Below are 115343 nucleotides of genomic sequence, written 5' to 3'. Positions count from 1 at the left end.
CGCTTGAGAACCGGATTGTTGGATGGATCGAAGCAATCGTCATTGTCTGCTTCGCAATTAACGCAAGCCTTCATAATGGCAGTCAGATGCTGCTTGACGATCTTGGAGCCCGTGACAAGAGCCGCAACTTTCTGCTCTTCTTTCACCTTCCAGTCGATATATTCTTCAATATCCGGGTGATCAATATCGACAACCACCATCTTGGCGGCGCGACGTGTTGTACCACCTGATTTGATTGCGCCCGCTGCACGATCGCCAATTTTCAGGAAGCTCATCAAACCAGACGATTTGCCACCGCCCGAAAGCTTTTCACCCGCGCCACGCAGGTGCGAGAAGTTCGAGCCAGTGCCGGACCCATATTTGAACAAACGTGCTTCACGGACCCAGAGATCCATGATGCCGCCTTCATTGACGAGATCATCGCCAACCGACTGAATGAAGCAGGCATGCGGCTGCGGATGTTCATAAGCGGACTTGGATTTTGTCAGCTTACCGGTCTGCCAGTCAACATAGAAGTGACCCTGCCCAGGGCCGTCGATGCCATAGGCCCAATGCAGGCCTGTGTTGAACCATTGCGGGCTGTTTGGTGCCACGCGCTGCGTCGCAAGCATATAAGCAAGCTCATCGCGGAAGGCGCGCGCGTCTTCTTCCGAATCGAAGTAGCCACCCTTCCAGCCCCAATAGGTCCATGTGCCGGACAAACGGTCGAAAACCTGACAAGCATCCATTTCAGAACCGAAACGCTCATCTTCCGAAAGTTTCGCGAGAGCCTCTTCATCAGGCACAGAACGCCAGAGCCATGATGGCACGTCGTTTTCTTCAACCTTTTTCAGACGGGCAGGGACACCGGCCTTACGGAAATATTTCTGCGCAAGAATGTCTGCTGCAACCTGACTGAATTGCGCAGGGACATTGATGTCCTCAAGGCGAAACACCACCGAGCCATCGGGATTCTTGATCTCACTCGTCACCGTACGGAATTCGATCTCCGCATAAGCCGACTGGTTTTCTTTCGTGAAACGGCGTTCGATCTTCATCTGTCCCATCCAAACGTTCTATATATGGTAGCCTCGCTGAAAAATTTCAGCCCCGGCATTCCAGCCACGATACGTGCCTGCATATTCACTTCGAATGTCCTCATATATCAAAAGACAATCATGATTGAGGAGCTGGCTCCTCGAGAATTCTTTCAATCGATTTCGATCATGCGAAACCCAAACAACGCCACGGCCAAAAGACCGCTTTCATCCAAGCTTGCGGACAAGGCTTCCCTCATCTGGTATATTACCATGACCCAAAATACTAAATCTAGTATTAATACGTCATTGGCATCAATAAAATTCATCCGCCACGCAGCGCTGACATAGCAAATTTCAGACGCAAAAAACCTCGTGCGATCCACGCCTTTTCGACGCAACGCCCGTTGTCCACTACACTGATTTGAAAAAAAGACCGATAAATTCTTTACGCTCGGCCACGCCACTAACGCAACGATGTCGTTATAAAAAACGACTCGGACATGAGCGTCAAGCTTTGGTTTACCATTAAGCCCCCGGCGCTAGATATTGTGATTAAGCCGCGAGGCGAAATGTGGATAACGGGGAGAATGACAGATATATGAAGCTCGGCGTATTTAATTCCAAGACACATGCCAATCAGCAACACAAAGCATGTCTTTAATCCCGATCCCGGAACTGGGTTCAAATTTTGGACGACAAATCGCGGGTAACCTATTGCACAATAAGAAGGGGCAGGGTTCCTTTCCCACCAAAAGCTATTATTCGGCAGCCGCCGCCGTCAGCGAACCGTCAAAATCAAGAAGAATCCGTTTCAGATCAATTTCATCGACGCGTTCTGCAGCCTCGAGCGGCGAAACCCACTCACACACACGCATCTCCCGCTCTGGCCAGTCTTTGGCGCGCTCCACATAGTGTAGTGTATAGACGGCCACTGAAAACTGATTGATGCTTTCAGGCGGAAGATCGTTTTTGCAATATTCGAAGCTGCCGATAGGGCGTGACGAAATCTCACCGCGAACACCAGCTTCCTCGAAAGCCTCGCGTGCGGCAGTTTCTGCAAGCGTGCGCCCAACCTGTGGCCACCCTTTGGGGATAATCCAGCGGCCCGTACCGCGGCTGGTGATAAGCAGAGTTTGCAGATCGTCCGCATGAAAACGATACACAAGTGCCGCAACTTGCTGCAAACGACCAGAAGGCGTCAGAATACGCTTCTCCGTTGCAACAAATTTTTTAGCCTGTGTTTTCACCGCGAAAGTCCCACCATTTTCCAAACAGAATGGATTGATTCTCCGAAATGACAATGGATTTGTTTGCAGCCCCTTGAAACAAAACTATAAAAAATATTTATTTTCAATGACTTAATAAAAACAACGATCACTTCGCTTTCAATAAAAGATCAGTGATACGCCTCCACCGCTTTCCGGCTGACTTTCAATATAGTGTGATTGCGGTCGCTTTACCACCGCAATCACCTTTCATTTTTTTTCGTTTAGCCGCGTTTTCCGCCAGCAATAGGTTCTTGATAGGTGAAACCCATATCCCATGGAAAATAAATCCACGTATCCTGCGAAACTTCGGTTACGAATGTATCGACCAATGGACGGCCTTTTGGCTTCGCATAAACGGTGGCAAAATGCGCCTTTGGCATCATCTCACGAACAATAGCTGCTGTTTTGCCGGTGTCGGTCAGGTCATCGACCACGATCACGCCTTCACCGCCATTTTCGAGAAGCGGCGCGCTGATTCCCTTGAGAATTTCCATTTCGCCTTGCGATGTATAATCATGGTAAGATGCAACGCAGACAGTTTCGATCAAACGAATCCCGAGTTCACGGCAAACGATTGCAGCAGGAACCAGCCCACCGCGCGTGATCGCAACGATCGCACGCCATTCGCGATCCATATCTGCAATACGCCAGGCCAACGCACGGGCGTCACGGTGGAACTGATCCCAGGAAACGGGAAAGGCTTTATCGGGCAACGACATCAAAACGCTCCATGGAAAATCCGAAAACATCGTTCCGGACTTAATCAAACCAAAAATGCGCGATGACGCTTGCCATTCGCGCTGAACTGTCTGGATCTGCAGCTTTCCTCTATGCGCGCACAGCATTTCATGTGCATGCTGCACAACAAGGAAAGGCTTTCCGCCCGGCACAGTCAGCGCCGGGTGATGCTGATAACCGCAAAAATACCTGTAGCGCAAGAGCGGCGTGAGACGACATGTTCATTCCACGCCAAAAATATTGCACCAGACCGCGCGAAGCAGCCCGGTCAGACGTGTTATTTGTTTAACGCGAAAACAGCGTCAGAATTGGCAGTTCATTGAGCATGGAGCGTGTAACACCGCCAAAAACCAGTTCGCGCAATCGTGAGTGGCTGTAAGCCCCCATAACGAGAAGGTCTGCACGCTGTGCAATGATGTGCTCACGCAGCACATCCTGTGCATTGCGGCTATTGGATGCGAGCGGTGTAACACTGGCCTCGATTCCATGGCGTGACAAGGCCTGCGCCAGTTCACTTCCGGCAAGGGCTTCGTCTTCACTTTCACGCTCCGGCGGATCAATCCATATGACTTCCGTGCGGCTCGCATTTTTCATAAGTGGCTTGGCGTCGAAAGCAGCGCGTGCGGCCTCCCGCTTGCCATTGTATGCCACAACAATGCGATCAATCGCTTCCATTGGCAAAATCGGCGCGTGCGGCACCAGCAGAACCGGGCAACTCAAATTGAAAACAAGTGTGTCGGCGGTTTCATCATTGGTTGCCGGATCGTCAGGATCTGGCTGGCCAGCCACCAGCAGTTCAGCGCCAAGGCAGGATGTCAGCACACCATCCGCAGCCGTACCGGTTTCTGAGCGTGTGACGCGGAATTCGTGATGCACAGCCTGACGGCGCATCTCTTCTTCGAAAAGCAGCTTCAGGCGTTCGGAGATTTCCTTATGCTGCTTGTCATGCAACTCAAACATGCCCGGATCAATGAAACCATTGGGATCAGCGTACACGATAGGAGAGGGAACCGAATAAAGGCCGATGACGTGAATGTCAGGCGTTTTGCGCGTCAACAATGCGACCGCCGACAAAACCCGCTTTAACTCGGCATCACTACGGGCATAAGCCACCACCGTCTTATAGGACATATCCGATCTCCTTCCGGCTATTTTCCGTTTTAGTATATAACAATTCATTCCGACAAACAGGCAAAAATCCTGGGCTCAAGCTGCGCCTTGCGTCTGCAAGGTGATAATCATCGCCTCAATTGCACACACTGCCAAATCGATTTTGGTCTCATCGCTGCCGCGAACAACAAGCTCTGTGCTGAATTTTCCATTTTCGAATTTCGGATAAGAACCGATAATCGTTTCAGGATTTTCCTTCTGGATTGCCGAAAGAGGGGCGCCAATGACGCCTTCGCCAAACGGGCAGGGAACAGTTTTGGACAAAAGCTTACGGCCAGTTTTAAGCGTTGGAAGAACATTGTCGAGCATCGCCTGAAAGACCAAAGGCACCCCCGCCATGACATAGACATTGCCAATATGAAAACCGGGCGCCGTGGATACGGGATTGTCGATGTGCTCTGCCCCGTCAGGCATGCGCGCCATGCGCTTGCGAGAGTCGGTAAACTCCAAATCACGTCTGGCATAAGTTTCTGCCAGAAGGGTCATCGCCTTTTCATCATAAATACAAGGCACATTAAAAGCGCGCGATACGGCATCCGCAGTGATGTCGTCATGGGTCGGACCAATGCCGCCGGAAGTGAAGACATAGTCATATCCCGGACGCAACGCATTGAGGGCTGCAACAATGGCATCTTCATCATCCGCAACGATACGAACCTCTTTAAGATCAATTCCTGCGGCCGTCAGAACCTCGGCCAGATGGCCTATATTCTTGTCTTTCGTGCGCCCTGAGAGAAGCTCATCGCCAATGGCAAGCATTGCAGCGGTAACGGCTTTTTGCGGGATAGTCGTCATGCCCAGACTCCATTCTGTTTCATCACAGTTAATCCGTGGCTGACACAAGCTGCAACTGATTTTCTATAATTCTCAAACTAACGCGCCCGCATATGATCATTCACTTTTACACGAGCTTACATTCTAAAAAATCGTTGCGAACAATTTATTGAATAATATCCACTGTCAGCAAAACCAGTTGTTGTAAGCGTTCAAAACAGCTTGAATTTGTTTTACAAATCATGACATAGAATTCCTCAGCTGCGGTCGTGGCGAAATTGGTATACGCAACGGACTTAAAATCCGTCGCCTTTTAGGCTTGCGGGTTCAAGTCCCGCCGACCGCACCACCTATCTTCCCTGATAAAACATTGCGTTTTTACTCATGTTTACTGTTTCAAGCTTGTTTGAAACAGTAAAGCAATGTAGCGATGCGCAAATCTTCAAGAGAATGCAGAAAGCTGATTGATGAACGCCTTCGTAAAAGCCGTAGCTCAAGCTGAAACTGCCATGCGTGCGCTCTTTCCAGAGACGCCATTGCAGCGCAATGACTATCTTTCACGGAAATACGGCGCGGAAATTTGGCTCAAGCGCGAAGATCTGACGCCGGTTCGCTCCTATAAGATACGTGGTGCCTTCAACTTCATTTCACGCGCGGTGAAAACTGCCGACGAAAATGCGATATTTGTCTGCGCCTCAGCAGGCAATCACGCTCAGGGTTTTGCCTTTGCTTGCCGACACTTCGGTCGTAAAGGCGTGGTATTCATGCCGGTGACAACACCGCAGCAGAAAATCGACAAGACCCGCGCTTTCGGTGCAGAATTTATCGAAATCAAGCTCATCGGCGATATTTTCGATGTCTGCTATGCCGCGTCGCAAGACTATGCGGAGGCAAACAAGGGCGTAATGGTACCGCCTTTTGACCATGCTGGCATTATCGAAGGGCAGGCGACTGTTGCGCTCGAAATCGAGCGCCAGCTGCCGGATGGCAAAAAGCCGGATTTTGTGTTTTTGCCAGTTGGCGGCGGTGGTTTGTCGGCAGGTGTGACCCAATATTTCGATGGCCTTGGCTGGAAAATTGCCTACCGCTTTGTCGAGCCTAAAGGTGCTGCGAGCCTCAAAGGCAGCCTTGAAGCAGGCAAACGGATCAAGCTCAGTCAGGTTGATAATTTTGTCGATGGCGCAGCTGTGGCAGAGATCGGCAAAGAAAACTTCAAGCTTCTCAAAGGCTTCGACAAAGATATTGTCATCACGGTTCCAGAAAACCGCCTATGTTCGACAATGGTTGAAATGCTAAATATCGAAGGCGTGGTCCTTGAACCCGCAGGCGCGCTTGGCATTGATGCGCTCAAAGATTTCAAGAAAAGCGAACTTAAAGGCAAGCGCATTGTTATCGTCGTGTCAGGCGGCAATTTTGACTTTGAACGCCTGCCGGACGTCAAGGAACGCGCGCTTCGCTATGAAGGTCTGAAGAAATATTTCATCTTCCGCTTCCCACAGCGTCCCGGCGCACTGCGCTCATTCCTTGATCTGCTCGGTCCGGAAGACGACGTGGCCCGCTTTGAATATTTGAAGAAATCCGCACGCAATTTCGGTTCCGTCCTGATCGGCATTGAAACCAAGAATGCGGCGAACTTCAAAATTCTCGAAAAGAAATTTGCCGAAGCCGGATGGGCCTATCAGGATATAACGGACAATCAGGTGCTTGCAGATTTCATCATCTGACAAAGCATTAAATAAAAATCATTTGCTTTTTGGGGTAAAACGCCCCATATGCCTGCTCAGGCGCATGGGCTGAACTGTTTCAGCCTTCCCGGAATCGGACTTGTTGCGTCTCGCCTCTTGCAGTCAGAATGGTCTGAGAGCAGGGGAGACCCGACTGGTTTCGGGCACGGCAGCGCAAGTCGACCGGATGTTTCCGGCGTCCCGTCGTATCATCACAAAGCTATTTTTCGGCAAGTTGCGCTTGTCCGAAGTTTTAAAGCGGACTGCAATTTTGCGGTGCCGCCGAAAGAGTTTAAATTGACTACTGAAAACATTGGCGGCTTTGCCGCTCTTGGCGTTACTGGCGTACTCCTTAAAGGCGTTGAAGCTGCTGGTATGACCGAGCCAAAGCCGATCCAGACACAGGCCATTCCGCATCAGCTGGAAGGTCGCGATATTTTAGGCATCGCACAGACAGGTTCCGGCAAGACCGCTGCCTTCAGCCTGCCGATCCTGCAGAAAATCATTGGGCTTGGCGACAAGCGCAAGGGTAAGACGGCACGCGCGCTGATCCTTGCACCAACCCGCGAACTGGCCGTGCAGATCGAAGAAACGATCCGTACCGTTGCCAAGCAGGCGCATATTTCGACTGCGCTCGTTCTCGGCGGCGTATCGCGCCTGAGCCAGATCAAGCGCATGCAGGGCGGCGTTGATGTTCTCATCGCAACACCTGGCCGTCTGACTGACCTGGTGCGTGAGAACTGCATTGATCTTTCGGAAACCCGTTGGTTGGTTCTCGATGAAGCTGACCGTATGCTTGATATGGGCTTCATCAATGATGTGAAGCGCATTGCCAAGGGCACGCACAAAAACCGTCAGACCGCACTTTTCTCGGCAACCATGCCAAAGGAAATCGCAGCACTCGCACAGAGCCTGCTGCGTGATCCGGTTCGCGTTGAAGTGGCTCCACAGGGCACAACAGCGGCTGAAATAACTCAGGTTGGGCACCCTGTTCCAACCAAGGAAAAGCGTCGTCTGCTCTCCGGTCTTCTGGGCGACAAGACCATGAAATCCGTTATCGTGTTCACCCGTACAAAGCACGGTGCCGATGCGGTTGTGCGTCATCTCGAACGTGACGGTTTCGATGTTGCAGCGATCCACGGCAACAAATCACAGAACGCCCGCCAGCGCGCGCTGAACGGCTTCCGCGATGGCACATTGCGCATTCTGGTTGCAACCGACATCGCCGCACGCGGCATTGACGTTCCGGGCATTAGCCATGTGGTCAATTATGACCTGCCGGACGAGCCGGAAACCTATGTGCACCGCATTGGCCGTACGGGCCGTAACGGCGCAAGCGGCGCATCGATCACGCTTTATGATGCTGCAACGGAAGATACAAAGCTTCGTGCCGTTGAACGCGTCACGCGCAGCAAGCTCACCATCAAGGAAGCGCCCGTCAAGCTCGCACCAGCACCGGCGCCAAAGTTTGATGATGCTGAAGACAAACCACGTTCGGATCGTAAACCCGGATCGCACAGCGTGCCACAGAAGCATCGTCGTCCGGCCAACAAGATGGCCAAGTCTGGCGAAAATCGTTCAACGCCAGCACCAAAGCCAGCAAACGGCGAAGCGGCTGCAAAGCCAAAGCGTCCATTCCATCGCAAGCGTCGTCCAGGTGGCGGCGGTGGCGGCCAGCGCGCTGCTTAATCGCAGCACACGTTTTTCTAAAAGCCGCCCTTAACGGGGCGGTTTTTTCGTTTTAGCTGGATTGTTGAGTTCGTCATTGCAATTTCACCTGGAAAATTATTCCCCGGTTGCTTGAAGAACGTCATGCTTCCCCGTAGTTTCCTCTCAACCAGAAGGAACGGAAGCCATGCTCAATTCAGCACTCGATGCTATCGGCAATACACCACTCATCCGCTTGAAAAAGGCTTCTGAAATCACTGGTTGCGAAATCTATGGCAAGGCTGAATTTCTCAATCCCGGTCAGTCGGTCAAGGATCGCGCAGCGCTCTATATTATCCGTGATGCCGAAAAACGCGGACTTCTCAAGCCCGGTGGCGTTATTGTTGAAGGCACGGCAGGAAACACCGGCATCGGCCTCACCTTTGTTGCCAAGGCGCTTGGCTATCGCACTGTAATCGTTATTCCTGAAACGCAAAGCCAGGAAAAGAAGGATGCCTTGCGTCTGCTGGGTGCGGAACTGATTGAAGTTCCAGCAGCACCCTATCGCAATCCGAACAATTATGTGCGTTTGTCGGGCCGCCTGGCTGAACAACTCGCCAAAACCGAACCCAATGGTGCTATCTGGGCCAATCAATTCGATAATGTGGCCAATCGCAACGCACATATTGAAACCACAGCACAGGAAATCTGGCGTGATACCAATGGCAAGGTCGATGGTTTTGTCTCGGCTGTCGGTTCGGGTGGCACACTCGCAGGCACGGCCTTTGGCCTCAAGGACAAGAATGCGAATATCAAGATCGCTCTCGCTGATCCCTATGGCGCAGCCCTTTATTCCTTTTACACGACGGGCGAACTGAAATCGGAAGGCGATTCCATCACCGAAGGCATCGGGCAGGGGCGTATTACGGCCAATCTCGAAGGTTTTACGCCTGATTTTTCCTATCGCATTGGCGATGCCGACGCACTCGATATTCTGTTTGATCTGGTGCAAGAGGAAGGGCTTTGCCTCGGTGGCTCATCGGGTATTAATATTGCCGGTGCAATCCGCCTTGCAAAAGACCTCGGTCCGGGCCACACAATCGTGACGGTGCTTTGCGACTATGGTAATCGTTACCAGTCCAAGCTGTTCAATCCGGCTTTCCTGCGGGGAAAAGACTTGCCCGTGCCGGGCTGGCTTGAAACAAAAACCGAGATTGAAATACCATACGAGGGATAATCATGGCATACGAGACTGAAGCACTGTTCCGCGAAGATGCATATCTTAAAAGCGCGGAGGGTTCGGTCCTTGCCCTGACAGAGTCCGGCGGCATCATTCTTGATCAGACAAATTTTTATGCCACGTCCGGCGGACAGCCGGGAGATACGGGCTATTTTGAACGTGCCGATGGCTCGCGCATTGAAATTGCTGCAACTGTGACCGGCGAAAGCAAAAATGAAATCATCCATGTGCCAGTCGAAGGGCAGGCGGTGCCCGAAATTGGCGAGAAGCTGGTTCTGCAACTCAATTGGGAGCGCCGCTACAAGCTGATGCGTATGCATACGGCCTGCCATCTTCTTTCTGTCGCATGTCCGTTTCCAATTACCGGTGCCGCAGTTGGTGAAGAGGAAAGCCGTGTCGATTTCGATTTGCCAGATGCGAGCTATACCAAGGAACTGGTGACAGAAAAACTCATGGAAATGGTCAAAGCCAATGATCCCGTTACGCTGCGCTGGATTACCGACGAGGAATTTCTGGCCAATCCTGATATTGTGAAATCAAAGAATGTACGTCCGCCTGTTGGCACGGGACATTTGCGTCTGGTGGTTATCGGCGAAAATGGTTCGGTGGATTCGCAACCTTGCGGCGGCACACACGTTTCTCAAACACAGGAAGTGGGTGAAATCCACATCGGCAAGATCGAAAAGAAGGGCAAGGAAAACCGCCGCTTCCGCATTCGATTTGGCAATGCACCGCAAGCTTGAGAATTTCAGGAGCAATCATGTCCGACAAAAGCGCATTTGTTATTTCCCGCGATGATCTGAAAGCCCGACTGGGCGAGCCGGGCCTCGCAATCGTGGATGCATCGTGGTATTTGCCCGCAGCCGGTCGTAACGGACGCGATGAATATGATGCAGCGCACATTCCGGGTGCCGTCTTCTTCGATCAGGACGTGATTGCCGACAAGGATTCAGGCCTTCCCCATACCTTGCCCTCACCAGAGCTTTTTGCGCGCCATGTCGGTGCAATGGGCATCACGGCAGATGAAACCATTGTTGTTTATGACGGTCCCGGCATGTTCTCCGCACCGCGCGTCTGGTGGATGTTCCGCGTGATGGGCGTGAAGAACGTTCTGGTTCTCGATGGCGGTTTTGATGGCTGGAAAGCAGCAAACTTCCCCGTCACCGATGAAGTGACAAAAATCGCTGCAACAGTTTTCACGCCTTCATTCGATGCGGCCAAGGTCGTTGATTTTGCAGAAATGAGCAAAATCGTCGATGAACGCAGCTCTCAGATCGCCGATGCGCGGGCGGCTGGCCGTTTCACGGGCCGCGATGCAGAGCCGCGGGAAGGGATGCGCTCCGGTCATATGCCGGGCGCACGCAACGTTCCCGTTGGATCGTTGTCTGAAAACGGTCAACTCAAGAGCCTCGACAGCCTTCGCGAAATTTTTCGCAGTGCCGGTGTCGACCTCAACAAACCTGTTATTACAAGCTGCGGCTCCGGCGTGACGGCTGCGGTCATCACCCTCGCGCTGACCTCGCTTGGCCATGAAGACAATCGGCTTTATGATGGATCCTGGAGCGAGTGGGGCAGCAGGCAGGATACGCCTGTCGTGACCGGCGAAGCAGAATAAAATGCCACAAAAAAAGCTTACCGCCAGAGTAACCCATCTGGAAATGACGGCACGGTCGTCACTGTCTGTTCCGGTGCCATCTGGTGTGCGCCTTGCCATCATGCGATCGACCGAAATGCCCGTGCATTTCTATCGCTACCTTTATGAACAAATCGGGCGTCAGCATCATTGGATGATGCGACGCGTGCAAAATGATGCAGAAGTGGCCGAAGCAATTCACGCCGAAACCACCGAAATTCACGTTCTCTATGTCGATGGCAATCCGGCCGGTCTTTTGGAGATCAATCTCGCTGCCTTACCCGAAACGGCTGAAATTCTCTACTTTGGCCTCATGCCGGATTATCAGGGGCGGGGACTGGGAAAATTCTTTCTCAATGAAGCGATTTCCACGGCGTGGTCACATGAGCCGCAAAAAATTTCAATTCACACCAACACGCTCGACAGTCCACGCGCGTTGCAGCTTTACCAGAGAATGGGATTTGTGCCTGTCGGCTGGTCGGAAGAAGAAGTGATAGCGTGGGAATAAGGTTAGCCCCGCGCGACTTCGCGTCCGTTGGTGATTGAAACGACAGACGCGCTTGTAATACGTCCGCTTTCTTCATCAAACACCACGCAATTTCGACCGCGCTGCTTGGCCATATAAAGGCAACGGTCAGCCCGGCTCAACACCTGAGAATTGGATTCATTCTTTGGCGCAGATGCCACACCGATACTGATTGTCAGCGGGTATATCTGATATTCGGTGGCATGGAACGGTGTGTTTTCCACCTCTGAACGTATTCTCTGCGCAACGCGCATACCTGTTTCTCCCGTAGCCCCGGGAAGAAAAACGCAAAACTCCTCGCCACCAATACGCCCGACAAGATCACCCTTGCGCGTCACATTTTGAAGCGCAAATGCAATCAGCTTGAGTGCACGATCACCCACACTATGCCCGAATGTATCATTGATTGCTTTAAAATGATCGGCATCGATGACAAGCAAAGTTCCATTTTCAATGCGCGAGCGGCTGATTTTCATAGCGTCGAACAGTGCTTCGCGGTTGAGCAATCCAGTCATATGATCAACGCGCGAGCGCGCCTGCAATTCGGTATGCGCTTTTTCAAGCTGCGCATAGGCATCCTGAAGTTTGCTATAATGATAGAAAATATAAACAAGCGAAGGGAAGGCGGTAACTATCGGAATGCCTGCACTCAGGCTGATAGCTGCCCGTCCCGGCAGTGAACCGAAAAAGAATCCGACAACAAAGCTGGTTGCTAAGGAAAACAGAACGACACACAACGTTATGAACGCTGCCTTCCATAAAACCGTCTTCATATCTATGAAATCCCCCAACCCTATGAAGATATTTTAGGTGTCTGTTGCTGAACCCTGTATGAACAGACTAGATCGTTAGTGCACAGCCCCGAAACGCCAACCGCCGATGCTGAGAAACCAGTCCATAGGACTAATTTCTGATCCCATTGCGACCAGACAAGTTGCGCGCTGAAATAAAATCCGAACACGCCCCCGATACAATCAGCCCGAAACGCGCCCTCAGAGGCCTTATAGGAGGTGCAACATTTTGATAAAAGCTACATTCCTGCACGAATACAATTATTTATATATGTGTGCCATTAAAAACACAATCTAAAGTAGTGCATCATCAATATCTTACTCATAGATTCGTCTTGAGACAACAATCTTTAAAAGAAATAACATTTGCTGTAATTTTTCACATCGGCGCACAACCCGACTGAAGCGAAACAAAAGCCAATAAAATTATGCTTAAAATAGAATGATTTAGAGCAAATATCGGATTCAAGAAAATCGAAACGCGCTCTGGCGCGGTTCGATCTGACTGAATCAACGGGCGTGCTCTTTCTGTTTGGGTTCACCCATTATCCCACGCAAACCCACTTCGCCCTTTGGCTTGGAATGCTCTAAAAGACTGCCAGATATTTCAAGAGCGATACGATACCGATAATAATGACAATCACCTGGGCGATCTGTTTCACTTTCCCATCAAGCGGTAGCATATTGATGAGGTAAAGGACGAGAAAGATAACCAGAATTGTTATCAGAAGGCTAATGAGGATAGACATAAGCAGTCGGACCCTTCCCGGAACGGATGTTTCTTAACTCTTTCGGCGACCGTTCCATCTGGAGGCCGAACAGAGCGGTATGATAATGGGAAGCGCGGCCCGTTTCCGAGCCAATAACTGTCCCCAATCTCCATCATCCTGTTGCAAAGATGATATGCCGGTTAACGTTCCTATCAGAATAAGGTTCCAGTCATTTACGAAAGGAAATCGGCGACTTATGCCGCCGATGAGAGCAGATTTCGACCGGAATGAAAGGAAAGCCGATCTGATTCAATCAAATCGGCACTCCAAATACACAGCCGTTATTTTTGCATCGAACCCGTCTGCTTACGCCGGTCATGCCAGCTAAATGCTTCTTCAAGCAGGTGAGGGGTGTGACCGCCTCTGTTGCAAGCACGTTCAAAATAATCATTGAGCTGGTCGCGATAATCCGGGTGCGCGCAATTATTGATAATAAGCCGTGCCCGTTCACGTGGTGCAAGCCCGCGTAGATCGGCCAGCCCTTGTTCTGTCACAAGAATATCGACATCATGCTCGGTGTGATCGACATGGGTGACCATCGGCACGATAGACGATATGGCGCCATTCTTCGCTTCGGACTTGCTGACAAATATTGAAATGTAGGCATTACGCGCAAAATCACCGGAACCGCCGATCCCGTTCATCATATGTGTGCCATCGACATGGGTGGAATTCACATTGCCGTAGATGTCAAACTCAAGCGCGGTATTGATGCCGATGATGCCAAGACGACGAATAACTTCCGGGTGATTGCTGATTTCCTGAGGGCGTAAAATCAGCTTGTCGCGATAGCGGTCAATATTACTAAACACGCGCTCGCCACAGGCAGGACTTAACGTGATGGATGAGCCGGAGGCGTAATCGAGTTTGCCAGCATCGAAAAGATCGAAAGTGCTGTCTTGCAGCACTTCACTATACATCCGCAGATTATGAAACGGACTATCCACAAAGCCATTGAGAACAGCATTGGCAATTGTACCAATACCTGCCTGCAAAGGATTGAGTGTCAGATCAAGGCGACCTGCATCGACTTCTTTGAGAAGAAACTCGATGAGATGCGAAGCAATGGCAATGGTTTCGCCATCGGCAGGTTCCACCGTCGAGGCGCTGTCGTTCTCATGGGTGATAACAATGCCGGCGATCTTCTCAGGCGGAATCGGAATATAGGGCAGGCCAACACGGCTGTCGCAGGCCGTCACCGGAATTGGATCGCGGGAAGGGCGCTTCGTTGGAATATAGATGTCGTGCAATCCCTCAAGCGCCAGTGGCTGATTGAGATTAACCTCGACAATGACCTTATCGGCCAGAATTGCGAAGCTCGCAGAGTTACCAATGGATGTCGTTGGAATAATGCCGCCATTTTCAGTGATCGCCAGGGCTTCGACCACGGCGTAGTCAATGGGGCCGATCTGGTTCGAACGCAATTGTTCGACCGTCTCCGAGAGATGCTGATCAATGAACATGACTTCACCGCGATTGATTGCGGCACGCAAAGTACGATCCACCTGAAAAGGCATGCGACGCGCAAGCACATGGGCTTCGGTCAGCACCTTATCGACATCATGGCCAAGGGACGCGCCGGTAATCAAGGTGATCTGGAATGGATCATTTGCAGCACGCGCCGCCATCGCTAAAGGAACTGCCTTGGCATCACCTGAACGCGTAAACCCGCTCATGCCTATAATCATGCCATCTTTGATCAGGCTGGCAGCTTGTTCTGCCGTAATGATCTTATCACGCAGGGATGCGTTCCTGATACGTGCTTCCAACATGTAATCTACCTTCCTTGGAGACCGGCTTTAGGCCGGAAACAACACTCTCCGGTGCGCGAAGCATTTAAGCTGACGATCGGATTCGGCGCATGGGGGTAATAGCGCAAGTCAACAACGATTACACGCATGCTTTGGTCTTAGATCGACAATCAGCAGCCCTGTTGAAATCCGTAATAAGAGAAATGATTGCGATCAAACAGAACCTGCTAAAGGCCTTGCAGGATAAGGGCTTTGACCTGCGAACATTCGTATTGAAGACCCCAACCGGCAATCGCATTGATGTCGGTCATAAAATATACCGTTCGTAAAATATGCAAATTAAAGGGTATTGTTTTTTATAAAATCCATGTACAGGGCAGGGCCATTAAAGCCCTGCCTTGCTATTATTTTAACGGCAGCGTGCAGTGTAAATCTGGCCACGGCTGTTTCTGTATTCGCATTTACCGTTGCGCAGATTGCGAACAAGTAAACCACCAATCGCACCCGCTCCGGCACCAATCAGTGCGCCACGGCCACCTCCAGCGATTCCGCCGATCGCGGCACCAGCAACAGTTCCGATACTGACGTCTTTCTCTGAAGTTGTGCATCCCGCCATGATTAGCATTGCGATCAGCAAGACTGAAATTTTACCCATGAAACTCATCCTCTCCATAAAATAATCTGCAAGCTCAATACCATGAGCTATGTATGAGTATATTCTTATAAACTCAAGCGGCCTAGAAAGGTCGCATCTCTAATTTGCCCATGTGTCGCATCTGTATATTGCCGTCATAAGATTGAATTGCATAATATGGATTATGGAACAACCGGACGTATCATCATGCCGTTTTAGCGGCGTTTAGCGATATAAAGATGCCCTGGTACTGGCGAGCCTTGCTCACTGCGCACAGTGATATCTTCGCAGCGAATGCAGTCCATTCCATGCTCAGACAACTGCGAGCGGACATAAGACTGTGCATGTGCAAAACGCTGGAAATCACCAACCATGAAGTGACGATCCGCAAATCGCGCATCGCTTTGCGTTTCGCTGGAGAAGCAGAAATATCCGTCTGCCTTAAGATGCCTGGCAACGCCCGCAAAAAACGCTTCGAGTTCCCCCATATAAGGCAGCACATCGGTCGCGACGATCAAATCCCAGGCGTCTTCCTGCGTGTTTTCAAGAAACTTGACGGCTTCGCCCACAAAAAGCGCATCATAATCGCCTTTGTCATAAGCAACTTCGATCATGTTTTCAGAGATATCAACGCCAGTCTTGTGTTCGGCCATATCATCAAGCGCATCGGCTGAAAGCCCGGTGCCGCAGCCAAGATCCAGCATGCGTTCCGCCTGAAACTCTTCATCCATTTCGAGAAGCATTTCACGCAACTGCAATGGCACATCATAGCCAAGCTGATCGACAAGAATTGTGTCGAACATCTCTGCATGCTGATCAAACAACGTCGACACATAGGCATCCGGCGCTTTTGGCGGAACGGATCCGCGCCCCATGCTTGCGAGGCGGACCGCAGCACCACCATGATCATCGGGATCAATGCGCAACACGTCCTCATAAGCTTTGGCCGCAGCATCCAGATCGCCGGATTTTTCGAGCGAAAGCGCGAGATTATAGGCTTCTGCAAGCGCTTCCTGATCGAAAGTCTCTTTGTTCTTGTCCGCCATAAAACTTGCCTTTCCCGACACGACCGATTGGAATTTCTCTGTAGATTTTCTTTCCCGGTATGACAAGCAAACCGCAAAAAGATAATGCGCGAAGGCCCCTACTCCGCAGCAGCTGCTTTTATCGTGGCGCTGGGTTTATGCTCTGCAAGCCTGCGCGCAATAACAGCGCAGGCCATAAGCTGAATTTGGTGAAACAGCATCAGCGGCAGCACGACACTGCCAACATTCGCACCTGCAAAGATGGCGCTTGCCATGGGTGCACCACTGGCAAGGCTCTTTTTGGAGCCGCAGAACATGATGGTGATACGATCGGCACGATGAAAGCCCAGCCACTTGCTGCCATACCACGTCGCCAGCATCACGATGACCAGAAGCATTATATTCACACCAAACATCACGCCGAGATCATTCCACGAAACCGTGCGCCAAAGGCCTTCAACAATGGCCTCGCTGAAAGCCAGATAGACGACCATAAGGATGGAACCGCGATCGACAAAACCAAGCGCTTTGCTATGGCGACGCATGAAATGACCGATCCATGGCTGCAAAATCTGCCCCAGCACAAAGGGCGCAAGCAATTGCAGCAAAATCGACTGGAGCGCATCGATCGAAATTCCACCGCTGCCTTTAACAGCAAAAAGCAATCCCACCAGCAATGGTGTCAGAAACATACCGAAAATATTGGATGCGGACGCCGAAACAATCGCTGCCGACACATTACCGCCAGCCATTGACGTAAAAGCGATGGATGATTGCACAGTGGACGGCAACACACAGAGATAAAGAATACCAAGGTAAAACGGAGACTGCGCGAGCCCCGGAATTGTCCAGCCAGCAACAAGTCCCAGAATTGGGAAAAGAACGAATGTTGCGCAGCCTACCACCAGATGCAGCCTCCAGTGAATGACACCGGCAATGACGGCTTCACGCGATAGCCGCGCACCATGAAGGAAGAACAAAAGCCCCACCGCGACCTTGGTCGCAATGGCAAACCAAACAGCAAAATCACCCTGCACAGGAAGGACTGATGCAAGCACAATCGTTGCGATCAACATGCAGGTGAACTTATCGGGTAGAAAACGCATTATCTCGTCAGTCCTTCAGCGCATCAATCTGAAAGCCCTCGTTTCGAATGGGTTGGGGCGCTTTCATCATGAGCAATTATTTCCCGCTTGTAATAGCCCCATCAAAAGCAGGCACAACACGAAAGGACAGGCTGGAGGGCTGATCCGTTCACTTTTCAGGGAGTTTGCAACATAATTCCACCAAAGCGAGCGGCTTTGAAAAATCAATCTACATTGTATCCGTCAGGATTCTTCGATTGCCAGTTCCACATGTCTTTGCACATTTCGCGCAAATCCTTCTGAGCAGTCCAGCCAAGAAAATCACGCGCAAAAGCCGGGTCAGCATAGCATTCTGCCACATCACCGGGACGGCGCGGTGAAAGCTCATATTTGATCTCACGGTTTGAGACGTGCTCAAAAGCCTTAACCACATCAAGAACACTGTAGCCGTGCCCTGTCCCGAGATTGACAGAGAAACACGTCGGTTCATCCAGCTTTTTCAGTGCTTTCAGGTGTCCGGCCGCAAGATCAACCACATGAATATAATCACGCACGCCGGTGCCATCGGGCGTATCGTAATCATTGCCCCAGATATGGAGCTTTTCGCGGCGACCGGTTGCCACCTGCGCAATGATCGGCATCAGATTGTTTGGAATCCCTTTGGGATCTTCACCGATCAGACCGCTTTCATGCGCACCTACCGGATTGAAATAGCGCAAAATGGCAATTTTCCAGCTCTTATCACTGTTATAAAGATCGCGCAGCATCTCTTCGATGATCAGCTTTGTCCGCCCATAAGGATTAGTCGCAGAAAGTGGCTGGTCTTCGGTAATCGGCAGCTTTTCCGGTTCGCCATAAACCGTTGCCGACGAGCTGAAAACAAGTGTCTTAACACCCGTCGCTTCCATTGCCTGCAACAAACGCAGCGTGCCAACCACATTGCAATCGTAATAATGCAGCGGCTTTTCGTTCGATTCACCAACGGCCTTGAGGCCAGCAAAATGAATAACGGCCGTGCATTTATGGCGCTTAATAATCTGTTCAAGAAGCGCACGATCCCGAATGTCGCCCGGCTCACGGATCGGTGCCCGGCCGGTAATTCTCTCTACACGGTGGAGTGATTCCGGGCTGCTGTTATCAAAATTATCGACCACAACAACATCATGGCCAGCTTCAATCAACTGCACGCATGTATGCGAACCGATATATCCGGCACCACCCGTTACAAGAATCGTCATTCTCTCAATACCTGCTTGTTGAACATATCGCCTTGATATGCGATCCCGGTCTTTGTGCTGACTATGCCAAAACCGAAGCGGACTGCAACCCGGTCCATACAATTCTCGCAAATTACCCGAACAGTGCCTCATCACTTTTTATGGAGCGAAGATGGAACCTTCCCGCAATATTGACCGTCTTCTCGAAATCATGATCGCCCTGCGCAATCCAGAAACTGGCTGCCCATGGGACGTTGAACAGACATCGCAATCGATTGCACCCTATACGCTTGAAGAGGTCTATGAGGTTCTCGACGCCATCGAACGCGATGATGTGGATGATTTGCGCGAAGAGCTTGGTGATCTGTTGTTGCAGGTGGTGTTTCATTCGCGCATGGCGGAAGAACAGGGCCAGTTCGCCTTTGGTGATGTGGTCGAAGCCATCACGCGCAAAATGATCCGTCGCCACCCGCATGTATTTGGCGATGAAGAAGCCAGAAGCGCAGGCCTGGCCAAGGGATCATGGAACCGCATCAAGGCTGAGGAAAAAGCAGAGCGCGCAGAACGCCGCGCAAAGCTTGGTTTGGAAACGGTCGAGAAAACCCGCTATCTAGATGATATTCCGAAGGCCTTCCCTGCCCTGTTGCGCGCATTAAAGCTCCAGCAAAAAGCTGCCAAGGTTGGCTTCGACTGGTCTGAAGCAGCCCCCATCCTTGACAAGATTGCCGAGGAAACCGCAGAACTCAAAGAGGCAATGGCATCTCACGACAAGGCCCATATTCAGGAGGAATATGGCGATCTTCTTTTCGCGATGGTCAACCTCGGCAGGCATCTGGAAATCGACCCCGAAACCGCATTGATCGCCACCAATGACAAGTTCAAGCGCCGCTTCGATTATATCGAAAAATCGCTCAAAGAATCCGGTGGCAATCTCGAATCAGCCCAGCTTGATGATATGGAAGCCATTTGGGTCGAGGCGAAGAAAAAGGGGCTTTAATCAGCCCCTTTCCTCACGACTTATCTACCCATTTTGGGCGGGTCATCTGATAGACCTCTTGCGTGGTCGCATAATCCATATAGCCAAGGCGTGTTACCGGCTTGGCTTTTCGGATGTCGAACAGGCCGTCTGTCAGCACGGATTCATCAATGTGAACACCAACAACTTCGCCGATCACCATGTAATTATCGGTTCGCCTGCCCTCTTTGTCCTGCAAATTTTGAACTTCAACGGCCACACATTCAAGGGCCGCATAGGCCTCTTGTACAAAGGGCGCTGCGATGAGCTTGCTTGGGGCGGCAGTCAGTCCGGCATATGAAAACTCGCTGATACCGCGCGGGGCATTTACCGATGTTGCATTCATATGCTCTTTAAGATGATCACTGACCAGACTGGCTGTAAATTCACCCGTTTCCTCAATAAATGTCACGCTGTCTTTCACCCCGCTGGATGAAAACATGATCATCGGCGGCGTGTCACATACTGCATTGAAAAAGGAATAGGGTGCGAGGTTTACGGCCCCCGTCTTTGAACGTGTTCCGATCCAGCCGATGGGGCGTGGTGCAACGATCGCCTTGAATGGATTATGAGGCAGATTATGACCTGATTGTGGTTCATAAAACATCGGGTTTTCCAGCGTTTAAGCAAGTTTGCTAATATTCAACATCAAGATGACCACGGGCCATTATAATCGGACACAATCTTATCCATATCTGCACGCGGGCGTTCCGGCATTTTGTTTTTCGCTGTTCCAACATGAACAAAACCCGCAACCCGCTCGTCTGGCGAAAGGCCGAGATAGGCGCGAGCCGGTGCATCATCCGAATACCAGTTGGTAATCCAGTTCGTTGCATAGCCGAGCGCATTGGCTGCCGTGCAAAGGTTCATGGCTACCGCACCAGCTGAAAGAAACTGCTCCCATTCCGGGATACGCTCATGCGCCACCGGTGAGGAGATAACACCAACAACCAATGGCGCACGTGCAAAACGCGCGCGCTCCTGATCCCTGCGGCTATCGGGCAACGGCCCTTCCCGCTCCTCAGCGCGCTTGGCAAGATATGCACCAACCTGATGGCGCACATCACCGCGATACAGGATGAAGCGCCATGGCGTCAGACGGCCATGATCAGGCACGCGGGCTGCAACTTTCAGCAATTCGTCAAGCTCAGCACCTTGCGGCGCTGGCTCGGAAATCGCGGAAATCGGCGTGGAACTGCGCTGCGCCAGAAACTCAAAGACCGGATGTGTCACGGGGGGAAACCTCATCGCTCAAATCTGCATAAATCGCTCCACTTCAATGGAGGCGACTTCTTCTCGCGCGACATCATGAAGGTGTAAAGCCTAAAATCAATGACGATGCGTCAGGCGCAATGATAAATTTGAAACACAACGGTCAGTTTAGCCTTGAATTTGCCATGCGCTTGAGTGCAAAACATCACCATGTCAGATCGCTCAGACCTGTTTCAGAAAAAGCATACGAAATTATCACGCAGCAAGGCACTTGTAGCGGCTGTTTCGCTTGCCCTGATTGCATCGTCACCGGCACTTGCGCAGGACATTAACGGCACAATCGGCCTGCCTGACCTCCCGCAGCCAAAGCTCGACCTGCCAAAACTCAGTCCCTATGCAAATCCGTCCAGCCCTGAAAACAACCCTCTCGTTAAAACCAGTGAGCTTGATCTGAAAGCCCGTCTTAATCAAGATGGGCCGGATATACCCTCTGGGCTTGTCTGGCGTGTTTTTGCGCCAGAGGTTGGCCCGGACGGGCAATTGGCGCTGATTGCATCGTCAAAGGGTGGCAGCGCGGTTTTCAACCTGCCAGAAGGCAGTTATCTGGTTCATGCCGCATATGGCCGTGCAGGCGCAACCAAGCGCATTACGCTCACCAATGGCATTCGTCATGAAGTCATGACGCTTGATGCTGGCGGAATGAAGCTAAGCGCCGTCCTGCCGGATGCCGGCAAAATCAAAAGCGACCTTGTTCGCTTCTCTATCTATGCCGATGAGGACAATAGTGAACGCTCGCTGATCGTTCCCGATGTAAAACCGGATACTATCATCCGGCTAAACAGCGGCACTTATCACGTTGTCTCCAATTATGGCACGGCCAATGCGATAATCCGCGCCGATATTCGGGTCGAGGCAGGCAAACTGACAGAAGCCACAGTTCAACATCGCGCTGCGGAAGTCATTCTAAAACTGGTGCGTGAAAAAGGCGGTGAAGCGCTCGCTGACACGTCATGGTCGATACTCAATGCTTCGGGTGATGTGGTTCGTGAAAGCGCAGGCGCTTATTCATCGATGGTTCTCATCGAGGGTGACTATGTCGCCATCGCGAAAAACAAAGACCGAATTTATCAGCGCGACTTCAAAGTGACCTCGGGCCACAATGAAGAAGTGGAAGTCATCGCCAACCGCGAGTCGGAAGCACTGACAGACAACGACGCCGCTCAGGACTAAAGCATTTCCAGTAAAATTGCGAAAAGGCCCACTTGAAGTGGGCCTTTTTGTTTATGCGTTGCGCAGACGCAGGAGATCTGGCGGTGTTGCCTCTTCGCTCAGACGAGCAATCGCTTCATCCAGCGTCATGGATTCCTGATCGCGCGAGCCAAGACGACGCATATTAACCGTCTTTTCTTCCGCTTCACGCATACCGCAAACGAGAATCACCGGAACCTTCTGAACCGAATGTTCGCGAACCTTATAGTTGATCTTCTCGTTGCGTGTGTCAGTCACGACCTGCAAGCCTGCCGCCTTGAGTTTGGCTGCAACTTCCGCAGCATAGCCATCGGCTTCTGAGGTAATCGTCGCAACAACAACCTGAACCGGAGCAAACCACAGCGGCATGTGACCGGCGAAGTTTTCGATCAGAATGCCGAGAAAACGCTCCATTGAACCGCAGATCGCGCGATGGATCATCACCGGCTGCGTCTTTTCCGAATTGCTGTCGATGTAGAAAGCGCCAAAACGTTCCGGCAGGTTGAAATCAACCTGTGTCGTTCCGCACTGCCATTCACGGCCAATCGCATCTTTCAGCGTATATTCGAATTTCGGACCGTAGAACGCACCCTCACCTGGCAGAATGCCAGTCTTGATGTCGTCCGACTGTTCCTTGATCTGCTCAAGAACCGTCATCATCACGCTTTCAGCGCGATCCCACAATTCATCCGAACCAACGCGCTTTTCAGGACGCGTCGAAAGCTTGATCGTGATCTCCTTGAAGCCGAAATCTTTATAGACCGACAAAATGAGATCGTTGATGCGCAGGCATTCAGCAGCCATCTGCTCTTCGGTACAGAACACATGCGCATCGTCCTGCGTGAAGCCACGCACACGCATCAGGCCATGCAATGCCCCCGATGGTTCGTAGCGATGCACATTACCAAATTCTGCAAGCTTTATAGGCAGATCGCGGTAAGACTTAAGACCATGCTTAAATATCTGAACGTGACCTGGGCAGTTCATAGGCTTCAATGCAAACACGCGATCATCGTCGGTATCATCACCGGCAACAGTCACCTTGAACATGTTGTCGCGATACCAACCCCAGTGACCGGATGTCTCCCAAAGCGACTTGTCCAGCACCTGCGGTGCATTGACTTCCTGATAGCCATGACTGTCGAGACGACGGCGCATATAAGCGACGAGCGTCTGGAACATGCGCCAGCCTTTGGCGTGCCAGAAAACAACGCCCGGACCCTCTTCCTGGAAATGGAACAGGTCCATTTCACGACCCAGACGGCGGTGATCGCGCTTCTCCGCTTCTTCAAGCATATGAAGATAAGCGTTGAGATCGGCATCATTGGCGAATGCCGTACCGTAAATGCGGGTCAGCATTGGATTGTTGGCATCACCGCGCCAGTAGGCACCAGCAACCTTCATCAGCTTGAATGAATTGCCGATCTGGCCCGTGGACGCCATATGCGGACCGCGGCAAAGATCGAACCATTCGCCCTGATTGTAGATTTTCAGATCCTGACCTTCAGGGATCGCGTCAACGAGTTCGACCTTGTAGCTTTCGCCCTTATCGGCAAAAACCTGCTTGGCCTTCTCGCGCGACCACACCTGCTTGGTGAATGGCTTGTTGCGCTGAATAATTTCGCGCATCTTCTTTTCAATCACCGGCAGATCATCGGGCGTGAAAGGTTCATTCCGCGCAAAGTCGTAATAAAAGCCGTTCTCAATGACTGGACCGATTGTAACCTGCGTTCCCGGAAAAAGCTCCTGCACAGCTTCGGCCAGAACGTGCGCCGTATCGTGACGGATCAGTTCAAGCGCACGTGGATCTTCACGGGTCAAAATTTCGATTGCACCGGAAGCGCCAAGCGGATCTGAAAGATCACGCACGGTACCGTCTACGGCGTAAGCCACGGCTTTCTTGGCAAGTGATTTGGAAATCGATTCGGCGAGTTCGGCACCGGTTGTTGCGGCATCATATTCGCGCACCGAGCCATCAGGAAACTGCATGGAAACGTTCGACATCATATTCTCCTTATCCAGTCCCGCCAACGATTGCGGGTGGTTTACTCACGAAAGGCGCTCTCTGTAACAGAGCCGCGCCTATGTAATCTTGAATGAAGACTGGCTATTAATCTCTTTTGATCAGCACGTAAAGGAAAAGCGCCGTGGCAAACTGCATCACAGCGCGATCAGAATTCCGACGACTAAAGAAAATCAGTTGCGAATGGCAAGGCAGGGAACACCCTGCTGCTGAAGCTGTACGCAGGTCTTTTGCGCTGCATCTGAATCTTTGAAGCCCGTGAAGCGCACACGATAGACCTTGCGACCGCGCGTCGATGGCGAAATCTCGCCTTTTGTACCCGGAACCAGACGGCTCACCACCGGCAGATATTTTGCCTGCAACGCATCAGCACCTGAACGCGATGGGGTCGCTCCAACCTGAACACGCCATGCAGACATCGCAGCTTTCACCAAAAAGCCGCCATCACCCTGCTCGATCCTATTGTCGTCAATCGTATCGGCAATCACATCGGCTTTTGGCTTTTCAGGCATAAGCGGCGAGATAATGGGCAAAGGTGTCTGAACCGAAGCAGTCACGATTTCGTCGACGCCGGTTCCGGCGTCCTCCTTGCCAAAACGTGTCAGCAGCTTTGCCATGCGATCATCACGCTCGCGCGAGGAGCCAGCACCAAGCACAACGCCAACGAGATGCTTGTCATTGATGATCGCGGAGGAAACGAGATTATAGCCCGAAACATCCGTATATCCGGTCTTGATGCCATCAACGCCCTGATAGCGATACATCAGATTGTTGTGACCGTTGAACGGACGTCCTTTGTAAGCGAAGGAACGCTGGGAAAACAACGCATACTCATTTGGAAAATCACGGCGCAGCGACATGCCAAGCACAGCCATATCGCGTGCAGTCGTCAATTGCGTCATCTTTCCGGTCAAACCCGATGGATTGACGAAATAGGTACTCTTCATGCCGAGATTTCGGGCTCTCTGCGTCATCAGGCGACCAAAAGAGGCTTCTGAACCACCCAGATATTCGCCCATGACAGTGGCTGCATCATTGGCAGATACGACAATCATACCGCTGATCGCATCGCGAACCGAAATGGTTTCACCTGCCTTGAGCCAGAGTTTCATTCTGACTTTTGCCGCCGCATTTTTAGAAATCGGCATCTGATCGTCCCAATGAATCCGACCGGTCTTCAAGGCCTCAAAAGCCAGATAAAGGGTCATCATCTTGGCAAGCGATGCAGGCGCATGTTGTACGGTTGAGCCATCCTGCCCAAGAATCACGCCACTATCGGCATCAAACACAACCCATGAAACATTGGCCATAGCGTTGGTTGCACAGAAGATGCTGGCACCAAGCGCAACACCTGCAATCAGCCGGGAGATGCGTGACGATAATTTATGCATGATGGCTCACAAGAAGAGAAAACTCATTGCAAATGAAGTCGAATTGCGGCGTGAAAAAGACGCTTGCTCAACTTGATTTGCATTTCCTGATAAAACCGATTTATCATTAACGAATTCTGAGCAACACACAATAAATCAACAATTTTTAACAGTTTTTCAGCGCCTGGGTGATGAAACTCGCCAGAATCGCCAGGGCAAATACCACCGAAATTCGTCTGAAAGTTCTCTTGGCACAGGGTCAAAACCGTGAGTCCCCATGGGACCACAGCGCATGATACGAAAAAGCCCCATCCAGCTGCCGTTCCACAATCCGTAACGAGCAACAGATTCGTAGGTATATTCTGAACAGGTCGGCATATGGCGGCAGGAATTGCCGATAAAGGATGAAAGCGTGAGCTGGTAAAGTCTGATCAAACCCGTCCCCAGCACCCTGCCCGGTGTTTTGCGCCAAGGATCGGTAAAATTGCGGGTTTGTCGCTTCTTATTGATCGCAGCCTTGGCCGGATGATCTTTCCCGCAATTGCACATCAGGCGGCCTGCACCTTTTCCTCGATTTGACGGATGCAGTCGACAACTGCATCAAATGTCAAAAGCGTTGAAGCATGACGGGCTTTGTAGTCTCGCACCGGTTCAAAATATTTCAGATCTTCAAAACGACCGTCAGGTGCAGGACCATTTTCCTTGAGCATCTTGTACATAGAATCGCGCGCAACGCGCAATTCCTGCGCCGTGCAACCGACCACATTGCGCGCCATAACTGAGGATGACGCCTGCCCCAAAGCGCAAGCCTTCACCTCATGTGCAAAGTCCGTAACCACCCCATCCGCCATCTTGAGATAAACAGTCACTGTCGAACCGCACAATTTTGAATGAACAGTCGCCACGGCATCAGGCTCCGCAATGCGTCCCAGTCGTTCAATGTTCCCTGCAAATTCAAGGATACGTTTGTTATATACATCGTCTATCATTGAGATGAACCTTCCGCCTTACCGGATAAAAATGCAAAATTGTCGTCCGGTAACGGTTTGAAGTTGCATTTTCCTGTCTATATAATAGGCAGTGCGCAGCTGCGCCATGGTCAGATTATCGCATGGTTATGAAGTCGCACAAATATCCGTCCGGCAGCTTGGTGTTGCCGGATCAATACATCGCACGTTCGCAAGACGCATCGCTGTATTGTCCGTTTAACTCGTCTCCTCCGTGAAGGAGACTACTGGAGAATACGAATGGACGCTCGCATCCTTCCGATCGATAACGAACCCATTGTTTCCAAAGAATCGCCAAAGCCAACACAGGCCGAAGCAGAAGCTGCTGTGCGAACCCTTCTTCGCTGGGCCGGCGACAATCCCGACCGTGAAGGGCTTCTCGATACGCCCATGCGTGTTGCAAAATCCTATAGCGAACTTTTTGGTGGCTATGATGAGAGCCCGGAAGATGTGCTGGGCACGACTTTTGAGGAAGTCTCGGGTTATAACGATATGGTGTTGGTGAAGGACATTTCCTTCTTCTCGCATTGCGAACACCATATGGTGCCAATTATCGGCAAGGCGCATGTCGCCTATCTGCCTGATGGCAAGGTGCTTGGCCTGTCCAAGATTGCACGCGTTGTTGATATTTTTGCCCGTCGCCTGCAAACGCAGGAAAGCATTACCGCGCAGATCGCTGATAGCATTCAGCGTATTCTCAAGCCACGCGGCGTTGCAGTCATGATCGACGCGGAACATATGTGCATGGCGATGCGCGGCATCCGTAAGCAGGGTTCAAGCACGATCACCACCACCTTTACCGGCACTTTTAAGGAAGAAGTGAACGAACAGGTCCGCTTCATGAGCCTTATCCGCAAGTAAAACCAATTTATCAGGCGCAACAATGAGCTTTTTCCCTGCCCAACCTTCCGACAAGAAGGCGATTGAAGAAGGTGCGGTTTTCATGCCGCGCTTCGACGCTTCCGGCCTCATCACAGCCGTCGTGACGGATGCGCATGATGGTGAATTGCTCATGGTCGCACATATGAATGAAGAAGCGCTGCGCCTGACGCTTGAAACCGGGATTGCGCATTATTGGTCGCGCTCCCGCAACACGCTTTGGAAAAAGGGCGAGACATCCGGCAACCTGCAAAGCGTGATCGAACTGCGCACCGATTGCGATCAGGATGCTCTGTGGCTCAAGGTTCGCGTCGCAGGCGATGGCCCAACCTGCCACACCGGTCGGCGCTCCTGCTTTTATCGTCAGGTGCAGTCCGAAAATGGTCAGGTCAGCCTGTCACTGAATGGCTCCTGCGACCACCAGCACTAACGGGCTGCTGTTGAGCATACAAAGGTCGCTCTAAGTTTTTTCTTGGCCTTCAAATCGCAGCATTTATTGTTTCGATACCGTGTTTTGGTAATATCATCAAAACAAGAGGTGCTTAATCGATATGCGTGCATGGGGTCAAAGGCGCAGGGCTGCCAATCCACAAGCCCTGACGCCTGAAGAAGAAATCATCAATCAGCCACAGGTGCGACATCAGCCGCGCCGCATTGCCCTTGCTCTGGGCGGCGGTGCCGCGCGTGGATGGGCGCATATTGGCGTGCTGCGCGCACTTGATGAGGCTGGGATCGAGATTGAAATGATTGCCGGCACCTCAATCGGCGCATTGGTCGGCGGATGCTATCTCGCCGGAAAGCTCGATCAACTGGAAGAATTTGCGCGCAGTCTCACGCGGCGGCGGATGTTCAATCTTCTCGACATCACATTTCGCGGTAGTGGTCTGTTCGGTGGCATGAAGCTTGACAATCGTATGCGTGAGCATCTCGATGGCTTGCGCCTTGAGGAGCTTGACCGCCCCTTCGTGGCTGTTTGCACCGAATTGCACACCGGCCATGAAATCTGGCTTTCAAATGGCCCTTTAGTCGAAGCCATGCGCGCTTCCTTTGCACTGCCCGGCGTGTTCGAGCCTGTCCGCTGGCAGGAGCGTGTGCTGGTCGATGGCGCGCTGGTCAACCCGGTTCCAGTCTCCGTATGCCGCGCCTATGAACAACGCTTGGTTCTCGCTGTGAACCTTCATTACGATCAGTTCGGACGTGCAGCCGTCATCAAACATGCACAGTCGCAGCGCGAAAATCTCACCGAAGCCATACAAGGCGGCAAAGAAAACCGCCTCGGTATAACGGGTGTGATGATGGAAGCTTTCAACATCATTCAGGACCGCATTTCACGCGCGCGTATGGCTGGCGATCCACCGGATGTGTCGCTGATGCCGACCGTTGCACAAATCGGCCTCGCAGATTTCCACCGCGCATCTGAGGCAATCGACATCGGCTATGCAGAAACCGTCAAAAGACTGGAAGACATTAAGCGCCTTCAGGGGATCAGCGGCTGATAACTCATTATTTTTCTATTATTTTCAAAAAGATTGGGCGAAGTTCAAGAATAGGCTTGTGCCTGTCGGATCGATTTGCTAGATGCCTCCTCGCTGACAAGTTCAGCTTCTACCACGTGCGGTCGTGGCGGAATTGGTAGACGCGCAGCGTTGAGGTCGCTGTGGGGCAACCCGTGGAAGTTCGAGTCTTCTCGACCGCACCATTCTCTTTCAGAATTATCATTTACATTGAAAATGTCGCTCCGCGATCTGGTTAACCACCAGATTAAGCTGAGTTCTTTGCATTTTAAAATCAAGCGTTTAAGCGCATCACAAAATAAATTCAATCAATTGTGCTCAACTGAAAGAATAGCCTTGTGCAGTCGAAACTGATTTGCTAAATGCCCTCTCGCTGACAGTGTTCAGCTTCTACCACACAGTGCGGTCGTGGCGGAATTGGTAGACGCGCAGCGTTGAGGTCGCTGTGGGGCAACCCGTGGAAGTTCGAGTCTTCTCGACCGCACCACTCTCTTCCTGAGAAAATTTGATTTGCGCCTGATTGGCAGCAACGATTTATCTTCAAAGACAAAATGAAAAGCCCGCTTGAAGCGGGCTTTTCTTATAAATTATCGCTATGTTCGCCCAGTTTCGGCGAACGTCTGTCGAGTTTTAACTCAGCATCCGAGAATCGGATCGGCGTGCGCAGCCCCGGGATACCATCTGGATCGATTCTCATCTGACGCGCGATAAATTGCGGGTCGGAAAACACATCCTCAACCGTGTTGATCGGCCCGGCGGGCACACCTGTTTTGGCAAGCGCTGACAGAAGATCATCCCGTAGCCATTGCTTCGTACGCTCTTCCAACAAAGCCGTCAGAGCATCGCGATTGGCAACGCGCAGCGAATTGGTGACAAATCGGGAATCACTCGCCAGTTCGCCAACTCCAAGCAGAGCCGTCAGCTTTGCAAACTGACCATCATTGCCGCAGGCGATAATGAAATAGCCATCCGATACAGGCAGCGTTTGATAAGGCGCGATATTGGGATGCGCATTACCCATACGCTTGGGCGAAATGCCGGATGCCAGATAGTTCATGCCCTGATTGGCAAGAACCGCTGTCATACAATCAAACAGCGCCATATCGATATGCTGGCCCCTGCCCGTGCGCTCACGCATGATGAGCGCCGACTGGATAGCGATGACACTATAAAGCCCCGTAAAGATGTCTGCGAAAGCCACACCAATCTTCTGCGGTTGCCCGTCCGGCTCACCGGTCAGGTCCATGATACCGCCCATGCCCTGGATCATGAAATCATAACCCGCACGCTCTGCATAAGGCCCGGTGTGGCCAAACCCCGTGATTGAGCAATAGATCAGGCGTGGATTGATCGCTTTCAGGCTTTCATAATCGAGACCGTATTTATCAAGACCGCCGAGCTTGAAATTCTCAATCACCACATCAGCATCGGCAACGAGCTTACGCACAAGTGCCCTGCCCTCTTCGGTGCGAAAATCAGCGATGATCGACTGTTTGCCACGATTGCAGGCGTGGAAATAGGCGGCCGACTTTTCGCCTTCAACCTCGATAAAGGGCGGCCCCCATGTGCGGGTATCGTCACCTTCAGGGCTTTCGACCTTAATAACATCCGCACCGAGGTCGGACAGTGTCTGTCCGACCCATGGACCGGCCAGAATGCGGGCCAGCTCAATGACTTTCAGACCCGCAAGCGGTGTATTCTGCATTTCTCAAAACCTTTCCGGTGATCAGAAAAAGGCCTGAATGCCGGTCTGCGCACGCCCGAGAATCAGCGCATGAACATCATGCGTGCCTTCATAGGTGTTGACGGTTTCAAGATTTTGCGCGTGGCGCATGACGTGATACTCGATCTGAATACCGTTGCCGCCATGCATGTCACGCGCCTGCCGTGCAATATCGAGCGCCTTGCCGCAATTGTTGCGCTTGACGATAGAAATCATTTCAGGCGCCATTTTGCCTTCGTCAAACAGACGACCAACGCGTAAAGAGGCCTGCAAGCCAAGCGTGATTTCAGTCTGCATATCGGCGAGCTTCTTCTGATAAAGCTGCGTGCCAGCCAGCGGCTTGTCGAACTGTTTGCGATCAAGACCATACTGACGGGCGCGGAACCAGCAATCCTCTGCCGCACCCAGCACACCCCATGAAATGCCATAGCGCGCACGGTTGAGACAGCCGAACGGACCCTTGAGGCCTGACACATTCGGCAGCAATGCATCTTCCGATACTTCCACGCCATCCATGACGATTTCGCCAGTGATCGAAGCGCGCAGCGAAAGCTTGCCGCCAATCTTCGGCGCAGAAAGACCCTTCATGCCCTTTTCAAGCACAAAGCCACGGATCGCACCGTCGTGCGCTGTTGACTTGGCCCAGACTACGAACACGTCAGCAATCGGCGAATTGGAAATCCACATTTTGGAACCGCTGATGCGATAGCCGCCATCGATCTTGTCGGCGCGAGTTTTCATGCCCGCAGGATCGGAACCCGCATCAGGCTCAGTGAGACCAAAGCAGCCGATCAATTCGCCGGAAACCAGACCCGGCAGATATTTCTTACGCTGCTCATCTGAGCCATAAGCATAGATCGGATACATGACGAGCGACGACTGAACACTCATCATCGAACGATAGCCGGAATCGATGCGCTCGACTTCACGCGCCACCAGACCATAGGAAACATAACCGGCATTGGCTGCGCCGTATTCTTCGGGAAGCGTTACGCCAAGAAGACCAGCCTGCCCCATAAGGCGGAACAGGTCCGGATCGGTCGTTTCATCCAGATAGGCTTTTTCAATGCGTGGCAGTAGAACATCGCTTGCAAAAGCCTGCGCCGAGTCGCGGATCATCCGCTCGTCTTCGGTCAGCTGCTCATCAAGCAGAAACGGATCTTCCCAGTTAAATGCGGCACGCGACATGAATGGTCTCCTCAGATTTGGTTGGAGAGACTATGGCGCAGCCTATTTCGACATGCAATTTACGTTTACTCATCGATCTATTCCATTTAGTAATAGATCATGATTTCGCTATCGAGACGCCTGCTTCCTTCAACAAGCGCGCTTGCTGCCTTTGATGCAGTGGCGCGGCATGAAAGCTTTTCGAGTGCTGCGGAAGAGCTGTCTCTGACGCAAGGCGCAGTCAGTCGTCAGATCGCTCTGCTGGAAGAACAGCTTGGCGCCGCTCTGTTTGAGCGCACCAGCCGCCACGTTATGCTGACCGATGCCGGGCGCGCTTATCTTCATGCGATCAGCCCTGCCCTTGCCGCCATTCGTGCGGCGTCATTGCAGGTCATGTCGCAAATGCGTGGAACGACGCTTAATCTCGCATTCCTGCCGACATTTGGCACCCGCTGGCTGATCCCACGGATTCCCCGTTTTGTGGCGCAATATCCGGATATTATTCTGAATTTTGCCACCCGTATTGGCCAGTTCGACTTTGAACGTGAGGGCCTTGATGCGGCAATCCATATTGGCCAACCAGACTGGCCCAATGCCGATTGCACATTTTTAATGGAAGAAACGGTTGCGCCTGTGTGCAGCCCGGCTTTTCTGAAACAGCATCCCGTCAATTCGCCTGCGGACCTGTTACGCCTGCCGCTTTTCAACATGGCATCACGCCCCGGCGCATGGAACCACTGGTTTAAAAGCCTCGACATTGCTGCACCTGTAGCAAGCGGAATGCGCTTTGAGCAGTTCTCGAATGTCTCTCAGGCTTGTGTCGCGGGTCTTGGGATTGCGCTTATGCCGCTGTTTCTGATCAGTGCCGAAATTGAAAACGGGCAGCTTGTCGTGGCCTATCAGCACACCGTCAAAAGCCCGAGCAGCTATTACTTTGTAACACCGCAGGCGCGCGCAAACACGCCTGCCGTTAAAGCCTTTCGCGACTGGCTTCTCACCGAGATCAATCGCGAGTTTGATCCTCACGCCATCGAATTGCTGACAATCTCATAAGAACGAAGACGCTTCTGATGGTCATAGATCATGCCTGTGACCATCAGTTCGTCATGGCCGGTGCGTTTAGCAAATTCGCGAATCCCCTTGTCGACGGTTTCAGGGCCACCCACAACACGACATGACAGCATCTGGCGCACCAGTGCTTGTGCTGAGGGATCAAGTTGCTCCAGATACCCCGCGACAGGTGCTGGCAGCTTGCCCGGACGACCGCTGCGCAAATTCACAAATGCCTGTAATTGCGATGTGAACAGATAATGTGCTTCTTCATCCGTATCCGCCGCAATGACATTCAGCCCAAGCATGACATAAGGCTTTTGCAGATATTCAGATGGCTCAAACCGTTCGCGATAAAGCTCGACGGCGCGCTCCATGTCAGCCGGTGCAAAATGGGAGGCGAAGCTATAAGGCAGCCCCAGCATAGCAGCCAATTGCGCACCAAACAGGCTGGAGCCGAGAATCCAGACAGGAACATTCAGCCCCGCGCCCGGCACTGCCTGTACGCGCTGCCCCGGATCGGCTGGCTTGAAATAATTGAGAAGCTCCACGACATCGCGTGGAAAATCATTGGCGCTGCTTTCCAGATTGCGGCGAAGTGCATGCGCAGTCATCTGATCGGTGCCCGGCGCACGACCAAGCCCCAGATCGATACGCCCCGGAAACAGCGAGGCCAGCGTACCAAATTGTTCTGCGATCACCAGTGGCGAATGGTTCGGCAGCATGATTCCACCCGCACCAACGCGGATGGTGGATGTGCCCGCTGCCACGTGGCCAATCACAACGGAGGTTGCAGCACTGGCAATGCCCGGCATGTTGTGATGCTCGGCCAGCCAATAGCGCGTAAAGCCCAATTTCTCGGCCTGCTGGGCCAGTTCGAGCGTGTTGCGCAGAGACTGCCCTGCATTACTGCCTTCAGGGACGGGTGAAAGATCAAGGACGGATAAAGGTATCATGCTTGCTCATATGGTGTGTAACAGCCGGGATGCAACTTCATCCCAAGAAAAAGGGCGGCCCACATGTGACCGCCCTCAATCCGATTATTCAATACAAGTTTCAGTGATGGGCTGCCGCCGCAGCCTCCTTGCTATCTTCCGACGACGGCACGAATTCGCCTTCAACGTCCTTCTTGGCAATAAATGTATAGAACATTGGCACCACGAACAGCGTGAAGACCGTACCGATTGTGATACCGGTGAAGATCACCAGCCCCATCGAGTAACGCGCGGCCGCACCCGCACCACTTGCCATAATCAGCGGCACAACGCCGAGCGCCATGGCAGCCGTGGTCATCAGAATCGGCCGAAGACGCGTTTCAGCAGAGAGGATGATGGCCTCACGACGCGAATGACCATGCAAGCGACGTTGCTGATTGGCGAACTCCACCATCAGAATGCCGTGCTTGGTTATCAGCCCGACAAGTGTGATGAGACCGACCTGTGTGTAGATGTTGAGCGTTCCAAGGCCAAGGTTCAATGGCACAATCGCACCGAAGATCGAAAGCGGTACTGACATCATGATGATGAACGGATCGCGGAAGCTTTCGAACTGCGCCGCAAGCACCAGATAGATCACGATAACGGCAAGGCCAAAAGCGATGAGGATCGTATTGCCCTGCTCGACTTCCAGTCGCGACTGACCGGAATAGTCGAGGAAAAATCCTTCCGGCATCTTCGAGCGAGCCAGATCAACAAGCGTCTGCAGGCCCTGACCTGTCGTGACACTAGGCATTGGCAGAGCGGAAATGGTAGCGGAATTGAGCTGATTAAACTGCTCAATAGCGGCAGGCGATGCATTTTGCTTGATTTCAATAACCGACGACAACGGAATCATTGCGCCGGAAACACTGCGAACAAAGAATTCGCCGAGCTTTTCCGGGGTCGAGCGATAGGCATCCGGCACCTGCGTGATGATGTCATAGCTATTGGAATCGCGGTCGAACTTGGCAATCGATGCACCGCCGGTCAGAAGACCAAGCGTCGAACCAATATCGCTAACCTGAACGCCAAGCGTTGCAGCGCGATCACGATCAATGGTGATCGTGGTCTGCGGCGCATTATAGGACATCGAGTTCTGGACGATGATGAACTGGCCTGTTGCCTGAGCTTCGTTCTTGATTTCTTCAGCCAGTTCAAAGACCTGACTGGATGGGCCAGTTGATTGAAGCGCAATCGAAATCGGCAAGCCACCGCCAGCACCGGGCAGAGACGGAGGCGCAAAAATAAATGCGTCAACGCCCGCAACCTTGGTCAATCTTGCGGTCAGATCTTCCTGAATTTGCTTTTGCGAACGCGTGCGTTGGGACCAGTCTTTAAGAACCCAGAGCGCAATACCCGATGTTGTTCCGCCATCCATACCAACGATCTGGAAGCGTGTATCCAGTTCCGGCAGATCTTTGGTCAGGCTGTCAATCTGTTCTGCATAGAGGTTGGTATAGGCAGAGGTCGCATATTGCGGAGCCTGGAACATCGAGAACAAAGCGCCGGAATCTTCTTCAGGAGCAAGTTCCGTCGAGGTGTTCACGAAAAGGAAGCCTGTGAGCCCCACCAGAGCAATAACGATCATCAATGTAATCGGACGATAATTAAGCGACCCGGATACCATCCCATGATACCACTTTTCGAGCTTCTTAAAATTCTCGTCGATGATTTTCTGGAACCGGGACGGTTCACCGTGTTTGAGCATACGGGCGCACATCATCGGTGAAATCGTCAGAGCAGCAATACCGGAAATGATAACCGCGCCGGCCAGCGTGAAAGCAAACTCTCTGAACAGCGAACCAGTCAGACCACCGGTAAATCCAAGCGGTGCAAACACCGCGGCCAGCGTAATCGTCATCGCGATAATCGAACCGGTAATTTCCTTCATGCCCTTGAAGGCGGCATCCATCGGACGCAATCCCTCTTCGATATGGCGGTGAATGTTTTCAAGCACCACGATCGCGTCATCGACCACAAGACCAATCGCCAGAACCATCGCAAGCAGCGACAGAAGATTGATCGAGAACCCGAGAACATAGAGAAAGAAGCATACGCCAATCAGCGAAATAGGGATCGTGACAATGGGAATAAGAACCGAGCGGAACGACCCAAGGAAAATGATAATGACCAGAATAACGATCGCGACAGCTTCACCAATGGTGGTGAAAACTTCATTGATGGAAGAGCTGATCTGCTCGGTCGCGTCATAGACGAGATCAAGTGTCATGCCCTCCGGCAGAGATGCTTGAATGGCCGGCAGTTCTTTCTTGAAAGCCGTTGCAACATCAATCGGGTTCGCAGACGGTGTCGGGTAAATTGCTAGGAACGTACCGGCCGAACCGTTGAACGAAACAATCGTATCTGTACTTTTCGCAGCAAGCTCAACTTTCGCCACATCGCGCAGACGCACAATCTGATCGCCGGTTGATTTAATCGGCATTGCGCCAAAAGCTTCCGGTGTCTGCAAGGTCGATTCAAGCGTAATCGATGATGCAACATACTCGTTTTTTGTCTGTCCAGGCGCAGACAGGAAGTTCGACGCTTTAATCGCCGCCAGTACTTCAGCCGCCGTAACCTGACGCGCGGCAAGCTGGATCGGATCAATCCAGACGCGCATCGAATAGACCTGACCACCCAGAATATCAGCCTTCGCCACACCCTGAACGGTGGAGATACGCGGCTGCATGACGCGCTGCAAATATTCAGTGATCTGTTCGCTGGTCATATTGGGGTTCTGCGCAGCCAAATACATGGTTGCGAAGCTCTGCCCCGTTCCCTTGACGATCACGGGATCATCAGATTCAGTCGGCAGATTGCCGCGAACCTGATTAACCTTGGCAATCACTTCCGTGAGTGCCGCATCGGGATTAGCGCCCAGTTTCATCTGAACCGTCACCGTGCTCGACGATGGACGGCTGGATGATGTGACGTAATCAATGTTTTCAGTCGTCGCCACCGACTCTGCAATTGGAGAGGTGATGAAACCCTGAATAAGCTCAGCGCTTGCCCCCGCATAAGCGGTCGATATGGTAATAACTGTCTCATCGACTTTCGGATATTCGCGCACAGAAAGCTGCGCGATACCCTGAAGGCCGAGAAGAATGATCATAAGAGCGACCACGGTAGCAAGTACGGGTCGCCGGATGAAAATATCGGAAAAACTCATCTTGCTCGCCTATTACTTGTCAGCCGCTGGGATCGGATTGACCGTGTTGTCAATCGTTACGGGCGTTCCCGCTGAAAGCCGGTTCTGGCCTGCTGTAATCACGATGTCGCCAGCCTTGAGGCCATCCGTGATCTCAACCACACCACCATAACTCCGGCCGATTTTTACGAAAACCTGCTGGGCAACCAGCTTTTTAGCATCACCTTCAGGCGCTTTTTCGCCCTCTTTTGGCTGTGCCGGACGAACAGCATAGACATAGTCGCCATACAGGCTGCGAATGACAGCAGTCTGTGGCAGCGCCAGCACATTGTCTTCCTTTGGCAGTTCAACACGAACCTGAACAAACTGACCTGGTGTCAGACGAGGTTCGTCATTCTGAACTTCCGCACGCACAGAAACCAGGCGGCTCGCAGGATCGATCTTGGGATCGATACCAACGATCTTGCCATTATAATTGAGCTGTTCCATGCTTGGACCAACCTGCACGGGTTGGCCGAGCCTAAGCTCAGGCAACGACTGTTCCGGCACCGTGAAATCGATGCGCATCTTGTCGGTTTCCTGCAAGGTCCCGATTACGGTGCCCGGTGTCAGATACTGACCGATATCAACCTTCGCAATACCAATAACACCCGTAAACGGTGCTGTTACCGTCTTCTGATCAAGTACAGCCTGCATCTTTGCAACAGCGGCCTTTTTGGCACTCGCCGCAGCTGCCGTCGTATCAACGTCGGAAACCGCACCTACACCGCGCGTGCGCAAGGTTTCAGCACGCTTCAGATTCTGGTCTGCAAGCCCGGCCTCGGCCTTCGCAGCAACAAGGTCCGCAGTCTCGATGCTGTTTTCGAGTTGGAGAAGGACCGTCCCCTTTTTTACTTCCTGGTTGGCTTTAAAGTCGATTTTATCGACAATGCCACTAACCTGAACCGTCAGGTCAACACCATTGATTGCATTGGCCGACCCAATCGCTTCGATGCCCGGCGTCCATGTCGTCGGCTCCAGCGTGATCGTGGAAACCGTCTTGGCCGGCTGCTGCATATTGGCGAAGAAGTCCTTAATCGCCTGTGTCCTGAACAGGTTAAAACCGACGAGCCCTCCCACGACGATCACGAGGAAAATAATTGCCAGAATAAGGCGTTTGATCATTGCGGAAGCACTCCAGGGTGTCATTGGCGCGCGTCCTATTTGTTGCTCACAATTTGGTCGCACGTATTTTACTTGAATAACTGTCGAAAATAACTGTACCGTCTGGACGGTATTGTCAACTATTGAACTGTCAGGAGACCACTGGAATTGCATACCAAGAATAAGGTCTCTTCGCGAGAGCGCATTTTGCGCGCAGCAGTGGAACTCGCCCAAGAGGTCGGCCCAGCCCATCTCTCTCTCGACGCGGTTGCCGCTCGCGCGGGCCTCTCAAAGGGCGGATTGCTCTATTCGTTTCCAACAAAAGCAAAATTGCTTGAGGGTGTGGTCGAAGAATATATGAGAGAACACGAACGGGCGATGGAGGTTCAGGAAACCCTTCAACGCGGCGATAAAAATCGGGTTGTACGCGCCTTTTTTGATGTTTTTCGTCTTCAGGCAGATGATGAGCCGCCAGCCAGCGGCATCCTTGCTGCCCTCGTCGAAAATCCGGATTTCATGATCCCGGTCAGGCGTTACCACCGAGCCTTGTTGGATCGAATGTTGAAAGATGCAACCGATAATGATCTTGTTTTAATTACTTATCTGGCGCTGACAGGCTTAGAATGCGGGCGCTTGCTCGACTGCGACATTGTGAACGACGAAGAACGCCATTCCGTCATCTGCCGCTTGGAAAAGCTGCTCGAAGCCGGGTAACTTATTGATTTAACATACATACAAAAAACGCGCCTATGAGGCGCGTTTTTTGTTAAATTAAAGAGCGGGTATATCGCCCCTCTCCCATCCGGCTGTCGTTTCAGCTGCAAAATCTTCAAAACGACCTTCCGCAATCGCTGCACGAATACCCTGCATAAGATACTGGTAATAGGCCAGATTGTTCCATGTGAGAAGCATTCCACCCAGTGCTTCACCCGATTTGACCAAATGATGCAGATAGGCGCGGCTGTAATCGCGTGTTGCCGGGCAGTTTGATTCAGGATCAAGCGGACGATGATCATCGGCATGACGCGCATTGCGCAGGTTCACCTTGCCAAAGCGCGTGAACGCCAGACCGTGACGCCCGGCGCGTGTCGGCATCACGCAATCAAACATGTCGATCCCGCGGGCAACGGATTTCAGAATATCATCCGGCGTGCCGACGCCCATCAGATAGCGTGGCTTTTCTGTTGGCAGGATCGGGCAAACTACTTCGAGCATGTCGAGCATGACGTTCTGAGGCTCACCAACGGCCAGACCACCAACGGAATAGCCCTTGAGGTCCATCGCTTTCAGTGCTTCCGCCGAGCGCTCACGCAGGCGCGCATTGTCACCGCCCTGCACGATGCCGAACATCGCTTTCCCTGGCTGCGTGCCAAATGCCACCTTGCAACGCTCAGCCCACCGCAGCGACAGTTCCATCGCGCGTTCTGTGTTGCTTTCCGGTGATGGCAGCGCCACGCACTCATCGAGCTGCATCTGAATATCGCTGTCGAGCAGCCCCTGAATTTCGATGGAGCGCTCCGGCGTCATTTCATATGGCTTGCCGTCGATATGCGAGCGGAAGGTCACGCCATTTTCATTAAGCTTACGCAACTGTGCGAGCGACATGACCTGAAACCCGCCGGAATCGGTCAGAATTGGGCCTTTCCAGCCGCCAAATTCATGCAGGCCGCCAAGACGGGCCACGCGTTCGGCACCCGGACGCAGCATCAGATGATAGGTATTGCCGAGGATAATATCCGCGCCCAAATCCTTCACCTGATCCATATACATGGCCTTGACGGTTCCGGCTGTGCCAACCGGCATGAAGGCAGGCGTACGTACCACGCCGCGCGGCATGGAGATTTCGCCCTGACGGGCTGCGCCATCACGCGCAAGCACTTTGAATTCAAAATTTTCGCTGGTCATGGCGTGTCTCTAATGAATTATGCCGGAAAAGGAAACAGGTTCATGCACGTTCTAAAAGGGAAGAGTCCCCGTAGGAATAGAAACGATAGCCTGTGTCGATGGCGCGCTTATAAGCTTCATGCATGGTTTCAAAACCGCTGAAGGCCGAAACAAGCATGAAGAGCGTCGAGCGCGGCAGATGAAAATTGGTCATCAGCAGATCGACTGCCCGGAACTTGTAGCCCGGTGTGATGAAAATATCCGTCGGCCCGGCCCATGGGCGAATGATGCCATCTTCACCGGCAGCACTCTCAATAAGACGCAGCGATGTTGTACCAACACAGATCACCCGGCCACCGCGGGCATGAACGGCATTGAGCGCATCGGCAGTCTCCTGCGAAACATAACCGATCTCGGAATGCATCTTGTGGTCCGTCGTATCGTCGGCTTTGACCGGCAGAAATGTGCCCGCCCCGACATGCAGCGTCACGAAATGCTCTTCGATGCCACGCTCGCGGATTTTTTTGAGCAGCTCTGGTGTGAAATGCAGCCCGGCAGTCGGTGCAGCGACAGCGCCTTCTTCGCGCGCGTAAACAGTCTGATAATCGCTGCGGTCGCGCTCGTCTTCAGAGCGCTTGGATGCGATATAGGGCGGCAAAGGAATATGGCCAACGGAAGCAATGGCTTCATCGAGCATGGCACCCGAAAGGTCAAACACCAGCAGCACCTCCCCCGCATCTCCCTTTTCGGCAACGGTCGCGTCGAGAGTTCCAAGGGAACAGCTTGAACCGGAATGACCGAAACGGATGCGATCGCCTTCTTTCACGCGCTTGGCCGGGCGCAGAAATGCTTTCCAGCGATCCGGGCCGGTACGCATGTGAAGCGTCGCACTCACCTGCGAAATATTGCCATCGCGCTCACGCATCCCTTCAAGCTGTGCGGGAATGACTTTTGTATCGTTGAAAACCAGTGCATCACCCGGCTGCAACAGATCAGGCAATTCAAATACCTGTCGATCTTCGAATGGCTGGCCGGGACGCACACGCAACAGCTTGGCGTGATCGCGCGGCTCGGCTGGACGCAGAGCAATACTCTCTTCCGGTAAATCGAAATCGAAAAGATCAACACGCATCATAAACCTCGGCAAAGCAAGAGCGGCCCCGGCAAAACCGGAGCCGCTATATTTCTATAGAAATGACAGAATTAGATGTCGGAAGCGATGCGTGCTGTGACGATCACGTCTGGATCAGTAACAGGTTCGCCACGCTTGATCTTGTCAACATTGTCCATGCCTTCGATAACCTGACCCCATACGGAGTACTGACGGTCAAGCCATGGAGCATCGGTAAAGCAGATAAAGAACTGCGAGTTAGCCGAATTCGGGTTCTGCGAACGAGCCATCGAAGCTGTACCGCGCTTGTGCTGGGTGTTCGAAAATTCAGCCTTGAGGTCAGGCTTATCCGAACCGCCCATGCCAGCGCGTGCGCCGTTGAAATGCGCACCACCCGTCTTGCCGAACTTCACGTCGCCGGTCTGCGCCATAAAGCCGTCGATTACACGGTGGAATACAACGCCGTCATATGCGCCTTCGCGTGCCAGTTCCTTGATGCGTTCGACATGGCCGGGAGCCAGATCAGGGAAGAGTTCGAGAACGACATTGCCCTTGGTGGTTTCAAGAACGAGCGTGTTTTCCGGGTCTTTATAAGCCATCGGGCCTCTCCTATTGAGCGTATCCCCCCAAATTTGATTGGTTTTTGGGACAGGGATACGCGTTGAATTTAAAACTTATTTCTTTTCGATTGTGGCTTTGATGATTTTGTCAGGGTTTTCAACCGAGCCATTGTCGGATTCACTTCCCTTTTTGATCTTATCAACCACATCCATGCCACTGACAACCTTGCCAACCACAGTGTACTGGCCGTTCAGGAAGGCGCCGTCATTGAACATAATGAAGAATTGCGAGTTGGCCGAATTTGGATCCTGGCTGCGTGCCATGCCAACCGTGCCACGCACAAAAGGCTCCTTGGAGAATTCGGCTGGAATGTTTGGCAATTCAGAGCCACCAGTACCCACACGCGATGCATTGAAACCCTTGTCGACATTACCAAACTTCACATCGCCGGTCTGAGCCATGAAGCCCGGAATCACGCGGTGGAAAGCAACGCCATCATAAGCGCCTTCCTTTACCAGCTTCTCAATCTGAGCAACGTGTTTTGGTGCAAGCTTTGGTTCAAGCTCAATTGCAACATTACCATCTTTAAGCTGCAAATTAAGCGTGTCCGCTGCCAAGGCAGCCCCGTGAGATAACGCAACAATGCTGGCTGCGGCGAACGCCGAACGAATAAATGACATAACCGAGAAACTCCCTGAATCAGGATTTGAATTTTGCTTCCAGTGCTTTAGCGACAGCAACCGGAACGAAGGGCTTTATGTCGCCTCCCATTGAGGCAATCTGGCGAACCAATGTGGCAGTAATTGTGCGCACAGCAGGATCGGCTGGCAGAAAGACAGTCTGCAATTCCGGTGCCATTGTCCCATTCATGCCTGCCATCTGCATTTCATAATCAAGATCGGTGCCATCGCGCAGGCCGCGCACCATGAGCTTTGCGCCATGCTTGCGCGCCGCATCAATCACCAGTGCATCGAATGAAATTACCGACACACGCTTTGCATCAGCGCCAAGCAATTCGCTGGAGCTTGCGTTAATAAGCGCAACACGCTCCTCAAAGCTGAAAAGCGGTTTTTTACCCGGATGTACGCCGATAGCAACAATAACCTGATCGGCAAGACGGAGCGCGCCTTTCAGGACATCCATATGGCCATTGGTGATCGGGTCGAATGAACCCGCATAAATCGCGATCGTCATTTCTACCAGCTAGCCTTTTCTCATCAGATTTTCAACAACAACCACAATTGGAAAGAAATCAGAAACCAAGAAAACAAATTGAATGAGCAATGAAGCACGATTTCACGACAAGTTCACAACCGATTTACCATCATGAGCGCACCTTTGCTGCAACCTTTTTGCTTCTCAAGCGTATCTATAATGAAAGGATACCGCGATGATGATATTTCTTCTGGCATTATCCATGATGGTAGCAATGGCTGCATCGGCGATTGTTTTGCTTCTGGAAGAGAATGAAGCAAAGCGCCAACGCATACGTCCCGCCGCTTTTAATCTAAACGCCGTGCGTAAATTGAGTTCGCGTTAAATAAAGTTTCAAAGATCGTCAGTGCCCTCCAGTCCTGACATCTCAAAAAGGCCGATGGCTTCCGCCACCGGCCTTTTCATTTGGATCACAGAGCGCGCTGACACTTGCGTATCAGCGCATTTTTTTACTCTTCGCCACCGGCTGCAGGTGCATCACCTTCAACCGCGATTTCATCAATCTCGGCAGCGCCATTCTCTTCATCGCTTTCCGTTTCCGAAATGCGCTCAACCGAGACGACCTTTTCGCCGTCAGCCGTATTGAAGATCGTGACACCCTTGGTCGAACGTCCAGCGATACGAATGCCGCCGACCGGCACACGGATCAGCTGACCGCCGTCTGAAACCAGCAAGATCTGATCGCTGGCCTCGACCGGGAACAGAGCAACCAGCTTGCCGATTTCATCGGTTTTCGACGTATCGGTTGCGCGAATACCCTTACCACCACGGCCGGAAACGCGGAACTCATAAGACGAAGACCGCTTACCATAACCATACTCACTAACGGTAAGAACGGTCTGCTCACGCGCCTTCAGTTCCTGATAGCGTTCGTCGTTAAGCTCGGTTTCATTTTCGACGTCTTCACCGACAACAACAATATCATCGGCATCGTCCGCACCCTGCGCACGGCGTTCCGCAATCGAACGCTTGAGGTAAGCTGCACGTTCGGCAGCATCCGCATCAACGTGATGCAGAATAGCCATCGAGATGACCTTATCGCCTTCTGCCAGATTGATACCGCGCACGCCAATCGAGTTACGACCAGCAAAGACGCGCACATCAGTGACAGGGAAGCGAATGCACTGGCCACCAGCACAGGTCAGAAGAACGTCATCGAATTCCGTACAGGTATCAACCGAGAGGATTTCATCGCCCTCTTCTTCGAGCTTCATCGCGATCTTACCGTTGCGGTTGACCTGAACGAAGTCGCTGAGCTTGTTACGGCGAACCGTACCACGCGTGGTCGAGAACATGACGTCGAGGTTTGCCCAGGATTCCTCATCCTCCGGCAGCGGCATGATCGTGGTGATGCGCTCGCCCTGCTGCAACGGCAACATGTTGATGAGCGCCTTGCCACGCGACTGCGGATTGCCGACCGGCAGACGCCAGACTTTTTCCTTGTAGACGATACCGCGCGAGGAGAAGAACAGAACCGGCGTATGCGTATTGGCGACGAACAGACGGGTTACGAAATCCTCGTCCTTGGTGGCCATACCGGAGCGGCCCTTGCCGCCACGGCGCTGTGCACGATAAGTGGCCAGCGGCACACGCTTGATATAACCGGCATGGCTGACAGTCACGACCATATCTTCGCGAGCGATCAGGTCTTCATCGTCCATTTCGGCGCCACCAAGACCAAACTCGGTACGGCGCGGCGTGGCAAACTCGTCGCGAACAGCAATCATCTCTTCCTTGACGATTGTCATAACGCGAATGCGCGAGCTGAGAATATCCAGATAATCGCGAATTTCTTCGCCAATCTTGTTCAGCTCATCCGCCACTTCTTCGCGACCGAGCGCTGTCAGGCGCTGCAGGCGAAGATCAAGAATAGCACGCGCCTGCTCTTCCGAGAGGTTATAGGTGTTATCCTCATTGATCCTGTGACGCGGATCATCGATCAAACGAATCAGCGGCGCCACATCAGCAGCAGGCCAGCGACGCTCCATCAACTGCTCACGCGCGGTTGCCGGATCCGGCGCACGACGAATGAGAGCAATGATTTCGTCAATATTGGCAACTGCGATTGCCAGACCAACCAACACATGCGCGCGATCACGCGCTTTGTTGAGCAGGAACTTGGTGCGGCGCGTTACCACTTCTTCGCGGAACGCCACGAAAGCGCGCAGCATATCGAGAAGATTAAGCTGTTCAGGCTTGCCGCCATTCAGCGCCACCATGTTGCAGCCGAAAGAGGTTTGCAGCGGTGTGTAGCGGTAAAGCTGGTTGAGCACGACATCCGCAACAGCATCACGCTTGAGCTCGACCACAACGCGATAACCATCGCGGTCCGATTCATCGCGCAGATCAGAAATGCCCTCGATACGCTTGTCGCGTACCAGTTCGGCCATTTTCTCGATCATCGATGCTTTGTTCACCTGATAGGGAACTTCAGTGATGATGATCGCTTCACGATCACCACGCATCGGTTCAATCGCCACGCGACCACGCATGATGACCGAGCCACGACCCGTCGTATAGGCAGAATTGATGCCAGCACGTCCAAGGATAATACCACCGGTCGGAAAATCCGGGCCGGGAATAATTTCCATGATTTCTTCCAGCTCAATGGCTGGATTTTCAATCAGCGCAACGCAACCATCAATGACTTCGCCCAGATTATGCGGCGGAATGTTGGTTGCCATACCAACCGCAATGCCGCCCGAACCATTGACAAGCAGGTTCGGAAAGCGGGCTGGCAGAACCATTGGTTCCCGCTCACGGCCATCATAGTTGTCCTGAAAATCAACCGTATCCTTGTCGATATCCGACAGAAGGGATTCAGTGACCTTCTCCAGACGGCATTCGGTATAACGCATCGCCGCTGGCGGATCGCCATCGATGGAACCGAAGTTGCCCTGGCCGTCCACGAGTGGATCGCGCAAGGAGAAGTCCTGCGCCATACGCACCAAGGCGTCATAAATAGAAGCGTCACCATGCGGATGGTACTTACCCATCACTTCACCGATCACACCTGCCGACTTTCGGTAGGGGCGATTGTAAGCGAGGTTCATCTCGTTCATGGCATGGAGAATACGACGATGCACTGGTTTCAAGCCATCGCGCACGTCAGGCAGGGCGCGGCTCACGATAACGCTCATTGCGTAATCGAGATAGGAGCGCTGCATCTCCTCAATAATGGAAATCGGTTCGATACCTGTAGGGCCGCTCGGGCCGCCATTCATATCTTCGGAACCGGGTGGAGGCGTTAGATCTGACACTATTCAGATATCTTTCTCAACAGAATCGATAAAGTCACTTTATAGAGCAAAATGGTGCAAAACGCCAATTTCGAGGCCAATTCGAGCAGCTAATTTCGCCCATCTTATCAAGCACTTGAAAGATATTCACATAAACATCGCGTAATGATGTTGCCTGAGCGTGTGCTTTACATCGACCGCGCGGCTTTGATCAGCTACACTCTGCTTCACAAATCAGGCAAAAAATATCAAAAAAAGAGGCGCGTTTAGCATGGGGTTCTACGATACGGTTTTCAGCGCCTTCGTCACCCTGCTTGTCACAATCGATCCGCCCGGTCTGGCTCCTTTGTTTCTTGCATTGACACCCGGCATGGATCGCAACCATCGCGGACAGGTTGCGCTGCGCGCATCCATCATCGGCTTTGGGGTAATGGCGCTGTTTGCAATTGCTGGCGCGCAGATACTCGGCATGTTCGGCATCAGTATCGGCGCTTTTCGCGTCGCAGGCGGTCTGCTTCTGTTCTGGATCGCCTTCGAAATGATTTTCGAAAAGCGAACCGAGCGCAAGGAAAAGAGCGCCGAAGTTGCCATCACCAAGGATCATATCCGCAATATCGCAGCCTTCCCGCTTGCCATACCACTGATAGCCGGTCCGGGTGCAATTTCCGCCATTGTTCTGACGTCCGATTCGTTCACTGGACCGGCAGAACACGCCGTTCTGCTACTGGTCATATTTACCTGCCTGCTCATTACATATCTGGTGCTGTTGCTTGCAGAACGCGTTGACCGCTTCCTCGGAGAAACGGGCCGCTCAATCCTGACGCGCCTGCTAGGCGTCATATTGGCAGCCCTTGCCGTGCAATTCGTTGCAGATGGCGTCAGGTCGCTGATCACAGGATAAGCACATATCCCTCGCCGACACTTCGTTTTCCCTTTAGGCTGCCGATCTGAATTCAATCAGAACCGGAACCGCTCTAAGTGTGCGAGGAAGGCTTCGATGGATGTCGCCACTGCTCCAGAATTATCGATCATCACAACGTCGTCAGCCTGATGATCGAAGCGCACTTCACGCGCCAAACGCTTTTCGATCTGTGCCCGTGTTTCTCGCCCACGTGCTGCCAGTCGCTCAGCCAATACGGACGATTGTGCAGTTATCAGCACGATGGAACGTGATTGATACTGTCTGCGAATATCCGTCAGAACCCGACGCGAAACATTGGCGATAACAACCGCGCCTTCCGCAAGTTTGGTATCCAGCGAACGCGGCAGACCATAGCTCAAACCATGCGCCTGCCATTGAAGCGCATAAGCACCCTCGTCTGCCGCTTTGCGAAAAGCTTCCTCGTCCAGACTGTCGTGATCTTCAGTGCCCGGCATTTGTGGTCGGGTGATAACGCGCCGCACAAAATGAAACCGCGGATCATCTTTCAGTATCTCACGCGCCGCGTCCATAATCGTATCTTTACCGGCACCACTGGGACCGACAACAGCAACAAAACACCCGTTAAGAGTATGATCCGCCCGCATCACAACACACGCGCCCAACAGAAAATCACATCGGAAAAAATAATGCCCAGCGAATGGGGATGCAGCAGATCAGCTCTTCCGCCAAAAGCCATTTCACTTCGTTCATCCAGTCCGATCGCAAAAGTCATCTGTCTACGGCGCATTTTATGGAAATAATCAACGAGACGATAACAGATAATAATAAGCTAAAACAGCAGCTTATATTATTCTTTTTATCAATCAATCCAACTAAAAAAGCGGGCGCTTGTGACGCCCGCTTTTTTATCAGAATGGAATTTCATCATCAAGGTCGCGCGCGAAACCGCCGCCGCTGCCACCACCCTGATTGGATGGGCCGGACGATCCAAAATCGCTTCCGCCGCCGGAATAATCCGACATCTGGTTGCGATTACCACCGCCGCCGAACGACCGCCCCTCGCCACCACCTTCGCCGCGGCTATCAAGCATCTGAAGTTCGCCCCGGAATTTCTGCAACACGATTTCAGTCGAGTAACGATCATTACCGTTCTGATCCTGCCACTTACGCGTCTGCAGCGCGCCCTCGATATAAACCTTGGACCCCTTCTTCAAATACTGCTCTGCCACCTTGGCAAGATTTTCATTGAAGATGACAACACTATGCCACTCGGTACGTTCCTTGCGCTCACCGGACTGACGGTCGCGCCAGCTTTCCGACGTCGCAATACGCAGATTGGCGATCTGATCGCCTGAATTAAGGCGGCGGATTTCTGGATCAGCACCAAGATTGCCGATCAGAATGACTTTGTTGACGCTACCAGCCATTGAAAACTTACTCCGGATCTCTCGCATCCACCCATCCAGCGCGCTTCTCAGCCCTGCCAAACGGCGTCTACTTTTAAAGAATGGTCAAATACCAAAAGGTATTGGCCTAAAATTCAACTATCACCTTACAGCAGCCACTTCCACCGCGCTCATGCTCGCGCGGCGAATTCCGGCAATGTCCACAGAAGTTTATGTTCTTGTTTTGTTCAATTTACAAGCTTGAAATGGATTTTAATGCAGATTTTATACATGGAGAGATAAAGCATGTTGCGGAAAAGTGAGGTCCAACGTCGGGGGAAATTCGTTCACCGGCCTGATTTCCATTCCCCCTACGATCCGAGAACGGCATGTGTAAAACAAGAAGAAAAAGCAAGCGTATTGGATTCGATTAAACGCGACACGCTATAGAAACCGGAAAATCTTCGCAGAGTTAAGCCCTGCCGCTCACTGTTTCTTAGGCGCGCAGGGCTTGGGGTTGAGCTAAGCTCTTATATCGACAGTAATTCGCCGATAAATTTATTCGGAAATCTGAGCGACGATGCCAGATTGCCGCGCATTTTTTAAATTTTCTGCAACTACCTGTCTCAATCAAAAATGCATCATTCCTTGCAAATGAAGCAGTTAAGACTGCAAGTAATTGTGCTCTCATCATGATGAAAGCTATGCAACGTCGTCAGGTGGACTCATGCTCCTATCTCCCTATTACGTTTACTCAGCCAGTCAGACCTCTTGTCGACATCGTTTCAATTCTGCGATGTCCCTCCATCCGGCGAGCAAATATAGTTTGCTCCTGTCAGGAGTAACAGTCAACGCTCTTGCGTTCACATTTCGTATCGCCTATCAGATGACTGGTTGTTCGATCTTTGTTCCGGCGTTAGAACCCGGAAAGCGACTGAACAGCCCCTTTCCTTTGAAAGGGTTCATCCCCATATTGTGGAGCGGCGCACCATAAATTTTTCGGCGCCAGCCACTCTACGACATGACGAAACAGGCAGGACGCGGAATGAGCGATCAGAAATTCATTTCCATACGTGGCGCGCGTGAACACAATCTGAAAAATGTCGATCTTGATCTGCCACGCGACAAGCTGATCGTGATGACCGGCCTTTCAGGCTCCGGCAAATCATCGCTGGCTTTCGATACGATCTACGCGGAAGGCCAGCGTCGCTATGTCGAAAGCCTTTCAGCCTATGCGCGCCAGTTCCTTGAAATGATGCAGAAGCCGGATGTTGATCAGATCGATGGTCTATCCCCGGCCATTTCCATCGAACAGAAGACAACGAGCCGCAATCCGCGTTCAACTGTCGGCACCGTCACCGAAATCTACGATTACATGCGCCTGCTCTTCGCGCGCGTGGGCGTGCCTTATTCGCCTGCGACCGGCCTGCCGATTGAAAGCCAGACTGTCAGCCAGATGGTTGATCGGGTTCTGGCGTTGGAAGAAGGCACCCGTCTTTATATCCTGGCGCCTATCGTTCGTGGGCGTAAAGGCGAATACAAAAAGGAATTGGCCGAGCTTCAGAAGAAGGGTTTTCAGCGCGTGAAGGTCGATGGCACCTTTTACGAAATTGCTGACGTTCCAGCCCTCGACAAGAAATACAAGCACGATATTGATGTGGTTGTGGACCGCGTTGTGGTGCGCCCTGATCTCGGAACCCGCCTCGCCGACAGCCTTGAAACCTGCCTCAAACTGGCAGAAGGTTTGGCAATCGCAGAATTCGCCGACAAACCATTGCTGGCCGAGGATACATCTGCCGGTGGTAGCGCCAACAAATCGGCAAATGAAACGCATGAACGCGTTATGTTTTCGGAAAAATTTGCCTGTCCGGTGTCCGGTTTCACCATTCCCGAAATCGAACCGCGCCTGTTCTCATTCAACAATCCCTTTGGTGCATGCCCGACCTGTGACGGTCTTGGCACGCAACAGGCGATTGACCCGAACCTGATCATTCCCGATCATTCCGCCTCTCTGAAAGATGGAGCCGTTGCGCCATGGGCCCGTTCGTCTTCACCTTATTACAATCAGACGCTGGAAGCGCTCGGCAAAGCCTATGGCTTCAAGCTGAGTGCCAAATGGTCCGATCTTTCCGATGAAGCGCAGACTGCCATTCTCTATGGCACCAAGGGCAAGGAAATCACCTTCCAGTATGATGATGGCCTGCGCGCCTATCAGACCACCAAGGCTTTTGAGGGTGTGATCCCCAATCTCGAACGCCGCTGGAAAGAAACCGATTCGGCATGGTCGCGTGAGGAAATCGAGCGCTTCATGTCTTCAACGCCCTGCCCGGCTTGTAAAGGCTTTCGCCTGAAGCCGGAAGCGCTGGCCGTCAAAGTTGGCATGAAACACATTGGTGAAATCACCGGCATGTCGATCCGCAATGCCGATGCATGGTTTCGTGATATTGATGGCAGCTTCAATGACAAGCAGCGCGAAATTGCAGCCCGTATCTTGAAGGAAATCCGCGAGCGTCTGGAATTCCTCAATGATGTCGGCCTCGACTATCTGACGCTTGCGCGCAACTCCGGCACACTTTCGGGCGGTGAAAGTCAACGTATTCGCCTCGCTTCTCAGATCGGCTCCGGTCTGACCGGCGTGCTTTACGTGCTTGATGAACCATCCATCGGCCTTCATCAGCGCGACAATGCCCGTCTTCTCGACACGCTTCGTCACTTACGCGATCTCGGCAATACCGTGATCGTCGTCGAGCATGATGAAGATGCGATCCTGACAGCCGATTATGTGGTCGATATTGGCCCGGCGGCTGGTGTTCATGGTGGCAAGATCATCGCGCAGGGCACGCCGAAAGACGTCATGTCCAACCCGAACTCGCTAACCGGCAAATATTTGTCGGGTGCGATGGAGGTGGCAGTTCCGGCTGAGCGCCGCAAACTGACCAAGAACAAGCGCATCCGGGTTGTCGGCGCACGCGGCAACAATCTGAAAAATGTTTCGGCGGATATTCCACTTGGCACATTCACCGCTGTAACCGGGGTGTCTGGCGGCGGTAAATCCACCTTCCTGATCGAAACGCTGTTCAAGGCTGCCTCGCGTCGCATCATGGGCTCACGCGAACATCCGGCGGAACATGACCGTATAGAAGGCCTCGAATTCCTCGATAAAGTCATCGACATTGATCAGTCACCGATTGGCCGCACACCACGTTCCAATCCGGCAACCTATACCGGCGCTTTCACACCGATCCGTGACTGGTTCGCAGGTCTGCCGGAGGCCAAAGCCCGTGGTTATCAGCCCGGACGCTTCTCCTTCAACGTGAAAGGTGGTCGTTGTGAAGCCTGTCAGGGCGATGGCGTCATTAAGATCGAGATGCACTTCCTGCCGGATGTTTACGTCACCTGTGACGTCTGCCACGGCAAACGCTACAATCGTGAAACTCTGGAAGTACAGTTCAAAGGCAAGTCGATTGCCGATGTTCTCGATATGACAGTTGAAGAAGGCGCTGAATTCTTCACAGCCGTTCCAGCTGTGCGCGACAAGCTTGAGACGCTCGTTAAAGTGGGACTTGGTTATGTAAAAGTAGGCCAGCAGGCCACAACCCTTTCTGGCGGTGAAGCGCAGCGCGTGAAACTCGCCAAGGAACTTTCACGCAAAGCCACCGGGCGAACGCTCTATATTCTGGATGAACCGACAACCGGCCTGCACTTTCATGATGTGGCAAAACTTCTCGAAGTGCTGCATGAACTGGTTGAACAGGGCAATACAGTTGTGGTCATTGAGCACAATCTCGAAGTCATCAAGACTGCCGACTGGGTTATCGATCTTGGTCCGGAAGGCGGCGATGGCGGCGGTGAGATTGTCGCTGTTGGGCGCCCCGAAGACATCGTGAAGGAAAAGCGCTCTTACACAGGCCAATTCCTCAAGGAACTGCTGGAGCGCCGTCCGGGGCGCAAAGCAGAAGCTGCTGAATGAATGAAAAAGGCGGGTTTTTAAACCCGCCTTTTTCATGCACTCTATTCAACAAATCCCACAATCGGCCCATATCCGCCATGCCATGAGATGTCATTTCTTCCCATGGCAGGATTATAAATTCCAGCACCGCCGCCGCCGTCGAGGAACAGCGCATTCGGACATTTCAGCCCGTCACGAAACAGCGATGCGAAATCATAGAAATTCACCGCATCTTCGCTAATTGCGAAGCGAATGCTCTCATCATCACAAACACCAACACCGCTTCTGCGGGTCCGGTCCGTCGAGTCTTTGATCAAAATCGGGTTGAGCTTGTTCTCAATGACCAGCATCGGTCCGGACTGCGTCGCAAAGCGCGCCTGCGGTCGGCGCTTTAGAAATCGCTCGGTTGAAACAATACCGGCGCTGTCTTTATCAAAATAGAAAATGCCATTGGGCTTTTTATAGAAGTTTGGAACCGGGCCAGACGCACGCTGAGGCGCTTTTGTATCGGCAGCAACCAGTTCCTGCCCGTCCTCGACATAAAGCCCCATCGGCGAGAAATCGGTCTGATACATTCCTGCATTAAACGCGAATGACAGCGTCTTGCCTTGCGCAGCCACCGCATCTGCAATTTTCGAGAAATTGCGATACGGCTCACCCTCTGCGCCCTTCCAAAACAGACGCAGGTTTTCTTTGGCCTTCACCGTACAGATAATGAATTTTGTATCCTGAAAGACCTGCTCATCACAGGTGTCCGCCTGTGCCGGTTGCATACCGAAAAGCAGCCCCGCGAAACCGAGGGTCGGAAGTGCCACACTCATTTTATAAAATCGCATCGCAAAACCTCCCCTTATAAAGCAAAAAAGCCCGGTTAAACCGGGCCTTCTCGTATAACTGAGCGCGATCATGCCGCGTCAGTTTACTGGATTAGCCGTTAACGGCATCCTTCAGGCCCTTACCAGCCGAGAACTTCGGCACGTTGCGGGCAGGAATAGCAACTTCCATACCAGTCGAAGGGTTGCGGCCAGTCGACGCTGCGCGATGCGATACGGAGAAAACGCCGAAGCCAGGCAGACGTACTTCTTCGCCAGCCTTGAGTGCACCGGTTACAGCTGCGAGAACTGCGTCAACGGCAGTTCCTGCGTCGGCTTTAGTCAAACCGCCCTTTTCCGCTACTGCGGCGACCAATTCGTTCTTGTTCATAGGCATTTCCTTTCTTTATCTACCGGAACGAATAACGCGACCGGATTGCGTGCAGTTTATTCAAATCGGTTGACAAACCAAGCCTGTCAACACGAAAAAACCCCGGAAACCCGGGGTTAAACACAGAAATGCCGGGCTTTTAGCCCGGCATTGTTAGCTTATTAGGCACAGACAATGATTAATGTGCTGTCGAAACACCTGCTTCGTCGTCCACCGGAGCGGATGCGACAGGCGTTTCTGGCTCTGTCCATTCGATCGGCTGCGGCTCCCGAACCAGTGCATGTTTCAGCACTTCGCCGACTCGCGACACTGGAACGATCTCAAGATTATTCTTCACATTGTCCGGAATATCCGCCAGATCCTTGGCGTTTTCTTCCGGGATCAGAACCTTCTTGATGCCGCCACGCAATGCAGCAAGCAGCTTTTCCTTCAACCCACCAATAGGCAGCACACGGCCACGCAGCGTCACTTCGCCAGTCATTGCAATGTCCTTGCGAACCGGAATACCGGTCAGAACAGAGACGATTGCCGTAACCATAGCGATACCAGCCGATGGACCATCCTTAGGCGTTGCGCCTTCCGGCACGTGCACGTGGATGTCACGCTTGTCGAACAGCGGAGGCTCAATGCCGAAATCAACTGCGCGCGAGCGAACATACGATGCCGCCGCAGAAATCGATTCCTTCATCACATCACGGAGGTTACCCGTAACGGTCATGCGGCCCTTACCGGGCATCATGACGCCTTCGATGGTCAGCAATTCGCCGCCCACTTCAGTCCATGCAAGACCTGTGACAACGCCAACCTGATCTTCGCCTTCGGCCTGACCATATCGGAAACGCTCGACACCGAGATAATCGGAGAGATTCTTGTCGGTGATCTTCACCGACTTCTTCTTCGATTTGAGAATCTCAGTCACGGCCTTACGCGCCAAGGTCATCATTTCACGTTCAAGGCTACGAACACCGGCTTCACGCGTGTAAAGACGGATAACGTTGCGCAGCGCATCGTCTGTGACCGAAAACTCCTTCGGCTGCAGCGCATGATCCTTGATGGCCTTTGGCAGCAGGTGCCGCTTGGCAATCTCGAGCTTTTCATCTTCGGTGTAACCGGCAATACGGATGACTTCCATACGGTCCAGAAGCGGACCCGGAATGTTCAGCGTATTGGCAGTCGTCACGAACATGACGTTCGACAGATCATATTCAACCTCAAGGTAGTGATCCATGAAGGTTGAGTTCTGTTCCGGGTCCAGCACCTCAAGCATTGCCGAAGATGGATCACCACGGAAATCCTGGCCCATCTTGTCGATTTCATCGAGCAGGAAGAGCGGGTTGGACTTCTTCGCCTTCTTCATCGACTGGATGACCTTGCCGGGCATCGAACCGATGTAAGTGCGGCGGTGACCACGGATTTCAGCCTCGTCACGCACGCCACCAAGCGACATACGGACATATTCACGACCGGTTGCCTTGGCAATCGAACGGGCAAGCGAAGTCTTACCAACGCCGGGAGGTCCAACGAGGCAGAGGATCGGGCCTTTGATTTTGGTCGAGCGAGCCTGCACGGCCAGATATTCGACAATGCGCTCCTTGACCTTGTCGAGACCGAAATGCTCGTCATCAAGCACTTCCTCGGCAAAGTTCAGGTCCTGCTTGACTTTGGACTTCTTGCCCCAAGGAATAGACAGCAGCCAGTCGAGATAGTTGCGAACAACAGTCGCTTCCGCTGACATCGGACTCATGCTGCGCAGCTTCTTCAGCTCAGCCTGTGCCTTTTCGCGCGCTTCCTTGGAAAGCTTGGTCTTGTTGATACGTTCTTCGAGTTCAGCCGCTTCATCGCGGCCGTCCTCGCCATCACCAAGCTCCTTCTGGATCGCCTTCATCTGCTCGTTGAGGTAATATTCGCGCTGGGTCTTTTCCATCTGGCGCTTGACGCGGCCACGGATGCGCTTTTCAACCTGAAGAACAGAAATTTCAGATTCCATGAAGGCAAGCGCCTTCTCAAGACGCTCACGCACCGAGAGAATCGACAGCATTTCCTGCTTTTCAGGAATCTTGATTGCGAGATGCGAAGCAACCGTATCAGCGAGCTTGGAATAGTCGTCGATCTGGCTTGCAGCGCCAACCACTTCCGGCGAAATCTTCTTGTTCAGCTTCACGTAGTTTTCGAAATCGGAAACCACTGAACGGGCCAGAGCCTCAACCTCAACAGCGTCTTCTTCCGGCTCAGGCAGAGCAGTTGCGTAAGCTTCGTGATAATCCTCACGATCGGTAAACTTGGAAACCTTGGCGCGCGCGGTGCCTTCGACGAGAACCTTAACGGTACCGTCTGGCAGCTTGAGAAGCTGCAGCACATTGGCGATCGTGCCGATCTCATAAATTGCATCCGGTGCCGGATCGTCGTCCGCCGCATTCTTCTGCGTTGCAAGCAAAATCTGCTTATCAACGCCCATCACCTCTTCAAGTGCCTTGATCGACTTTTCGCGTCCAACAAACAGCGGAACGATCATATGCGGGAAAACTACGATATCGCGCAACGGCAGGACGGCATACAGCCCGTCTTCACCATTCGCTCCAGAACCACCCAAAGGAGTCTTCTGTTCAATACCCGTCATTGTAAGTCCTTTCTCAGGTCATTCGACCCGATTGCCACTGGTTATGGCCCCTTTCATAATGAGGCAGTCCATGACCAGTGCTTCGGTCCATAATTGGAGTGTCGAACTCCCAAATTCAAGCTGATTCCAGGGCAGCTTTCATAGAATCGTCATTTATCCTGCGCTGTCACGGAGATTTGTACAATAACAAGCTTTTCCAGTATTCAGCATTTGCCAGGAGATAAACAAAAAAAGGCCGCTTGCGCGGCCTTTTTTCCAAAAGTCCGGCAAATCGTCAAGCCGACGCATTGCCCTTTTCTTCCTGACGCTCAGCGTAGATATAAAGCGGACGAGCGCTTCCATCCACAACATCACCGGAAATGACCACTTCCTGCACGCCTTCCAGCGTTGGAAGCTCAAACATGGTGTCGAGCAGGATCTTTTCCATGATCGAGCGCAGACCACGTGCACCGGTCTTGCGTTCAACAGCCTTATTGGCAATTGCGCGCAAAGCATCGTCGTGGAAGCTCAGTTCAACATTTTCCATGTCGAACAGCCGCTGATACTGCTTCACGAGCGCATTCTTCGGCTCGGTCAGGATCTGTACCAGTGCATCAACATCCAGATCTTCCAGTGTCGCGATTACCGGCAAACGACCAACGAACTCCGGAATAAGACCGAACTTCAGCAGATCTTCCGGTTCCAGCTCTTTAAACACATCACCAATGCGGCGGTCGTCAACCGACTTCACAGTTGCGCTAAAGCCAATCGAAGTCTTCTCACCGCGCGCCGAGATGATTTTGTCGAGACCGGCAAAAGCACCGCCACAGATGAACAAAATATTTGTCGTGTCCACCTGCAGGAATTCCTGCTGTGGATGCTTGCGACCACCCTGCGGTGGAACAGAAGCAACAGTGCCTTCCATGATCTTCAAAAGCGCTTGCTGAACACCTTCGCCCGATACATCACGGGTGATCGAAGGATTATCAGACTTGCGGCTGATTTTGTCGACTTCATCGATATAAACAATGCCGCGCTGCGCGCGTTCAACATTATAATCGGCCGACTGAAGCAGCTTCAGGATAATGTTTTCAACATCCTCACCGACATAACCGGCTTCTGTCAGCGTCGTTGCATCCGCCATGGTAAACGGTACATCAATGATGCGTGCGAGTGTCTGGGCAAGGTAGGTCTTGCCGCAACCCGTTGGGCCGACCAACAGAATGTTCGACTTCGCAAGCTCGATGTCGTTGCTCTTGCTCTGATGTGCAAGACGCTTGTAGTGATTGTGTACCGCAACCGAGAGAACACGCTTGGCGTCTTTCTGGCCGATGACGTAATCGTCAAGAACGTCCTTGATTTCCTGTGGCGTAGGCACGCCTTCACGCGACTTCACCATTGAGGTTTTATTTTCCTCGCGGATGATGTCCATGCAAAGTTCGACGCACTCGTCACAAATAAATACGGTCGGGCCTGCAATCAGCTTACGAACTTCATGCTGGCTTTTGCCACAGAAAGAGCAATAAAGCGTATTCTTTGAATCGCCGCCGCTGTTGCTGACTTTGCTCATTGCAGTTTCCTTTCAATAAACCGAAACGAACAACAACCTCATCGCGTGTTCATTTCGATCGTTTTTTCCGGTTCGGATCCATGAGGGTAAGCAAAACGCCGCTCCCTTCAGGCTCCATCAGCAGCTTTTACGCACTGCTTGTCATTTTGGATCCCAGTCACCGCAGGCTTTCCGACCGAGTAAGCCTTTGATGGAGACTTTTGCAGAACCTCAGGCGGGGAACAAATGAAAAATCATGTTCCCCATAGAGATTCGGCACAATCTGATCAATTTTAGCGCCCTGAACCCCAACAGATGCTTAACACCATGCGTTATCCTTCACGTAGGACCACGAAATAAGCCCCTTTTGTGGCAAAGCGCGCTAAAATACGAAGAGGCAGACTATCTGCCTCCCCAAATTACTTGGTTTCTTCGGCGCTCACTTCGCGCGATTCGATCACTTTATCGATCAAACCAAATTCCAGAGCTTCCTGCGCTGTCATAAAGTGATCACGGTCAAGCGTGCGTTCGATCGTCTCATAATCACGACCAGTATGCTTGACGTAAGTTTCGTTGAGGCGACGCTTCATCTTGATGATGTCCTGCGCATGGCGCTCAATATCAGACGCCTGCCCCTGGAAACCACCCGATGGCTGGTGAACCATGATACGGGCATTTGGAAGCGCATAACGCTGGCCGGTGGCACCAGCTGTCAGCAACAGCGAGCCCATAGAGGCTGCCTGCCCCATACAAAGCGTGGACACTGGCGGCTTGATGAACTGCATCGTGTCATAAATCGCCATGCCGGAGGTCACAACACCGCCGGGCGAATTGATGTACATGTTGATTTCTTTCTTCGGATTTTCCGATTCAAGAAACAGCAACTGCGCACAGATCAGCATCGACATTCCATCTTCGACGGGACCGTTGACGAAGATGATGCGTTCTTTCAACAAGCGCGAAAAGATATCATAGGCCCGCTCGCCACGGTTGGTCTGCTCGACAACCATCGGCACGAGGTTCATGACGGTTTCAATAGGATCTCTCATTATGGGCCTCTGGATAGTGTATGACGAATATGAATCGTATGGATGTTCCATACATAGGGCTTTGCAACCCTGTTCCGCAAGATGCCGATCAATCCCAGTCCGAATCCTGAGGGACAGGCTTAATGCCGCGTTTCTCATCCAGCATTTTTCGTGCTGTTTCTGTAAGGCGGGCCTGAATACGAACAGAGCCATCTTCCAGATCTTCGCGCTTTACATCGCTGCCATGCTGGTAAATCCAGTCAAGAATGCGAAGCTCGGATGGAGAAAGCACAACATCGACAGTTCCAAGCGCCCCTGCAATGCGGGTCTCAATCAAGGAAAGCAACCTGTCAACGCCTTCCCCCGTCCACGCTGAAAGCGGGATCGGACGCCCCTCCTCGCTGCCGGCGGCAGCCAAGCGAAGTGCTGCCTCACGACCCGCTTCATCCAGATTATCGATCTTGTTCCAGATCTGGATCACGCGCTTATGATCATGCGGCTCGACATCGAGCCCGGCGAGAATACTTTCAACGTCCTCAGCCTGTGCTGCATTGTCGGGATCGGAAATGTCACGCACATGCAGGATCAGATCAGCCTCGACAACCTCTTCAAGCGTTGCCCGGAATGCGGCAACGAGATGGTGCGGAAGATTTGAAATAAAACCGACTGTATCGGACAGGATAACCGTCTCACCGTGCGGCAAACGAATGCGACGCAATGTCGGGTCGAGCGTAGCAAACAGCATATCTTCGGCCAGCACGTCAGCGCCGGTCATACGGTTGAACAGCGTTGATTTGCCCGCATTGGTATAGCCAACGAGCGCCACCACCGGATGCGGAACCTTGCGACGCTTCTGCCGATGCAGCGTCCGTGTACGCACAACCGTCTCAAGCTCGCGCTTGATCTTCAGAATCTTATCCTGAAGCATACGCCTGTCGGCTTCGATCTGCGTTTCACCCGGACCGCCAAGGAAGCCGCCACCACCGCGCTGACGCTCAAGGTGGGTCCAGCTTCTGACCAGACGGCCCTTCTGATAGTTCAGATGCGCAAGTTCGACTTGCAACGCACCTTCCTTGGTGCGTGCTCTCTCACCGAAGATTTCAAGGATAAGGCCGGTCCGGTCGATAACCTTGACGTTCCACTCTTTTTCAAGATTGCGCTGCTGCACCGGCGTCAAAGCATGATCGACAATGACAAGTCCGATCGACTTCTCTTCAATGATTTCGGCGATTGCCTCAACCTTACCCGTCCCCAGAAGGGTCGCAGGACGCGGTTGATTGACGATCACACTCTCGGCATGGGCTATTTCGAGATTAATCGCACGTGCAAGACCGACGGCTTCCTCCAGCCGTGCTTCATTGGAGCGCTGAAACTGTGGTCGCTCACCTTCGTCACTTGCCGTGCTTGTTGTGTGTCGTTCGGGTAATATGGGAACGATAACCGCTGCTCTGGTCGGCTCTGGTTCAGACAAACCAAATCCCTTATTTTCATCGGCAGGCGAAACGTTCTTATCCTTGAATTTCGACAAATATACTTACTCCGGGATACGGAAAATAACTATCCATACAGATAGGTATCCGTATTAGCGGTTTCAAATAGAAGACGCCCCGGCATAATATTGGTCAGCATAAAACTGACCAATATTGAACTGATATGCGTCAGGCTTCTTCGCCTTCGAACATCTGCACAGGCTGGCTTGGCATGATGGTCGAGATTGCATGCTTATAGACAAGCTGCGAGTGTCCATCGCGGCGCAGCAATACGCAGAAATTGTCAAAAGACGTCACGATACCCGTGAGTTTCACGCCATTGATAAGGAAGATGGTCAGTGAAATTTTCTGCTTGCGTACAGAATTGAGAAAAAGGTCTTGAAGATTTTGCGATCGTTCAGCCATTGTTTTTATTCCTTTAATCGATCAGCAGTCAGTTCGCTAAATGCCAGACGAACATGCGCGCAAATATAAATCAAGCTCCCGGATCGCGCTAAACCAGTCACTAATCGCAATTGCTGTGGAAAGACAACTGCTTCGCTCTTAAGCTTCGGTTAACAGGATGGGAATCTTTGCGCAACCGCCAAATTTAAAACCTGATATGCAAATCCTTGCAGGTACGAATAAGCAGCCCCTATTTCGGATGATCTGAAAGCGGACCACCCAGCAATGGCTTCACGCGATCAATCGCCCACATATAGAAGCTTCCCGGTTGCATTGAGACAACTTCTTTATGCTTCTTGTGAATGTGAAATCCAATGAAATCAGGGTGTTTCGTGGGTTCCAGCCCATAAGCCGGATCGTAAATCCGCGTCGCTTCCTTGCCCACCCAATAATAGAAATTCTCCTGAGGAGCGGCGTTTCTGAAGATACCGTATTTGCGTGCTAGCCGTGATATGCCGTCATTTCCGAAAATCGTAATCCCGATGGCGGCAGGCGTTACGTCCTTACCAATGAGACGATAGTATAATGGCCGCAACTTCCCACGCCGCAATCCAAGCCAGCGCGGTAATGGATAGCTTGCCGCCACATAGGCTTCGAATTCACGGATAATCGGATGATCATGCGGCAGGTAAAGCGCAGAAACTCCAACGCGGAAACGATTCTCGCGAGCGAGATAGGGTTTCGATGGATCAGGATGAAACTGCTTGAGCAGATACACATCCGTATCGAGCCACACACCCTGCTTATGCTTCATCAGCATGATGCGAAAAATATCGCTGAACTGAACGATAGTCGTTCGGCTTCGTAAACTCGGATAGCCCGGATCAAGTCGCTTAAACACCACCTCAGGTAGAATTTTGCTGGCATCATGCAGCTCGACGCCTACGGGTACATTCTCAATCGGCGCATATGAAAACAGTTTCACACGCTGGCCAGTCATCACCATTGATGCGAGACAGATGCGATCGACATCGCGCAGACGCGGCCCATACCAGAACGTACAAATATCCATTAAAGCCACCGGCCAATAAATTTAGGCATCTATTGGAGCCTAAATCAGAAGAATTCAAGACTAACACGGAACATTTGCTCAACATGCTTGATAGCATCAGCAGAGGCAAAAATCACAACGCGGTCTTTAGGCTTTATGCGGACGTCACCATTCGGTTGAATAACCAGCCCATCGCGATAGATCGCCCCGATACGCAGCCCCTCAGGTAAATCAAGATCACGAAGAGGGCTACCTACCAGCGAAGACGTCTCAAGTGCTTCTGCTTCGATAATTTCGGCCATATCACGATAGACACTATAAACCGCACGGATGCGCCCGCGTCGCACATGCTGCAATATCTTTGATACCGTCACCGCCTTGGGATTGATATAGGCATCTATCCCCACCATGTGGGTGAAGTCCTGATAGGCAACCGTGTTGATCAGCGCCATATTCGCCTTGCAACCGAGGCGCTTCGCCATAATGCTGGAAAGAATATTGACCTGATCCTGATTGGTCAGTGCCACGAACAGATCGGCATCCTCAATATCAGCTTCCTGCAAAAGCGCCTGATCGAGCGCGCTGCCGTGCAAAACCATTGTACGGCTAAGCTGATCAGCAATCGTAAAGGCACGCTCATGCTCACTTTCGATCATCTTGATGCGTGTCTGCCATTTACGCTCTTCAATGGCCTTGGCAACATAAAGACCGATATTGCCACCCCCGGCAATGACAATCCGATGTGCTTCCGGCTTTTCATGCCCAAACAAAGAGAGCGTTCTGCGCACCTGCTCGCGCGTTGTGACAACATAGGCCAGATCACCGGCGTGAAGCTGATCGGTCGAACGGGGAATGAACAGACTGCCATTGCGCACAACACCAACCACAGTCGCAGCCAGATCAGGAAACAGGTCTGATAACTGTTTGAGCGGCGTATTGATAACTGGACATTCTTCTAGGCATTCTATTGCAAGACCGATGATCTTATCATCCGCGAATCGCAGCACGTCAGTCGCGCCCTGCAAGGCAATACGCCGCAGAACCACTTCACCAACTTCAAGCTCCGGCGAGATAATCACATCGATCGGCAGGTTTTCGCGCAAAAACAGATCCTGATACTCAGCCTTGAGATAGGATTGCGCACGAATACGAGCGATCTTGGTTGGCACGTTGAAAACCGAATGCGCCACCTGACAAGCCACCATGTTGACTTCGTCAGATAATGTTACCGCAATGATCATATCGGCTTCATTGGCACCGGCTGCGGCAAGAACATCCGGCTGTGAGCCATGACCAACAAAGCCACGCACATCCAGCGTATCGCGCACAATCTCAATGTGGCGCGCAGACGTATCGATAACCGAGACGTCATTTTCTTCAGCAGCAAGACGTTCAGCAATACCATAGCCGACCTGCCCCGCTCCGCACACGATTACCCGCATGATAGCCCCGCCTGTTTACCGTTATACGCCAAGCGACTTGAGCTTGCGATGCAATGCCGAGCGCTCCATGCCAACAAATTCCGCCGTGCGTGAAATATTGCCGCCAAAGCGATTGATCTGCGCAATAAGATATTCCTTCTCGAAACGCTCGCGCGCTTCCCGCAAGGGCAAAGCCATAATGTGCTGATCGGATTCTGTTGGCGCGCGTGGCAGCGTATCACCAATTTCCGCAGGCAGAAGATCGGCTGTAATAGGCGCTTCCGGATCATCGCCACGCGCCAAAATCATCAGACGTTCAACATTGTTGCGTAACTGACGAATATTACCCGGCCAGCTATGCGCCTGCAAAACAGCCATCGCATCAGAGCCGATCTTGCGCGGTTTGATGCCTGCCTGTTCCGCAATCTGCGTCATGAAATATTCGACCAGAGAAGGAATATCCTCTCGACGCGACGCGAGGGGCGGAACATGTACGGGCACCACAGAGAGACGATGAAACAGGTCTTCGCGGAATGTACCTTCAGCAATCATGCCTTCAAGGTTCTGTGCTGTGGAGGAAATGATACGAACATCAACCTTCACGCGCTTGGTTCCGCCAACACGCTCAAACTGCTGATCGACAAGAACACGCAAAATCTTATTTTGCGTTTCACGCGGCATATCCGCGATTTCATCGAGATAGAGAATACCGCCATGCGCTTCTTCCAGCGCACCGACCTTACGCTCACCACCGTCCATTTCGGTGCCGAAAAGCTCAATTTCCATACGTTCCGGCGTAATGGTTGCAGCATTAACGGTCACGAACGGGCCATTGGCGCGACTCGATTGCGCATGAATAGCGCGCGCAGCAAGTTCTTTCCCTGCGCCCGAAGGGCCGGTAATCATGATGCGGCTATTGGTTGGCGCAACGCGCTCAATGGTCTGACGCAACTGGTTGATCGCAAGCGACGCGCCAATGAGCTCCATGCTGTTGCCGCTACGCTTACGCAGGCTGGAAACTTCGCGCTTCAGCTTCGATGTTTCGAGTGCACGTTCGGCAACCAGAATAAGACGGTCGGCCTTGAACGGCTTTTCGATAAAGTCATAAGCGCCGCGACGGATCGCCGACACAGCCGTTTCAATATTGCCGTGACCGGAAATCATCACAACAGGCAGATCAGGGTGTTGCTTCTTGATTTCATCAAGCAGCGCAAGCCCGTCGAGACGGCTTCCCTGCAACCAGATATCCAGAAACACCAGTCGCGGCACACGATCATCAATTGCCGCAAGCGCACTATCAGCATCAAAGGCCGTGCGGGTTTCATGACCTTCATCGCTCAGAATACCGGCAACGAGTTCCCGAATATCCGCTTCGTCATCAACTACAAGAATATCGGCTGCCATATTAGATCACCTGTCCAATTATCTCGTTTCCATGACTTCCCTCTTCCGAACCGGACGAACCAGTGGAAACTTCAGGGAAAATCATCCGTATCATTGCGCCACGACCTTCGTAAAAATCTGCTGGCGCATCATGCAATTCCAGATGTCCGCCGTGGTCTTCCACGATCTTGCGAACAATAGCGAGACCGAGGCCGGTGCCTTTCTCTCGCGTTGTCATATAAGGCTCCAAAAGCTTCTGACGATCATCACGCGGCAAACCTTTGCCATTGTCGATGACATCAACGATGAGCTGTCCATCCGCCTTTTTCGAGCGAACGAGGATATGCCCCTCACCGCGCTCTTCCTTTGGCACGGCGTCAATTGCCTCGCTGGCATTCTTGATAACATTGCCGAATGCTTGGCCAATCAATCGGCTATCAAAAGAACCAATCAGCTTTTCAGAACCATAGTCATTGGTGAATTTTATGTCCTGACGGCTTACCTCGATAAGGAATGATGCCTCGCGCAAAGCCTCGCGCATGTCCATGGCCTTCATTTCAGGCTTCGGCATCCGCGCAAAAGACGAGAACTCATCCACCATGCGACCAATATCACCGACCTGCCGAATGATCGTATCCGTACACTGATCAAAGACTTCACGATCTTCGACAATCACCTTACCATAGCGACGGCGAATACGTTCTGCCGAAAGCTGGATCGGGGTGAGCGGATTTTTGATCTCATGGGCAATTCGACGTGCGACGTCTGCCCATGCAGAAGACCGCTGCGCCTGAACAAGATCCGTAATGTCATCGACGGTCACGACATAGGAATGATCGTCGGAATCTGCATCTTCAACCGTCACCTGCACATTATAGGTGCGTGCAACACCGTTACGGGTCATACTGACCTGCTCACGATGAACCGTACGCCCCGTTGTGCGCGCAACTTCAAAGGCCTGCCCGATTTCGGGCGCGATGCTACTCAGGCTCTTGCCGATGGCATCCTCTGAGCTGACACCAAACATATGCTCGGCAGAGCGGTTGAGGATAGAAATCGAGCCATCCGACTCAATGCCGATAACGCCCGCTGTCACACCAGAAAGCACAGCTTCCGAGAAGCGACGGCGCTCATCAATCTGATCTTTGGCAGACAAGAGTTCATTGCGCTGGCTTTTGAGTTCAGCAACCATGTTGTTGAACGTGCCAGACAGCGCGCCAACGTCACCGTCTGAAGAACGCACGGGCACAGAGCTATCAAGATTGCCGGCAGCCACATCGTCAGCAGCACCGATCAACAACCGGATCGGGCGAACAAGACGGTCGGCAACAGCAATACCAGTCCATATCGCTGACAACAGAACAATGAGCGTCAGACCGAAATAAAGCAGCGCAAAAGCGATCTGCGTTGGAATGCGGTTGGCATCCATCTCCTGATAGCGCGCAGTGTTCGCTTCCATCAGGCGCATGGCTTCAAGAATCTGCTGATCAACCGAGCGCACCGTATAAAGGTAAAGATCTGGAATCTCGCGCATTTTGATAACTGCGCCAACAAAATTACTGTTGCCCGGAGGGATGATCACCGGCTTGCCGTCTACAGCCGTCTTCAAAGCATCTTCGGTTGGTGCTGGAAGGCGTGCTTCAACACCAGTCTCGCTTTTAACAACGACATCCCCATCTTCACGCACCAAAAACGCACCCAGCAGCCCCCGGCCACCCGCTTGCAGGGTCATATATCGAATGAAACCACCTCTATCGAGACTATAGAGTGTGCGTTGCGCATCCAGTTCCTGCAACATTGAAAATGATGTGCTTTGCAGGTTGAGCGCCGTTTCACGAATATAGGCCGTCGTCAGACTCTGCGACGAACTGACAATGTCACGCGTATTGGTATCAAACCAGCGGTCGAGACCGAGATTGAGTGTGACCGATGCAACAATTGCCACCACAATTGCGGGAATTGCCGCAATCAACGAGAACAGCGCCACAATACGGACGTGAAGTCTTGAAGCGGCTTTTCCCAACCTGCGTGCCGAGATGATCCGGTAGATTTCTCGGCAAATCAGCAGGATGAGAAATACAATCAGCGCAACATTAACAATCACCAGCGCAAGCGTCACTGCACGATCCGGCGTGATTGGCGTAATGCCGATCAGGATGGCAAAAGAAATAGACGCTGTGATCAGCGCCAGGACAACGGTGATGATACCAGGCAGCGCAAGAAGTCTGCGCCCCTCACCGCTACGCGATGATTGCTCCGCTTTGTCCATTTCCGTGGTCAGATTCGCTGTGTTCATGTTAACCATGTTACCCAATAGCGTTGCATCTATGCAACGCATTGTGGCGAAAATGCAACGATTGTTTACAGGTTAATAGCATTTCCAGCAAAACTGCGACGCGGCCTTATGCTGGATAATGCACAAACACCAAACAAGAGCGCCGATCTGATAAATCAGATCAAAAGGCGCACTGATCAAATTTCGCGAAATTATCGTGCGTTCACCAACGGCGGCTTATTGCTTGGCGCCGCGATAGATGTTGACGCCAAGTTCTCTGATTTTCTTGCGCAACGTATTGCGATTAAGCCCGAGAATCTCAGCCGCTTTGATCTGGTTGCCGCGCGTTGCCGTAAGACATGCAAGAATCAGCGGGTATTCCAGTTCGGCAAGCACACGATGATAAAGCCCTGGCGGCGGCAGATCCGCACCAAATGATGCGAAGTAGCGTTGCATATTCTGCTCCACCACCTGCGAGATGGTTATGTTTTCCAGATCACCCGAAACAACTGCCGGGGCATCCGGCTTGGCAAGCTCAGACTTAAGCTCGGCTTCAATGATTTCGGGAGATATTTCATCCTGCGGATAAAGCGCGGCGAGCCTGCGCACCAGGTTTTCGAGCTCACGCACATTACCCGGCCAAGGATAACGGCGCATCATATCAAAGCCTGCCGCGGTGATACGCTTTTCTGGCAACCCTTCTTCCGCTGCCCGCTTAAAGAAATGGCGCACGAGATCGGGCACATCTTCGCTGCGCTCACGAAGTGGTGGCAGGCGCAAAGGCACAACATTCAGACGATAATAGAGATCTTCACGGAAAAGCCCCTGCGCGATGAGCTGGCGCAAATCCTTGTTGGTTGCAGCCACGATCCGCACATCGGTCTTGATCGGTGTGCGGCCACCAACCGTCATATATTCGCCCTGCTGTAGCACGCGTAGCAGACGCGTCTGCGCTTCCATCGGCATGTCGCCAATTTCGTCAAGAAACAGTGTGCCGCCATTGGCCTGCTCAAAACGACCGCTGGAGCGGTTTTGCGCCCCGGTAAAGGCACCTTTTTCATGGCCAAACAGTTCAGATTCGATCAGATCGCGCGGAATTGCAGCCATATTAATAGCCACAAATGGCCCTTTGCGACGGCGACCATATTCATGAAGCGCGCGCGCTACCAGTTCCTTGCCCGTACCCGACTCACCTGTCACCATCATGGTGAGATCTGTCTGCATCATGCGCGCCAAGACGCGATAGATTTCCTGCATTGCAGGCGAGCGACCGACCAGTGGCATATGTTCCGACTGCTCATCAGGAACAACCGCAACAGGCTTATGCTTTGGCTCGGAAAGCGCGCGCCCAACAATATTGATCAGTTCCGTCAGATCGAAAGGCTTTGGCAGATATTCATACGCCCCCGCTTCCGAAGCGCGGATCGCAGTCATAAATGTATTCTGCGCGCTCATCACCACAATCGGCAGATCAGGGCGCATTTTCTTGATGCGCGGCAACAGATCAAAGGCATTTTCATCCGGCATATTGACGTCTGTAATCACCAGATCGCCATCGCCAGCCGCGACCCAGCGCCAGAGCGAGGCCGCATTGGACGTAACCCGAACATCAAAACCTGCGCGCGACAATGCCTGATTTAGCACTGTACGAATTGCAGCATCGTCGTCTGCGACGAGTATCGTTCCTGTCGGACGTCCGGCTATCATGCTTTGTCTCCTGTCTTTGCAGACATATTATCGGCAGAACTTTTCCACTGCGGCATAAGAATACGGAATGTGGTGCGCGATGGATGGCTGTCGCATTCAATCACCCCGCCATGATCGCCAATGATTTTGGCAACCAGCGCCAATCCAAGCCCCGATCCATTGGTCTTGGTCGTCACAAACGGATCAAACAGATGCGGCAGCATATCCTCTGGCACGCCCGGACCATTATCCTGCACGCAGAACTCCAGGGGCAAAGCCACCCGATCACTCGCACCCGGCACTTGCAGGCGAATCCCCGGACGATACGCTGTCGAGAGCGTAATTTCCGCACCTTCGCTATCACCCAGTGCCTCCGCAGCATTTTTCACCAAATTGAGAAATACCTGCACCAGCTGGTCGCGATTGGCGTAAACTGGCGGCAATGACGGGTCATATTCCTCAATAAAACGGATATGCCGCGCAAAACCGTTGCGCGCCAATGTCTTCACATGGTCCAGCACCGAATAAATATTGACCGCCGTGCGTTCGATTGGACGTTCGTCGGAAAACACTTCCATGCGATCGACAAGCTTCACAATACGATCCGTTTCGTCGGTAATCAGTCGAGCCAGCGGGCGATCTTCATCGCCAACAACCTGTTCAAGCAATTGCGCTGCGCCACGAATGCCAGAAAGTGGATTCTTGATCTCGTGCGCCAGCATGGAAGCAAGGCCTGTCACCGACCGTGCAGCGCCCCGATGGGTCATCTGGCGGTCGATTTTCTCCGCCATGGTCTTTTCTTTAAACAGAATAACCACTGCCCCCGGCGTTTCGATAACCGGCGCAACATAAAGATCGACAATACGTTCGGCACCCAGTTTGGGCGATGAAATATCGACGCGATATTCATTGACCGGCACTTGCGCTGTGCGCACCTGATCCACCAGAGCCAGCAAAGGGCTCCCGAAAGGCAAAAAGGATTCGAGACGATTGCGCGCCAAAATGGAAGAGCCTGAGCGGAAAAACTGTTCCGCATCCATATTCGCATAGACAATATGATTGTCGGCACCGACCATAATCACAGGCTGATTGATCGCATCCAGAATGATTGCTGGAATACCGTTCATGTCTCCTCGACCACCCATCATGCGACCTTTCTGTCTGCTTCATGCAGAAAAACGCGGGAAAGCGCCGCGATAACCGCTTGAGGATCAGTGAGCGTCATGATTTCAGCCTTATCTGCGTGAGAGAATGCTTCACCCGCATGAGGTTCCAGATACCAACCAAGATGTTTTCTTGAATGGCGAATGCCGGTCTTGCTGCCATAATGGTCGAGCATATCTTCGTAATGTCTTATAATATAAGAAAGAATCTCTTGATCTGATCGCGGTGCAAAGTCGCTGCCCGCAATCAATCCCGCAAGCCATGGCTGGCCATAAGACGCACGCCCGATCATCACCGCATCAGCACCCGAACGGCGCTGCAATTCTTCCGCATCTTCCAATGATGACACATCGCCATTGGCAACCAGTGGGATCTTCACGACATCGCGCACCGCATGAATGGCATCCCAGTCGGCTTTGCCTTCATAGAACTGGCAGCGCGTACGCCCATGCACTGTCACCATCATAACGCCCGCATCCTCGGCGCGCTTTGCAAGTTCCGGCGCATTGATGCTGTTTTCGTCCCAGCCAAGACGCATTTTGAGCGTAACCGGCACTTTCACAGCATTCACGGTTGCCTCAACCAAGGTCATCGCATGGTCCAGATCGCGCATCAGCGCAGAACCGGAATAGCCACCCGTTACCTTTTTGGCAGGGCACCCCATATTGATGTCGATAATATCAGCGCCCTCGCCTTCAGCGATCTTGGCTGCCTCGCCCATCCAATGCGCTTCACGACCAGCAAGCTGCACCACATGCGTGCCAAGCCCCTCACCGGAGAGACGCAACAGGCTTTCCTTATGACGATTGCAGAGTTCAGCGCTTGCAACCATTTCCGAAACAACCATTCCCGCACCGGCTTCGGCGGCACGTTTTCGAAATGGAAGATCAGAAACGCCGGACATAGGCGCCAGAAATATGCGGTTTGGAACAACCACATTGCCTATGCTTAAAGGCTGACCGAGAGGAGTGATCAAGATATGCTCATTTGGTGTGCATGATGCAATTAGCACACACTTTAATCATTTGACGTGTTGAACGCAAGGAAAAGCGCATGCTCATGCGGATAAATCCATTGCGGTGTGGCAATTATTTGCGCAAGGCATTATTCGGCATTGAACGAGATGAATCTTTTGGCAGAGGCGAGCGAGATTTCACGGGCAGCAGCAGTGATCGTAGCCGCAGGACGCGGCGAACGGGCAGGACAAAGCATCGAAGGGCCGAAACAATATCGGCGCATCGGCGGCGAAGCCGTGCTTTCGCGCACACTGCGGGTTTTTGCGCAATGCTCTGCGATTGAGGAGATCATCGTGGTCATTCATGCCGATGATCGCAATCTCTATGAAAATGCCATCACCGGGCACTATTCAAACGTGCGTGTCGTCATTGGCGGCCCAACGCGACAGGAATCAACACGGCTTGGATTGCTGGCACTGAAAAACGATGCACCGCACTATGTGCTTATTCACGATGGTGTGCGCCCCTTCATCAACCAGAGTTTTCTTGAAGGCATATTCGGCACGCTGACACCAACAGAAGGCGTATTGCCAGCACTTGCTGTATCCGACACGCTGAAACAATCGGCCAGTGATGGAACCGTAAAAACAACAGTTCCACGAGCTGGTCTTTTTTCCGCGCAAACCCCGCAGGCTTTTCCTTTTGCGCCAATCCTTGATGCGCATGAAAAGGCATATCTTAGCGGCCGCTCAGACTTTACCGATGATGCATCCATTGCAGAGGCTTTTGGCCTGCCCGTGCGCATCATTGAAGGTTCCCCCGACAATACAAAACTGACATGGGCCAAAGATATTGAAATGGCCGATAAACGTTTGAGGCAAGGTATGACTTCATTTCCAGATATTCGCACCGGCAATGGCTATGATGTTCACAGCTTTGAACCCGGCGATCATGTCACGCTTTGCGGCGTGGCCATTCCGCATAACAGGAAACTGAATGGTCATTCGGACGCCGATGTGGCTCTGCATGCCCTGACTGATGCGCTTCTTGCCACACGCGGCGCAGGCGACATCGGCACGCACTTCCCGCCATCCGATCCGCAATGGAAAGGTGCCGCATCGCACATCTTCGTTGAATATGCGGTCAAGATCGTGCGTGAAGCGGGTGGCCGCATTGCCAATGCCGATGTGACGATCATCGCAGAAGAACCAAAGATCGGCCCCCACCGCCCCGCAATGATGGAATCCATGGCCAACATGCTTGGAATTTCGCAGGATCGTGTATCTGTCAAAGCAACCACCAACGAGAAGATGGGCTTTGTTGGCCGTGGCGAAGGCATTGCCGCTATTGTAACAGCAACTGTGATTTATCCCGGCGAGGTGCCAGAATGACGCTTATTGCGGAAGCTCAAGCCACCGACGTACTCAATGCTTGTCGCAAACACGGCATTATGATTGCGACAGCTGAATCCTGCACCGGCGGGCTGATCGCGGCAGCACTCACCGATATTGCCGGTTCGTCCGATGTGGTGGATCGCGGCTTTGTCACCTATTCCAATGAAGCCAAGAATGAAATGATCGGCGTTCCGATGGAATTGATCAATCGTTTGGGCGCGGTTTCAAAAGAAGTGGCAATCGCCATGGCGGAAGGAGCGCTTCACAACTCCCGCGCAGGCATCAGCATTGCTGTGACAGGCATTGCCGGTCCGGGCGGCGGATCAACTGAAAAGCCAGTCGGCCTCGTGCATATTGCCAGCGCACGCAAAGGCTTTGCCACGTTGCATAAAGAATGCCGCTTTGGTGAAAAATCGCGCGAAGATATTCGTCACGAAACAGTGCTGTCCGCGCTGGGACTGGTTTTAGAAGCGCTTAATTCTTAAGCGTAAATCGCATCGGCGCGCTTCTCAAAGGCTTCCGAAAACTTGCGGAACGCCAGATCGAACATTGACCCCATCAAAAGCCCAAGCGTGCGGCTTTTGAACTCATAATCGATGAAGAACTCGACATCGCATTCCGAACCGTTCCCAACCGGTTTAAAAGTCCAGCGATTGTCGAGATAGCGGAACGGACCATCGACATATTTCACGTCGATGACGTTTTCTTCAGGCTTCAAAAGCACCTGGCTGGTGAACGTCTCGCGGATCAGCTTATAGCCCACCGTCATATCGGCAATCAGAAGCGTCTTGCCGTCTTTCTCTTTACGAGAACGAACGGACAAAGCCTCACACATCGGCAAAAATTGCGGATATTTTTCCACGTCCGAAACCAGGGCAAACATTTCGTCTGCCCTGTGATGAACGCGTCTGACGTTGGTGAATTGCGGCATGCGAATTTAAGCCTGTACTGCAACCTGCGCTTCGCGCGCAGCCTTGAGCTTCGCGAAATCATCACCGGCATGGTGTGATGAACGCGTCAGCGGGCTGGACGCTACCAGCAGGAAGCCCTTGGTACGGCCAATCGTTTCAAAAGACTTGAATTCGTCTGGCGTGACGAAGCGGATCACCGGATGGTGCTTGCGGGTTGGCTGCAGATACTGACCGATGGTCATAAAATCCACGTCAGCCGAACGAAGATCATCCATAAGCTGCAAGATTTCGTTCCGCTCTTCGCCAAGACCGACCATGATCCCGGATTTTGTGAAGATTGTCGGATCGAGTTCCTTCACGCGCTGCAACAGACGGATCGAATGGAAATAACGAGCGCCCGGACGAACCTTGAGATATTTCGACGGAACCGTTTCCAGATTGTGATTGAACACATCGGGGCGGGCCTTGACCACGATTTCAAGCGCGCCTTCCTTGCGAAGAAAGTCAGGTGTGAGAATTTCAATCGTGGTCTTCGGTGTTGCCTCGCGGATCGCGCGAATGACATCGGCAAAATGCTGCGCGCCACCATCGGCCAGATCATCACGATCAACAGAAGTGATCACAACGTGGGTAAGGCCCATCTGCTTGATGGCTCGTGCTACACTTTCCGGCTCATTCGGATCGAGAGCCTTCGGAATGCCGGTTGAAACATTACAGAACGCACAGGCGCGCGTGCAGATTTCACCCATAATCATAAAGGTTGCGTGCTTCTTTTCCCAGCACTCGCCAATATTCGGGCAACCGGCTTCTTCGCAAACGGTCACAAGCTTGTTCGAACGAACAATCTCACGCGTTTCATTATAACCGCGTGAAACAGGAGCCTTAACGCGGATCCATTCCGGCTTTTTCAGGATTTCATTGTCCGGACGATGTGCCTTCTCCGGATGACGAAGACGTCTCTGGTTCACCGTGTCGAGAACTGTAACCATGCTGTTTCCTGCCTATCCGAAGCTATCACAAATCTGAAACGCTTCTAAATTGGGTCCGGTTCGTAATCTCTGGCTTCTACCCTGTCAACTTGGCACGCCCGGAGACATCGTCAATATACTGCGGCTTACCGTCTCGCCGCCATTCCTAATGCTCTGAACACCAGTGCCCAGATCAGGCCAAACAGAAGTCCGCCAAATCCGAGTGCAAAGGCCAGTGTCCAGACGCCGTACCAGCCAGCAATCGCCATTCCATTGACCGATATGGTGTTTCCTCCGATCAGGCTCAAGCTCCCGACAGCAAAGCCAAGCGCAAGACCACCAACGGTACACCATTTAATCATGGGCCATGCGGCGCGCCGCCATGGCCCTCCATTATCAATCAGCGGAATGTGACCACCTCTTCGTTATGCGTTCAGCACACGCCCATAGGCATCCAGAACGCTTTCTTTCATCATTTCAGAAAGGGTTGGATGCGGGAAGACCGAATGCATCAGCTCTTCTTCCGTGGTTTCAAGGTTCATCGCAACGACAAAGCCCTGAATAAGTTCGGTCACTTCCGCGCCAACCATGTGCGCGCCAAGCAGCTGCCCGGTTTTCTTATCAAAAATCGTCTTGACCAGCCCCTGATCTTCACCCAGCGCAATGGCCTTACCATTTGCCGAGAAGGAATAACGACCGACACGAATGTCAAAGCCCTGTTCCTTGGCCTTGGCTTCCGTCAGACCAACCGATGCAACCTGCGGATTGCAATAGGTGCAGCCCGGGATCATCAGCTTATCAAGCGAATGAACATTCGGCAGGCCGGCAATCTTTTCAATGCAAATCACACCTTCATGCTCAGCCTTGTGAGCGAGCATCGGAGGACCGGCAACGTCACCAATCGCGTAAATGCCTTCGACATTGGTCTTGCCATAGCCATCAATGACGACGCAACCACGATCTGTCTTCACGCCAAGCGCTTCAAGACCGAGATTTTCAATGTTGCCCTGAACGCCCACAGCTGAAATCAGACGATCAACGGTGAGCTTTTCAACCTTGCCGTCCTTGGTTTCAATGTGAGCGGTCACGGAATCCGTGCCCTTCTCGACCTTGGTCACTTTGGCTTCGGTGATGATCTTGAGACCAAGCTTTTCCAGACGCTTGCGCGCGAAGGTGGAAATTTCCACATCTTCAACTGGCATAATGTTTGGCATCAATTCAACAACCGTCACATCAACGCCCATGGCATTGTAGAAAGATGCAAATTCAATGCCGATAGCACCGGACCCCATCACCACCATCGACTTTGGCAGCGCCTGCGGCACCATCGCTTCAAAATAGGTCCAGATCAGCTTGCCATCCGGCTCAATGCCCGGCAGCGAACGAGGACGTGCGCCGGTTGCAACAATCACGTGCTTGGCCTTGTAGCTGCCCTCGCCCAGCACGCCCTTTGGCACCGGATTTTGCGGCTGCATCCGCTGCTTCGATGATTTACCGACCGAAATCTCTGCTGGCGTGTTGCCGGAAGCACCCTTAACGAGCTTGGCTTCGCCCCAGATCACGTCGATCTTGTTCTTCTTCATCAGATAGGCAACGCCACCATTCAGACGCGCCGACACGCCACGCGAACGCGCAACAACTGCATTCACATCAGCGCTGATCGAGCCTTCAAGCTTGAGGCCGTAATCCTTGGCATGTTCACCCAGATGCAGCACTTCCGCCGAACGCAACAGCGCCTTGGTTGGAATACAACCCCAGTTGAGGCAAATTCCACCCAGATGTTCGCGCTCGACAATCGCGGTCTTAAGACCAAGCTGCGCTGCGCGGATAGCCGTGACATAACCGCCCGGTCCCGATCCAATGATAATAACGTCGTAGATGTCGGCCATTTTATCCTGCCTTTGATCTATCAGAAAACGGGAAGCGGCATCATACGCATATTCTTAGCGGTGCGCATTCCCGGATCGCCGACCTCTGTCGGCTTACAAATAAGCAAACGCCGCATGTCAGACAACACGCGGCGTTCAATCATATCAGACCAGCATACCCATCGGGTTTTCGATGTGACGCTTGAAGGCCTGTGCAAGTTCAGCAGCCAGAGCGCCATCAACCGCACGGTGATCGGTGGAAAGGGTGACGGACATAACCGTCGCAACCTTGATTTCACCGTTCTTGACCACTGCGCGCTGTTCACCGGCACCAATTGCGAAGATCGTCGCATGTGGTGGGTTGATGATCGCGGCAAAGTCCTTCACGCCGAACATGCCGAGGTTGGACACAGAGGTCGAACCACCCTGATATTCATCAGGCTTGAGCTTGCGATCACGCGCACGCTTGGCAAGGTCTTTCATCTCATTGGAGATGGCAGACAGCGTCTTCGATTCTGACTGACGCACGATTGGCGTAATCAGACCGCCTGGAATGGACACAGCAACACCGACATCCGCACGCTTGTGCTTGATCATGCCGCCTTCGGTCCATGAGACGTTGGCTTCAGGAATATCACGCAGTGCAAGAGCAACAGCCTTGATCACCAGATCATTGACAGAAAGCTTGTAGGCCGGAACCTCGCCCTTTTCTGTCTTGATAAGCGGCGCAGCCGAATTGATCTGCGAACGCAGAGCCAGAAGCGCATCGAGTTCGCAATCGATGGTCAGATAGAAATGCGGAACAGTCTGCTTCGATTCGACCAGACGGCGGGCAATAGTCTTGCGCATACCGTCATGAGGAACAATTTCGTATGTGCCTTCTTCAAAGAGCTTGAGGATGGCATCATCCGACTGAGGCTTTGGAGCCGATGCCGCTCCCTGTGGTGCGGCCGATGCAGCTTTCGTGCCGCCGGACTTGATTGCAGCTTCAACGTCACGCTGAACAACACGGCCATGAGGACCAGTGCCTTTTACAGCCGCAACATCAACGCCTGCATCCTTGGCGATGCGACGAGCAAGCGGGGACGCGAAAACGCGCTCACCCTTGTTTTCTACCGGTGCAGCCGCTGGCGCGTCAGCTTTTGCAGGAGCCGAAGCTGCCGCAGGCGCAGCTTCCTTCTTCGGCTCTTCCTTAGGCGTTTCGGCCTTTGGTGCAGGAGCAGAATCGCCGCCTTTCGCAGCTTCAGCAACATCCTCGCCGTCTTCGGCGAGAATTGCGATCAGCGCGTTGACCTTCACGCCCTGCGTACCCGCAGGAACGACCAGCTTGGCAACAGTGCCTTCATCGACAGCTTCGACTTCCATCGTCGCCTTGTCGGTTTCGATCTCGGCGATCACATCGCCGGACGTTACCTTGTCGCCTTCCTTGACCAGCCACTTGGAAAGATTGCCTTCTTCCATGGTTGGCGAAAGCGCTGGCATGGTGATCTTAATCGGCATGTCCAGTACCTCCTCAGGCGGTGTAGGTCACGGTTTTCACCGCTTCCACCACTTCTGCTACAGTTGGCAGAGCCAGCTTTTCGAGATTTGCCGCATATGGCATCGGAACGTCCTTGCCAGCAATCGTCAGGATTGGCGCATCGAGATAATCGAAAGCTTCCTGCATGACGCGGGTGGCAATTTCCGTACCAACGGAAGACTGCGGGAAGCCCTCTTCAACGGTGACGAGACGACCGGTCTTCTTGACCGATTCAACAACCGTTGGAATATCCATTGGACGGATGGTGCGCAGATCAATGACTTCAACGTCAATACCCTGTGCAGCCAGTTCGTCAGCAGCCTTGACCGCATAGGTCATGCCGATGCCGAACGAAACGATGGTCGCGTCCTTGCCCTGCTTATGAATGCGGGCCTTGCCGATTGGCAGCACGAAATCATCCAGCTTCGGTACATCGAAATGATGACCGTAGAGAATTTCGTTTTCAAGGAAGATGACCGGATTTGGATCACGGATTGCAGCCTTGAGAAGACCCTTCGCATCAGCCGCCGAATAAGGCATGACGACCTTGAGGCCCGGAATCTGGCTGTACCATGCGGCATAGCACTGGGAGTGCTGTGCACCAACGCGCGCAGCAGCGCCCGAAGGGCCACGGAACACCATTGGTGCGCCCATCTGACCACCCGACATATAGAGCGTCTTGGCAGCCGAATTGATGATCTGGTCAATCGCCTGCATGGCGAAGTTGAAGGTCATAAATTCGACGATTGGCTTCAAGCCAGCCATAGCAGCACCGACACCGATACCAGCAAAGCCATGCTCAGTGATCGGGGTATCGACAACGCGGCGTGGGCCGAATTCGTCAAGAAGACCCTGCGTAATCTTGTAGGCGCCCTGATATTCAGCGACTTCTTCACCCATGATGAAGACATCGTCGTCACGACGCATTTCTTCGGCCATGGCATCGCGCAGTGCTTCACGCACCGTCATCGAAACCATTTCTGTACCGGCTGGAATATCTGGATCAGATGCAACTTCAACCTTTGGAGCAGCAGGCACGCTATCGGCTTTCTTTTCTTCAGCCTTTGGCGCTTCTTTTGCTTCTTCCTTCGGTGCCTCTGCTTTTGCAGCAGGTGCGGAACCGATGTCGGAGGCGCTTTCACCCTCACCGAGCAGAATAGCAATCGGCGTATTAACCTTCACGCCTTCCGTGCCTTCTTCGATGAGAATCTTGCCGATTGTGCCTTCATCAACAGCTTCGACTTCCATCGTTGCCTTGTCGGTTTCGATTTCGGCAATCACATCACCGGATGTAACTTTGTCGCCTTCCTTTTTCACCCATTTGGAAAGCTTGCCTTCTTCCATGGTTGGAGAAAGGGCGGGCATGAGAATTTCTACGGGCATGTCAACACCTTTCCCGAATTAGAGCAGAATATCCGTGTAGAGCTCGGAAACATCCGGCTCTGGATCGTTTTGAGCGAATTCGGCAGAATCAGCCACGATGTCGCGGACTTCTTTGTCGATTTCTTTCAGCTCTTCTTCAGTGGCCCAGTTCTTTTCGATCAGGCGCTGTTTAACCTGTTCAATCGGATCGTGCTCGGAACGCATCTTCTGCACTTCATCCTTCGAGCGATACTTCGCAGGATCGGACATTGAGTGACCGCGATAACGATAGGTTTCCATTTCAAGGATCAGCGGACCCTTGCCAGCACGTGCCCATTCAGCAGCCGCTTCCGCAGCAGCAGCAACGGCGCGAACATCCATACCGTCAACCTTGATGCCCGGAACGTTGAACGAAACACCGCGCTTTGAGAAATCCGTTTCAGCGGATGAACGCGAAACTGACGTACCCATTGCATAGCGGTTGTTTTCGATCACGTAGATCACCGGAAGCTTCCACAGCGATGCCATGTTGAACGCTTCATAGACCTGGCCCTGATTGGCAGCGCCATCACCGAAATAGGTAACCGAGATATTGTCATTGCCGCGATACTTATTCGCAAAGGCAAGACCTGTTCCAAGAGGAACCTGAGCACCAACGATACCGTGGCCGCCGTAAAAGCCCTTTTCCTTGGAGAACATGTGCATGGAGCCGCCCTTGCCCTTGGAGTAACCCCCACGGCGGCCGGTGAGCTCTGCCATAACGCCACGCGCTTCCATGCCAGTTGCCAGCATATGACCATGGTCACGATAGGAGGTGATAATCTGATCACCTTCCTTAAGTGCTGTCTGCATACCGACGACGACAGCTTCCTGACCAATATAAAGGTGACAGAAGCCACCAATGAAACCCATACCGTAAAGCTGACCGGCCTTTTCTTCGAAACGGCGAATCAACAGCATTTCGCGGTAGGCGTTCAGTTCCTGCTCTTTATTGAAATCAGCCGGTGCTGGTGTCTTGGGAACATTCCCAAAAGACGCCTGCGATTTTCCAGCCGACGCTTTATTAGCCTTCGGTGCCATATCTCGCTCCCTATAGCATGCACCCAAAACCAGCATCGATTTTGAAAGCAACATGCGTCGATTCAAATTATCAGAGCCCTTTCACGCACACAAAGGACGCGCGGCGCTCTACGATTGTCGTTCTATTGTGACGTTATACGGGCAATTTACAAGATACAATATGCACGTAGAGCATAGCTGCTATGCCGCCAAGCCCTTAAAAACATATCACAAAAAGACAATTAACTGGATTTCAGTTAATTTGATCGATCTTCCCGAGAAATGATAATTGTCATTTCATCAGCGTGGGAGAGATTAAGCGCTCTGCGTGCCTGCTCGTCAAGCATGTCCTTTTCAATCGTCCCATCACGAAGAAGCGTGACTCGCTTTTCAAGCGCAGTTCTATCGGCAGTCACCTTTTCAAGCTGCTGCGTCAGAAGGCTTTTCTGTTGTTCGAGCTGAATACGAGAATAGAGACCAAATTCGCCATGATAGGCGTGAAAACCGAAATAGCTCAGAAACGCAGCCGTCAAAACGGGCAGCACAAATCGGCCGCGAATAGATTTACGTTTCTGCTTGGTCCACATTTCGGCTTCCTTCCCGGACGCTCACGACGGTTTTGATTCTGAATTAAAGCCGTCTATCCGATTTCCACTATGAAGCATTATTTTGCTTAACAGAGCTTTACCATCCAAAGGATGACGAGCCATCCAGGTGCATTTTTTCAAAGGGGCGGCTTCAGCGTGCAAGCACGGCCACCACAATTCGACATCAATCCAATTCAGTTTAACGCTGACATTAAATCATCACCTTAAGTAAGAAACAACTTAAATATTAATCATAAATTGCCAATATATTTTATCAGAATTTAAGAAATCGAAAATCGACATAGGGAATTAAATAAGGCAAATATCTTTAACTTAAATGATAAGAGTGATATTTTAACAATTAAAAACAAATATAGAATAATTGTTATTTTATACTCAGATATAGGAAGAAAAAATGGCAACCGAAAAATTGGTAAAGCGCCTTGCATGCATCATCATGGCTCTGTTCCCCGCCTTATGGGGTTTATTCAGCTTTCTGAACAACACCGCCGATTTTTCGGGCACTGCTCAGAATGCCGTTGCGCCGCTCTTATCCATGGCCGACACTTATGGAAATCCGGCTCTGACCTGGCGCTCGATTACCGCCGGTTGGGCACCCTATGTTGGCCTTGCCGGTATTACCGCAATGGAAACACTTGCAGGAATTCTGGCAATGATCGGCGTTCTCAAGATGGGAACAAACCTTGGTAAAGACTATGCAGCTTTCGCCAGAGGCAAAGCATGGGCGATGCTGGGAGCTTTGTGCGCAATCGCAGTTTGGGGCCTTGGCTTTATGGTCGTTGCGGGTGATTGGTTTATGGCATGGCAAGCCAAGGAAAACCCGCTCAACACGCAATTGGGTGCCCTGCTCTATTGTCTTCCCTGCATGATGGCTGTGGTGGTGATGATGCTCCACAAAGAAGAGGCCTAAGGACAGGACAAACAAAAACGGCGGCACATAAGCCGCCGTTTTTTTATTAAAGAGAGATCCTTAGAGGAACTTCAGTGCGCTACGGCCTGCATAACGCGCCTGCTTGCCAAGTTCTTCTTCGATGCGGATAAGCTGATTGTACTTTGCAGTACGATCAGAACGCGCCAGCGAACCAGTCTTGATCTGACCGCAGTTGGTTGCGACGGCAAGATCAGCGATGGTCGAATCTTCTGTTTCACCCGAACGGTGCGACATAACCGAGGTGTAACCGGCCTTGTGCGCGGTTTCGACAGCATCCAGCGTTTCGCTCAGCGAACCGATCTGGTTCACCTTCACGAGGATCGAGTTGGCAACGCCCATCTTGATACCATCACGCAGACGAGCGGAGTTGGTTACGAAAAGATCGTCACCAACGAGCTGGCACTTCTTGCCGATCAGGTCGGTGAGGTATTTCCAGCCTTCCCAGTCGTCTTCTGCCATACCGTCTTCAATCGATACGATTGGATAATCGGCAGCAAGCTTGGCAAGATATTCTGCCTGAGCCTTTGGATCGCGGGTCTTGTTTTCACCTTCATAGACGTAGTTGCCGTCCTTGAAGAATTCGGTCGCAGCACAATCGAGACCGATAGCAATATCTTCACCCGGCTTGAAGCCAGCCTTTTCAATCGACTCAACCACGAAATCGAGAGCAGCTTCTGCACTCAACAGATTTGGAGCAAAACCACCTTCATCACCAACATTGGTGTTGTGACCGGCATCTTTCAGACGCTTCTTGAGCGTGTGGAAAACTTCCGCACCATAACGAACAGCTTCGCGAAGCGATGGAGCGCCAACCGGCAGGATCATGAATTCCTGAAAGTCGATCGGATTGTCAGCATGTGCACCGCCATTGATGATGTTCATCATCGGAACAGGCAGGACATGGGCGTTGGCACCACCAACATAACGATAAAGCGGCAGGCCTGTTGACTGTGCAGCAGCCTTGGCAACGGCAAGCGAAACGCCGAGAATTGCGTTTGCACCCAGATTGCCCTTGTTTGGCGAACCATCAAGATCAATCAGCGTCTGATCAACCAGCAGCTGGTTTTCAGCGTCAATACCAGCAACAGCGTCAAAAATCTTACCATTGACGGCTTCAACAGCCTTTTCGACACCCTTGCCAAGATAACGGCTGCCACCGTCACGCAGTTCAACGGCTTCGTGTGCGCCTGTCGATGCGCCTGATGGCACCGCTGCGCGGCCAAAAGCACCATCTTCGAGTACGACGTCTACTTCGACGGTCGGGTTACCACGGCTGTCGAGGATTTCGCGACCAACGATGTCGATGATTGCAGTCATAGGGGCAAGTCCTTCCCTGTAGATAGCCTCGTTTCGTTCGAGACACATTGAAGAAATTCGATGTGAGACTTCATTACAGAATTAAAAGGCGGAGGAAAATCCCCCGCCTGTGAATTCCTGATGAATTTTTAAATCGATTTAGCAATTCTGTCGAAAGCCATGAGCTTTTCGAGAAGTGCGGACATTTTATCGATCGGCACCATATTTGGACCGTCTGAAGGCGCATGATCCGGGTCCTCGTGTGTCTCAATGAAGACACCCGCGACACCCACTGCAACCGCAGCACTTGCAAGTGTTTGAACAAACTCGCGCTGACCGCCGGAAGAGCCGCCCTGCCCACCCGGCTGCTGTACCGAATGAGTCGCGTCAAAAATCACTGGTGAACCAAAGCCAGCCATGATCGGCAGCGCGCGCATGTCGGAAACAAGCGTATTATAGCCAAAAGATACGCCGCGTTCGGTCGCCATAACATTCGGATTGCCATTCTCGGTGATCTTGGCGAGCACGTTCTTCATGTCCCAGGGCGCCAGAAACTGGCCCTTTTTCACATTGATCACGCGGCCCGTCTTGGCAGCCGCAACCAGAAGATCAGTCTGGCGGCAAAGGAATGCTGGAATCTGTAGGACATCGACAACTTCAGCAACAGTCGCGCATTGCTCTTCGGTGTGGATGTCAGTCAAAACGGGAAAACCGAACTCTTTCTTGAGATCGGCAAAAACTTCGAGCGCCTTTTCCAGACCAATGCCGCGCTGCGCGCTGAGCGATGTGCGGTTCGCTTTATCGAAGCTCGACTTATAAACGAGCCCCATGCCAAGCTTTTGGGTAATCTCCACCAAACGTCCGGCCATATCGAAGGCATGTTCACGACTTTCCATCTGGCAAGGCCCGGCTATCAAAGCGAGTGGCGCAGTGTTGGAGAACGTAACATTGCCGATTTTGACAGTAGGATTAGCGGTCGTCATGATTGGGAACCTTCAATTACAGATGCCTGAAAGGCACTTATCTGGCGTGCAAATCTTACAAAAACAAGACGCACAAATGAAATGCGCCCCCGAAGGGGCGCAAAAGCTTTAAACCAGTCTTCCCTGTTCCATCGCGGCTGCGATGAAAGAGGAAAAGAGTGGATGCGGCTCAAACGGACGTGACTTCAGTTCCGGATGGTACTGAACGCCGATGAACCAAGGATGATCCGCATATTCAACCGTTTCCGGGAGAACACCATCTGGCGACATGCCTGAGAAGACCAGACCGCTTGCTTCCAGACGGTCCTTATAGTCAACGTTCACTTCATAGCGGTGACGATGACGTTCGGAAATTTCGGTCGTACCGTAGATTTCGGCAATACGCGTTCCAGCCTTGAGTATGGAATCATATGCGCCAAGACGCATCGTGCCGCCAAGATCACCAGACTTCGTGCGCTTTTCAAGCATATTGCCCTTGAGCCACTCAGTCATCAGACCAACAACAGGTTCCTTGGTCGGGCCAAACTCAGTCGAAGACGCATCTTCGATTCCTGCAAGGTTACGCGCAGCTTCGAGACATGCCATCTGCATACCAAAGCAAATGCCGAAATAAGGGACCTTGTGCTCGCGTGCAAATTTGGCAGCAAGGATCTTGCCTTCCGCACCACGCTCACCAAAGCCACCCGGCACCAGAATGCCGTGGACTTTTTCAAGGTACGGCGATGGGTCTTCGCTTTCAAAGACTTCCGCTTCGATCCAGTCGAGATTGACCTTCACCTTATTGGCAATGCCGCCATGCTGAAGCGCTTCGATCAGCGACTTATAAGCATCCTTGAGTTCGGTATATTTGCCGACCACGGCAATAGTCACTTCGCCTTCAGGATTGTGCAGAAGATGGGAAATTTCTTCCCAGCGTTCCATACGTGGCTTCGGAGCCGGTTCGATGCCGAATGCCGCCAGCACTTCATTGTCGAGACCTTCCTTATGATAAGCAATCGGCACATCATAAATCGTCGAGACGTCGAGCGCCTGAATAACCGCGCTTTCACGCACATTACAGAACAGCGAAAGCTTGCGGCGTTCAGAAGCCGGAATCTCACGATCCGCACGCACCAGAAGAATATCCGGCGCAATACCAATCGAACGCAGTTCCTTGACCGAATGCTGCGTCGGCTTGGTCTTGAGTTCACCTGCCGCTGGAATGTACGGCATCAAGGTCAGGTGGATATAGACCGCGCTGCCACGCGGCAGTTCGTTGCCAAGCTGACGAATGGCTTCAAGGAACGGCATGGCTTCAATATCGCCAACCGTGCCGCCGATTTCGCACAGCACGAAATCATAATCGTCATTGCCTTCGAGAATGAAGTTTTTGATTTCATCCGTGACGTGAGGAATGACCTGAACCGTCGCACCGAGATAATCGCCGCGGCGTTCCTTTTCGATGATATTGCGGTAAATGCGACCGGTGGTAATGTTATCCCGCTGATTGGCGGGACGACCGGTAAACCGCTCGTAATGACCCAGATCAAGATCTGTTTCCGCACCATCGTCAGTCACAAACACCTCACCATGCTGGTAAGGCGACATCGTGCCGGGATCGACGTTCAGATAAGGGTCGAGTTTACGGATACGCACGCGGTAACCACGTGCCTGAAGGAGTGCAGCCAATGCTGCTGCGGCAATGCCTTTTCCGAGGGAAGAAACCACGCCGCCTGTGATGAATACATATCGCGCCATGGGCTTATGTCGTTAGACCCTTCTTGCTGATTCCGCCACTAAAAAAAGTGCGACCAGCGCTTTTTCCATCAAAATCACATCCGATCGGCCTCCCATATGGGAAAACCGGATGCTTTCACCAAGCTCAATTCTTCTCACACGATGTAGCATTCAATGTTACACGCGCACGAAAAAAGGCCGGGAAATTCCCGGCCTTTCGGGTATTTTAAACCAATATCAGAGAACGACGACTTTTGCGCCCATCCCGACTCGATCATAAAGATCCATGACATCTTCATTGGTCATGCGGAAGCAACCGTTTGAAGCCGGGCTACCGATGGTCCATGGCTGCGTTGTGCCGTGGATACGGATATAGGTATCCTTGTTACCCTGAAACAGGTACATCGCGCGCGAACCAAGCGGATTGCCCGGACCACCATCCATGCCATTCTTGTAACGGCCATATTGCGAAGGATTACGCTCGATCATTTCCTTGGTGGGAATCCAGCGTGGCCATTCGCGCTTGGCGTTAACAGTTGCGGTTCCCTTAAACTCAAGACCGACTTTACCCACAGCAATGCCATAGCGGCGCGCAGTGCCTGAGCTCTCGACGAGATAAAGAAAATACTTCGAAGGGTCGATAACGATCGTACCCGGCTCATAACCGGAGAATGATACGGTCTGCGCCTTATAACGCGGATCAACATTATAGCGATTCAGCCCTACCTTCTTGGCAGCACCAGCATTCGAAGCGCTTTTCTTTTTATTCTTTGCAGGCTTTGCTTTGGTATCGCTGGCCATTGCGACCTGCTGAACATTGCCTGCCGCAGCAGCATCAAGCTCGGCTTCAGCGCCGGCAGCACCAGCTGCAAAGCCCGGAGTGGCAAATCCAATGCAAAGGCTTGCAATGCCCGCCATTAAAATAAAACGTGAAGACATGATCTGTTCCCGAAAACCCAAGCAATGCGGAAAGTGCCTGCCGCACTATCGCGCCCAGGCTTTAGCCCTGCATACTGTAAAGAGCGTCACTACTCAATTAACAGCATCGTGAGTTCATCACGATTCAGAGCACTCTATTGCCTGCTTGCAACACTTTCGGAATGTGCACTCTAACTGCGCGTATCTTATCCAATAAAAAAAGCCGGCCCTGACGGACCGGCTTTCAAATTTTTATATTTCAAACCGCTTACTGCGAATTTGGAACCTGTGGAGCCTGTGGCTGTGTGGTTTCAGGCTGCGCAGGCGCAGGCGTTTGTGTCTCATTGGTCTGCGAAGATTCGCCGCCAAGCTGATTCAGAATGCCGCCGCCTGTATTCGTTCCGCCTGCGGGCTGAGTCTGCGTTCCCGTCGCAGGAATACGATCAAGAATATCAGTCGGACGCTCACCGTAACGAGCCATAATGCCCAGAGCGAGGGAAGTCGCAAAAAAGCCAATCGCCAGAATAGCGGTTGTGCGGGTCAGGGCATTGGCCGCGCCCCGCGCTGTCATAAAGCCCGAACCACCGCCGATGCCAAGGCCACCGCCTTCGGAACGCTGGATGAGCACAACGCCAACAAGCGCCAGAACGATCAACAGATGAATGACAATGACAATGGTCTGCATAGGTTAGGTCTTTATATCTCTGAACTAATGCAGCCACGGGAAACAACCCCGCAGCGCTGTGATACAAATAGATAGAGCGGCTCTTTACACGCTATTGCGTGATAATCCAAGCCCTACATCCTCAATAGATTGTGTTGCACGCCTTACAAATTACGATAGGCTTCGCATATGGCTAGGAAGTCCGAAGCTTTCAAGCTCGCACCACCGACAAGCGCGCCATCCACATCAGCGACGCCCAGCAATTCCGGCGCATTGCCCGGCTTGACCGAACCACCATAAAGCAAACGCAAATGTGCGCCATTCGCACCAAAACGTTCAATGAGCTTTTCGCGCATAAATGCGTGTGCTGTGCGGACATCCTGCACGGTTGGCGTGAGTCCTGTACCAATCGCCCATACTGGCTCATAAGCAATGATCGTGTTTTCAGCATGAACACCATCGGGGAGTGAAACTGCCAACTGGCTGCCAATCACTTCAAGGGTTTGATCTGCTTTACGCTGATCTGCCGTTTCACCGACACAGACGATAGCGACGAGTCCCGCACTCCATGCGGCTTCTGCTTTGCTGCGAACCAGTTCATTCGCTTCACGGTGATCAGTCCGACGCTCGGAGTGACCAAGGATAACATGACTTGCGCCCGCTTCTTTCAACATCAGCGCCGAAACATCCCCTGTATGCGCGCCGGAGGTTTTCTGATGGCAATCCTGTCCGCCCAGTGCAACCGTTTCGCCTTCCAACGTGTCAGCAGCGCGCGACAACAATGTCGCAGGAACACAAATGACAGCATCAAGCTTACGGCCAAGATCTGAACTCAAACCGGCCGCAATTGCGCGGAGTTCTGTCAGAGATTCTCCCGTACCGTTCATTTTCCAATTGCCAGCAACCAGCGGGCGGATTCCCGGAGTCATGTCATTCTCCTCGCCTTTAATGACGTTGAACTGCTCAATAGCCTTACAGCAGCGCAAATTTTTGCCACTGACTAAGCGTATTCGTCGTTCATTGCAATGTTCTTAGTGCTCAAAACCTAATCAGAACTTGCATCTGGGGCTGGCTTGAGGTTATCCCCTGTGACGGCTTTTTATCTTTCGCCAGGCTTTATTTTGTTCTTAAAGGGTTTCCAATGCTCGACAGTATGCGTGATGCCGCCAGATCATGGGTTGCTAAGCTTCTTCTCGGTTTGCTCGTTTTAAGCTTTGCAGTCTGGGGTATTGCAGATGCGTTCAATGGCGAGCTTCAGGTTGATGAAGCGATCAGCGCAGGCGACTCTTCTGTAAGCACGTCCGACTATCGCTTTGCTTACGAGCAGCAACTCATGCGGCTCTCGCAACAGTTCCGTCAGCGTCTGACCCGGGAACAAGCTCAGCAGCTTGGCGTGGACCAGCAGGTTCTGGCGCAGCTTGCAGCCGGCGTCGTGCTCGACGAGCAGGCCCGTAACATGCAGCTTGGCCTCTCCAAGGACGGTATCGCACGCCTCACCGCTGAAGATCCTTCCTTTAAAGATGCAAGCGGCAATTTCAGCCGTGCGCAGTTTGATGCTGTGCTCCGCCAGTCCAATATCCGCCCGCAGGATTATCTTGATAACCGCGCAAAGGTTGCGCGCCGCCAGCAGATCGTTGAAGCATCAACAGATGGCCTGAAAATGCCAAACACCATGCTGAAGGCACTGGCGCTGTATCAGGGCGAAAGCCGCAGTGCTGATTATATTACTGTTCCGGCTGAGAAAGCTGACGCCATTCCTGCACCGTCAGACGAAGCCGTCAAAGCATATTTTGATGAGCACAAGGCTGAATATAAGGCACCGGAATACCGCAAGATCACCTATGTGAAGCTTGAACCTTCCGATATTGCTGATGCATCCGCCGTCACGCAGGATGAAATCAAAGAATATTATGAGAAGAACAAAAGCCGCTTCAGCACCAATGAGACCCGCACCATCGAACAGCTGAATTTTGCCGATGAAGCTGCGGCGAAAGCAGCGCATGAAAAAATCGCTGCCGGTACCAGCTTTGTCGATATCGGCAAGGAACAGGGAAAGAGCGAAGCTGATCTGGTTTTGGGAACTTTCGAGAAAACGGCACTTCCTGATGCGGTTATCGCAGATGCGGCTTTTGCGTTGCCGGAAGGTGGCGTAACTGATGTGGTCAAGGGCGCATTTGGTCCTGTTATTCTGCGCGTTACGAAGGTTAATCCGGCAAATGTAAAGGCGCTGTCAGACGTCGAAAAAGAAATTCGCGATACAGTTGCGACCAATATCGCAATCAGCAGCATCAACGGCATTCATGATGCTTATGAGCAGCAGCGTTCGGAAGGCGGCAGCATGGCTGACGTTGCCAAAGCACTCAATCTCAAATCTGTAACGGTTGATGCGGTTGATGCAGAAGGCAACGATCCGACCGGCAAAAACGTTGATCTGCCAAATTCGCAAGCCCTTATTTCGGCGGCGTTTCAGGCGGATCAGGGCTTTGATAATGATGCGCTGACATTGGGAAACACGGGTTACCTCTGGTATCAGGTCGATGGCATCACCCCTGCCCGTGATCGCACCCTTGATGAAGTCAAAGACAAGGTTATCGCTGAATGGAAAGGCGAAGAAGCTGTAAAGCGCCTTAACGACCGCATGGCAGAGCTGAAGAAGCGCCTTGATGGTGGAGAAACTCTCGATGCGATTGCAGCAGAGCTTGGGCTTGAAAAGCAGACCAAGCGCGGCATTACCCGCAATACGAACGATGCGGATTTTGGTTCGGCTGCAACCGCTCAGGTTTTCCGTGGGCCACTTAACCACACGGGCACCGCTGGCGCGGTTTCAAACGACGGACAAATCCTTTTCAAGGTTACCGAAGTCACCGAACCAACCGCAGCAGGCCCGGAAGCAATTCCTGCGCAACAACAGCAATATCTGGCAAACGCACTGACCGACGATGTTCTTGAGCAACTGGTTGGTGAATTGCAGAAGCAATACCCAGTGAAGATCAATCAAGCAGCGATCAACCGCGCGCTGGCATTCTGATCTTCTGGCACTCTGATAGGCAACGGACATAAATCATGGCTGACTTAAAACCCTATATCGCCAAGGCTGCCTTAGGCACCCCACTGTCGTTTGAGGATTCCAAGGCAGCTTTTGACATCATGATGTCCGGTCAGGCGACACCGTCGCAGATTGGTGGTTTCCTGATGGCGTTGCGTGTGCGTGGCGAAACCGTACCTGAAATTGCAGGTGCTGTTTCATCCATGCGCTCACGTATGCTGCCGGTAAGCGCTTCTGCTGACGCGGTTGACATCGTTGGCACCGGCGGTGACCAGTCTGGTTCTTATAATGTCTCCAGCTGCTCCGCTTTTGTTGTAGCGGGCGCAGGTGTTCCGGTTGCAAAACATGGCAACCGCGCCCTCTCATCCCGCTCTGGTGCAGCCGATGCTTTGGCTGCTTTGGGCGTGAATATCGAAGCTGATGCCAATACCATTGCGCGCAGCATTGATGAAGCTGGTCTCGGCTTCATGTTTGCACCGATGCATCATTCAGCAATGCGTCATGTCGGACCGTCACGTGTCGAACTCGGCACGAGAACAATTTTCAATCTGCTTGGACCACTTTCAAACCCGGCAAGCGTTAAGCGGCAACTGGTTGGCGTCTTTTCCGCTGAATGGGTCGAACCGCTGGCAGAAGTGCTTAAAGAGCTTGGCTCTGAAACGGCATGGGTTGTCTATGGCGATGGCCTTGATGAAATGAGCACGGCTGGCACAACAAAGATCGCGGCACTCGAAAACGGAAACATTCGCACTTTTGAGATCACTCCTGAAGAAGTCGGCCTGCGTCGCGTGGACATGTCCGAGCTTAAAGGGGGCGATGCCGAAGTGAATGCCAAAGCCTTGCTTGACGTACTTGAGGGCGCGAAAAATGCTTATCGTGACATCGTGCTGTTGAATTCTGCCGCAGCACTGGTGATTGCAGGCAAAGCAAACGACCTCATGGAAGGCATCACCCTCGCCGCGCAATCAATCGACAGCGGTTCAGCGCTTGAAGTGCTGCAAAAAGTTATCGCTGTGTCTCATGACAAGCCGCTTTGACGGAGAAGAAAAAACATGTCCACTGACATTCTGCGGAAAATCGAAGCCTATAAGCGCGAAGAAATCGCTGCTGCCAAGGCTCGCCTTCCGCTCCAAGAAGTAACGGCACAGGCCAAAGATCAGCCCGCAACGCGCGGCTTTCTAAGAGCACTGGAATCCAAGCGCGCTGCAGACCAATTCGCACTCATTGCCGAAATCAAGAAGGCAAGCCCGTCAAAAGGCCTTATCCGCCCGGATTTTGACCCACCGGCATTGGCAAAAGCCTATGAAGATGGTGGTGCTGCCTGCCTTTCTGTTCTCACAGATACGCCCTCTTTTCAGGGCGCGCCTGAATTTCTGATTGCAGCGCGCAATGCATGCTCGCTGCCCGCCCTGCGCAAAGATTTCCTCTTCGATACCTATCAGGTCTATGAGGCGCGCAGCTGGGGCGCAGATTGCATTCTTATCATTATGGCAAGCGTCGATGATGACCTTGCAAAAGCGCTGGAAGAAACTGCTTTTGATCTCGGCATGGATGCACTGATTGAAGTGCATGACGAGGAAGAAATGGAACGTGCGCTGAAACTTTCATCGCGCCTCGTTGGCGTAAACAATCGCAATCTGCGCACATTTGAAGTCGATCTCGCAGTCTCCGAACGCCTCGCAAAGATGGTGCCTTCGGACCGCCTTCTGGTGGGCGAAAGCGGCATCTTCACCCATGACGACTGCCTGCGTCTCGAAAAATCGAATATCGGCACATTCCTCATCGGCGAAAGCCTGATGCGTAAAGAAGATGTGGCATCAGCCACCCGTGAACTTCTGACCGGTAGGGTGTGAACCATGTCTGCCAAGCTCACCCATATCGACCAGACAGGCGCCGCCCATATGGTCGATGTCGGCGACAAGGCTGAAACTGAACGCGTGGCCACCGCCGAAGGTGCGGTGAGAATGAAGCCGGAAACTCTGGCGCTTATTCTGGAAGGCAATGCCGCAAAAGGCGACGTTATCGGCACTGCCCGTCTTGCAGGCATTATGGCCGCGAAGAAGACCGCTGATCTCATTCCACTTTGCCACCCATTGATGCTGACAAAGGTGTCAGTAGACATTGAACCGGATCTGTCACTTCCCGGCCTTCGCATCTCTGCGACTGCGAAACTAAAAGGCCGAACCGGCGTTGAGATGGAAGCGCTGACTGCCGTATCAGTCACTTGCCTGACCATCTATGATATGGCGAAGGCCGTTGATCGCCACATGGAAATTACCAACATTCGCGTTTCGGCAAAGAGCGGTGGCAAGTCAGGTGACTGGAAAGCCTGATTTTTCTGACGAGAGGAAAACGCATGTCCCTGCTTCCAATCGATGAGGCCCTTGCACGTATTCTCAATAATGCAGAGCCGCATGGCACAGAGACGCTCTCTCTTTCTGAAGCAGGCGGACGTGTTGTTGCAGAACCTGTTCAAGCCAAGCTGAAACAGCCGCCCTTCGATTGCTCGGCCATGGATGGCTATGCATTGATGGCCCCACAAAACATCAACTATCCTCTTGAATTCAGTATCATCGGCGAATCAGCCGCCGGAAAACGCTTCGAAGGCCAACTGAAACAAGGCGAAGCGGTCCGCATCTTCACCGGCGCGCCGATGCCAGTAGGCGCTGATAGTATCGTTATTCAGGAAGACACGGAACGATCCGGCGACAAGCTCACAATCCGTCAGGGATTGGACAAAGGCCGTCACATCCGTCATGCGGGCCTCGATTTTGCCCCTGGTGACACTATTCTGCCAAGTGGGCGGGAACTTGATGCCCCGGCCCTTTCGCTTGCCGCTGCCAGCGGCAATGCCATGATTTCTGTTTTCAAGCAGCCGCGCATTGCCATTCTGGCCACAGGGGATGAACTCGTTCCTCCGGGCACGATTCCAGGTGCCGACCAGATCGTCGCCTCCAACAGCATTGGCGTTGCTGAAATCGTGCGTCGTACAGGTGGAAAACCTGAAGATATGGGCATTATCAGCGACGACCCCGCAAAGATCGAATCCGCAATCAGTCAGGTTCTCGATGATGGTGTCGACATTCTCGTGACCATCGGTGGCGCATCGGTTGGTGATCGCGATTTTGTGCACAGCGCGTTGAAAAATTGTGGTGTCGATCTCGACTTCTGGAAAATCGCCATGCGTCCCGGCAAACCACTGATGTATGGACACAAAACTGTATCCGGCAAAACCGTTCATGTCATCGGCCTGCCGGGCAACCCGGTTTCAAGCCTCGTTTGCAGCTTGGTATTTCTGCGTCCGCTGATCGCGAAATTATCAGGGCGTCATTTGACCGCGGATTTCCGCCCGGCACGTCTTGGCAAGCCAATGAATGCGAACGATCATCGTCGTGATTATGTCCGCGCAACGGTTGAACGGGCGGCGGATGGCACACTCACCGCGACGCCGTATCCACTTCAGGATTCCTCAATGCTGTCAGCGCTGGTGGCTTCCGATGCCCTTTTGATCAGAGAAGAAAATGCACCCGCGGCCGCAGCGGGTGATGCTTGCACGATAATGATGCTATAGTAAAATCCAATAGGGTCGGCCCATATTAATAATTTTAAAACCATTGCGGAACAAGACTGGAACATATAGTGTTTGTTCTGGTTATGTTTTTATTTGATTCTGGTCCGGAGGGTATGCGCATGTTGACCCGTAAACAGCACGAGCTCCTGCTGTTCATTCATGAACGTATGAAAGAAACAGGCATTCCCCCCTCTTTCGATGAGATGAAAGAGGCGCTCGATCTGGCATCCAAATCGGGCATTCATCGGCTGATTACCGCCCTTGAAGAACGTGGCTTCATCCGCAGGCTGCCAAACCGTGCCCGCGCGCTTGAAGTGTTGCGCCTGCCCGATTCGATAGCCCCCGGTCTGAACGCGCAGAAGAAATTCGCGCCCAGCGTTATTGAGGGTAGCCTCGGCAAAACCCCCTCTGCGCCTTCAGCAGCGCGCACCGCCCCGGTTTCAGCCAATAGTGATGCATCGGCAATGGTCTCCATTCCCATGATGGGTCGCATCGCAGCCGGTGTACCAATTTCGGCCATTCAAAATCAGACACATTCCATCAGCCTTCCACCCGAAATGCTTGGTGCGGGTGAGCATTACGCGCTCGAGGTCAAAGGCGATTCGATGATTGAAGCCGGTATTTTTGATGGTGATACGGTCATCATCAAGCGTGGCGATACCGCCAGCCCGGGCGAAATCATCGTGGCTCTCGTCGATGATGAAGAAGCGACACTGAAGCGGTTCCGCCGTAAGGGCGCATCGATTGCGCTGGAAGCCGCCAACCCAGCTTATGAAACACGCATTTTCGGACCTGACCGGGTCCGCGTACAGGGCAAGCTGATCGGTCTGATACGACGGTACTAAAAATCGTTCGAGAAAGGAGAGGCCGACAGCCTCTTTTCTATCGATTATTGCTGGCAAAATGCGTAAAAACAAACAGATAGAGCATTTCCCATAATTCAATCAAAACGGGAAATGCTCTGCATAGACGGAAGGCATAAGTCTTGTCGGATCAAAACAAGGATCGATAGGAGCATGCTTTTAATAGAGTCCTTTAGAGCGTTTCTTCTGTTTCCACCCCGATAGTAAATACTTTCGCTCTCTTCTTATATTCGCGCTCAGGCTGACCGCGTGCGGCGCGCGAATAGAGACGATGAAGCTGCCAGGGGCGCGTTGGCGCACCGACTGAAAAATTTAAATAATCGGCATAGGCTGCATCCTTGCGCTGCTCCGCAACGCTAAAGCGATAAATCTGATGATTGTCGCGGACCGCTGGATCAGGAGAAACCGCCTGATGGCGCTGCATTTCCTCTCCCAGCCTTATTTCGAGCGTTCCTTTCAAGGCCAGTTCCTGTCGGCCAATCACCAGCGTAGACGAACGCGTGCAGCTTAAGTCTTTGCCTGCAATCGCCAGAACCACAACGTCCCCGACATTACAGGCAATCTCGTGCATCTCTTCCTGAGCGGTATAGGCAAATATGCGCCCGTCCCGAAGTGACAGGGTGCAAAGCCCATCCTCACAGATAAAGCCATCCTCGCGCGCGCCAGCACTTCGTTTCATCGCACTCTGCGGTGGGATAAAATCATCAATCAGATAGGCCGTCTGCCAGTTCTGCGCCGTAAATTGCGGAGGTCTGCTGCGGTTGACTGCGAAACTTCCATCGCGCAATCGTACCGTCACGAATTTCGCGTTCTCGCTAATGAGGATATCGGGCATGGGCGAGCGCATAAACACCACAAGACCTGCCATAACGAAAGGCAATGCCAACAATCGCAATCTTGTGGTGAATGTGACGGATATGACAAGCGCGACAGTCCACAGGATCAGCGTCATCACCGGCATGACACCCGGATTACCATCGGGTGAAAAGCTGGCCACAAAGCTCGCAATATATCTCACCAGCAAGATGCCAAATCCCATGACCTGCAATGGCAGCCAATCAAGTTGCAACGGCATCAATATCAAGCTTAACACTGCAAACGGCATCACAAGTATTGAAATGACTGGCAGCGCCAGCACGTTTCCAACAAGTCCAAAGGGCGCCGTGTTGTTAAAATGATAGGCCGCAAATATACCGCTCGCTACACCGGCAACAATGGATGTCGCCCCCGTCGCAAATGTCGGAAAAAGTATTTTTTTCATCGTTCCACGGGGTGATGAGCGCAGATCATTACCTGCCGATTGCTTGCGCATTTTTCGGTCGCTCCACCAGGCAAATGCAGCAATCAGCCCCGCAGTCGCCGAAAACGACATCTGAAAGCTCGGCCCCAGAATTTCATGCGGAGAAATGGCAATCATCGCCACGGCCGCAATAGCCAGATTTCGCATACTGATCGCCGCACGATCAGCCAACAGCGCACAAAGCATGACGACAATCATCAAGTAGCTGCGCTGTGCCGCAACATCTGCGCCCGACATAGCGAGATAAAAAGTGCAACTCAAAAGCGAGAGAAATGCAGCATATTTCTTGACAGCATAACGTGCGCTGAATGCGGGAAAAAGCGCGAATAATGCACGAAGAGACATCATGACCACACCGGCTGCCAGCACCATATGCAGGCCAGAAATTGACAGAATATGCGCAAGCCCCGCCTTGCGCAGATCATTGTTGGTTTCATCACTGATCCCTGCCCGCTCGCCTGCGATCAGTGCGGCAGCAACACTGCCATCTTCCCCTGAAAGCACCTCCACAATCCTCTCGGAAACATGGACACGCAATCTGGCAATTTCAGTTGCAATCGTCGCCTTAAGCCCCTTCGGCTCCAAAACATCTGCAATTTTTGGAGTTCCAAGAAAAAAGCCATTCGCTCCAATGCCGGCAAAATAAGCATGGAATGCAAAATCATAATTGCCCGGTCTCACTGGCCCAGAAGGCACGCGCAGACTGTGGCGCGGCGGCAGCTTCTGGACAGTTGGGCGTTAGCTTCTGGACAAAAAGATGAATTCGCTAACGCCGGATGTGGGCGAAATCTTAAAAAAGCATCAAAGCAGGTGATAGGGTTGCGGGCTTGTTAAGAATGGTACCCAAGTATTGAGATTCGATTGTTGTTCGCTTTTCGGCTGTCCATCCGTCTACGTGTGACGGCAAAACAAAAAAATTCTCCGCACGATCAACAAGCAGATGCGACAAGGCTAGAAGACGTTCATCGCCCTGTTTCGTAAAAACTGGTGAGACATACTTACGTGCTGCGCCTGACTGCTCTTTGGGATAACTCACCACGACTGCGGTCTGGGATACTGATATTGGGATAACGTTTAGAGTTACGGCTGAAAAGCGCTTTCCCCATGGTTTATTATCGACCGAAAAGAACGCAGAAGATGCTAAAACTGGCTTACGCTCTTCAATCATAAAACTTGAATGAAGAATTTTGTTAAGTTGATTCTTAAAAAGCAGCTGATCGTAGAATTCGTATCGATGTTTCCACACACCCCAAGCCTTTAGCATATGTTGAGTTGCGAGTGTCATAATCGGGGACGGTGCATCTTTGGGGACAGCACCGGCTTTAATCTTCTTATCAAGTGCGGTTTGCAAACGCATTGCACTTTCCATAGCGGTGTGTAGCTCGCGTGTTACTGATCGATAGGCTATGAGGAAAAGCTGCTCTTGGTCTAAGAGTGACAGAGGCTTCGTATCGATTGGCTTGAAGAGTTTTGTATCGTGGTGCGAACAAAAACCGGCAAAAGTTGACGCTTTGTTGCGCCCGACTTTTGAAAATACACAGTTAGGCTCACCGCCGTTTACCCTCATCCCAAGTGCGGCAACATGATTGTTTTCAGCTATCAATCCGAGAGATGAAGCATTTTGTACCGAATGCGCGTTTATTGCTTTCTCTTTGCATGCGAGTGTCGGCCAAAGACATTTGTTAAATCCAACCTTCAATGTCGCGAAAAACTCGGCGATGTTAGCTTTTGAATTTTCCATATTCCCCCCCCGGTTAAGACCTTTGTTAAATGTCCGATTGGACAATGCTTACACTATAGAATGTCGGAGCCGAATACATATAGAAGGGGCTTTAAGCCCCTCCCGAAATTATCAACTCACGCACCGGCTTTCCCTTTCCGCCTGCCACACTGTACGTCAGCGAAACATCCTCAATGTCGAATGACGAGAAGATCGAGCGGATTTCAGGAACATCGTTGATCGAAAATATGAAGCGACCTTTGATACGACCGAGACGCTCGGCCAGCACTTCAAACTGATCCCGACTGAACATCTCTTTGCCATAGCTGTCTTCCGTTCCCCAATATGGTGGATCGAGATAGAATAAGGTTTCCGGACGGTCGTAGCGATCAATGAAGTCGGGCCAATTCAAGTTCTCTATGACGACTGATGCAAGCCGCTCATGAACGTCCTGCAGCACGGCTGCAAGTGTATTCAGGTTGAAACGCGAAGAGCCGCTATAGTTGATGCCGAATGAACGGCCAGCGACCTTGCCGCCAAACGTTAGGCGCTGGAGATAAAGGAATCGGGCTGCACGCTCCAGATCGGTTAGTGTGTCAGGATCAGTTGACGTTAGTCGATCAAAGTCGGTCCGGCTGGTGATTTGGAAGCGTAATGTGTCCATAAGCTGCGGGTAGTGGCGCTGGAGTATGCGAAACAGGTTGGTGACGTCTCTTGAGCGATCATTGATGAATTCAGCGCGTGGCGATGATGTTCGCCTGAAGAACACACCGCCCATACCGACGAATGGTTCAGCATAAAGCGCATGTGGCGTCTTTTCGATCTTAGCGCAAAGGCGCTTGGCGAGCTGGCGCTTGCCGCCGATGTAAGCGGCAGGCGGCGAAACAGGATGAACAGGTGTAAAATCAGTTTGAAAGGTCATGGTGACTCAATCTCAAGAATCTGCCACATGGCCTCTGCCCTTCGGGGCATAGGATGCGACGGTTATTCTTATCTACTGTCGGGCGGGTTGCTCTTGCCGGAATGGCCCGCCGCCACGAATTAACGTGGCCGTCCCTACTTGCTTGAGGCGCGGACGCCTCGCGCACTTAATCACTCAACTTTTCAAATCGACCGTCGAGAAACTCATCAGCGTAACTCGCCCAGAGACGGTTATCGGTCTGATCCTGATATACGACGATGACGCCGAAACGCTCGGTATGGTTTTCCATCACGACCGTTAGAGGAATACGCATGTAGCTCGAATCGTCGTTGCTCTTTCTCGGCTCGTATGGCGCAATCAGATTGTACGCATCACGTGCATCGGCCCAGCCCCAAAGATAGGCTCTATCGCCATTCTTACAGCGTGAAGCCAAGTTCTCGGTGACGTTGCGGACAACGAGGCATTCACGCCCTGTCCGCTTATGCCGCCACACGCTTCCTAATTCTGGTTCCATTCAACTTTCCTCATTTGAATAGTTGAGCCAAATTGCAAAACTCTGTCTATTTCGTGAAGTTGAGCACCGCTAGCGCCCCCTTGGCCTGAATGCGCGAACCGGTATCGTTCCAGTGAGTGCCATCGTTTGTGAAGCTGGAACCGGCCTTTCCGCTTCCTTCAGTTGGCGTTCGCATTTCGCCAAAGATTGCAAAACCAGCATCAGTCCAGCGTTGCGCCAAGTTGACGATCACGGCCGTGGGATGATTTTCAACAACGTGCTGATAGGCCTGTGTCATCTTATCCAGTGGCGACATAGCCGTGCCGTCATTCTGAATGGAGAAGCTCAACTGCCCATCGTCTGCAACGCCGCCACCATTCCAGCCATAAGATGTGGTGAAGAAAGCGAATTCCGGTGCAAGACCGAAGTGCGTCGCTCTGGCCGTGAGAGATAGCTCGTAACTGGATTTGAAGATAAAATTCTCGGTTAGGCCAGACCAGAAGTTTCCAGCATATTGCCCGCTGCCACCTGCACCATCGTTTGTGATCGGCAATTCTGAGAAGAACAAATCTGGTTTAAACGACCAGACCTCGTTATCCTGAAAGCGCGGCAAACCTCGCTCCGAGTTCGCCTGCGTGTTATGGCTCCCACGAGCAGCATTGATGTATGTGATCATATATTGGCGTGGCGACCACTCAACGCCCCAATACATCAATCGCTCCCCGCCGCCCGTGCGCGCAATCGTGACGATCTTGGCCTCTGCCAGACTATCGACAACTCCACCACGGCAACGCATTTTGAGGCGCTTTTGATACGTTGTATTGCCCTTGCTCGCAACGTTGATGACACTGATCGTGCCGGTCGAAGGATGCGGATAATTAACGTTGCGGGTTACGGGTGCAGGTTCATTCATTGAGAACGAATAACCGTTGGCCTCAATCCAGCTTTGTGTTGCCTGATCAAACACCTGCATTTTGCCATTGCCAGCATCAATTGTGACCGATGCGGTGCAGCCCTTGCTGTCAGTTCGATAGATGAAGTTATACTGCCAAGCGCCCACCGGCACACCGAACGACACTGAAGCGGATACTGCGGATGAATAGCGGGTAAGACCATGGCGATAAGCACCATCATCCCATTCAGCGAGATTGAATGAAGTCGCCCAAGTGCCTGTTTCGGTAAAAACACCAGACGCATCATAACGCCGGTATTGCTGTCCCTGCCAGCACAAGCGATCCCAGATGTGCGAGGCAAAATTACGCGAATGCATCAAAGGTGGACGAAGCGGCGCTTTTGGATGATCAGTGCAATGTTCCGTGCTACGCGCTGTCAGGCTTGTGCCGGTATTGACCACACACAAATCAGCTTTCTTTTCCAGCCATGCCTTGCGGAATTTCGGCAGCTTCTCGATGTGCGAGCTGCCTTCATCGGCTTCCACAAACTGATACCATGCCGATACATTAAAGCTGCCGCCTCCCGGTGTTGGGGTCGGGTTGCCATCAATAAGCGCGGGCTTGATACGCTGGAACAGGCTATAAGGTCGCCAGTCGGTAGCAATCTCGCCGCGTTCCATCTGAACGTTACCTTCCAGCGTAGTGGAACTGCTGACGCGGCCTTCCTTCCACAAATTGAGCACAACGTGGGTGATACCTAGTCCTGTGGGCACCTGAAAGAACTGTCCTGAACCAGATGGCGGTGAACCAAACACAATGTTAGCAATTGCCTGCGTTCCGCTTCCGACAAAGTAGCCGCCCTGCATGCCGTTCGCATTGCTGTAAAACGACCCGGAAACTGCATAAAGCTTGCCTTCCTCAACCGCGATGTGCGCTGTTGAGGCAATCCCTGACGTGTCGTTCACCATCACCAGACCTGATGCCGAATATCGCTGAACAAAGCTGACTTTCGCCAAATCAATCATATTGAACGATATCAGTTCAATCACTTCATCGGGGCGAAGCAGTAAGGGCAACCGGCTGTCTCGCACGATCAAATTGTAAGGCTCATAGGCCGTAGGAGCATTCCCGATCTCGACCTGTAATGTCGCGTCATATGCAAGATTGTCCTGTCCCGCATTTGTTACGTTTACAACCAAAAAATGCCGGTCTGCCGGGATGACGAAAACACCTTGTCCGAAAGATGTGTTGCCAAGATGAGTGAAAGCGGCGCCTGTATCTTGTGCTGACTGAAAAGCTACGACTGCCGTGGTATTCATCGCACCGCTAACAGCAATAGTCTGTCCGGGCTTAACAGGTATAAAACCCGTGCAGCGATAGGAAGAACTACCAGAAATTCCCCCGGCTGCGTTTGAGAAATACCGCCCACGCCTGATTTTGGTCGAATCAACAAGATTTTTGGCAGGCACGAAAGTATTTTCAACATAGTCGGGTGGAACGCTGTTTTCTGCCAGCCTTAAAGAGCGCTGCACTTCGACTGCCCCACCACCATTATTGCGGTAGCGCACGATGAATTTCCCTTCCTGAACCTGAAACTGCTGACCGTTTGCCGTTGCAGCCAGACCAGCAACAACTGTTTCGTAAACAGCCGCATTTACATAGGCGACGCTTTCCAGCGCCTCGATTTCCGACTTTGTGGCTTTTTCGCTAAGGAGGCTGGCGACCATGCCTTCAGAAGCGAGCTGCTGAGAAAAGTTGGCAACGGGCAGTCGGCCGGTGCGCTTGCCTCGGTTGACGATAATCTCGTCGGCCAAGGTCATTGGGTCGATATTTTCTGTCGTCACACCTGCATGATTAGCCATGATCTGAGCCTCAAACGATTTCGATTGTGAAGGGACCTGAAATCGGGCCGGGAACGCCGTCTGCGTTCTGTGGCTCAATCCAGACGTAATGAATGCCTTGCGAAAGGCAGGCAGCGGTTTCGAGATAGCCGACGATGTCATCAAGACTGCCGTCGAACGCAGTGCTGGCTTCAAACTGAATGGCGTTGTTGCCGGTGACAGCCTGAATGCGATCAAGCTTGCGGCCGTTCGTTGAAACAGACGTTCCAGCACGCGGCGAGCCACCGTTGAAACGTGGCATGATTGAGCCTGCCGACCGGCTTTCAACCGAATATCCAAAGCGATACCATTTGCCGGACGTCAGAGACAAAGCCTGACCGATGCTGCCAGATGTGCCAGCCGCATGCGTTGCCTTACCGCCTGCAATCGTCCAGTCAGGATCGAGCGTCCAAGAAGCAGCACTATCCATCGCGCCACCCACGATCAGCGTTGATCGCGTCGTATCGCCTAACGCAAAACTGAAGCTTTGTAGCGCGCTGACACTATAAGGCTGACCTACAGCGTCGGTTTCACGATCCAACACGGAAGCGGTCGAGCGATAGACCTGAACGCGCTTGGTGTTAGCATCTGATCCCGTGGCAAGCTGAATGAGTGCGCCACCTAAAAGCGGCGTGATTGAGATCGCATTGGCATCAAGTGCCTGTGGGATCGGCGCGTCATCCGATCCGATAACGATTGTGACTGTGGATGTATATGGACCAGCTGCACCTGTGAACGAAAGAGCGCGAGCGCGTATCTGAATCGTATTGCCCTGACTGTAGGCTGAGATCGTGCCGCCGCCGTTGGCCGCTGGGATTGTGGTGACTGTCCAGTTGCCGGACGTTCCCAAACGATGCTCGATACGAAACTGTGTGGCTGTAATGCCGCCGCTGCCCGGTTCAATCAGATAGGTAATGGTGCCGGAACGATCCGTACCTTTGACGCCCGATGTGATCGACGTAAAGCGCGGCGCTGACGGCTGGAGCATGTTTTCATTGATCTCAGCACCAACGCGCGATGACCATGCTGGAATGACGGCCGCATCGGTCAGCGTATCGATGATTGGCGAGGCATCAATCGCCCGAATGATTGAACATTGATCTTCGGTCTGTTCGACCTGGCTAACGACGACCTGATAGCTATCGGTCCCCATTTCACCAAAGTGAACGATGTCCCGCGCCATTGGCTGCGCGCCTGTTCCTTTCATGGAAAGGAGCGTGGTTTCGCCCGGATAAGTCTCAACAGCGCGCACGACAGACGTGCCAACCGTGTCGCTTTCCGAGGCAAAGTGACGGAAGCGGACGCCGTAGCTTTTGCCAGCTTCCATGGTCACGACTTCATCCAGTTCTACCATATTGCCATTCTGGGAACGAACGCGGCCAGCCCATTGCGAGCGGCTCAGCACGTCATGGCTCAGCATGACGGAATCACCGCGTGTTGCTACCCGAACGGCTCCCTCTTGTATGGCCTCATAAACGTCTGGTCGGTATTCAGCCTCGAAGAAGCGGCGCAGACCTTCGCGATAAACAACGGTTGGGTTTGTCAGACCGGGCAGTTCAAGCGTTTCGGTCAGCTTGATGTCGCCCTCAAAACCGGGCCTGCGGATAACGCGCTGCGCCTCTTTAAAATCATTGCCTTCATCCTGAAACTTGCAAATCCAAGCGTCCGGCTTTTCGACATAAGCGCGACGGGATGAGAAGTTCCAGCTGTTACGTGGATTGACATGATCGACAATAAGCTGCGCTGGCCGGTCGATGACAACGCCCCACTGCATGCCGTCATGACGTGGCGATGCACGACCAGCTGCAGCAACTTCCGTTAGAACATCACGCATGGTCTGGCCTGCCTGATCCAGCACCCGATTATAATGCAGGCTTTTAAGGCGGCAGAAATCGTGCCAATCAGCCAGCATATCGAGATCGATGCCGCTGTCTGCAACTGGCTTGGGATTGGCCGGGCATTGCAGCACATAACGATAAAGCGAAGCTGGATTAGAGGTCGCGCGTTTCACCCACGTTTTTGACTGGTAATCCCAATCTAGGCAGACACGACGCACCATCGCAGTGAAATTATCGAGTGCGCCGGATAGCTGATGTGTCGCCTTGATGCGCACTGCCACAAGAGCAAGCGGATAAGGATAGTTGAGCGGATATTCCGGACGCAGTGTCTGAAGGCCAGCCCACATGGTACGTTGCTGAATTTTACTGTCGTCGCTCTCATCCGTCATCATGGTGGCGCGAATTTGCCAGCGACCGCGCGATGGAAACTGCCACGTATATTGACGATAGAACGTCTCGACCTTTTTTGCTGATACATCCAGATTGGTCACAAGTTGCCACTCATCGGCCTGTGCCAGTCTCTGCTCGATGCGCACTCGCACACTATGCTGGCGTTTTTCGCCTTCATCATTGAAGCGTACCAGACCACCGGGGAAAGCCAGAATAATCGATGCACCTTGAGCATCAGGCCCGCTTGTGCGCACGATTGGCGTCTCAACCGCCTTTTTCGTTTCAAAAAAGCCGCCCCATTCGGTTCGCTCGAGAGGCCGGGCCAATTCAACGCCGATATTCTCTTCAACAATCTGGCGCGGATATAGGCTGACCGGCAAATCGGTCGGCAGACCTTCTCTCACTTCAATTTCGATGTCTTTATAATCCGCAATCGATGTATCGCCGATGCGGAAGTCGGAAAGTTCAACCGGACCGCTGCCGAAGTTGAACAGCGAGCGGATATATTGCCAGTCGCCTTCGATTTCGGTCCAAGGACGCGCTGCAAATGGCGGCGCATAGCGGATTTGTCCCAAAACTTCTGGCACGGCACCGTCAGGATTGAGCGCATTGCGCCAGCCGGAAATGCTGTAGGTCGAACGGCGTTCGTCATCCGGCTTAACTGGCGGGATCAGCGCGTTGATCAGGAGACTGCCGAGGAGATTGACCCCTACGGTAATCAATGCTCCTCCGATTGTAGCAGCAGCTGTCGCCGACAATCCCGGAATAAGTGCACCAAGTGCCGGTCCGAACATCACGCCAAGCGCGACAGCTGCAATTGCCACGACGATTGAGAGGACCGCTTTAAGAGCACTTTTGCCGGGAATGATGCGAATAACCACGCGAACGCCCGGTCGCGGACGAACAGCATGCCAACGTTCGGCTGGAATGATTACCGATCCACGCTCAGTGACCAACGACACGCGGCAACGGCTCAGATCAGCTGTGGTGCCACCCGGTAAAGCTGCCTTGACGATTTCAGCCACCGTCAAGCCTTCCGGCAATGTCATTTCAATGCGCGCGCTACCGGGATCAATTGCGGGTGCTGCGAGAACCGGGATCATGTTCATCGGCCAGCTCCAACAGAATCGCTTTGAACGTCCTTTGAAGGAGCTTTAACGTGCCTGTAATGACCGATGAAACGGTTCTTCCAGCGACCTGTTCGATAGTCGACTACCTTCGCGCAGTCTTCGCCTTCCATGTGAATCATGAGTCCGGGCTGGATGACGACACCAACATGCGTCGATAGCGTACCGCGCCGAAAAACTGCCATGTCAAAGGCTTGCACCTTGTGATCGACTTTTGACCACATCGGCGAAATCGCAGCACCTTCGATCAGCGCTGCAATCTCGCTATGCTCATCAACCGAGCCATAGCCGAGATAGTCCGGCAGATCGATCGCAAGGGCTTCGCGATAAATGGTGCAAGCAAGACCCCAACAATCACAACCGTTCCGGTCACGGCCAAACTCGACATAGGGAATACCGATAAAGCGATCTGACCAGCTCATGGGTGCACTCCGGGAAAGTTAAGCCGTGTCATGCGCCCGGCCGGAAATGGTTCCAGCTCAATATCTTCGCGGCTAAGAGAAAGAACGATTTCGCTGGCGGTTATGTCAGCCGCTGTAAGTTGCAGATCGTGAAACTCAGCTTCGATCACATCAGGTGACGAGGCCATCACAACGGCAATGCTGACGGTCGCGGGATCACTGAATGAACGAACCAGCTCAACCATTTCGCTGTCGAGATTTTCTAACGCGATCTGCGCTGATGCGGGAGCATCTTCGGCATCACCCGGAAGAATGGCCGAGGCAATCACCCACAAAAACGGTTCTGTGACTGGATTGGAACCACGCCATTTTGAACGGGTGCCATAATAAAGCGGATCGCTGGAAAGGCGCTCCGTGTTATCGGTCGACAGGCGGATAGGCTTTTCCAGCTGCGGATGCTCAATGTAAATGAGTGCCGCTTCGATTTCGGCAGAGCCTTCGGCATCGAGTGCCATACGGGCATTAAGCGACAAACGTCTCATGGCAAAACCACCACATTAAATGATTTACGAAACTCGATACCAAGAATGGTCTCGGTCGGAATTTGATCACCCCATGAACAAAGCCAGCTTCCAGAAAGAAGCATGGGTGCGCCGTCTGCGGTTAGAAGCGGCGCGCCATCGGAGGTCAGCAGAGACCAGCCTTCGGTTGTCGGATCAGGCATCCAAAACAAACGAGCGCCTTCAGCACATTCGTGGTGGAAAAAATTATCAAAGATCGCCCGTTCGTTTCGCGTGAGGATCAAGGACAAACTGACGAGCTTCGATGCTGACGAAAACCGGCGACGATAGGCAGGCGGACCGGCGTCGGACTGACGCTTGCGACGCGCATCTTGCGAGGTCAATTGCCAGCTTTCTCGCTCTGGACGCGGTAAAGCTTGCGGCCATTCTAAAATCATGTGCGCCTCCGGGGAGCGCGGCGAGCACCATACATCTGTTCAAAGGTTTTTCGGCCGCGTCCGGGTGCTGCCAAACCTTCACCCACCATGTCGGACATGACGAGCTTGTACTGGCGCTGCCCACGCTCGTTGGAGGTTTCCTCAACCTCGGCATTCACATGAGCTGATGATTGATTGATGACCTGAATGACTGGACGGCTATCAACGAGCGCGTTTCCGCCTGACGACCCACGACTGAAACTTGTAAACGGTGACGGCCCGGCCTCAACAATGCCGCCATTCGAATAACCGCGACGGCCTAAACGCATGGCATCAACAACGGCTGGACCACCGGCGCGCGCTACATCGCGCTGAGACCAAACAACTTCACCGGCATGAACAACGCCGCGTGGTTCATCCACTGCGCCCGGTCCGGTATAACCACCGTTAGAGAACCCGAACGCGCCAAGTATACTCTTAAAGAATCCCGCCAATCCGCTGCCGGTGCCGCCGCCGACAGCACCAAGAAGACTTTGCGCTAAATTTCCAAGTCCGCCACCAAACTGATCAAGGCCCTGCGTGGCTGTATTTAACCCAGCACCAAGATTGCCAAGCGAGCCTGTAGCGTTGCCTGCGACACCTGCCATTTTCTGGACTTCGGTCTCAAACTTGCTGACATACTGACTGATAGTGGTGCCATAAAGATCACTAGAGTTGGTATCGCGACCAATTGAGCCGGGACCAGCAAACCAAGCTTGTGCCGCACCGCTCGCACCATACTTTCCGACATAGCCGCCGAAAATCTTATTAAAAACTGCGTCCTGTGCTTCTTGTGAGCTGAGGAATTGCTGTGGCGATAAAGACGTGCCGAGTGCGGATTTCGTCCAGCCCGGAATATTTGCGCCCATGACCTGATAGGCACCATAGGCGCGGTCGCCATTGACCGTGATTGGTCCCATGGCATTATAACCGCCACTGCCACGGCTTTCGATGTTGCGGATAGCGGCCGCATATTGCGCCATTGTCCCAACTGGCGCGTTAGAGTTTGCGGCATTAAACATGCGCGAAACATCAAGTCCACCGATGCCAGCGCCGCCGATATTGACCACCGCCGCCTGGACATTCATCGAGCCAGTCGTGTTGGCAGCGCCAAGTGCAGACTGAATAATGCCGTTGCCATCAACCTGACCGCCGCCGAACAGCTTGGAAATTATGCCGCCAAACCCGCCGACATCATTAATGGTGCCGTAATTCGTCCCAAAAGCCGCATTTTTCATGGGGTTAGTGACGCTAAGCGTTAGAAGCGATTTTGTCAGGTCTTTGCTGATATCCTCCAGCGCTCCGGACAAATCGCCCGAACTCAGGCTATCGACAAGGGAGTCGATAGTGCTCTCGCCAGCTTCACGAACCTGTTTCCAAGCGTCAGCCTGTTTTTCAAGCTGCTGAATGCGCTTTTCGCCTTCCAAAGCATTGGCACGGATAATCGAAGCTTCGGTCGAAGCGACATCAAGACCACGCCTGCGAATTTCCTGCTCGGCCTCCAGCTGCGCCATAATGCGATTGCGCACTGTTTCTGTTTCGCCGACGACCGCCAATTCGACCTGAAGACTGGCGAGACGTTCCTGCTGTGAGCGAATAAAGTCTGCCGCGCCAGAACGCTGGCTAATCTGACGGTTTAGGTTCTCTTGCTGTGCGTAAACCGCACGGATTTCGTCAGCTTCGCGGGACTTTGTAGCAAGTCCGCGATGGCGAATTTCTTCCTCAGCTTGCAACTGCGCACGAATGCGGCCGCGCACGGCTTCGGTCTCACCTGCTACCGATAGCTCAACCTGAAGGCCAGCAATACGCTCGCGTTGAGTTCGGATGAAATCCTGCGCACCTGATAGCTTTTCCTGTGCTGCAAGCTGCGCGTAACCGTCTCGCAATTCTCCGATAACTTTGTTGAGTGCGGCCTTATCCTTGGTTTCGGCTATCGCAGCGGCGGCGATGAGCGGACGAAGCGTTAGCTCCTCCTGTAGAACACGATTAGCATCTCGCGCCGTGATCGCACCGGATTGCACCATTGCGGCAACCTGAGAACGCACCTGAAGCTCTGTCTGCATATCAGCGCTTTGTGCGGATGCGGCCGCTATTGTTTCTTCAATTACGCGTGTGCGGGCGCGTCCAGCGGCGGCTTCGACCGAGGCGGCGGATACTTCTTGCCCTGACAATTCTAGTCTCGCGCGACGGGCTTCTAGTTCTGCCCGCAACAACGGATTGCGCTCGTTGGCAATCTGGATATCGAGACGATCCAATTCCGACGCTCGCGCCTGTTTATTAATCAAGGCATCGAGAGCACGGGTTTTCGCCTCAATCGCGGTGTTGATAAAATCGCGCTGGGTATCATCAAGCCCCGTCACGCGGGTCGCCGATTGCAGCGCGGCAATCTGATTTTTCAGTTCCTGTTCGCGCCGTGCATCAACATTAGCGTTAGAGCCTTCCGCAATTCCTAACGCAGCCGCAGAAATTCGATTATCTTCGGCCTGCTTTTTGCGCTCGGCAGCGGCCGCATCCCGTAGCCGCTTTTGTTCGGTTAATGCATCCAGCTCGGCTTTTGCTTGAGTGGCATTATCGGTCGCACCATTCAATGTTCCCATTATAAAAGGCGAGCGTTGTGATTGATTGCTAAATCTATCGTAACGCGACTGCGCGTCAGCAATCTGCGCCTCTAACGATGGCCCTGACGCTGCCCGGTCAATCGTTCTACCAATCCAATCATAAGCATCTGATGATGCATTTTTAACATTTTCCCATGCTCGACCGAAAGCCGTGGTTGCCTCGGTGGCAACCGCCAAACCGTTCGGCAAGGCGGCAAGCAAAACAGCCTGCGCTTCAGAAACTCGATTCGATTGAGCAAGATTGGTCGCATGACGCGCGGTCGCAGCATCTATGAGGCCATATTGGCGATAAAGCTGTTGAGCCGCTTTTTCGGGATCAGCGAACATATCAGACAAGGCTTTGCCTGCGGCTTCAGCATCCATGCCGAACGTGACAGCGAAATCCTTCGAAATTCCGATAAGCTGCTCAAAGTTCTCAGAGCCGATTTTGCCGGTGCGCAGAAACTGCGCTTCCATTGACCGGGCAGACTTAACAGATATCCCGGCAGCGGCCGCACCCGCTTGCGCTGCCGCTTCCATATCCTCAAAACTGCCAGCCGTAGCACGGCCAAGACCGTTAGCGGCTGTCGAAACTTCCTTGGTGGACTGAAGATAAGAATTCCAAGCAGATGCGCCTGTTACAGCAACCGCAGCTATGCCTCCAATAGCAACACGCGCTAATGTCGCGTGTGAAGCCATGGCCTTTAACGTATTGCCAACGCCGCCATAAATCTGCGCGATCTGTGGCCCTTGCTGAAGAAAGACTTGTTGAACCGGCATGCCAAGCATCAGCGACTGAACAACATCGTTCACCTGATAAGACATATTCCGGGCTTCATGTGCGGTCAGCTTGTAATTGTCATTGAGGCCGCGCATCGCCACATCGGTGCGGCGGATTTTCTCAACCTGCTGATCGTAACCGGCTTTTAGGCGCAACTGTGCTGCTGCCGCTTCATCCGTGGTCAAAATCCCGTCACGCTCGGCTTTCTGAACTTTTTCAAGCTCGCGGCCATATTCGCGCTGGGCATTATAAAGCGGTACGTATCGCGCTTTTACATCATCTGCCCATTTGGGGTTCCCGGCGGGATTGGACGGAAGCTGCGGCGATGACGTTGGAGATGAAGGTGATGTCGGTTTGGAGGCAGGGTGGCTCGGTTTCAATCCCAACCTTGCTTCAGCAGCGGCGCGGGTTTCAAACTCAAAATTGCTTGTGCTGGCGCGTACGGCCGCTGCTTTTGCTTCAGCTTCAGCCAGTCGGCTGGTCTGCTCGGCGGCTTTTCTTGCCGCTTCAGCTTCACGATTAAGAGCAGCCGTTTGTTTATCAAGGGCTGCGGACGTATCGCCTGATTTTGACGACAGGTCCGCAACATCATTACGCAGATCAGCCGTGGCGGCTTTTGCCTGCTTGGTATCGGCCGTGAACAGCAATTCAAATTTTGACTGACTCATGCCGATACCTCGTTAAACGCTTCAAGCGCTGCAAGCTCCATGATCTGCAACAACTCAAAAATGTGGTCTGGAAAATTCAACCGCCTCAAAACCACGTCCACATCGATGTAACTCAGCCCTGTACGGATTGGGCCGACCGGCGTGAATTCGACATTCCATTGCGTCTCGACAGCGAGAAATGCCCGCAACGCATCTTCATTTTCATTCCAGACCTCAAAAGCATCGCTTCTGGCAGTGACTGCGGCCGGATCAACCGCAAAACCCAACTCGGCAAATTCTGCCGCAATGCCGTCATCAACGGTAATGGGCTCTCTATCGTCAGCCCGACCGACGCGGGAGAGCGCCCAAGCCCGCGCCAGTGCCTTTAGTTTCCCAGCTGGGCTTCCAGACCGGAAAGCGATTCCGCGTATGCGCGATAGAGTGCATCACGGAACCATCGCTGTTGAATGGCCTGCGCCAGAATTTCCTCTGAGAACGGGACAGGTGTTTTATCTTCACCGAGAACGTCATCCCAATTTTTAACAACCAGCAGCAGCTGCTTCTTTTCATGGTCGGCACGTTCGCGTTCGGTCTTAAGCTCGCCGTAGGCTTCCTGCGATGCAATCGCCTCATCACGGCCCTGCGGCTCAAAAAGAACCTTCAGCTGCTGTTCTGCAATTTTACCGGCTTCTTCACCGGGAATACGAACCGTGACCGGCCACCAGTAACGCGGATTGCTAACGAGTACGAATTTCATGGACTTCACTTTCTGACGTTAGAAAATTATCGGGATCAGCGGAAAACGAGCTTCAGCTCGTCCATGCCGGTGACTGGGCAGAAGGAGAGCGGCAAACTGTAATTGATGATGCCATCAGTCTGGCCTTGCGTCGGCTTGCCCACCTCGACAGCAGGAGCGGTAATTTCGACAATGTTACCGGCTGTCTTGCCGTGGGTGAGCGTGAGTTCGCCGCGTGTGCGCTTCAAAGCACGATCAAACCAATCGACTTCCGACAATGCGCGCCCCTCAACAACCGTTGTGCCGGTCGAGCTGCGATCAGAAATCAGGATACGTTCATCACCAATGAGGAAACGTGGCGTGAGAACATTGCCAAGATCAATCGAAAGGCTTTCAGCGACCGATGGCCAACCATGAAGCGACATGGTGGTATTTGCCTTAGAAACGGTATCAGGCGTAATCCATTCGGCTGTCGTCACAGCTGGCATGACCGCAACGTCAGTAATTGTTCCCAAAAGCCCAAGATAAGTGACACGGAAACGTGGGATAGCGGACGGCGTAAAGCTTGGCGCGATATTCGCCTGACCGCCGAGCAATACATGGCGGACCTTGTCAGAGATAAAATAAAGGGAGCCGCTTTCAACAGCCTCCTCAACAATCTCGTAGGTCACATCCTGACCGGCCGTGATCGTTTCGGACATACCAGCCACGCGCAGAATAGAGCCAATCTTTGGCGGCGTTCCGGCCGCGCCGGAGCCAGCAACCTCAATGTCAAATTCGACGCGGCCATAAATGCCAGCAAGCACAATGCCCTGATTGCCCATGTAGGGCAGCAACAGGTCACGAGAGACTTCCTGCCCTTCGATAGGAGTAATTGTGACATTGGCTGCAACAAGTGCGTCAACGACAGCAGGCGTCGAATCTTCCCCATAGGTCGCCTCGACCTTGTGAAGCATTGCCAGTTTACGATGTTTACGAACCGCCACGGCTATTTTCCTTTCCTGACAGGTTGGCTGGCAGGAGCTGGCGCTTCTGCGGATTTGGGTTCAGACGATTGCGGAAGTTCTTCTGCTTTCGTCAATTTCCGGGTTTCGGCGTCGCGGATGTATCGCCCACCTTTCAATGGCCGGTTCATGATCAATCCTCCTGCGTTAGAAGACGGTTTGTTTCCCACGTCTGGATATAGACGGTGACACCATTACCAATCGGCGTACCTTCACCGCCGACAAGTTCCAGCGGGTCAGTGTTGTCGTCCGGTTCCCATCCGGCCAAAGCACGCTCAATGCCTCGTTTGACCGGCGAGAATAGTTTCGCCTTCATCGTTCCCAGCTCATCGCCGTGATGCCGTAAAAGGACGGCAACAAGAAACTGCTCATTGATAAGCTGGCGATAGCTGGTGGCGAGGCTGTTAGCCTTGGCGCGTTCGCGAAACGGAATGACAAAAATTGTGCCGCTATCTCGCTGCAAAGACTGGATGATCGCATCCAAATCCTCAGCCATGATAACGTCTGGTGCGTCGGTGACCGTTAATTTCAGGCGCTCTACAACGGCGGAAAGCATCACCAGCCCCTCAGACCATGATTGGAAAACACCTCGGCGGGATGTGATGCGATGACACCACCTGCTGAAGCCTGTGGGATTTCTCCATCAGCAACGGGAAGAGCCAGAGCACCGCGCGCAACATCTTTGAGCGCTGCAAGTGCATCCTTGTAATCATTGACCACGTATTCCGGTGGCCCTTGGAAATGAAGTTTGTGACGAGCGATTGAAATCGCCCACGTCCGGACCAGATCAGGCACGGCTGCAAATGGCAGCTTGTACTTTGCAGCGACATAGCCGTTGACGATATTGTCTGCATGGGTCAGCGCCTCGGCAATAACTTCCGGGTCAATCTCTCCATCGCGGTTGCGGTCGGCAATCTGGCGAATTTCGCCTAACGATGCCCGCGCAATCAAATCGTCTAACGTTGCATAGGTCATTGCAGTATCCTTGAAGAATAGAAACGGGGTGGAAGGTTGAGGCCAACCACCCCGAAAGGCTCCGGCTTGGGAGGTTTAGGGACGGAGCCTATTTCGAGAGTGCAAGTGCTGTGACAGCAGTCCTGTATTCCGGCTCTGTGATCTCGCGACCGAGAGCTTCGGAAACTGCCTTTGCAGCCTTGGTATCGTTGAGCTTGGAAACAGCCTTCGCGTTTTCCTCGACCACAAGCCACTCAGCAATTGAGCCTATATTTGCGACAGACGCCTTGCGGGCTTCCTCTCGGATTTCCGCAACTTGATCTTCCGTCAGTTTCATTTCCGAAAGTGACTTTTCTGCTGTTTCAGCACGCAAAGTGAGTGCAGAAACGTTAGAGATTTCAGCCTCTAGCTTCATTTTCAGATCGTCACGCTCGTTGGTGATTGGAAGCAAAGCGTCCGTAATGGCTTGATCCACGATCTTTTCCGCCATTGCTTTCGCCGCTTCCTCCAGCTCGAGATCAAGTTCATCGCTGTCTTCAAGCGAAAATGAATTATCCCTTACGCTCTCGCTGTTAATGGCATTTGCCTGCATAAGATCGATGAGTTCAGTATCGGTGACCTGAACCTGCTCCCCGGCTTTCCGGAATTTTCCGCCGATCTTTGCAGGTGCGGATAGTGTGACGTTGCAAGTTTTCTTTTCCATGATGATCCTCACTTCGCGCCAGCGTTCTGGATCAGGAAGCCAGCCTCGGCACCTGTGATGGTGGCGCGACGTTCAATGGTCGTTGGATAAATCCACGAACCGTTGCGATCTTCAAAATACGGCTGATTGACCTGCGGATAGCCCAAGAGCTCATAGGTGTAAGCGTAGCTCGGCACCTGAAAGTTGTTTCCAAGCTCAGGGACATAAGCGAGGATCGCATCATCACCCCAAACATCGTTGGCGAGTGCGCTATCGTCAGATGTTTCCGGAAGATAGACAGCCGCACCCACAACGACCTTTTTTAAATCGAAATAAGCAGCAAGCATTTCAATGGTAATGCTTTCCTTGGAAGTGTACTTGAACTGCTCCTTGATCTTCGGATGGTTTTTGGCAGCGTTCGCGGCGTTCGGGCCAAGAGCGAGCGTATTAGGATAACGACCAACCGAACGTCTGATCGCTTCCTTGGCCTCATCGATATCAGCCTTTGGATCAGATGACGGGTCTGACCAACGATCACCACCTGTCAGCGCAACCTTGTGATTGGCGTCATACTTAGAAGCATCACGCGCCAACTTGGCAGTGTCTACTTCCAAGGTCAGATCGAGCACGTCTAGCACCATGTTGACAGCACCCGCAGCAAGATCGATGCCGGGAACCGATTGGGCCTCTTCCTGATGCTCGGTCGGAACAACGGCTTCAAGCGAATCCTGTGCCAACGAGACTGGATCATCGGCATAGCCATACTGGATACGTTTGCGGTCAGCACCCGGAGCGCGACGTGTATTCAGAAGGCGGAAGCTTTCCTTGCCAAAGCGGATCGTACGCATGGAACGGTTCGGGATCGAGACACGCGGAAACAGTTCCGACGAGATGAAAGTTGAATTGCGATAGCCACGCGCATGCGTCGATAGGATCGGATCGACAACTGCGGCGGTGCGCTGATTAAGTGCGGGCATCGGAGTTCCTTTAAAATTCAAGCCTAAATCAGAAAGACAGGCCTTAACGGATGAGAACGGTGACGAATTCACCATCGGCTGCGGTGGTTAGCGCCGTTGCGAAATCATTGACGGAGTCGGGTTCGGCAGCTTTCACGCCACCAGCAGCGGCAGAGATAACCCGCTGCCCTTTGGTGATTGGTCCATTCGCGCGGACGCGGTCATAACCAATGGCCGTTACAGCGATATCAAGGCCGATCTCCGTTGCTGGATGTTGCGCGATACCCTGAACCGGCGCATCGTCTGCGGTTATTTTTTTATCGTCCCAGCCAATAAGGTCAGCTTGGTCGAACATGCCTGCGGCAATCACCGACAGGGCAAGAACACTATGGTAGTAACGCAAGGCTGATATCCTTCCTTGAATTGGCCGTTAGGAAACGGCACGAACAGCAATGAGATAGTCGGTGC

General features: G+C 52.5%; 103 protein-coding genes, 3 tRNA genes and 1 pseudogene (2 of these 107 cut by a window edge). 29 read left to right on the top strand and 78 right to left on the bottom strand.

The window, feature by feature from the left end; genetic code table 11:
* The 5 genes from OPR82_RS10305 to OPR82_RS10285 all read right to left on the bottom strand — a co-directional run.
* Positions 1-1037 carry the 5' portion of a vitamin B12-dependent ribonucleotide reductase gene (locus OPR82_RS10305; RefSeq protein ID WP_265984694.1) on the bottom strand. It extends 2740 nt beyond the left edge of the window, so only the first 1037 of its 3777 coding nucleotides appear in the window; it begins with the start codon at positions 1035-1037; its stop codon lies beyond the left edge, outside the window.
* 740 nt (positions 1038-1777) lie between these two features.
* The gene (locus tag OPR82_RS10300) at positions 1778-2266 is read right to left on the bottom strand and encodes an NUDIX hydrolase (protein WP_265984693.1); all 489 of its coding nucleotides are present in this window, start codon (positions 2264-2266) and stop codon (positions 1778-1780) included.
* A gap of 242 nt (positions 2267-2508) precedes the next feature.
* On the bottom strand, positions 2509-3006 hold the full coding sequence (gene gpt / locus OPR82_RS10295) for a xanthine phosphoribosyltransferase (protein WP_007875001.1): 498 nt from the start codon (positions 3004-3006) through the stop codon (positions 2509-2511).
* Between the two features lie 304 nt (positions 3007-3310).
* Positions 3311-4156, bottom strand: coding sequence for a universal stress protein (locus OPR82_RS10290; RefSeq protein ID WP_265984692.1), 846 nt, complete (start codon positions 4154-4156; stop codon positions 3311-3313).
* 75 nt (positions 4157-4231) lie between these two features.
* Positions 4232-4990: a competence/damage-inducible protein A gene (locus OPR82_RS10285; protein ID WP_265984691.1), complete on the bottom strand. Its 759-nt coding sequence runs from the start codon at positions 4988-4990 to the stop codon at positions 4232-4234.
* Positions 4991-5232: 242 nt separating this feature from the next.
* Between OPR82_RS10285 and OPR82_RS10280 the strand changes: the two genes are divergently transcribed.
* The 7 genes from OPR82_RS10280 (at position 5233) to OPR82_RS10250 (ending at position 11721) form a co-directional block, all read left to right on the top strand.
* A tRNA-Leu gene (locus OPR82_RS10280) sits at positions 5233-5318 on the top strand.
* A gap of 115 nt (positions 5319-5433) precedes the next feature.
* On the top strand, positions 5434-6693 hold the full coding sequence (gene ilvA / locus OPR82_RS10275; protein ID WP_265984690.1) for a threonine ammonia-lyase IlvA: 1260 nt from the start codon (positions 5434-5436) through the stop codon (positions 6691-6693).
* A gap of 48 nt (positions 6694-6741) precedes the next feature.
* Positions 6742-8382 (top strand): DEAD/DEAH box helicase, encoded by a 1641-nt coding sequence (locus OPR82_RS10270; protein ID WP_407673246.1) that lies wholly within the window; start codon positions 6742-6744, stop codon positions 8380-8382.
* A gap of 166 nt (positions 8383-8548) precedes the next feature.
* Positions 8549-9577, top strand: coding sequence for a cysteine synthase A (locus tag OPR82_RS10265; RefSeq protein ID WP_265984689.1), 1029 nt, complete (start codon positions 8549-8551; stop codon positions 9575-9577).
* 2 nt (positions 9578-9579) lie between these two features.
* Complete coding sequence (locus tag OPR82_RS10260) at positions 9580-10323, top strand: alanyl-tRNA editing protein (protein ID WP_265984688.1); 744 nt, start codon at positions 9580-9582, stop codon at positions 10321-10323.
* 17 nt (positions 10324-10340) lie between these two features.
* Positions 10341-11195 carry a 3-mercaptopyruvate sulfurtransferase gene (gene sseA / locus OPR82_RS10255; protein WP_265984687.1) on the top strand — a complete coding sequence of 285 codons (855 nt, stop codon included), beginning with the start codon at positions 10341-10343 and terminating at the stop codon, positions 11193-11195.
* Position 11196: 1 nt separating this feature from the next.
* Positions 11197-11721: a GNAT family N-acetyltransferase gene (locus OPR82_RS10250; RefSeq protein ID WP_265984686.1), complete on the top strand. Its 525-nt coding sequence runs from the start codon at positions 11197-11199 to the stop codon at positions 11719-11721.
* Positions 11722-11723: 2 nt separating this feature from the next.
* Here the strand turns inward: OPR82_RS10250 and OPR82_RS10245 are convergent, their stop codons facing one another.
* The 3 genes from OPR82_RS10245 to OPR82_RS10235 form a co-directional block, all read right to left on the bottom strand.
* A complete protein-coding gene (locus OPR82_RS10245; RefSeq protein ID WP_265984685.1) occupies positions 11724-12512 on the bottom strand; it encodes a GGDEF domain-containing protein in 789 nt (262 codons plus the stop codon).
* Between the two features lie 605 nt (positions 12513-13117).
* Positions 13118-13279, bottom strand: coding sequence for a Thivi_2564 family membrane protein (locus OPR82_RS10240; protein WP_265984684.1), 162 nt, complete (start codon positions 13277-13279; stop codon positions 13118-13120).
* A gap of 302 nt (positions 13280-13581) precedes the next feature.
* Positions 13582-15072 carry an acetyl-CoA hydrolase/transferase family protein gene (locus tag OPR82_RS10235; protein ID WP_265984683.1) on the bottom strand — a complete coding sequence of 497 codons (1491 nt, stop codon included), beginning with the start codon at positions 15070-15072 and terminating at the stop codon, positions 13582-13584.
* An 89-nt stretch (positions 15073-15161) separates the two neighbouring features.
* On the opposite strand from OPR82_RS10235, the gene OPR82_RS10230 reads away from it, so the two are divergent.
* Positions 15162-15380: a hypothetical protein gene (locus tag OPR82_RS10230; RefSeq protein ID WP_265984682.1), complete on the top strand. Its 219-nt coding sequence runs from the start codon at positions 15162-15164 to the stop codon at positions 15378-15380.
* A gap of 80 nt (positions 15381-15460) precedes the next feature.
* Here OPR82_RS10230 and OPR82_RS10225 read toward each other — a convergent pair whose 3' ends face one another.
* The 4 genes from OPR82_RS10225 to galE all read right to left on the bottom strand — a co-directional run bounded on the left by OPR82_RS10225 (position 15461) and on the right by galE (position 19033).
* Positions 15461-15706 carry a YMGG-like glycine zipper-containing protein gene (locus OPR82_RS10225; RefSeq protein ID WP_265984681.1) on the bottom strand — a complete coding sequence of 82 codons (246 nt, stop codon included), beginning with the start codon at positions 15704-15706 and terminating at the stop codon, positions 15461-15463.
* 194 nt (positions 15707-15900) lie between these two features.
* Entirely contained in the window at positions 15901-16731 is an 831-nt protein-coding gene (locus OPR82_RS10220; protein WP_265984680.1) for a methyltransferase domain-containing protein, read from the bottom strand.
* A 98-nt stretch (positions 16732-16829) separates the two neighbouring features.
* On the bottom strand, positions 16830-17816 hold the full coding sequence (locus OPR82_RS10215) for a bile acid:sodium symporter family protein (RefSeq protein WP_265984679.1): 987 nt from the start codon (positions 17814-17816) through the stop codon (positions 16830-16832).
* Between the two features lie 203 nt (positions 17817-18019).
* Positions 18020-19033 (bottom strand): UDP-glucose 4-epimerase GalE, encoded by a 1014-nt coding sequence (gene galE / locus OPR82_RS10210; protein ID WP_265984678.1) that lies wholly within the window; start codon positions 19031-19033, stop codon positions 18020-18022.
* A 151-nt stretch (positions 19034-19184) separates the two neighbouring features.
* Between galE and mazG the strand changes: the two genes are divergently transcribed.
* A complete protein-coding gene (gene mazG, locus OPR82_RS10205) occupies positions 19185-20009 on the top strand; it encodes a nucleoside triphosphate pyrophosphohydrolase (protein WP_265984677.1) in 825 nt (274 codons plus the stop codon).
* A gap of 13 nt (positions 20010-20022) precedes the next feature.
* Here the strand turns inward: mazG and OPR82_RS10200 are convergent, their stop codons facing one another.
* Together OPR82_RS10200 and OPR82_RS10195 are read right to left on the bottom strand one after the other, a co-directional pair.
* On the bottom strand, positions 20023-20634 hold the full coding sequence (locus tag OPR82_RS10200) for a flavin reductase family protein (RefSeq protein ID WP_265984676.1): 612 nt from the start codon (positions 20632-20634) through the stop codon (positions 20023-20025).
* Positions 20635-20675: 41 nt separating this feature from the next.
* The gene (locus tag OPR82_RS10195; protein WP_265984747.1) at positions 20676-21260 is read right to left on the bottom strand and encodes a nitroreductase family protein; all 585 of its coding nucleotides are present in this window, start codon (positions 21258-21260) and stop codon (positions 20676-20678) included.
* Positions 21261-21449: 189 nt separating this feature from the next.
* On the opposite strand from OPR82_RS10195, the gene OPR82_RS10190 reads away from it, so the two are divergent.
* Entirely contained in the window at positions 21450-22469 is a 1020-nt protein-coding gene (locus OPR82_RS10190; RefSeq protein ID WP_265984675.1) for a hypothetical protein, read from the top strand.
* 51 nt (positions 22470-22520) lie between these two features.
* Here OPR82_RS10190 and thrS read toward each other — a convergent pair whose 3' ends face one another.
* The 4 genes from thrS to OPR82_RS10170 all read right to left on the bottom strand — a co-directional run bounded on the left by thrS (position 22521) and on the right by OPR82_RS10170 (position 26869).
* Positions 22521-24494, bottom strand: coding sequence for a threonine--tRNA ligase (thrS, locus tag OPR82_RS10185; protein ID WP_265984674.1), 1974 nt, complete (start codon positions 24492-24494; stop codon positions 22521-22523).
* Positions 24495-24683: 189 nt separating this feature from the next.
* Positions 24684-25901 carry a D-alanyl-D-alanine carboxypeptidase gene (locus OPR82_RS10180; protein WP_265984673.1) on the bottom strand — a complete coding sequence of 406 codons (1218 nt, stop codon included), beginning with the start codon at positions 25899-25901 and terminating at the stop codon, positions 24684-24686.
* 156 nt (positions 25902-26057) lie between these two features.
* Complete coding sequence (gene yidD / locus OPR82_RS10175; RefSeq protein ID WP_265984672.1) at positions 26058-26429, bottom strand: membrane protein insertion efficiency factor YidD; 372 nt, start codon at positions 26427-26429, stop codon at positions 26058-26060.
* Positions 26429-26869 carry an iron-sulfur cluster assembly scaffold protein gene (locus tag OPR82_RS10170; RefSeq protein WP_265984671.1) on the bottom strand — a complete coding sequence of 147 codons (441 nt, stop codon included), beginning with the start codon at positions 26867-26869 and terminating at the stop codon, positions 26429-26431. Before OPR82_RS10170 ends, yidD begins: the two co-directional genes overlap by 1 nt.
* Before the next feature lie 258 nt (positions 26870-27127).
* Here OPR82_RS10170 and folE point away from each other — a divergent pair, with 258 nt between their 5' ends.
* The 5 genes from folE (at position 27128) to OPR82_RS10145 (ending at position 29767) form a co-directional block, all read left to right on the top strand.
* Positions 27128-27748, top strand: coding sequence for a GTP cyclohydrolase I FolE (folE, locus tag OPR82_RS10165; RefSeq protein WP_265984670.1), 621 nt, complete (start codon positions 27128-27130; stop codon positions 27746-27748).
* 22 nt (positions 27749-27770) lie between these two features.
* The gene (hisI, locus tag OPR82_RS10160) at positions 27771-28196 is read left to right on the top strand and encodes a phosphoribosyl-AMP cyclohydrolase (RefSeq protein ID WP_265984669.1); all 426 of its coding nucleotides are present in this window, start codon (positions 27771-27773) and stop codon (positions 28194-28196) included.
* 121 nt (positions 28197-28317) lie between these two features.
* Positions 28318-29262 carry a patatin-like phospholipase family protein gene (locus OPR82_RS10155; protein WP_265984668.1) on the top strand — a complete coding sequence of 315 codons (945 nt, stop codon included), beginning with the start codon at positions 28318-28320 and terminating at the stop codon, positions 29260-29262.
* 118 nt (positions 29263-29380) lie between these two features.
* Positions 29381-29465: transfer RNA gene (locus tag OPR82_RS10150), tRNA-Leu, on the top strand.
* A gap of 217 nt (positions 29466-29682) precedes the next feature.
* A tRNA-Leu gene (locus OPR82_RS10145) sits at positions 29683-29767 on the top strand.
* A 93-nt stretch (positions 29768-29860) separates the two neighbouring features.
* On the opposite strand, the gene OPR82_RS10140 is transcribed toward OPR82_RS10145, so the two are convergent.
* Both OPR82_RS10140 and OPR82_RS10135 read right to left on the bottom strand, forming a co-directional pair.
* Complete coding sequence (locus tag OPR82_RS10140; RefSeq protein ID WP_265984667.1) at positions 29861-30985, bottom strand: CaiB/BaiF CoA transferase family protein; 1125 nt, start codon at positions 30983-30985, stop codon at positions 29861-29863.
* 21 nt (positions 30986-31006) lie between these two features.
* Positions 31007-32191 carry an acyl-CoA dehydrogenase gene (locus OPR82_RS10135; RefSeq protein ID WP_265984666.1) on the bottom strand — a complete coding sequence of 395 codons (1185 nt, stop codon included), beginning with the start codon at positions 32189-32191 and terminating at the stop codon, positions 31007-31009.
* A gap of 99 nt (positions 32192-32290) precedes the next feature.
* On the opposite strand from OPR82_RS10135, the gene OPR82_RS10130 reads away from it, so the two are divergent.
* Entirely contained in the window at positions 32291-33223 is a 933-nt protein-coding gene (locus tag OPR82_RS10130; protein WP_265984665.1) for a LysR family transcriptional regulator, read from the top strand.
* Here OPR82_RS10130 and OPR82_RS10125 read toward each other — a convergent pair.
* The 3 genes from OPR82_RS10125 to OPR82_RS10115 all read right to left on the bottom strand — a co-directional run bounded on the left by OPR82_RS10125 (position 33193) and on the right by OPR82_RS10115 (position 38509).
* Positions 33193-34176: an LLM class flavin-dependent oxidoreductase gene (locus OPR82_RS10125; protein ID WP_265984664.1), complete on the bottom strand. Its 984-nt coding sequence runs from the start codon at positions 34174-34176 to the stop codon at positions 33193-33195. The genes OPR82_RS10130 and OPR82_RS10125 overlap by 31 nt on opposite strands.
* A 100-nt stretch (positions 34177-34276) precedes the next feature.
* Complete coding sequence (locus OPR82_RS10120) at positions 34277-37366, bottom strand: efflux RND transporter permease subunit (protein ID WP_265984663.1); 3090 nt, start codon at positions 37364-37366, stop codon at positions 34277-34279.
* Between the two features lie 12 nt (positions 37367-37378).
* Complete coding sequence (locus OPR82_RS10115) at positions 37379-38509, bottom strand: efflux RND transporter periplasmic adaptor subunit (RefSeq protein ID WP_265984662.1); 1131 nt, start codon at positions 38507-38509, stop codon at positions 37379-37381.
* A 147-nt stretch (positions 38510-38656) separates the two neighbouring features.
* On the opposite strand from OPR82_RS10115, the gene OPR82_RS10110 reads away from it, so the two are divergent.
* Positions 38657-39202, top strand: coding sequence for a TetR/AcrR family transcriptional regulator (locus tag OPR82_RS10110; RefSeq protein ID WP_265984661.1), 546 nt, complete (start codon positions 38657-38659; stop codon positions 39200-39202).
* Positions 39203-39259: 57 nt separating this feature from the next.
* Here OPR82_RS10110 and tgt read toward each other — a convergent pair whose 3' ends face one another.
* The 5 genes from tgt to coaD all read right to left on the bottom strand — a co-directional run bounded on the left by tgt (position 39260) and on the right by coaD (position 43238).
* A complete protein-coding gene (gene tgt / locus OPR82_RS10105) occupies positions 39260-40393 on the bottom strand; it encodes a tRNA guanosine(34) transglycosylase Tgt (protein ID WP_265984660.1) in 1134 nt (377 codons plus the stop codon).
* A gap of 40 nt (positions 40394-40433) precedes the next feature.
* Complete coding sequence (queA, locus tag OPR82_RS10100) at positions 40434-41504, bottom strand: tRNA preQ1(34) S-adenosylmethionine ribosyltransferase-isomerase QueA (protein ID WP_265984746.1); 1071 nt, start codon at positions 41502-41504, stop codon at positions 40434-40436.
* A 71-nt stretch (positions 41505-41575) separates the two neighbouring features.
* Complete coding sequence (locus tag OPR82_RS10095) at positions 41576-42082, bottom strand: peptidylprolyl isomerase (protein ID WP_265984659.1); 507 nt, start codon at positions 42080-42082, stop codon at positions 41576-41578.
* Positions 42083-42157: 75 nt separating this feature from the next.
* A complete protein-coding gene (locus OPR82_RS10090; protein ID WP_265984658.1) occupies positions 42158-42724 on the bottom strand; it encodes a peptidylprolyl isomerase in 567 nt (188 codons plus the stop codon).
* Positions 42725-42743: 19 nt separating this feature from the next.
* Positions 42744-43238, bottom strand: coding sequence for a pantetheine-phosphate adenylyltransferase (coaD, locus tag OPR82_RS10085; RefSeq protein WP_265984657.1), 495 nt, complete (start codon positions 43236-43238; stop codon positions 42744-42746).
* Between the two features lie 196 nt (positions 43239-43434).
* Between coaD and OPR82_RS10080 the strand changes: the two genes are divergently transcribed.
* Positions 43435-43584, top strand: a complete 150-nt coding sequence (locus OPR82_RS10080) for a hypothetical protein (protein WP_265984656.1) — start codon at positions 43435-43437, stop codon at positions 43582-43584.
* Positions 43585-43708: 124 nt separating this feature from the next.
* Here the strand turns inward: OPR82_RS10080 and gyrA are convergent, their stop codons facing one another.
* A complete protein-coding gene (gyrA, locus tag OPR82_RS10075) occupies positions 43709-46483 on the bottom strand; it encodes a DNA gyrase subunit A (RefSeq protein WP_265984745.1) in 2775 nt (924 codons plus the stop codon).
* A 286-nt stretch (positions 46484-46769) separates the two neighbouring features.
* On the opposite strand from gyrA, the gene OPR82_RS10070 reads away from it, so the two are divergent.
* Entirely contained in the window at positions 46770-47399 is a 630-nt protein-coding gene (locus tag OPR82_RS10070; protein WP_265984655.1) for a MarC family protein, read from the top strand.
* 56 nt (positions 47400-47455) lie between these two features.
* Here OPR82_RS10070 and phnN read toward each other — a convergent pair whose 3' ends face one another.
* Positions 47456-48025, bottom strand: a complete 570-nt coding sequence (gene phnN, locus OPR82_RS10065) for a phosphonate metabolism protein/1,5-bisphosphokinase (PRPP-forming) PhnN (protein WP_265984654.1) — start codon at positions 48023-48025, stop codon at positions 47456-47458.
* A gap of 264 nt (positions 48026-48289) precedes the next feature.
* Complete coding sequence (gene ssb / locus OPR82_RS10060) at positions 48290-48808, bottom strand: single-stranded DNA-binding protein (protein WP_265984653.1); 519 nt, start codon at positions 48806-48808, stop codon at positions 48290-48292.
* Between the two features lie 1003 nt (positions 48809-49811).
* Between ssb and uvrA the strand changes: the two genes are divergently transcribed.
* The gene (uvrA, locus tag OPR82_RS10055; protein WP_265984652.1) at positions 49812-52736 is read left to right on the top strand and encodes an excinuclease ABC subunit UvrA; all 2925 of its coding nucleotides are present in this window, start codon (positions 49812-49814) and stop codon (positions 52734-52736) included.
* 41 nt (positions 52737-52777) lie between these two features.
* Here uvrA and OPR82_RS10050 read toward each other — a convergent pair whose 3' ends face one another.
* The 14 genes from OPR82_RS10050 to dusB all read right to left on the bottom strand — a co-directional run bounded on the left by OPR82_RS10050 (position 52778) and on the right by dusB (position 70918).
* Positions 52778-53551, bottom strand: coding sequence for a phosphodiester glycosidase family protein (locus OPR82_RS10050; RefSeq protein ID WP_396996979.1), 774 nt, complete (start codon positions 53549-53551; stop codon positions 52778-52780).
* 91 nt (positions 53552-53642) lie between these two features.
* Positions 53643-53918, bottom strand: coding sequence for an HU family DNA-binding protein (locus OPR82_RS10045; RefSeq protein ID WP_007875106.1), 276 nt, complete (start codon positions 53916-53918; stop codon positions 53643-53645).
* 178 nt (positions 53919-54096) lie between these two features.
* Positions 54097-56535: an endopeptidase La gene (gene lon / locus OPR82_RS10040; protein WP_265984651.1), complete on the bottom strand. Its 2439-nt coding sequence runs from the start codon at positions 56533-56535 to the stop codon at positions 54097-54099.
* 274 nt (positions 56536-56809) lie between these two features.
* Entirely contained in the window at positions 56810-58084 is a 1275-nt protein-coding gene (gene clpX / locus OPR82_RS10035; protein ID WP_265984650.1) for an ATP-dependent Clp protease ATP-binding subunit ClpX, read from the bottom strand.
* A 398-nt stretch (positions 58085-58482) separates the two neighbouring features.
* Positions 58483-59112, bottom strand: coding sequence for an ATP-dependent Clp endopeptidase proteolytic subunit ClpP (gene clpP / locus OPR82_RS10030; RefSeq protein ID WP_265984649.1), 630 nt, complete (start codon positions 59110-59112; stop codon positions 58483-58485).
* 88 nt (positions 59113-59200) lie between these two features.
* Positions 59201-60619, bottom strand: a complete 1419-nt coding sequence (gene hflX / locus OPR82_RS10025; RefSeq protein WP_265984648.1) for a GTPase HflX — start codon at positions 60617-60619, stop codon at positions 59201-59203.
* Positions 60620-60749: 130 nt separating this feature from the next.
* Positions 60750-60986, bottom strand: coding sequence for an RNA chaperone Hfq (hfq, locus tag OPR82_RS10020; protein WP_002964239.1), 237 nt, complete (start codon positions 60984-60986; stop codon positions 60750-60752).
* Positions 60987-61215: 229 nt separating this feature from the next.
* Positions 61216-62037 carry a glycosyltransferase family 32 protein gene (locus OPR82_RS10015; RefSeq protein ID WP_265984647.1) on the bottom strand — a complete coding sequence of 274 codons (822 nt, stop codon included), beginning with the start codon at positions 62035-62037 and terminating at the stop codon, positions 61216-61218.
* Positions 62038-62081: 44 nt separating this feature from the next.
* Positions 62082-63458 (bottom strand): Trk system potassium transporter TrkA, encoded by a 1377-nt coding sequence (gene trkA / locus OPR82_RS10010; RefSeq protein ID WP_265984646.1) that lies wholly within the window; start codon positions 63456-63458, stop codon positions 62082-62084.
* 21 nt (positions 63459-63479) lie between these two features.
* Positions 63480-64841 carry a nitrogen assimilation response regulator NtrX gene (ntrX, locus tag OPR82_RS10005; protein WP_265984645.1) on the bottom strand — a complete coding sequence of 454 codons (1362 nt, stop codon included), beginning with the start codon at positions 64839-64841 and terminating at the stop codon, positions 63480-63482.
* A gap of 1 nt (position 64842) precedes the next feature.
* Entirely contained in the window at positions 64843-67158 is a 2316-nt protein-coding gene (locus tag OPR82_RS10000; RefSeq protein WP_265984644.1) for a sensor histidine kinase NtrY-like, read from the bottom strand.
* A 174-nt stretch (positions 67159-67332) separates the two neighbouring features.
* Positions 67333-68802 carry a nitrogen regulation protein NR(I) gene (gene ntrC / locus OPR82_RS09995; RefSeq protein WP_265984643.1) on the bottom strand — a complete coding sequence of 490 codons (1470 nt, stop codon included), beginning with the start codon at positions 68800-68802 and terminating at the stop codon, positions 67333-67335.
* Entirely contained in the window at positions 68799-69926 is a 1128-nt protein-coding gene (locus OPR82_RS09990; protein WP_265984743.1) for a two-component system sensor histidine kinase NtrB, read from the bottom strand. The genes ntrC and OPR82_RS09990 overlap by 4 nt, the downstream gene beginning before the upstream one ends.
* Positions 69926-70918 (bottom strand): tRNA dihydrouridine synthase DusB, encoded by a 993-nt coding sequence (gene dusB / locus OPR82_RS09985; RefSeq protein WP_265984742.1) that lies wholly within the window; start codon positions 70916-70918, stop codon positions 69926-69928. Before dusB ends, OPR82_RS09990 begins: the two co-directional genes overlap by 1 nt.
* Before the next feature lie 150 nt (positions 70919-71068).
* Between dusB and OPR82_RS09980 the strand changes: the two genes are divergently transcribed.
* The gene (locus OPR82_RS09980; protein ID WP_265984642.1) at positions 71069-72292 is read left to right on the top strand and encodes a bifunctional 2-C-methyl-D-erythritol 4-phosphate cytidylyltransferase/2-C-methyl-D-erythritol 2,4-cyclodiphosphate synthase; all 1224 of its coding nucleotides are present in this window, start codon (positions 71069-71071) and stop codon (positions 72290-72292) included.
* A complete protein-coding gene (locus tag OPR82_RS09975; protein WP_265984641.1) occupies positions 72289-72780 on the top strand; it encodes a CinA family protein in 492 nt (163 codons plus the stop codon). Before OPR82_RS09980 ends, OPR82_RS09975 begins: the two co-directional genes overlap by 4 nt.
* Here the strand turns inward: OPR82_RS09975 and OPR82_RS09970 are convergent.
* The 8 genes from OPR82_RS09970 to OPR82_RS09935 all read right to left on the bottom strand — a co-directional run bounded on the left by OPR82_RS09970 (position 72777) and on the right by OPR82_RS09935 (position 80569).
* Positions 72777-73226, bottom strand: a complete 450-nt coding sequence (locus tag OPR82_RS09970) for a type II toxin-antitoxin system RatA family toxin (RefSeq protein ID WP_265984640.1) — start codon at positions 73224-73226, stop codon at positions 72777-72779. The two genes, OPR82_RS09975 and OPR82_RS09970, sit on opposite strands and share 4 nt — an antisense overlap.
* Before the next feature lie 6 nt (positions 73227-73232).
* On the bottom strand, positions 73233-74195 hold the full coding sequence (lipA, locus tag OPR82_RS09965) for a lipoyl synthase (RefSeq protein ID WP_265984639.1): 963 nt from the start codon (positions 74193-74195) through the stop codon (positions 73233-73235).
* A gap of 125 nt (positions 74196-74320) precedes the next feature.
* Positions 74321-74536, bottom strand: a complete 216-nt coding sequence (locus OPR82_RS09960) for a hypothetical protein (protein WP_265984752.1) — start codon at positions 74534-74536, stop codon at positions 74321-74323.
* Between the two features lie 63 nt (positions 74537-74599).
* Positions 74600-76063, bottom strand: coding sequence for a dihydrolipoyl dehydrogenase (gene lpdA / locus OPR82_RS09955; RefSeq protein WP_265984637.1), 1464 nt, complete (start codon positions 76061-76063; stop codon positions 74600-74602).
* Positions 76064-76207: 144 nt separating this feature from the next.
* Positions 76208-77542 (bottom strand): pyruvate dehydrogenase complex dihydrolipoamide acetyltransferase, encoded by a 1335-nt coding sequence (locus OPR82_RS09950; protein WP_265984636.1) that lies wholly within the window; start codon positions 77540-77542, stop codon positions 76208-76210.
* Positions 77543-77555: 13 nt separating this feature from the next.
* A complete protein-coding gene (locus tag OPR82_RS09945; protein ID WP_265984635.1) occupies positions 77556-78944 on the bottom strand; it encodes a pyruvate dehydrogenase complex E1 component subunit beta in 1389 nt (462 codons plus the stop codon).
* Positions 78945-78962: 18 nt separating this feature from the next.
* Positions 78963-80003 carry a pyruvate dehydrogenase (acetyl-transferring) E1 component subunit alpha gene (pdhA, locus tag OPR82_RS09940; protein WP_265984634.1) on the bottom strand — a complete coding sequence of 347 codons (1041 nt, stop codon included), beginning with the start codon at positions 80001-80003 and terminating at the stop codon, positions 78963-78965.
* 236 nt (positions 80004-80239) lie between these two features.
* Positions 80240-80569 carry an FtsB family cell division protein gene (locus tag OPR82_RS09935; protein WP_265984633.1) on the bottom strand — a complete coding sequence of 110 codons (330 nt, stop codon included), beginning with the start codon at positions 80567-80569 and terminating at the stop codon, positions 80240-80242.
* A gap of 415 nt (positions 80570-80984) precedes the next feature.
* Between OPR82_RS09935 and OPR82_RS09930 the strand changes: the two genes are divergently transcribed.
* Positions 80985-81500: a DUF2165 domain-containing protein gene (locus OPR82_RS09930; protein WP_265984632.1), complete on the top strand. Its 516-nt coding sequence runs from the start codon at positions 80985-80987 to the stop codon at positions 81498-81500.
* A 60-nt stretch (positions 81501-81560) separates the two neighbouring features.
* Here the strand turns inward: OPR82_RS09930 and eno are convergent, their stop codons facing one another.
* The 6 genes from eno to tpiA form a co-directional block, all read right to left on the bottom strand.
* A complete protein-coding gene (gene eno / locus OPR82_RS09925; protein ID WP_265984631.1) occupies positions 81561-82838 on the bottom strand; it encodes a phosphopyruvate hydratase in 1278 nt (425 codons plus the stop codon).
* A gap of 128 nt (positions 82839-82966) precedes the next feature.
* Positions 82967-83800: a 3-deoxy-8-phosphooctulonate synthase gene (gene kdsA, locus OPR82_RS09920; RefSeq protein WP_265984630.1), complete on the bottom strand. Its 834-nt coding sequence runs from the start codon at positions 83798-83800 to the stop codon at positions 82967-82969.
* Positions 83801-83908: 108 nt separating this feature from the next.
* On the bottom strand, positions 83909-85537 hold the full coding sequence (locus tag OPR82_RS09915; protein ID WP_265984629.1) for a CTP synthase: 1629 nt from the start codon (positions 85535-85537) through the stop codon (positions 83909-83911).
* 216 nt (positions 85538-85753) lie between these two features.
* The gene (locus OPR82_RS09910) at positions 85754-86455 is read right to left on the bottom strand and encodes a L,D-transpeptidase (protein ID WP_265984628.1); all 702 of its coding nucleotides are present in this window, start codon (positions 86453-86455) and stop codon (positions 85754-85756) included.
* 247 nt (positions 86456-86702) lie between these two features.
* Complete coding sequence (gene secG / locus OPR82_RS09905) at positions 86703-87119, bottom strand: preprotein translocase subunit SecG (RefSeq protein ID WP_265984627.1); 417 nt, start codon at positions 87117-87119, stop codon at positions 86703-86705.
* Between the two features lie 143 nt (positions 87120-87262).
* The gene (gene tpiA / locus OPR82_RS09900; protein ID WP_265984626.1) at positions 87263-88027 is read right to left on the bottom strand and encodes a triose-phosphate isomerase; all 765 of its coding nucleotides are present in this window, start codon (positions 88025-88027) and stop codon (positions 87263-87265) included.
* A 212-nt stretch (positions 88028-88239) separates the two neighbouring features.
* On the opposite strand from tpiA, the gene OPR82_RS09895 reads away from it, so the two are divergent.
* From OPR82_RS09895 to lexA, 6 genes are all read left to right on the top strand, one after another.
* Positions 88240-90126, top strand: coding sequence for a peptidyl-prolyl cis-trans isomerase (locus tag OPR82_RS09895; protein ID WP_265984625.1), 1887 nt, complete (start codon positions 88240-88242; stop codon positions 90124-90126).
* Between the two features lie 35 nt (positions 90127-90161).
* Positions 90162-91181, top strand: a complete 1020-nt coding sequence (gene trpD / locus OPR82_RS09890) for an anthranilate phosphoribosyltransferase (protein WP_265984624.1) — start codon at positions 90162-90164, stop codon at positions 91179-91181.
* Positions 91182-91196: 15 nt separating this feature from the next.
* The gene (trpC, locus tag OPR82_RS09885) at positions 91197-91997 is read left to right on the top strand and encodes an indole-3-glycerol phosphate synthase TrpC (RefSeq protein WP_265984623.1); all 801 of its coding nucleotides are present in this window, start codon (positions 91197-91199) and stop codon (positions 91995-91997) included.
* Between the two features lie 3 nt (positions 91998-92000).
* Positions 92001-92477 (top strand): cyclic pyranopterin monophosphate synthase MoaC, encoded by a 477-nt coding sequence (moaC, locus tag OPR82_RS09880; protein WP_265984622.1) that lies wholly within the window; start codon positions 92001-92003, stop codon positions 92475-92477.
* Between the two features lie 23 nt (positions 92478-92500).
* Positions 92501-93715, top strand: coding sequence for a molybdopterin molybdotransferase MoeA (locus OPR82_RS09875; RefSeq protein WP_265984621.1), 1215 nt, complete (start codon positions 92501-92503; stop codon positions 93713-93715).
* Positions 93716-93834: 119 nt separating this feature from the next.
* Positions 93835-94560, top strand: coding sequence for a transcriptional repressor LexA (gene lexA, locus OPR82_RS09870; RefSeq protein WP_265984620.1), 726 nt, complete (start codon positions 93835-93837; stop codon positions 94558-94560).
* A 190-nt stretch (positions 94561-94750) separates the two neighbouring features.
* On the opposite strand, the pseudogene OPR82_RS09865 reads toward lexA, so the two are convergent.
* The 19 genes and pseudogenes from OPR82_RS09865 to OPR82_RS09775 all read right to left on the bottom strand — a co-directional run.
* Positions 94751-96580: pseudogene (locus OPR82_RS09865) on the bottom strand (ComEC/Rec2 family competence protein); the annotation flags it as partial.
* Between the two features lie 88 nt (positions 96581-96668).
* Positions 96669-97619 (bottom strand): hypothetical protein, encoded by a 951-nt coding sequence (locus tag OPR82_RS09860; protein ID WP_265984618.1) that lies wholly within the window; start codon positions 97617-97619, stop codon positions 96669-96671.
* Between the two features lie 91 nt (positions 97620-97710).
* The gene (locus OPR82_RS09855) at positions 97711-98520 is read right to left on the bottom strand and encodes a DNA adenine methylase (RefSeq protein WP_265984617.1); all 810 of its coding nucleotides are present in this window, start codon (positions 98518-98520) and stop codon (positions 97711-97713) included.
* 166 nt (positions 98521-98686) lie between these two features.
* Entirely contained in the window at positions 98687-99034 is a 348-nt protein-coding gene (locus OPR82_RS09850) for a hypothetical protein (protein WP_265984616.1), read from the bottom strand.
* Between the two features lie 46 nt (positions 99035-99080).
* Positions 99081-101768: a hypothetical protein gene (locus OPR82_RS09845; protein WP_265984615.1), complete on the bottom strand. Its 2688-nt coding sequence runs from the start codon at positions 101766-101768 to the stop codon at positions 99081-99083.
* Positions 101769-101778: 10 nt separating this feature from the next.
* A complete protein-coding gene (gene gpJ, locus OPR82_RS09840; RefSeq protein WP_265984614.1) occupies positions 101779-105123 on the bottom strand; it encodes a TipJ family phage tail tip protein in 3345 nt (1114 codons plus the stop codon).
* Positions 105120-105563 (bottom strand): C40 family peptidase, encoded by a 444-nt coding sequence (locus OPR82_RS09835; protein WP_265984613.1) that lies wholly within the window; start codon positions 105561-105563, stop codon positions 105120-105122. Before OPR82_RS09835 ends, gpJ begins: the two co-directional genes overlap by 4 nt.
* Positions 105560-106084 (bottom strand): hypothetical protein, encoded by a 525-nt coding sequence (locus OPR82_RS09830; RefSeq protein ID WP_265984612.1) that lies wholly within the window; start codon positions 106082-106084, stop codon positions 105560-105562. Before OPR82_RS09830 ends, OPR82_RS09835 begins: the two co-directional genes overlap by 4 nt.
* The gene (locus tag OPR82_RS09825; RefSeq protein WP_265984611.1) at positions 106081-106500 is read right to left on the bottom strand and encodes a hypothetical protein; all 420 of its coding nucleotides are present in this window, start codon (positions 106498-106500) and stop codon (positions 106081-106083) included. The genes OPR82_RS09830 and OPR82_RS09825 overlap by 4 nt, the downstream gene beginning before the upstream one ends.
* Entirely contained in the window at positions 106497-110564 is a 4068-nt protein-coding gene (locus tag OPR82_RS09820) for a phage tail length tape measure family protein (RefSeq protein ID WP_265984610.1), read from the bottom strand. Before OPR82_RS09820 ends, OPR82_RS09825 begins: the two co-directional genes overlap by 4 nt.
* Positions 110561-110830 carry a DUF1799 domain-containing protein gene (locus tag OPR82_RS09815; RefSeq protein ID WP_265984609.1) on the bottom strand — a complete coding sequence of 90 codons (270 nt, stop codon included), beginning with the start codon at positions 110828-110830 and terminating at the stop codon, positions 110561-110563. Before OPR82_RS09815 ends, OPR82_RS09820 begins: the two co-directional genes overlap by 4 nt.
* Positions 110831-110928: 98 nt before the next feature.
* Entirely contained in the window at positions 110929-111300 is a 372-nt protein-coding gene (locus OPR82_RS09810; RefSeq protein ID WP_265984608.1) for a hypothetical protein, read from the bottom strand.
* A 35-nt stretch (positions 111301-111335) separates the two neighbouring features.
* Complete coding sequence (locus tag OPR82_RS09805; RefSeq protein WP_265984607.1) at positions 111336-112265, bottom strand: phage tail tube protein; 930 nt, start codon at positions 112263-112265, stop codon at positions 111336-111338.
* Positions 112266-112416: 151 nt separating this feature from the next.
* Positions 112417-112839: a phage tail terminator protein gene (locus OPR82_RS09800; protein WP_265984606.1), complete on the bottom strand. Its 423-nt coding sequence runs from the start codon at positions 112837-112839 to the stop codon at positions 112417-112419.
* Positions 112839-113258 carry a gp436 family protein gene (locus OPR82_RS09795; RefSeq protein WP_265984605.1) on the bottom strand — a complete coding sequence of 140 codons (420 nt, stop codon included), beginning with the start codon at positions 113256-113258 and terminating at the stop codon, positions 112839-112841. Before OPR82_RS09795 ends, OPR82_RS09800 begins: the two co-directional genes overlap by 1 nt.
* 88 nt (positions 113259-113346) lie before the next feature.
* Positions 113347-113940, bottom strand: coding sequence for a hypothetical protein (locus tag OPR82_RS09790; RefSeq protein WP_265984604.1), 594 nt, complete (start codon positions 113938-113940; stop codon positions 113347-113349).
* Positions 113941-113948: 8 nt separating this feature from the next.
* Positions 113949-114896 (bottom strand): major capsid protein, encoded by a 948-nt coding sequence (locus tag OPR82_RS09785; protein WP_265984603.1) that lies wholly within the window; start codon positions 114894-114896, stop codon positions 113949-113951.
* A gap of 43 nt (positions 114897-114939) precedes the next feature.
* A complete protein-coding gene (locus tag OPR82_RS09780; protein ID WP_265984602.1) occupies positions 114940-115278 on the bottom strand; it encodes a hypothetical protein in 339 nt (112 codons plus the stop codon).
* A 27-nt stretch (positions 115279-115305) separates the two neighbouring features.
* Positions 115306-115343: the final stretch of a hypothetical protein gene (locus tag OPR82_RS09775; protein ID WP_265984601.1), read on the bottom strand. The gene runs 1084 nt beyond the window's last position; the window shows 38 of its 1122 coding nt (coding positions 1085-1122); its start codon lies off the right edge, out of view; the stop codon is at positions 115306-115308.

The sequence above is a fragment of the Ochrobactrum chromiisoli genome (genome assembly GCF_026241335.1).
In the GTDB taxonomy this organism is placed as follows: domain Bacteria; phylum Pseudomonadota; class Alphaproteobacteria; order Rhizobiales; family Rhizobiaceae; genus Brucella; species Brucella chromiisoli.
This window is presented reverse-complemented; position numbering and strand designations above follow the sequence as displayed.

Coding starts and splice junctions, on each gene's coding strand:
- OPR82_RS09820 (WP_265984610.1), bottom strand. CDS start 110,564: ATGAGTCAGTCAAAATTTGAATTGCTGTTCACGGCCGATACCAAGCAG.
- OPR82_RS10190 (WP_265984675.1), top strand. CDS start 21,450: ATGTCAGATCGCTCAGACCTGTTTCAGAAAAAGCATACGAAATTATCA.
- gpJ (WP_265984614.1), bottom strand. CDS start 105,123: ATGAACATGATCCCGGTTCTCGCAGCACCCGCAATTGATCCCGGTAGC.
- OPR82_RS09875 (WP_265984621.1), top strand. CDS start 92,501: ATGTCCCTGCTTCCAATCGATGAGGCCCTTGCACGTATTCTCAATAAT.
- OPR82_RS09970 (WP_265984640.1), bottom strand. CDS start 73,226: ATGCCGCAATTCACCAACGTCAGACGCGTTCATCACAGGGCAGACGAA.
- OPR82_RS09960 (WP_265984752.1), bottom strand. CDS start 74,536: ATGATTAAATGGTGTACCGTTGGTGGTCTTGCGCTTGGCTTTGCTGTC.
- secG (WP_265984627.1), bottom strand. CDS start 87,119: ATGCAGACCATTGTCATTGTCATTCATCTGTTGATCGTTCTGGCGCTT.
- tpiA (WP_265984626.1), bottom strand. CDS start 88,027: ATGACTCCGGGAATCCGCCCGCTGGTTGCTGGCAATTGGAAAATGAAC.
- OPR82_RS09855 (WP_265984617.1), bottom strand. CDS start 98,520: ATGACCTTTCAAACTGATTTTACACCTGTTCATCCTGTTTCGCCGCCT.
- OPR82_RS10245 (WP_265984685.1), bottom strand. CDS start 12,512: ATGAAGACGGTTTTATGGAAGGCAGCGTTCATAACGTTGTGTGTCGTT.
- gpt (WP_007875001.1), bottom strand. CDS start 3,006: ATGTCGTTGCCCGATAAAGCCTTTCCCGTTTCCTGGGATCAGTTCCAC.
- OPR82_RS10260 (WP_265984688.1), top strand. CDS start 9,580: ATGGCATACGAGACTGAAGCACTGTTCCGCGAAGATGCATATCTTAAA.
- OPR82_RS09910 (WP_265984628.1), bottom strand. CDS start 86,455: ATGTCTTCACGTTTTATTTTAATGGCGGGCATTGCAAGCCTTTGCATT.
- OPR82_RS10235 (WP_265984683.1), bottom strand. CDS start 15,072: ATGTTGGAAGCACGTATCAGGAACGCATCCCTGCGTGATAAGATCATT.
- galE (WP_265984678.1), bottom strand. CDS start 19,033: ATGACGATTCTTGTAACGGGTGGTGCCGGATATATCGGTTCGCATACA.
- OPR82_RS09860 (WP_265984618.1), bottom strand. CDS start 97,619: ATGGAAAATTCAAAAGCTAACATCGCCGAGTTTTTCGCGACATTGAAG.
- OPR82_RS10225 (WP_265984681.1), bottom strand. CDS start 15,706: ATGGGTAAAATTTCAGTCTTGCTGATCGCAATGCTAATCATGGCGGGA.
- OPR82_RS09835 (WP_265984613.1), bottom strand. CDS start 105,563: ATGAGCTGGTCAGATCGCTTTATCGGTATTCCCTATGTCGAGTTTGGC.
- gyrA (WP_265984745.1), bottom strand. CDS start 46,483: ATGAATGGCGGCCCGAGCGGCCCTACAGGTATCGAACCGATTTCCATT.
- OPR82_RS10130 (WP_265984665.1), top strand. CDS start 32,291: ATGATTTCGCTATCGAGACGCCTGCTTCCTTCAACAAGCGCGCTTGCT.
- OPR82_RS10070 (WP_265984655.1), top strand. CDS start 46,770: ATGGGGTTCTACGATACGGTTTTCAGCGCCTTCGTCACCCTGCTTGTC.
- OPR82_RS09915 (WP_265984629.1), bottom strand. CDS start 85,537: ATGGCGCGATATGTATTCATCACAGGCGGCGTGGTTTCTTCCCTCGGA.
- OPR82_RS09845 (WP_265984615.1), bottom strand. CDS start 101,768: ATGGCTAATCATGCAGGTGTGACGACAGAAAATATCGACCCAATGACC.
- OPR82_RS09825 (WP_265984611.1), bottom strand. CDS start 106,500: ATGATTTTAGAATGGCCGCAAGCTTTACCGCGTCCAGAGCGAGAAAGC.
- OPR82_RS10285 (WP_265984691.1), bottom strand. CDS start 4,990: ATGACGACTATCCCGCAAAAAGCCGTTACCGCTGCAATGCTTGCCATT.
- lpdA (WP_265984637.1), bottom strand. CDS start 76,063: ATGGCCGACATCTACGACGTTATTATCATTGGATCGGGACCGGGCGGT.
- OPR82_RS10230 (WP_265984682.1), top strand. CDS start 15,162: ATGGGGGTAATAGCGCAAGTCAACAACGATTACACGCATGCTTTGGTC.
- clpX (WP_265984650.1), bottom strand. CDS start 58,084: ATGAGCAAAGTCAGCAACAGCGGCGGCGATTCAAAGAATACGCTTTAT.
- OPR82_RS09795 (WP_265984605.1), bottom strand. CDS start 113,258: ATGACCTATGCAACGTTAGACGATTTGATTGCGCGGGCATCGTTAGGC.
- ntrC (WP_265984643.1), bottom strand. CDS start 68,802: ATGATAGCCGGACGTCCGACAGGAACGATACTCGTCGCAGACGACGAT.
- OPR82_RS10015 (WP_265984647.1), bottom strand. CDS start 62,037: ATGGATATTTGTACGTTCTGGTATGGGCCGCGTCTGCGCGATGTCGAT.
- moaC (WP_265984622.1), top strand. CDS start 92,001: ATGTCTGCCAAGCTCACCCATATCGACCAGACAGGCGCCGCCCATATG.
- OPR82_RS09980 (WP_265984642.1), top strand. CDS start 71,069: ATGAATCTTTTGGCAGAGGCGAGCGAGATTTCACGGGCAGCAGCAGTG.
- thrS (WP_265984674.1), bottom strand. CDS start 24,494: ATGATGTCGAACGTTTCCATGCAGTTTCCTGATGGCTCGGTGCGCGAA.
- OPR82_RS10170 (WP_265984671.1), bottom strand. CDS start 26,869: ATGATAGACGATGTATATAACAAACGTATCCTTGAATTTGCAGGGAAC.
- OPR82_RS10095 (WP_265984659.1), bottom strand. CDS start 42,082: ATGGCTTATAAAGACCCGGAAAACACGCTCGTTCTTGAAACCACCAAG.
- mazG (WP_265984677.1), top strand. CDS start 19,185: ATGGAACCTTCCCGCAATATTGACCGTCTTCTCGAAATCATGATCGCC.
- OPR82_RS10115 (WP_265984662.1), bottom strand. CDS start 38,509: ATGATCAAACGCCTTATTCTGGCAATTATTTTCCTCGTGATCGTCGTG.
- OPR82_RS09830 (WP_265984612.1), bottom strand. CDS start 106,084: ATGAGACGTTTGTCGCTTAATGCCCGTATGGCACTCGATGCCGAAGGC.
- OPR82_RS09800 (WP_265984606.1), bottom strand. CDS start 112,839: ATGCTTTCCGCCGTTGTAGAGCGCCTGAAATTAACGGTCACCGACGCA.
- OPR82_RS09810 (WP_265984608.1), bottom strand. CDS start 111,300: ATGAAATTCGTACTCGTTAGCAATCCGCGTTACTGGTGGCCGGTCACG.
- OPR82_RS09935 (WP_265984633.1), bottom strand. CDS start 80,569: ATGTGGACCAAGCAGAAACGTAAATCTATTCGCGGCCGATTTGTGCTG.
- pdhA (WP_265984634.1), bottom strand. CDS start 80,003: ATGGCACCGAAGGCTAATAAAGCGTCGGCTGGAAAATCGCAGGCGTCT.
- OPR82_RS09785 (WP_265984603.1), bottom strand. CDS start 114,896: ATGCCCGCACTTAATCAGCGCACCGCCGCAGTTGTCGATCCGATCCTA.
- OPR82_RS09950 (WP_265984636.1), bottom strand. CDS start 77,542: ATGCCGATTAAGATCACCATGCCAGCGCTTTCGCCAACCATGGAAGAA.
- OPR82_RS09930 (WP_265984632.1), top strand. CDS start 80,985: ATGGCAACCGAAAAATTGGTAAAGCGCCTTGCATGCATCATCATGGCT.
- OPR82_RS10215 (WP_265984679.1), bottom strand. CDS start 17,816: ATGCGTTTTCTACCCGATAAGTTCACCTGCATGTTGATCGCAACGATT.
- OPR82_RS10155 (WP_265984668.1), top strand. CDS start 28,318: ATGCGTGCATGGGGTCAAAGGCGCAGGGCTGCCAATCCACAAGCCCTG.
- OPR82_RS09895 (WP_265984625.1), top strand. CDS start 88,240: ATGCTCGACAGTATGCGTGATGCCGCCAGATCATGGGTTGCTAAGCTT.
- OPR82_RS10220 (WP_265984680.1), bottom strand. CDS start 16,731: ATGGCGGACAAGAACAAAGAGACTTTCGATCAGGAAGCGCTTGCAGAA.
- OPR82_RS10120 (WP_265984663.1), bottom strand. CDS start 37,366: ATGAGTTTTTCCGATATTTTCATCCGGCGACCCGTACTTGCTACCGTG.
- OPR82_RS10135 (WP_265984666.1), bottom strand. CDS start 32,191: ATGTCGCGTGCCGCATTTAACTGGGAAGATCCGTTTCTGCTTGATGAG.
- trkA (WP_265984646.1), bottom strand. CDS start 63,458: ATGCGGGTAATCGTGTGCGGAGCGGGGCAGGTCGGCTATGGTATTGCT.
- OPR82_RS10125 (WP_265984664.1), bottom strand. CDS start 34,176: ATGATACCTTTATCCGTCCTTGATCTTTCACCCGTCCCTGAAGGCAGT.
- OPR82_RS09850 (WP_265984616.1), bottom strand. CDS start 99,034: ATGGAACCAGAATTAGGAAGCGTGTGGCGGCATAAGCGGACAGGGCGT.
- kdsA (WP_265984630.1), bottom strand. CDS start 83,800: ATGACGACCGCTAATCCTACTGTCAAAATCGGCAATGTTACGTTCTCC.
- OPR82_RS10140 (WP_265984667.1), bottom strand. CDS start 30,985: ATGCAGAATACACCGCTTGCGGGTCTGAAAGTCATTGAGCTGGCCCGC.
- ntrX (WP_265984645.1), bottom strand. CDS start 64,841: ATGGCAGCCGATATTCTTGTAGTTGATGACGAAGCGGATATTCGGGAA.
- OPR82_RS10250 (WP_265984686.1), top strand. CDS start 11,197: ATGCCACAAAAAAAGCTTACCGCCAGAGTAACCCATCTGGAAATGACG.
- OPR82_RS09975 (WP_265984641.1), top strand. CDS start 72,289: ATGACGCTTATTGCGGAAGCTCAAGCCACCGACGTACTCAATGCTTGT.
- clpP (WP_265984649.1), bottom strand. CDS start 59,112: ATGAGAGATCCTATTGAAACCGTCATGAACCTCGTGCCGATGGTTGTC.
- uvrA (WP_265984652.1), top strand. CDS start 49,812: ATGAGCGATCAGAAATTCATTTCCATACGTGGCGCGCGTGAACACAAT.
- OPR82_RS09790 (WP_265984604.1), bottom strand. CDS start 113,940: ATGGAAAAGAAAACTTGCAACGTCACACTATCCGCACCTGCAAAGATC.
- OPR82_RS10270 (WP_407673246.1), top strand. CDS start 6,742: ATGCCTGCTCAGGCGCATGGGCTGAACTGTTTCAGCCTTCCCGGAATC.
- OPR82_RS10240 (WP_265984684.1), bottom strand. CDS start 13,279: ATGTCTATCCTCATTAGCCTTCTGATAACAATTCTGGTTATCTTTCTC.
- OPR82_RS10080 (WP_265984656.1), top strand. CDS start 43,435: ATGATGATATTTCTTCTGGCATTATCCATGATGGTAGCAATGGCTGCA.
- OPR82_RS09990 (WP_265984743.1), bottom strand. CDS start 69,926: ATGGGTGGTCGAGGAGACATGAACGGTATTCCAGCAATCATTCTGGAT.
- OPR82_RS10200 (WP_265984676.1), bottom strand. CDS start 20,634: ATGTTTTATGAACCACAATCAGGTCATAATCTGCCTCATAATCCATTC.
- OPR82_RS10000 (WP_265984644.1), bottom strand. CDS start 67,158: ATGCGTTGCATAGATGCAACGCTATTGGGTAACATGGTTAACATGAAC.
- yidD (WP_265984672.1), bottom strand. CDS start 26,429: ATGTGCAATTGCGGGAAAGATCATCCGGCCAAGGCTGCGATCAATAAG.
- OPR82_RS10265 (WP_265984689.1), top strand. CDS start 8,549: ATGCTCAATTCAGCACTCGATGCTATCGGCAATACACCACTCATCCGC.
- folE (WP_265984670.1), top strand. CDS start 27,128: ATGGACGCTCGCATCCTTCCGATCGATAACGAACCCATTGTTTCCAAA.
- hfq (WP_002964239.1), bottom strand. CDS start 60,986: ATGGCTGAACGATCGCAAAATCTTCAAGACCTTTTTCTCAATTCTGTA.
- OPR82_RS10045 (WP_007875106.1), bottom strand. CDS start 53,918: ATGAACAAGAACGAATTGGTCGCCGCAGTAGCGGAAAAGGGCGGTTTG.
- OPR82_RS10050 (WP_396996979.1), bottom strand. CDS start 53,551: ATGCGATTTTATAAAATGAGTGTGGCACTTCCGACCCTCGGTTTCGCG.
- eno (WP_265984631.1), bottom strand. CDS start 82,838: ATGACTGCAATCATCGACATCGTTGGTCGCGAAATCCTCGACAGCCGT.
- lexA (WP_265984620.1), top strand. CDS start 93,835: ATGTTGACCCGTAAACAGCACGAGCTCCTGCTGTTCATTCATGAACGT.
- ssb (WP_265984653.1), bottom strand. CDS start 48,808: ATGGCTGGTAGCGTCAACAAAGTCATTCTGATCGGCAATCTTGGTGCT.
- hisI (WP_265984669.1), top strand. CDS start 27,771: ATGAGCTTTTTCCCTGCCCAACCTTCCGACAAGAAGGCGATTGAAGAA.
- lipA (WP_265984639.1), bottom strand. CDS start 74,195: ATGGTTACAGTTCTCGACACGGTGAACCAGAGACGTCTTCGTCATCCG.
- queA (WP_265984746.1), bottom strand. CDS start 41,504: ATGCGTGTTGATCTTTTCGATTTCGATTTACCGGAAGAGAGTATTGCT.
- sseA (WP_265984687.1), top strand. CDS start 10,341: ATGTCCGACAAAAGCGCATTTGTTATTTCCCGCGATGATCTGAAAGCC.
- trpD (WP_265984624.1), top strand. CDS start 90,162: ATGGCTGACTTAAAACCCTATATCGCCAAGGCTGCCTTAGGCACCCCA.
- OPR82_RS10290 (WP_265984692.1), bottom strand. CDS start 4,156: ATGTCCTATAAGACGGTGGTGGCTTATGCCCGTAGTGATGCCGAGTTA.
- phnN (WP_265984654.1), bottom strand. CDS start 48,025: ATGCGGGCGGATCATACTCTTAACGGGTGTTTTGTTGCTGTTGTCGGT.
- trpC (WP_265984623.1), top strand. CDS start 91,197: ATGTCCACTGACATTCTGCGGAAAATCGAAGCCTATAAGCGCGAAGAA.
- coaD (WP_265984657.1), bottom strand. CDS start 43,238: ATGACGATCGCGATTTATGCGGGTTCATTCGACCCGATCACCAATGGC.
- lon (WP_265984651.1), bottom strand. CDS start 56,535: ATGACGGGTATTGAACAGAAGACTCCTTTGGGTGGTTCTGGAGCGAAT.
- OPR82_RS10090 (WP_265984658.1), bottom strand. CDS start 42,724: ATGTCATTTATTCGTTCGGCGTTCGCCGCAGCCAGCATTGTTGCGTTA.
- OPR82_RS10180 (WP_265984673.1), bottom strand. CDS start 25,901: ATGCATAAATTATCGTCACGCATCTCCCGGCTGATTGCAGGTGTTGCG.
- OPR82_RS09945 (WP_265984635.1), bottom strand. CDS start 78,944: ATGCCCGTAGAAATTCTCATGCCCGCCCTTTCTCCAACCATGGAAGAA.
- tgt (WP_265984660.1), bottom strand. CDS start 40,393: ATGACCAGCGAAAATTTTGAATTCAAAGTGCTTGCGCGTGATGGCGCA.